The organism is Halobacteriovorax sp. XZX-3 (genome assembly GCF_043196495.1).
Lineage (GTDB): Bacteria > Bdellovibrionota > Bacteriovoracia > Bacteriovoracales > Bacteriovoracaceae > Halobacteriovorax_A.
Window position 1 is genome coordinate 2,066,028 of the sequence record NZ_JBEBMO010000001.1, and the last position, 100,347, is coordinate 2,166,374.

Sequence of the window (100,347 nt, forward strand, 5' to 3'; positions counted from 1 at the left end):
TAAATAGTTAGTGTATCTAAGTATTCAATATTTAAAGAAACTAATCTTAGGATAACGTAAGGTGATAAGAAAAGAATTTCTAGAAGTCATTTCAAAAACGGGTATGGTACCAAGAAAAGATTTGGTGCCTTTGGCCGCAAATAAAAACCCAGGTGTGGTTTCAGAACTCGATTTGTTAAAGTTTAATTTCTTCGATGATATTAAATTTGCAAAAGCAATTGCAGAGTTAAGTGGGCTTACATATGTTGATCTCTCTGAAACTCGTGTTCCTGGCTCTACACTTCAGTTGGTAAAAAAAGGTGTCGCAACAAAGTTTCGAATCGTACCTTTAAAAAGACAGTCCGGTACTTTATCTTTAGCAATCTTTGATCCCTCTCTTGTGGAAATTAGAGCAGAGATTCAAAAAGAAATTCAATCAAACGTTGAGTTTGTTCTTACTTCATTATCAGCTTGGAAAACTTTATATCAAAATATTCAAGCCTCTATTGATGAAATACTTGAGACGGTTAGAGAAGTTAGAACTGATCAAGCTACTGGTGACGATAATGTTAAAGAAGAAGATATCGGAGAAGATATTATTTCTTACGTAAATAAGGTACTCGCTGAAGCGTATATTAAAAAGGTTTCAGATATTCATGTTGAACCTTATGAAAATAATTTTAGAATTAGGTTTCGTTTAGATGGATCCTTACATGAATATGCAGCACCTCCAAAATCGATGCTTTTACCACTTGTCTCTAGAATGAAAATTCTTTCACAGTTAGATATTTCTGAAAGAAGAATCCCACAAGATGGGCGTATTAAGCTTGAAATTGATGGTAATCCAATTGACTACCGTGTTTCAACACTTCCAACATTGTTTGGAGAAAAGGTTGTAATGCGACTGCTAGATCAATCAAATCTACAGCTTGATATGACTAAGTTAGGTTTTGAAAAGAAACAGCTAGAAGTTTTCTTAGAAGGGATTAAGCAGCCATATGGAATGTGTCTTGTAACTGGACCAACAGGGTCTGGAAAAACGACGACTCTTTATTCAGCACTATCAGAACTTAATAATATAGAAAAAAATATTTCCACTGCAGAAGATCCTTGTGAATTCAACTTGGAAGGTATCAATCAGGTTAACGTTAGAAAAGATATTGGTTTAGACTTTGCAAGGGCCCTTAAGGCCTTTCTTAGACAAGACCCTGATATCATCATGGTTGGGGAGATTAGAGATCAAGAAGTTGGAGAGATTGCTATTGAGGCCGCTCTTACTGGCCACATGGTTCTTTCTACGCTTCACACGAATGATGCGCCTTCAACGGTAACTCGATTGTTAAATATGGGAATTGAACCATTTCTTGTAACTGGTGCGTTGAATGTTGTTGTTGCACAAAGGTTATGTAGAAAGATTTGTGAAAATTGTAAGACTATAGATGAAAGCGTAACTGTTGATCAGATTGTTGCATGTGGAGTTACTCCTAATTCTGCAAAGAACTTAAAAGTCTATCATGGTACAGGTTGTGAGTTTTGTGATGGGTCCGGATATAAGGGCCGTGTCGCAATCTATGAAGTTCTAGAAATGACTCCTGCTGCAAGGGACCTCGTTTTAAAGCATTGTTCTTCTGATGATTTGAAAAAACAGGCTATAGCTGACGGTATGAAAACTCTAAGAATGTCTGCATTAACCAAGGTTGCAGAGGGTGTCACGACTTTAGCGGAAGCAATTAAAAACTCAAGTGTTGATAAATTATAAAAATATAAATGGGTGATATAGATGAGTAGCGATAATACGCAAACAAAAACTAAAACCGAAACAAAAACAGGTGCTATCACGAGTGCGGAGTCTTTGAAGATTCAACAGTTATTTAAGCTGATGGTTGATAATGGTGGATCCGATTTGCACTTAACTCCTGGTACAGCTCCTGCAATGAGAGTCAACGGGGATATTGTAAGAGTTAAACTACCGGCCCTTGATGCATCCTCAAGTAAGTCACTTATCTATCAAATTCTTTCTGAAGAACAGAGAAATGAGTTTGAAAAGAATTTAGAGCTAGACCTTGCATTTGGGATAAAAGGCCTTGCACGTTTTAGAGCAAATATTTTTTATTCTAAAGGTGGAGTTGCGGCAGTATTTCGTTTGATTCCAAGTGCTGTTCCTGACTTTAAAGCACTTAACTTACCAAATGTTTTAATGGAAATGACTGATGTTTCAAATGGTCTATTTCTAGTTACTGGGCCTACTGGTTCTGGTAAGTCGACGACTCTTGCAGCTCTTATAAATCGATTAAATGAAATGGAGCCTGCGCATATTGTGACACTGGAAGATCCTGTTGAATTCGTCCATCCTCACAAAACGAGTATTGTAAACCAACGTGAAATTGGACGAGATACTCATTCATTTGAAAATGCTTTAAAAGGTCTCTTAAGACAAGATCCGGATATTGTTCTTGTCGGGGAGATGAGAGACGTTGAGACAATTGAAGCCGCTCTAACGATTGCGGAAACAGGACACTTGGTTTTTGGAACACTACACACTAACTCATGTGTGCAAACAATTAACCGTCTCGTTAACGTATTCCCTTCAGATCAACAGGATCAAGTTAGAACGCTTCTTTCATTTGTTTTACAAGGTGTTGTTTCACAACAGCTTTTACCTAAGACATATGAACCAGGACGTGTCGCTTGTTTAGAAATTCTAAGACCTACACCGGCAATTAGAAATCTAATTCGTGAAGATAAGATGCATCAAATTTATTCTCAGATGCAGATTGGTCAAGATAAGACTGGTATGACGACAATGAATCAGTCAATTAAAAAACATGTTGATTCAGGGGCAATTGATGCAGAGACAGCAATGTCGTATTCAACGAATCCGGAAGAACTTGGGCCGCAACTAGGTCTTAAGGAGAGATAGAGTAAGATATGCCAATTTATAAATGGGAAGGACTAGATAAAAACGGAAAGAAGACCAACGGTCAAATACAGGCCAATGATGAGAAGGACGCTAAGAAAAGACTTCGCGCCCAAGGAAATCGTGTACGTAAAATTATTCCACCTTCGATCTTAGAATTTGATATTAACACATGGTTAATTGAAAAAGGTATTGGTTCTGCTTTCGGTGCAGCCGAGCTTATGAACTTTACAAAGCAATTGTCTATTATGATCAATGCAGGTGTACCTATTATTTTGGCGCTTGAGATTATTTATAAATCAGAGAAAAATCCTTCTTTAAAGAATGCTGTTAAAAATATTGCGACTGATGTTTCAGAAGGTAATACGCTAGCCGAAAGTATGCGTAAGCAACAAGGCTTTGATAACCTTTACTGTAACCTTGTTAAGGCCGGAGAGGTTGGAGGGATTCTAGATGAGATTCTTTCTAAACTAACAGAGCACTTAGAAAAGCAAGAGAAGATTAAAAAACAAATTAAATCAGCTATGAGTTATCCATTAATTGTTTCAGGTATTGGTGCTTTAGTAGTTTGGGGACTAATTACTTATGTTGTGCCTCAGTTTACTGGAATGCTTGCGGACACTGGACAAGAGCTCCCTTGGATTACTCAATTTGTAATTGATACTTCAGAATTTTTTGGTGAATACTCTGGCAAGATGATCCTAGGTGGAATAGCTTTATTAATTTTTCTAACTTACTTCATAAAAACACCTCAAGGAAAAATTGTATTTGATAAGTTTTCAATGAGTGTACCAGGCTTTGGTATTGTTATTATTAAGGGGAGTTTAGCTCAGTTTTCAAGAACTCTTTCAACACTGCTTGGTTCAGGTGTAGCACTCATCGATGCCTTAGAAATTTGTGTTGAAACAATTGATAATAGTGTTATCTCTGGTGATATCAAAGAAGTAAGAAAGAAAGTTATTGAAGGTAAAACTCTTACTGAACCATTAACTAAGATTGACTACTTTCCAGAAATGGTTGCTCAGATGATTAAGGTTGGTGAGTCAACAGGGGCCATTGATCAAATGCTGGCAAAGATCTCTGTTGTTTTTGAAGATGAAGTTAATGATGCAATTACTGCAGCAACAAAAATGCTAGAACCTTTAGTTCTTGTCGTTCTTGGTGGAATTATTGGTGGTGTTCTTATAGCAATTTACTTACCAATGTTCATGTCAGCGGGGGCATAAATACTTAAATTGACTAAGATTAGAGGCAAAAAAGTAGTTAAAATTATTTATTGTTTTAAGATAAGGCATTGATATTATTGGGATTTAATTTTTAACTTAAATATGCCGTAAGGTAGTTATAGGGCTGGTTAAATCTTAATTTTAGCTAAGTTCTTAAAGTTATTTAAATTAATCTATCTAAATTAGATTAACGAGGAGAAAAGACATGAAATTTACGAACGAGTTGAAAAACTCAAAAGGGTTTACCCTAGTTGAGTTGATGGTCGTTGTTGCCATCATCGGGATTCTATCTGCGGTAGCAATTCCAAACTTTAAAAAGTATCAAGCGAAAACGAAAACTTCTGAAGCGAAACTTCAGTTAGCTTCAATTTACTCAGCGATGACAGCTATCCAAACTGATTATGATGCCTTCGGTACATGTTTAGGTGATGCTGGTTATGTATCTCCAAATGGTGCATGGGATTCATCTACTCCAACTAGTGGAAGTAACTATTATTCAATCGGATTTAGTGCTGCTAACTCGACACCAAACCAAATTGTTAGAGATAACGGCGGAACTTGTCAGAATATCGAATTTGGAGCACCTGCATTTAAGAAGGTTGGTGGACAGAGAACAACTGTTGCTAACATTTCTACGATCGCTGTTTCAAACATGGGGAATGGTTCACAAACTGCTCCAGGTGTTGATGCTCAAGGTGGTTACTTTGTAGCTGGAGCAATTGGCTATATTGATACAGATAACATTACAACTGCTAGAGCTAGTAAATGGGCAATTGACCAAGACAAAGTACTTAGAGAGATTAATAAAGGTTACTAATCTTTAATTTAATAATCTTGAAAATAGAAGGCCTCATTAATTTGAGGCCTTTTTTATTTCTTCTATTTTCTTAATTAAAACTTCTCGTTCTTTTATATCTTTAGTTCTATTCAATTGTAATTGAAGGAGTTGGAGGTGAGACTGTTTAGACTTACGTTTATTCTTAGCCTCTTCAATTAATCTTGGGAGAATTACAAAGTTTACAGCATAAGGTGTCTTTTGAATCTTTTGATACATTAATAGGGAATTGTCGTAATCTTTGAGTTGAAAGTGATAGTTAAAGGCGGCATTGTACATAAGTCTGTAATCGTTAGGAAAAACCTGTAAACCTCTATTGAATATTATCTCCGCTCCCAAAATATCATCTTTAATGATTGATAAGTAGATACCACCATGAAGATAATTTTCGTAAAACTCTCTATCTAAATCAGCAATTAGTTTAAACCTATAATATAGCCATGACTTCTCTTGGTTCTTTACGTGTTCAATATCAGCGTCAAGAAGCGTTTTTGTCCAATAGTAGCTTGAAATAAAACGGTAGTTTCCAAATGAAACAATTTTTATAAAATCACTATTTAAAGTAGTAAATAACTCAGGATTAACTGGTTTTTTAAATGAGAGATTATAGTTAATACCTATTAAAAGTATGAATAGGATCAAAGGAATCAATTTATTTGTAAGTTGTGTTTTCTTCATGAGCATATCTGATTATACTAATATTAAAAAAAATAAAAAGGCTTCTATGTTAATTTGTGAAAATATATCAAAATCATTTAAGAAAGATTTTTGGAATAAAGATTTTTTAGCATTACAAGATGTAACTTTTGAACTGAATGCTGGACGAATCGTTGGTTTTCTTGGTGCTAATGGTGCAGGAAAAACAACTCTAATCAAAATTATTCTTGGATTCATTAAGCCGAACACTGGTTCGGTTAAAATTTTGAATATTGATTGGACTGAAGATGAGGTAAGAAAGTTAATTGGTTATATGCCAGAGCGACCATACTATTATCAGAATTTAACAGGTTATGAGTTCTTAACCTATTGTGGAGAACTACAAGAAATTGAGAACGAAGAGATTGAGAAAAATATTGAAAAATGGGCGACTAAGTTAGAGATTAAATTCGCTTTAGACAGGAAGATTAAAGGCTATTCTAAAGGGATGTTACAACGACTAGGTTTTGTCTCAGTACTTTTACATAATCCAAGACTTATTATATTAGATGAGCCACTTTCAGGCTTAGATCCAATCGGACGTAAAGAATTTAAAGACGTTATTAAAGAGGTTAATGAAGAGGGTGTTGGTGTATTCTTTTCTTCACATATTGTGAATGATGTCGAAGAAGTTTGCCACGATGTTGTTGTTCTAGAGAGTGGTAAGATCATTTATAACGGGACGATTAAAGAATTAGTATCACAAAATACAAGTAATAAATTTATCATTAAGTACAATGATGGAGATAAGGATCATGAATTAGTGGTAGATGAAGATCTGAAAGATCAAAAAATCTTAGAATTAATTGAAGCTGGATCAAATGTTTTAAAACTAAATAGAGAAAGCTCGTCGTTAGAAGAAATAGTGTATCGGTTAAACAAATGAAGAATATATTAACAATCGCAAAGTTTACATTTAAAGATATTGTTAAGAGTAGAGTGCTCTATCTTACTTTTTGGATTGCTCTTTTTATCTTAACTTTAAGTTATATAACTTCAGAATTCTCTTATGGAAACGTTTTAAGAATTTCAATAGACTTTGGTTTAGGGGGAGCTTCATTGGCAGCAAATATTCTTGCAATTTTTGTTGGTGTAAATGTTTTGTCAGATGAAATTGAATCGCGAACTATATATATAACCTTGTCTCGACCTATTTCGAGAGTTAAGTTTTTACTTGGTAAAATCTTAGGAGTCTCGTCTATTCTTGTTTTAAGCTCATTTGTAATATTTGGAACTTCGTTAATAGTTTACTTATTACGTGGTGGTGCTCTTGATGGAGTTATAATTAATTCACTATTCCTAGGAATATTAGAGTCAATTTTACTTTTCTTGATTGTGCTTTTCTTTAGTTTAATAACTTCACGTGCACTAAGTGTTATCAATACTGTCGTTATTTATTTTGTTGGACATGCAATAACTCATATTTCAAGTTTATCTTTTGTAAAGGATAGAGAAGGACTTGAACTAATACTGCGAATATATAAAGCAGTACTCCCAGATTTAAACTTATTAAATTATAAGCCATTCGTATTTAATTCAAATCTTGTGTCAAATCAAAATATCATGAATAGTTATTTATATGGGCTTGCTTATATTTTAGTGCTTTCTTTTATAAATGCATACGTATTCAAAAATAAAGAGCTTAGCTAATGATATTACTATTTAAAATATATGCGTTTATCTTTGGAGCAATGATAGGAAGTTTTCTAAATGTTCTCATTTTGAGACTACCTACTAATGAAAAGTTTTTTATCGATCGCTCACGTTGTCCAAAATGTGGCTTTCAACTTAAGTGGTTTCACAATATTCCAATTTTAAGCTTCATTGGCTTAAGAGGGAAGTGTGCTAACTGTAAGACGAATATTAGTTTTCAATATCCAGTTATCGAGTTACTTACGGCAACTATATCGTTATTTCTATTTGGAGGCGAAATAAGTCTTCATGGATTAACTTCTTATTTATTCTTTTTTACTGTTGCTTGTTGCCTCCTTGTTCATTTTGTCATTGATGTACGTCATCAAATATTACCAGATGTAATTAATGTATATTTGGGAATAATCTTTTTTATCCATGTCGTATTTTTTTATCATTGGAAGCACTGGGTTCTAGGTGGATTAATTGGATTTTTAGTACCTTACTTAATTACTTACCTATTTTATAAAATTAAAGGTGTCATCGGCCTGGGTGGAGGTGATATAAAGCTGTTTGGTGTTCTCGGAATTTATCTTGGTCCGTTAGGAATTATTCATAATATGCTCTTTTCATGTATACTAGGAAGTTTGCTAATGATGCCTTTATTACTTTTCAAAGTTATTAAAAGAGACCAGGCAATAGCATTTGGGCCATTTATTATTATTGTGGCCGTTATTCAAATCTACTTTCCAAGTACCTTTAAAATGATGCTGGGCGCATTGTTGTTTTAAATAACTTCTTGAAATGACTGGACTGTGCAGAGTATAATAAAATAATACTTTGATAGGTCACGGATGAAGAAGAATATTGATATACAGGATGTTATATTTAAAATTAGGGAAGCTTTAGGTTTAGTTCCTAAAGAACTTATTGGTGTTGACATTGGTCAAAGCTCAGTAAAAGTCTCTAAAATAGTTACCAAGAATGATACTTATAAATTAGTTAAGTATGCATCTGTTCCACTTCCGGAAGCTGCAATCATAGAAGATGAAATTCAAGATGAAGAAGCTCTAAAAGAAGCTTTAAAAGAAGCTTTTAAAGAAGCGAAAGTCACAGAGCCCTATATTTGCCTTGGTCTATCTGGGCCTAATACAGTAATTAAAAAATTACAATTGGCCGGTGGAGATGATGAAGAACTTGAAGATCAAGTAATTTGGGAAGCAGAGCAATACCTCCCATTTCCGGTTGAGGACTGTAATATCGATTGGTATGTCATCGGTGAAAACATGGGTGGTGGTCTTGATGTTATTGTTTGTGCGGTAAAGAAAGATGTCCTTGAATCATTCAAAACAATAATTGAATCCTTAGGTAAGATCGTAAAAGTCGTTGATTTGTGCTCTATTGCGATTACTAATATCTACGAGCTAGCTTCTGAAGAGGATTTATCATCAGATATTGATGATGAGTCAGAAGATGAAATATTTGAAAATACTTCAAGTACAGATATAAATAAAATTCTAATTCCATCGACATTGCTAATTGATATTGGTTCTCAGGCAACTGTTTTTATCGTCCTTAAAAAAGGTATTCCAGTCTTTGTTAAAGAAATCATTATTGGTGGCGCGAGTATTACAGAAGAGATTCAGAGACAATTAGGGGTAACATTTCAAGAAGCGGAAGACTTAAAGAAGATGTCATCTGGTGAAGGTGTTCCTGATGATGTGTTAATGATTATTAATGAGATTAATGGAACTCTTGTTAACGAACTAAAAAAAGCTCATGACTTTTATATTAATGCAACTTCTGATGATTCTTTAAAGAATATTACAGTAACTGGCGGTTCAGTGCGATTACCTAATTTACTTGAGGAAATCCGATCATCTTTTGGTGTTGATGTTAATGTATTGAATCCATTTAATGAAATCGAATTTAATGAAAATGATTTCGATGATGATGAATTAAATGATATGGCCCACGAAGGTGTTGTTTCATTTGGATTGGCCCTTAGGGAGTTTCCAAAATGATAGAAATAAACTTATTAGAAAAAAAGAAACCTTTAGAGCTACCAGTAATTCTTGGTGTTGATTTTAATAAGGTAAATAAGAAATCGCTTCTTATTGGTTATGCTGTTTATTACGGACTTACATCTGTTCTAATTCCAGGTTTTAAAAATAAAAATCAAGATGTACGTGATGAGATTGTTCAGCAAAAGGCAGTCTTTAACAGACTAAAAAAAGAAGTTGATTCATTTGGTTCTTTAACTGAAGTTATGGATGCTTTTACAAAAAGAATTGAAGAGTTAAAAAGTAGAGAAGCACTTGTAGCGCAAGTTATGTCTAATAAATCTAACCCATATAAAGTACTAAGAGGACTTTCGGGATCATTGAATGATGATATTTGGTTTAACTCTCTAACAATTGACGACAAAAAAGTTATCAAGATTGATGGGGAATCAATATCTTTTTCATCGGTCGGGGACTTTATTAACAACGTTAAAGAACTTGAGTATTTCATACCAAGAAATGGCTACTCTTCTGAAACATTTGGTATGAAAGAACTTAAAGAAACTTCAGATCAGCTTTACGGTGAAAGTGTTACATTACAAAGTTTTTCAATTGAAGGGAAAATCCAATCATATGGAGATCTTGAGTAATGCTATCTCTAATTAATAAGCTATATTTAATCTTAATCGTTTGGGGCGCATTCCAGGCTTATGAAGCGTACAACGAAGTTGAAATTGAAAGAGCAAGTCTTCAAGAAGAAGTTAATATTGTAAACGGTAGAATTAGTAAGAAGAAAAAAGAATTAAAAAAACTTAAGGATTACGAAAGAGACGTTGAGCAAAAGAAAGAAGAGATTGAAATAGTTGCTCAAAAACTTGAAGAGACACAAAGACGTCTACCTAAAGATATTAGTGATAATGAAAGTATTAACTTAATCAAAAAGCTCGGAGAAAGCTTAAAGATCAAAGATGTACAAATTAATCCAAGCGGACAAGAAGAAAATGGTTTCTATATTACGAAATATTATACATTTTCAGGGAAAGGGACATATCTACAATTCTTACTTTTACTAGAAAACATTTCTAAACAAGAAAGAATTTTAAATGTTAGAGATATTAATTTAAGTAAAATTACAAAAACAAATAAGTCTCGTTACGAAATAATTAATCTATACGCTACGATTGAGAGTTATATTTATAATCAAAACCATAGAGAAAAGCGTGGTATTGAAGAAATTGAGCAGAAACTTAAACAAGAACAATCGAAAAAACCTGCGAGAAAGAAAAGAACTAGGAATAAGAATTGAAAAATCAGAGCAAATTAATATTAGCATGCTTATTTTGTTTCTTAGCAATAGGACAAGCGCCTGTTGAACTAGGTTCCGGAAGAAATATTAGAGACCCGTTTAAAGTTAAATATAAGAAAAAAATGGGAAACAAAAAAGCGAGAAGAGAAAAGTTTACTGGTTTCTCTAATAAGCTTACGACAGATCATCTTCGTATTGATCGATTAAGAGTTACAGGTATCTTTTTAGGTAAAGATCCACGAGCGATTATAAAACAAGTTGAAGAAGAAGGATTATCTCAAGCTGTAATCATAAAAGAAGGTATGAAAATCGGCCCAGATCAAGTTGAGGTAAAAGCAATTCTGCCTGGTGGGGTAGTATTAGTTGAGAAAATTATTAATGTATACGATGAAGAAGAGTACTTGGAAACAATACTTCCTTTATCAGAGTAGTTCATAATACTTTTATAAAATTCAATTTGTGATATCATAAAAATATAATAATTTTACTTAGGAAGAGTAAAAATGAAAAAAATAGTTATTGCAGTATCAATTCTATACTCATTTCTTGCACTATCAGCAAATTTAACAAAAATTGATTTTCAACAGAAAGACGATTTAAGTTATTTGAATTTCAATTTTGATAAGAACGATTTCAAAATTAAAAAGTTCCAAGTCGTTAAAGACAAACAAGTCATTATTGATATTGAAAATACAGTATCCACTCAAAGAGTTCTTAGAGCTTTTGATACTTCTGAATTTTCAGGTTCGGTAGTATTTGTTTCTGCTTTTAAGGCTCCAGGGAAGTCTCAAGATATTAGAGTCGTCGTACAATTAAGAGATAATGTTCGCTCTAAACTTCAAACTTCAGGAAACCTTGCAAGTATCATATTTGAAAATCGTTACGGAGCATTTGCTAGTTCTAAAGAGGAAGAAGGTGCTTTAACAACAGCTGAAGAAAAGAAGAGTCAAAGACTTCTAAAGCCAAAATCTAAAAGCATGGAAGATATCTTAGAAAACTTAACTCTTTCAGGGCAAAAAAAGTATGTTGGTAATAAGATTTCCTTGAATGTTAAGGATATGAAGATCAATGACATTCTTGATCTTATTGCGGATGCCTCAGGTTTCAACGTTATTATGACAAATGATGTTGCTGAGTTAAAACCATTATCACTTAACTTAGTAAATGTTCCATGGGATCAGGCACTCGATACAGTTTTATCTATTAATAAGTTAGTAGCAGAAAAAAATGGTGCAATTCTAACGATTAAGACGCTTGCTCAAGCAACAGAAGAGAAAAGAAAAGAAAGAGAAGCTACGCAAATCAAAGAAGTAGCAGAACCTCTCGTAACTAAAGTTCTTCCTATCTCTTATTCTAAAGCTAAAGACTTAACGACTCTTTTAAAGGACTATGTTACTCCTGCAAGAGGTTCTTTAATTGCTGATGAAAGAACTAATAATTTAATCATTAATGATACTCTTGAGACGACAGAAAAAATTGCAAAGATCGTTGATATTCTAGATCGTCAAACTCCACAGGTTCTTATTGAATCAAAAATTGTTGAAGTTAACGAAGGTTATCAAAAACAAATTGGTCTGCAGAATGGACTCAATTTTGGATATGACCCAATTGGACAAATACCAACTTCTACAGATTTAACAGGTTCGGCCAGTTCGACTAGTATTTCTGGTCCGGGGCTAAGCTTTTCAAGTGCTCCAACAACTGGTGAGAACACAAGGAACTTACTTGGTGTTACAATCTCAAGATTTGGACGCTTATTTGATTTAAATTTTCAGTTACAACTTTTAGAAAGTGAATCAAAAGGTAAGATCATTGCTTCTCCTCGAGTTGTAACTAAACATAACGTAAAAGCAGAAATTATTTCGACAGACACAACTTCTTTTGAAGAAAGAGAAGGGACTGGTGAAGATATTACAATTACATTCAAAGAGACAACTGCCGAGCTAAGTTTGGCCGTTACTCCTCAGGTTGCTAATGATGGGGCAATTGATTTAATTGTAGAACTATCTAAAGAGCAATTTGGTACTGCACCAGCAGCGGGAGCACCACCTGATAAAACTAAAAGACAGGTAAAGACAAATGTACTTGTTGAAAATGGATCAACAATTGTTCTAGGTGGACTTTATAGTTATTCTAAAATTGAATCGCATTCTGGTGTTCCTTATTTAAAGGATGTACCTATTGTCGGTTGGCTATTTAGAACTCCGTATAATCCACAGGTAAGTAAAACAGAACTTGTTATTTTCATTACACCGAGAGTTATTAATCAAGAACGTGCAGGTTTAACAAGTAGCTTGTAGATGAAAAATTACAATAATCTAATCACAAAATATAAAAGTCAATTGGAGAAAGACCCTCGATCGAAGGTCTTTGCTCCTTTGGCCGAAATATACAGAAAAGTTGGAATGAATGATGAAGCATTAGCTTTACTTAAAAGAGGACTAATTCATCATCCTAACTTCTCTGCTGCTATTATTGTTTATGGCCAGCTATTATTAGAGAGGGAAGAGATTGAAGAAGCTTACACTGTATTAAAGCCACAACTTTCTATTAATGGCGATAATATTAAGTTTCTTAAACTTTTTGCTCATTCTTGTTTTAAACAGAATTTGATCCTTGAGGCCCTAAATACATATAAAAGAGTTCTTTTTATTTCACCTAAGGATAATGAAGCAACTGAGTTTATTGTAAAATATGATAATTTTGACAGTATTGAAAATGAAGATCTAACTCAAAAAACTTTTGATATATCGAATTTAGATGATGAAATAGAAAGTTGGAGTACCTTAAGTTTAGTTCCACAAGTTAAAGAAGAGCCAGTCGTTGAAGATAAACCTAAGAGTGAACCAGGACAAATCTTTAGCCATACTCTAGTTGACCTTTATCTAAAACAAGGCGCAAAACAAAAGGCGATAGAAGTTCTTAACAGTGCGCTAGCTGAAAATCCTGAAGATCAACGTATCCAAGATAGACTACTTGAGCTTGAGGGACAAGACGAGATCAGTGAGAGTAAGGGCCGTGAAGACTTAATGGCCGCTTTTGAATCGACAGCTAAGAAATTAGAGCAAAAACCAAAAGTAGAACTGGAAAAACTGACAATGGCCTTTGAGCTATTCGAATCATACTTAAAGAAAAGAAGCAGCGAAGTTTTAAATGGATAAATTCTTAGTCATTAATGGTCCTAATTTAAATTTATTAGGAAAAAGAGAACCATCTATCTATGGCACACTTGATCTTGATGCCATTGAAAAGTACACCAATGAAAAACTCGGGCAGTTCGGGCATAAAGTTGATGTTGAATGGTTCCAATCTAATGGTGAGCAAGAGATCATTGAGAAAATACATGCTGCGTCAGAAAGTGATATTAAAGCGCTGATTATCAACCCAGCAGCTTTCTCTCATACTAGTATTGCTATTTTAGACGCCTTGCGCGTAATGAAATGCCCAGTAATTGAAGTACATCTTTCAAACACAAACCTAAGAGAGGAGTTTAGAAAGAATAAAATTACTGCAAAATCTTCAACAGCTGTGATAGAAGGTTTAAAAGAAAAAGGTTACTTCCTAGCAATATTATCGCAATTAATTTAAAGGGTTTTTATGGAAATATCGACAAACGACTTTAGGAAAGGTTTAAAACTAGAAATCGATGGCAAACCATATGTTTGTATTAAATGTGACTTCACTAACCCAGGTAAAGGTTCAGCTTTTTATAAGTTAAGAATCAAAAACCTAGAAACAGGTGCAGTTATTGAAAGAACTTTCAAGTCTGGTGTAGCAACTGGTGCTCTTAAGCCAGATCTAGAAGAAAAAGAAGTAGAGTATTTATACAATGATCCTGATGGATTTAACTTCATGGACCAATCGTCTTTTGAAACAATTCACGTTGCAACTGAATACATTGATGATGCTGCTAACTACCTACAAGAAGGTATTAAAGTAGGACTATTATATTATAAAGGTAAACCAATTTCGATTGAACTTCCTAACTTTGTTGAGTTATCAGTAACTGAAACAGACCCAGGTCTTAAGGGTGATACAGCTCAAGGTGGATTAAAGAAGGCAATTATGGAAACAGGTCTTCAAGTTAACGTTCCACTATTTATCAAAGAAGGGGAAATCCTAAAAATTGATACAAGAACTGGTGATTACGTCGAGCGTGTAAACAAATAATTTCTTAAATATAAAGGCCCTTTTAAAGGGCCTTTTTTCTTATCTCTAATCCATGTCTTTCTGTGGTAAAAAGTACGCTTAACATTAATTAAAATAATTATTTGATATAATAATTTTAGATAGTTAGTTGTATTTATATACCAGAGGAAATGTGTCAAATAACACAACCGAAATGACAAAATATGAATTTGAAAAGGTAATGAGTAACACTCAAGAGCTTATTATTTTTTTAGAATCAAATCGTATTGATAATGAAGAGCAATCTTCAATTGATGTTTTTTATCTAGACTCACTCTCAAAAATTTTATTTTTTCACTCCACTGGAAAAGTTCAAAAATTATTTTTAGAAATTAGTAGCCTCACTACTTACTTGATAAAAAGAAAAAAAATTAATCGCTTAAATGAATTAACAAAAATATTCACGCACTTTGATATTACATATTCAAATGATTTATTATCGTACATTAAATTAATAAGTGGCCAAGAGTTAAAGGAAGATATCTCTAATATCATCACAACAATTACTGCTGTTAAAAACCCTGAAATATATTTTCAAATATCGGCCATTAGAAAAAGGTTAGTGAATGATATTAACTTAATAGATCCTTTGATGTTTATTGAATCCCTATTCAAGATCATTCCTCTATTTTTTGAGTCTGAAGAATTTCAAGATGTTTTATACAACTATGTTAAACGTTCAGACGATAATGATTTGATTAGAGCGATTAATCATTATTTGAAAGATTATACAGGTATAGAAGAACATACTAAGAATACGAAAGAGCACGTATTTAACAGGGATTATGTTGAGGCGTTGTATCTACCTCCAAATAGGAAAGATGAGTTGCTATCGTTAGTAGAATTAAGAGAAAAACTAATTGATGGCTGTGAGTCTAAAACTGAATATGTAAATACTCTATTTGAAATGGCTGCAGCTTATAAGCGACTTGGAAATAATGAACGAGCTTTCTTTATGGCAGTTATTGTTAATCGTTTAAGTCCAGGCTATAGGAATGTTGAGGTAATGTTAAAGAGATGAGATTTGTAAATAAATTTCTGATTATATTTACTCTTGTCTTTGGACTTCTCACGGTAGGAGCCTGGCGTTTTATACAGTCAAAATATGTATCAACATTACTAACAGAGTATATTAATAAAAATGTAATCATTGATTCAAATATGTCTCTTTCTTTCACTAGAGTTTCGGGTGGATTTTTCCCTCCTCGAACTATTTTAGAGGATGTTAATTTCAAAGTAAGAGATGAACTTGAAGTACAGGTAAAGGATGTTTCAGCAGCATTTTCTCTTTTAAGTCTTTTCTCATCAAATATAAGATTTAACTCTGTTGAATTTAGTGATGGTTATGTTGTTCTAGAGAAATTAGAAAAGAGTGAAGATGATAATTCTCAAGTAAGTATTTTTAATACTCTTTCCAATGTTACTAACCAATTACCTTTTAAAATTAACAAGATTGAAATTAAAAACTCTGATTTTTATATTGCTGAAAATAAATTAAATATACCGATCAAGTACCTAGCACTTAGTCCATTTGAGTATAGTTATGACATCCTTCTTGATATTGAAAATGTTAAGTGGGAAGGTGCTGTAGTCGATAATCTTTATCTTGACGCTGAAATTGTTGAAAACAATATTCGTGTCAGAAATGGATATATATTCATTAAAGATTCTAAAATTAGCGGATCAGGAAAATATGAATTTAGCAGTAAGAAAGTTCATTCCGATATCGATTACAAAATAAACTTTGATAGTTTTGAGGACATAAAAAGAAAATACAATATAAATATTGATGGCGTAATAGAAGGGAAATCGACTATCACAGGTGCTGTTGATAAGAAGGATATATACGTTAGTGGTTTTACTAATGGTAGTAATATACATTCTGATTATGTAAATCTTGATTCTTTTAAAACGAAACACTCTTTTCATAATAACAAGTTAACGATTAGAAATTTCACTGGTGAAGTGAATAGTGGAAAAGTTAAAGTAGCTGATGAATTAGTGTTAAATTTTAATTCTGACAAAGTTATTGATAATGATGTCGTTGTTGAAACAACTAATCTTCATCTCAATGATATTTTATATTTTCTAGGCGAGGATTTTGTCCTTTTAAAGGGCCGAGCTAATGGAAAGGTTTTATTGAGAATGAATAATTCTGGTGAAGTCTTAGTCGATACCTTTAAGAATAGTCCTATCTCAATCACTAACTTAACTTTAAGACCAAGTAGTGATAACATTATAAATTTTTCTAACATTAGCCTAGAGAACTTAAATATAGTAGCAGGACGTGATTTTAATATAAGTGTTAATGCTAAAACTAATAATTCATTGTTAAATGGGAAAGGTTCAGTAATAGGTAATCTTGTTGACTTTGATATTAAAGCAAAGAACTTCTCGATATCAGATCTTGGTGGTGAAATTGCTGGGGTTGCAAAAGGACATGGCGACTTTGATATTTCTATAAAGGGAACTGATAATGTTGTAATTGATGTGAACTCATCAGATGTTGAGTATGTTGATGTTTTTGGTTTCTTGCTTGAGAAGAAATCCAAAGCAAATCTTAAGTATTCAATTAACGAAAATATCATTTATGTTGATAGTTTAAATAATACAACAAATGGACAGTCTAATATTTATGGTGTCGTAAATTTAGAAAAAGAAAATGTCGATTTAAATATTAAAATGAAGAGTGTTGACCTAAGTCTTCTACATAGAAATATTAAACCTATATGGGAAGATGTTAAGGTATATACCACACCACTTGAAGGTGTTTTTAATGCTGATGTAAATCTATCTGGAAATTTTTCAAATTTAGTAACTAAGTTGAAAATAGATTCAGATAAAGTAAGTGCTTATAAAGAGCCTATTGACAATATATCTTTAGAACTAATTGTCTCGAATAGGGAAGTCGAAGTAAAAAATGCAATAATAAAGAAGAATCGTTCAAGTGCATCCGCTGACTTTGTTTACAATTTCAAAAATGGATTCGAAAAAATTTCATTTATTACGACTCCAATTAAATTAAGTGATTTATATCGATATCGTGATCTTGGCCTTGGGTATAATGGTTATTTCTCTGCAAGTATTGATGCAAAAAGAAATGGTGTTTTAAAAGGAAAAGGTAACGCATATTTAACGGAAACCAAGATCGGAAACCAAGAAATTGGAGCTTCTGAGTTAGAATTTGAATTCATTGATAAGATCATTAATTTTAATACTAATATTCTTAATCAAGGAATACATATTGATGGTGAGCTAGATTTTAGTAAATCACAACCTAAAGTTATTTTGAATTATGCAGTTGATATGCCTGATATTAAACCATCTCTTGCATTTATTTCTGAGCACAATTCTTTTAACAACGAGCTTAATGGTTTTGTACAAATGAGCGGTCAACTGTCTTATGACTTCAATCCTGATAAACCCGTCAGTTCTATCATGAATTTAACTCAGTTTCATATAAGTAATTATGGAAGATCCTTAACTTTAAGAAGGCCAACTTCAATAGAGATAGAACAATCTGAAATTAAACAATTAGGTCTCTCTCTCAGTGGATCCGGAGGATACTATCAATTGTCAGGAAGTGGTAATGTTGATACTAACTTTCAATTAGTTCAAGAGTTAGATATTAATCTAAGTTATCTAACATTACTTACTAGTGAGATTGAAAGGATTTTAGGATCAATCAAAGGAAAGGGGATTATTGTTGGTAATCGAAAAAAATATGACCTATCACATTCTCTTAGCACTTCTAATTTTGGATTAAAGCTTAAAAGTGTTCCGTTAGAAATATCAAATGCTAATGGAGTTGGTGCATACCGTGATCAAAAAATCCTAATAAATAATTTAAGTGGCGAAATTGGTTCAGGAGATTTTAATCTTTCTGGTTACATTAAGGCTAATTTTCCGTTTCCTGAAGTATATATAACTTCAAATTATACAAATGTAGGTTATCAAGTTGAATCTCGATCTATCGTTAATACAGATGGAAACTTAACTCTGAGTGGAAGAGGTTTTCCTTATTTAATTAAAGGAAGTGTATTTGTTAATGGTGGACTTATTGAAAACGAATTTAATGATTTTAAATCTTCCTCTGAATTCAATAAAAGTTTAAGTAAGTATATCACTCAAAATCAAAGAGGAATTCCAGATCTTATTAATCTCGATATTGATTTAAGTGTAAAGGAAACTGTCCGTTTAAGAAACCGCTTAGCTGATTTACTAATTGCGGGAGACTTACATATTGATGGCCAGTTCACAAACCCGGCTATGCAAGGTCAACTTATCATTGTTCCAGGTCTTAGTAAGTTTAAATTTAGAGGAAATGATTTTATTCTTTCTGAAGGAGTTGTGTACTTTACTAAAGAAGAGAATATGGATCCAATTACATTAAACCTTTTAGCGAATTCAACAATTGGTCAGTATGACATTGAAATGGGAATAACTGGTTCAGTAGATGATATCTCTATTAATCTAGAATCAACCCCTTCTCTTTCAAGAGATAATATCTTCTCATTATTAACTTTAGGTGTAACTTCAGACTTCTCACAGAACTTAGAAGATAGTCAAAGAACAAACTTAACAACAATTGGGATTGGAACCTTTTTAGTTGATCAACTTAATATCAACGAAGGTTTAGATGCTGCACTCGGGTTGAAATTGAGTGTATTACCTGAATTTACTGAAAGTTCGGATAGTCCTATTGAAGAAGCTACAAAATCTGAGCAATCAGTTAAAACTGCTACTAAACTACAGATAACGAAAAAAGTGAATGACAATATTAATTTAAAGTTTTCCAATACTTTTGATAGTGAAAGTAATAAGCAATCAATTAATGTTGATTACAGCATAAGTGACAAACTTTCGATTGAAGGAATTTTTGAAAGTGAAGATGATACAAACAATAAAGAAGGGACAGATGGCTCTGTAGGAGCCGATATAAAATACAAATGGTCATTCTAAGATTGATAGCCACATTCTTTCTTCTAATCACTCCAGTTTTTGGAGCCGAATCAATTAATATCAAAAATGTTGATATTGATTGTACTGGACGTGAGGAGTGTTTATATATTATCGAAAGCTTCAAAAAGTATGAAGGCAAAGATTTAACTCGTGAGGAGTTAAATAGAGTGATTCAATTTGAACTAGCAAAGCCATACTATAAAACATTCTTTTATGAAGTTAAAAAAGGGCGACTTAATATTGTTGTAGAGACTAAGCCTCGAATTTTATCAGTATATGTTAAGGGAACAGACTCTGTTCTTAATCGTCGTATAAAAAATGATTTTAATTTGAAAGAAGGTGACTATTTTGATGAGACAACTGCACAAGAGGGACTTAAGGCAATCGGTAAGGAATACTTTAAAAAAGGTTCTAAAGTAGGCACCATTACTAAAGAGTTAAATCAAGAAGGGGTGAAGCTTACTTTAAATCTTTTGAAGAATGAAATTAGAAGATTAGAAGAAATTAGGCTTAATGGTTTATTTGGCGTGAAGCTTAAAGAGTCAGAAAAGTTCTGGCATCGTATAAGAGGTACTTCTCTAGATTTTACTAATTATAAAAAAATGCTGCAGGAGTATCGTACTCTGCTTATTAGGGATGGCTTTTGGTTATCGCGTGTAAAAGAAGAACTTAAAGTTTTGAACAATGGGAATTATGAGTTAATTTTTAATATCGAACTTGGTTCTAGATTTGGTGTTAATTTTCATAATAATTACCGACTCAATCATAATGATCTACTTTCTCATGTTAAGAAGTATATACAAAACAATAAGGGAAGATTTGATGATATTTCTCTCAATCGACATATTGTAAATTTCTATCGTGAAAATGGTTACTATTATGCAAAGTCTAAACTTACGGAAGCGAAGGGATTTGATTTAAATGGAAATAATATTTTAAATCTATACTTCACGATTAATGAAGGTCGAAAGGTTACAGTTTCACAAGTAAACTTTAACGGAAATCACTATAAAGACAATAAACGACTAAGAAATATTTATTATAAAACAGACTCTGACTTACTCAAAGCAGACTATCTTCATGAAAGAGGACTAGAAAATGCTTCTGAAAAAATAAAAGAGTTATACGTTAAAGATGGATATATTTTTGTAAATATAGAAAAACCTAAAGTTGACTTTATAGATGGTGGCGATGCTGCAGTAGTATCTTTTTCAATCTCGGAAGGTGCACAGTATATTTTAAGTAAGATAAATATCGAGGGCATTGAGGATGAAGAGGCTAAATATTTTATAGAAGATGTTTTAAAAAATAAAATAGGTAAGCCATTCAACGTTGTACATATAGATGAAGATTTGAAAAATGCGCTAATCTCTCTAAAGACTAGAGGTTATTATTTTAGTTCTTATAGTGAAAAGCGACCTAAGAAAATTGTAAATGTTAACTCAGCAACTAATGAAATTGAACTTAATCTCAAGTTTGGCCTAGGTGTAAAAACTTACTTAGGGAATGTCATTGTAACAGGTAATTCAGCAACTAAGGACGTCGTAATTAGACGAGAGCTTCCTCTTGTTCGTGGTGATCTCGTTACACCAAAGGCGATGAATGATTTTATTGCACGATTAAGAGAGTTAGGCTTATTTTCGAACGTAAATATCTCTTCATTTGTTGGAGAGGAAATTTCTCCTACTGAAAAGTATTTGAACTTTGTTATCAAAGTTACTGAAAAGGATTTTGGGCTTGCTGAAATTGCCCCAGGTTTTCGTACTGATCTTGGTCTAAAGTTTTCTTCAACTATTTCGTATAACAACTTTAATGGAATGAACCGTTCTTTTATCTTCAAGGCGCAGACTAACTGGAGAACTGACTTTTCATATCTTGATGACCGTAGAAAACAGGATTCTAGAAAGCTTTTAGAAGGGCTAGTACAGTTTCAATATGTAGAGCCTTATTTATTTTACGATCTATTTAATTCGAAGGTAACTTTTAAGGCCACTGCACGATATGAAAGGAAAAGATATTCTGACTTTGACGCTGATATTATTAGTTTTTCACCTCAACTTATAAAGACATTCTCTGATGTCTTATCGATGAGTCTTACATATGAATTTGATAATATCAGGCAATTTGATGCAACGGATGCTATTGATGAAGATAAGTATATTATTGGTGCAATTAGACCTGAGCTGACTTTAGATTTTAGAGACAATAAAACACTTCCAAAGAAGGGCTCATGGTTTAACTTTTCTTGGGAATTTGCTAATCCTTATTTAGGTTCTCAAGAAAGTGAAGATTTAACGATTGATTACCATAAGGCAGTTGTTAGAAATTTTAACTATATACCTATGGGTGATATTACTTTAGCGACTTCAATAGCACTTGGATATGAACATAACTTTTCTAGTGACATCGTTAAAGATAGTAGCGGTAATGTAATTATTGATTCAGATGGAAAACCAATGACTACAGGCTATATTCCTCCATTAAAGGTATTTCGTTTAATTGGACGTGATTATTTGCGTGGGTATAGCGATCTAGAGAGTGGAAGACTTAATGACGGTAGTTATATTAATGACACAACAGTTAGAGGTGAGGCATATTTTGTAAACTTCAGACTGGAGCCAAGATATTATATTGGTGACTATTCTGCTATTGCTGTATTTTTTGATGCAGGGCGAGTATTTGTTGATAAAATTGATAATTTTGACTTACTGAAATCTGTTGGTATGAGCTTCAAGTTTTTTACACCAATTGGCTCTCTAGATTTTGACTACGGAGTGAAATTAGATCGCATCGGGGGCGACTCTTTTGGCCGTTTTCACATCACAATTGGCCAATTCTAATAAAAAACGTATTTTCAGTGCCTTATGGCCGAAGAAAATATTACGCATGGCCAAAAAAATAACAATTTCCCATTGTTTTATTGGGACAAATTGTTTAATATCTGCCGAAACCCGTTACCCCACAAACAACGGAATTATGGGCCTTTAGGTCCTTAAGTGTTGTAAACAAATCATTTTATTCTGATGATGCGTTTACGTTTTATTGATTTTTAACATTATTAAAGTGGAAGGTTACTATGTACACTGAGAAATCATTTGTGTTGAAGCCAGCAGACGCTGACAAAAAATGGCACTTAATTGATGCTACTGATATGGTAGTTGGACGTTTAGCAACTGAAATCGCTAATGTATTAAGAGGGAAGAACTCACCAAAGTACACTCCTCATACAGATTCTGGTGATTTTGTTGTTGTTATTAACGCAGAAAAAGTTAGATTTACTGGGAATAAGTGGAACGATAAAGTTTACTACAGACACACAGGGTATGCTGGTGGACTTAAAGAAAGAACTGCTAAAGAACAATTAGAAAGAAAGCCAGAAGCGATTCTTATGAGCGCTGTTAAAGGTATGCTTCCTAAGAATTCTCTAGGTAGAAAACAATTAACAAAACTTAAGGTTTTTGCTGGATCTGAGCATGCACATGAAGCTCAAAAACCAGTAGAATACAAATTCTAGTAAGAGGTTATTATTATGGCTAAAGGAAAAACTTGGGATTCACAGGCAGTTGGTAGAAGAAAATCTTCAGTTGCTAGAGTTTACATGGCTGCAGGGACTGGTAAAGTTGTTGTTAATAATAGAGATATCAAAGAGTACTTCACAAAAGGTACAGATAGATACGTTGTTAACCAACCTCTAAACCTACTTAAGCTTGCAGACAAATATGATCTAAAAATCAACGTAACTGGTGGTGGAACTACTGGTCAAGCGGGTGCTGTTCGTCTTGGTGTTGCAAGAGCAATTCTTAAGATTGATGCTGCACTTAGAGGCGAGCTTAAATCAGCTGGATTCCTTACAAGAGATCCAAGAAAAGTTGAAAGACAAAAAGCTGGTCAGAAAGGTGCAAGAGCAAAGTACCAATTCTCGAAGCGTTAAGATTTATCTTACAATATTTTCGAATATATGCGGGGCCCACTTTTGTGGGCCTTGTTTATTCATGGGCCTACCAAAAACTTTTCTTCTATGCTATAAATCCTTATGGCAAAATCCATTCAGCTTAAAGGCGTAAGAACTAATAATTTAAAAAATATTGATGTTGAATTTCCAATTAATAAGATCACTTGTGTTTCAGGTGTATCCGGTTCAGGAAAGTCATCTTTAGTTTTTAATACATTGGCAAATGAGTCTAAGAGAAGATTTTTAAATTCACTTCCTTCTTCAATGAATTTTTTTGAAAGAGTTCCAACAAGTGCAGAAGTTGATAGTATTTCACCAGTGCTTCCTGTTTGGAGTTTGGCACAAAATAATCCAATAGTTGGTTCGCGATTAAATATGGCCGACCAGTTAGAGATTAGTTACGAATTGGCCCAATTATATTTTGAGCCTTTTTCCACAAAATGCTTGATCCATGGTGATGAGTTTGTTGATGGACTTTCACAAGTTGAGACTGAAATTAATGAATCCGTGAGTGATGACTGTAAAGTCATTCATGTTCTTATTGGCAAAGACCATTATCTTGAGAATATTAATGGTATGCCTGCTAGAAGTTTTGATTCTAAAACTTCAACTATTCGAGAATTTGATAAAGAAGACTCTCAATGGGAAATTTTTAGAATTAAACCGAAGAGTATGAATCAATTTCGTAAAAAGTGGGCTGAGCTTATAAAAAATAATGCTGTATCTCAGTTAAGTGTTTTTCTTGCAGGTCAAGATTTGTTAAAACACTTCAATTTAAACACTAGCGCTTATTGCCCTAAATGTTCGCAAGAAGAATTGAGAAGTGCACGTCAGATTAGTGACTTGCTTCCTTACAATGGTGTTGGTGCTTGCTCTGAGTGTAAGGGTTATGGATCGACACTAAGTTATGACATTAATAAAATTGTTAAATATCCAAAGAAAAAAATATCAGATGGTGCAATAACTTTCTTAGAATACTCAAAATATAATGATCATTATAAATACTTTGTAGCAGAAATTAAAAAAGTAGGCATCTCTCCTGACAGTCGTTTTTGCGATGTTAAAGAGGAGATCGAAGATATTTTAATGAAAGGAAGTGGACGCTTTTATGGTGTTTTAAACTTTCTTTATGGCCTTGAAGAAAAAAGATACAAGCGTTCTGCTAGAATCTTTTTGAGATCACTTCAGAGTGAAAAGTGTTGTCACTTATGTGAAGGTAGAAGGGTTTCCCCAAGTGCACTTCATCACCGTGGAAATTTACAGAATATAAATTCATATGGAGAATGTTTATCTCTCACTATTGAAGAGCTATATGAAAATATATTCGTGGATAAGAATGAGACGATCGTAAAAAAAATATTGGCCAAGTTAGAAATTGCAATAGAATTAGGTCTAGGGCAATTCCCTTTGATGACAAAACTTAAATCACTAGAAACTAGTGAATATCAAAAATCACTTCTAGTACGCTATTTAAGTTTTCAAGGTAGTGGTTCATTGTTTGTACTTGATGAGCCTAGTCTTGGAATGAATTCTGAAGAGCAGAAAGTTTTACTGAAGTTTCTAAAAAAACTATCTTCAAATAATACTGTAGTAATGGTTGAACATAGTAGAGTCTTACAACAAGGAAGTGACCATAATATTGTTATTGGACCTGGAGCAGGCCATTTAGGTGGTGAAGTTGTTGCTCATAAACTTCCGAAACTAGAAACAGTTAAAAAGAAAGTTTCTAAAAAATCTCTATCTGATGAGGAGATTATCTTTAAAAATATTGAGTTTGAAGGCTTTAGATATAATGAGATCAAATTTCAAGTCGGTACAATTAATCAAGTGAAAACTCAGATGGATTCATTTGATAAGAGACTTGTTATTAATGCACTCTTTAATGAGTTAAATGAAGATATCTTTAATGAAAAATATGACTTTGAAACTTCTTATGAAATAGATGGTTTAAGTTATCCTGAGGGGATTGAAAATATCTTTATTTATGAAACAAGGATTGAAAAATCAACAAGTCGCTCTACTGTTGGAACGGCTCTCGATTTAAGTGGTCATGTCAGAAACTATTTTTCAAAGCTACCTGTCTCAAAATCACTTGGACTAGAAAAAGGTCACTTTTCTAAAAATAGTAAATTAGGACAATGTGCTGTTTGTGAAGGAAAGGGTATTCAAGAAATAGATATGCAATTTCTTGAAGATGTAACATTCGATTGTGATGAGTGTGGTGGAACAGGTTTAAAAAAATTCTACGCAACTATCACTGATGGAAAATATACAATTATTGATGCTTGTAAAACACCCATATCAACTTTGTTTGAGTCAATTCCAACGACGCCGAAAATTAAGAGAACAATTGAATATTTAAAGTTATTAAATCTCGATTACCTAACTCTTGATCGTATCATTCCGTCGCTATCTGGTGGAGAGCGCTTGCGTGTAAAACTTCTTAAGGCCATTGATAAGAAGGTAAAGAATTCTGTTATTGTTCTAACGAATATCTCTTACGGATTATCAATTAATGAACTGAATTCAATCTGTGAATTACTTGAGGGGTTAACAAGACAGGGGAATACGCTAATTTTACTCGATAACCATGAAATTTTTAGTAATTTCAATACGATAGAGCTTGATTAAAATGCTAAAGTATTAAGAGTATTATCCGATAAGAACAGTATGTTAAAGTTCTTGTTGTGCACTATTTCTTTTCTTTTTTCTGTGAATGTTTCGGCACAAGAGTTATTCCAAATTCCGTTGAGTAAGCAACTCTCAGAATCAAATGCGATTATTATGGGAATTTATCAGGGAAGCTTCCCTAAAAAGTTAAGCAACGGCTCCGTTGTTACGAATGTCTCGTTTAAATTAGAAAAATCTGTAGGTTTAGGAAGTCGACAATTGATGAATAAGAATTCCTTCAGCTTTGTCTACGATGGTGGGACTTGGCAGGGGATTGAGTATCCTAATAAATTACGACCTCGTTTCGTTGAAGGTCGCCGTTATATCGTACTCTTGAGAAAAGGCGAATATGACTTTTATCCTCTAAATGAAAGACTTGGTGTCTATAATGTAATTGGACGAAGTGGTGAAGAAGCAGTCATCTCTCAAGCATTTCCTGATAACCCAAAGTTTGGTTCAAATTCATTCAGTACATTTAATCTGTGGATCAGCAGTATTTATGGCGAAGGATTAAAAGGGATTGGAACTGATAAGGATATTTTTCATAAGAAAAAGGGTGGAAGAAAAATAGCTTCACTCAACGACTCTTCAGAATCAAACGAATATAAAATTCACATCTATTGGTTAGCACTTCTTTTTGGATTACTTGGTGCGGCACAGTTAAGAAAATCAAAAGTCTAATTATCTAAATTTACTATTCATTTTTGACGCGCAATTTAGTAAAATTTAACTAATTATCCCATGGAAGGTAAATATGAATCTATTAAAAGTACTTTTGTTAATCACAGTTTTTTCACTGGGTCACAAGGCCTATTCACAAGATTTATTAAACGAAAGAATTCGCAAAATTCCGGATAAGAAGAGATCAATCTTTTTTAACAAAGGAATCTTTCATTCGACAAATAGTAATACCAATTCTGTCTTGAAATCAATTCGTCATGGAAATGGTAGCTCAAGAGGATTTGAAAGATTGGTATTCGACTTTGAAACAAATGAAGCTCCAAGAGTTTATGGATATAAGTCAGAAAAAGAGAATAAGATCTATGTAGATTTTTTTAAAACAAAACTTAATAAGAAAGTTGGTTCATTTGGAACTTCTAAGCTTGTGAAGAAAGTTGATTTTTATCCTGTAGGAGACGATACACTCTCTGCAGAACTTGTTATCGATGGAAAACATTCAATTGATGTTTTTACATTAAAAAATCCAGGTCGATTAGTAATCGATATTAAAAAGTAGGTGTGATTTATTATGAATGAATACGAAGAGTACAACGTGCAAATTAAAGACTCAGCAGGGGATGAAAAATTTCCTGAAGATGTTGTAATCATACCTATTATGAATAGCCCGATTTTTCCGGGAATGATTGCACCAATTATTTTAACTGAAGACAAGTTTACTGCTGAATTAGATGAGTATCTAATCAAGAGTGGTTACCTTGCACTTAACTTGGTTAAAAATGATCTTAAGAATGAAGAAGGAGAGATTGATCCTACGATTCAAGAAGATCTTGATTCAAGAGAAATAACTTCAAAAGATATCTATAAAGTAGGTGTTCTTTGTAAAGTTGTAAAAAGACTAAAGCTGCCAGATGGGTCAGTTAACGTTTTAGTTCACGGTATTAAGAGATATCGTGCATCTAATATCTATGAACAATCACCATTACTACGTGCAAAGTATGAAGTATTTGATGATATTTTAGAGGAAGATGAAGAACTAGATGCATACACTCGTTCTATCATTAATCAGGTTAAAAAGCTTAGTGAAGTAAACGCATACTTCAACGAAGAGATGAAGCTTGCAATGATTAACTCTTCTTCTCCTGGTGCACTTGCTGACTTAGTTGCCTTTGCATTATCACTTGATATTCCAGAAGCTCAAGACTTTTTAGAAACTCTTGTTGTTAAAAAGCGTTTTGGAAAACTACTTGTTTATCTAAAGCGTGAAAAAGATGTTGCAGATATTCAAAAGAAAATCTCAGACGAAGTTAACGATAAAGTAAATAAGTATCAGAGAGAATACTTCTTACGTGAACAGCTTAAAGTAATTAAATCTGAGCTTGGGCTTGAAGAAGATGATAAGGCCCGTGATATTAGCAAGCTTAAAGAGAGAGTTCTTGAAGCAAAGCTTCCTGAAGAAGTTCTTCAGTCTGTAAATGAAGAGTTAGAGAGATTAGAAGTAATTCCAGACTCTTCTCCTGAGTATAACGTAACACGTACATACCTAAATTGGATTGTAGACCTTCCTTGGTCTAAGTCTACTGATGATTATGTAGATATGGATAAGGCGCAAAAGATTCTTGAAAAAGAACACTATGGCCTTGAAAAAGCAAAAGAAAGAATCATGGAGTTCTTAGCTGTTCGTAAGCTTAAGCCACAATTTGATGGAACAATTCTATGTCTTGCAGGTCCTCCAGGTGTTGGTAAGACATCTATGGGGAAATCTATTGCTGAATCTCTAGGACGTAAGTTCTATCGTTTCTCTCTTGGTGGTATGAGAGATGAAGCAGAGATTAAAGGACATAGAAGAACTTATGTTGGAGCGATGCCAGGTCGTTTAATTCAAGCAATGAAACGTGTTGAGGTTAATAACCCAGTAATCATGCTTGATGAGATTGATAAACTTGGACAATCTTTTCAGGGTGATCCAGCTTCAGCATTATTAGAAGTTTTAGATCCAGAACAAAATCATACATTCATCGATCATTATCTAGATGTTCCTTTTGATTTATCAAAAGTACTTTTTATATCTACAGCAAACTACATTGGTGATATTCCAGAACCATTGTTAGATCGTATGGAAATCATTGAACTTAGTGGTTATACGATGGAAGAGAAGCTTTCAATTGCCTCTAAATGGGTAATTCCAAAGCAAATTAAAAAGCATGGTTTAGAAAAGAAAGACATCAGTTTATCAAAAGCTACTCTTAAGAAGCTTATAGAAGACTACGCTCGTGAGCCTGGTGTTCGTGTTATGGAGCAAATGATTGCTAAAATGTGTCGTCGTGCTGCACTTGAAAAAGTTAAGGCAAAGAGACATAAGGTATTCAATCCTAAACCTACGGAGCTAGAAGATATTCTAGGAACTGCTCGCTACCAAAGTGAAAAGGCCCTTAAGAAGCTTTGTCCTGGTATGACTACTGGTTTAGCTTGGACTGGTTATGGTGGAGATATTCTTTATATCGAAACTCTTTCATTAAACGGTAAAGGGTTTAAGTTAACTGGTCAGCTTGGTGATGTAATGAACGAGTCAGCTAACCTTGCTTATAGTTATGTTAAACAACTTCTTCAAAATGAAATGGATGAGTATTTCAAGATGAAACCAAAGAGAAAAGTTTCTGATGAAAATGAAGAAGATGAGATGGAAGACTTCCTTTCTGAAAGAGAAGTTCACCTTCACCTTCCAGCAGGTGCAACTCCTAAAGATGGTCCTTCAGCAGGTATTACAATGGCATTGGCCCTTTATTCTCTTGCACATAATGTGACAATTAAGAGTAATCTTGCAATGACTGGTGAGTTATCACTTACAGGTAAGGTACTTCCAGTTGGTGGTATTAAAGAAAAAGTATTAGCAGCTAAGAGAGCTGGTATTACAAATATTATTCTACCTATAGATAATGAGAAGGATTTAAAAGAAGTTCCTGAAAGACATAGAAAGGGAATGAAATTTTATCCGGTTGCGCATTTTGATGAAGTTCTAAAAATTGCGATTCCAAAATTTAAGCCAAAGTTTAAGTAATAAAAAAGGCCCTCATGGAGGGCCTTTCTTATATGAAAAAATTTAAATTCAAATTAGAATTCGACTTAGAATTCGTCTGAGTCGTACTCACTTACTGGAGCATGCTTAACTTTACCAGCTGCAATTTCTCTAAGTGCTGTAACAACATCTTTATTTTTACTTTTAACAAGTTGGTCTGCACCATCTCTTAGTTGCTTAACTCGCTTAGCTGTTAGGTGTACTAACTCATAACGGTTTTCAACTTTTTCTAAACAGTCTTCAATCGTAATTCTTGCCATTTTGTGCACTCCGAAAAATTAAATGTGACTTAAGTTATTTTTATAGGACAAAGCGCTGTTTTTGTCTAGAGATTGGGCCTAAATATTTAAAATATTTAGAAATACAGGAATATGTCTCACGTGATTTAAGTAACTTAGGTTGCAATTGTTGAGCATTTTACTTGCAAATTACATTCTATATGAAGAAGCAATTATTTATATTTATTGAACAACAGGCCGTCTCAAAATCTGTTAAACATTATCAAAGAAAGTTCAGTGGCGTCTGTGCAGGCAATATATTAAGAAAAATTGATTTAATTTTTAAAAATGGTCCATGTGATTTGGCAATTGGTTACTATATTTTTAAGATTGATATTATAAAAATTGAATCAAAGACACTTTTTGGTGAAGTGTTAAGTTATAAATATTTTGGTGAATAATGGATAATTCTACAATAGTCGAACTGGCCTTAGAAGAAAGGAAGTTTCTGCACGAAATGTCTAATAAGCTTGCAATCGCGGATGGAATGGCCGCTAAAGTTTTAAAGCTATTAGAAGAGCAAGGTGGAGATGAAGATATAATAAGAAGACAGAAGAAGGCGACAAAGGCGATTAAAGAGCAGATAGAGCTTCTAAAAGAAAGAAGATTTCTGCTCCATGAGCGTTCTAATTAAGGTTTACATTAACCTGGTCACCAACCATAAAGGCAGGAATATCTAGAATTGGCTGTCTATCTTTGTCATTAAAGTTCTTAGTAATCGCAATAGAAGTATCTGAGTCGTGATGAATTACTTCGAGCTGGCCAACCTTCATTTTATGACGGTAGCGCTTCTCTCGGTCATATGGATCATTTAAAATAACGACTCGGTATACATCGAGTAACGTTCCATTTTTTATACCTTGTTTTTCTCCAAGGTTCACATAGTAGTTCTTTTGAATTTCTTGTACGTCATTGGTCATAGGTAATTCATGTTCCACAGAATAGATCATGTAGCCATTCGCGATAACTTGCGTTTGAAATAGGATTCCGATGATGACGAGTATGAAATGTGCAAGAGTTTTCATTCATTACTTCCTTTGTTGCAGTAGTACACTTTGCAAGCATACTGATCTACTATTCGGAAAAATGAGGTAAAAAATGATAGGGGCGTTTTTAACGGAAATTGGGGGAAATATATTCCCCCAAAATAACAAGCTTATTAACTACTTTAGTCTTAAGTATTTAACTTTATTAACAACTAGGTCGTTATATCTGAAGTTTTTTAGTCGGTTATGGTAAACAATATAATCACGAGAGTAGTACAGAAGTACCCAAGGAAGGTCCTCTAGAACAATATCCTCTACCTGTGACATAAGTAGATATTTCTCATCGCTATCGTTCATTACTTTAATACTTTCAAATTTTTTATCAAAATCTGAATTAGAGTAATTTGATACGTTTGGTCCAGGAGCTTGGTTCTTCGTTGTTAAAAGTTGTAGTACATTTTCGCTATCTGGATAATCAAGAGTCCAACCATCTAGCCATATTTGTAATTTACCTTCTTTTGATTTCTTCAAGAACGCAGGAAAAGTATTCAATTGGATTTTCATTTTAATTCCAATTTTCTCAAGATCTTGTTTAAGAAGCTCTGCTCGTTGTCTTTGAGTTGTAGAAGATGCTCTTGTATCGTAAACAAGAGTTGGAAGTCCTTTTCCATCTGGATATCCGGCCTTCCTTAGATATTCCTTGGCCTTCTCTACGTTATAAGAATATGGAAGTTTTCTTGATGGATCATATCCAGGAATTCCTGGAGGATAAATTGAGTTAGCTTTTAATCCAATATTATTTGTAAAAGTTTTAATATACTTCTCAACATTTACAGCATGTGCAATAGCAAGCCTTAGATTCTTATTTGTTCCAACGATTGGATCCTTCATATTGAATGAGAACCACCAGTATGTGAAACTCGAAAAAATATCAAGAGTGATATTCTTATCACGAAAGTCTTCTGTAAGTTCACCGCTAGGGGATACAAGTGAGTGATAATTGTCTTTTGGAACTCTTAGGAAATCTAATTTCCCAGACATAAATTGTAGCCATCTTGTTTGGGCTTCTTTAATGATATGGAATTCAATTTTATCAATGAATGGAATTCTCTTACCTGCATCAGTAAGTAAGTTCTTACTATGAGCGAAGCGGTCACCTTTTCCTGGATAGAATGATTTATGATACTTATCAAAACGGCTCATAAAGAGTTTTGAACCGCGAAACCACTTATCTAGTTTATATGGGCCTGTACCAATGAGCTCATCAAGAAATGTTTCTTTCTTAATAACTTCTGCTGGCATAGGTGAAGTAAAACTCATTGCCAGAGCGTTTAACATTTGTGGATATGGTGCAATTAATTTGATTTGTAATGTTCTTTTATCAATTGCTTTAAGTCCGTCGACATCAGTAGATAGAAGCTTATCAAAATCACTTCCAACTTCTTTTCTAAACTTATTAAGTCCGACAACTCTACCGTCGAAGAGCCACCAACCATTACTTCTATATGGAGTAAAGGCAAGGCGTTTAATTTGGTTGATAAAGTCTTGAGCTTCAACAAAACGTGGCTGACCATTGAAAGCAGGATGGTCATGATACTGCACACCTTCTTTGATTTTAATAGTATATGTAAGTCCATCATCTGAAACTTGTGGCATTTCTTCAGCAAGAAGAGGCACAAGCTTTAATGGTTTTCTTAAATAGTGATATTCGAATAATTGTTCATAACCTTGATAAATAACTGACATAGAAACAGAGTCATAGCCATTTACGGGGTCAATTGTTGAGATCGATTCTGTTAGTGGAAATCGAAGTGTATTCTTATCATCTTTATCAACTCTACAAGATACTAGAGGCAGTAACAGAATAATCAGAATAAAATTAAAAAGGGGAGTTTTGCTCATTACTTTCCTCATCATTTTGGACATTTTTAAGTTCAGTATTAATTTTGTCGTATGAATGTCCTTTTGACAAAAGAAAGCGTATCAACTTTTGCTTAAAATTAAAATCTTCGAGGGCCGAAACGCCTTTAGAACGCAATTTCTTATTAATTAGCTCTCTTAGTTGACCATCTTCAGTATATCGATACTCTTCGTATAATTCATCAATCAGCTCTGTACTAGGTTCGACTCGTTCGGCCCTTAATTTATTGAGAATATTTCTCTTACTTAAGCCTTTATACATAAATGTTTTAATACGTGTACGAATGTATTGTTCTTCTTGAAGATATTTAGATTCTTCTAGAAAATCTAGTAGCTGATCTATGAAAGGAGTGTATTTTTTCTCGTATAATTTTTGAGATAATTTATATCTTGAGTAGTCTCTCTTTGATAGAAGCCAGATGCAGTATTGATAAGCTCTTTTAAACGAGCGAATGTCTTCAGACTTCGTTTCTGAGTCGTCTAGAGGTAGTTTTTCAATGGTTTCTTTGAGAGTCATTAGAAAGAGCGCCCCTTAATATTAATATCTATCATTCGATAGGATAGAAACTTAAGGGGCTATATTTGTTTATTGTACTACTTTTTTAGACTTAGATTTTGCCTTCGTTTTCTTTTCTTCAATTACTGGCTCATCTTCGATAATTTCACCAGTTGTTTGATCAACTACAGTGTTACCTTCGATTAGTCCGTGAAGAGCTAGAATCTTATTTTTGATTTCTAATGCAATCTCTGGATTATCAGCTAAGTATTGTTTTGAGTTCTCACGCCCTTGACCAATTTTTGCATCATTATATGAGAACCATGCACCAGCTTTGCCAACGATATTATTTGCAACAGCAAGATCTAGTAGGTCACCTGTTTGTGAAATACCTTGTCCGTACATAATATCAAATTCTACAACTTTAAATGGAGGAGCTACTTTGTTCTTAACAACTTTAACTTTAGTTCTGTTACCGATTACTTCGTCACCATTTTTAATTGCACCAGTTCTTCTGATATCAAGTCTTACTGAAGAATAGAACTTAAGTGCGTTACCACCTGTTGTTGTCTCTGGGTTTCCGAACATAACACCAATCTTCATACGAAGTTGGTTAATGAAAATTACTGTACAATTTGAACGATTAATTGATCCAGTAAGTTTTCTTAGTGCCTGTGACATTAGTCTTGCTTGAAGACCCATGTGTGAATCACCCATGTCTCCTTCAAGTTCTGCTCTTGGAGTAAGTGCAGCAACAGAGTCAACGATAAGAAGATCAACAGCACCTGAACGTACAAGCATATCTGTAATTTCAAGGGCCTGCTCACCACTATCTGGTTGTGAAATAAGTGTATTTGGAATATCAACACCTAGCTTTTGAGCATAAACTGTATCAAGTGCGTGCTCAGCATCAATAAATGCTACAGTACCACCTTGCTTTTGCGCTTCTGCTGCAATGTGAAGAGTTAGTGTTGTTTTACCTGATGATTCAGGTCCGTAGATTTCAATGATACGACCTTTTGGAACACCTCCTACACCAAGTGCAAGATCTAGTCCTAAACAGCTTGTTGGAATCGCTGGAATTCTTTCTGGACCATTTTCAGTATCCAGTTTCATAATTGCACCTTTTCCGAATTGTTTTTCAATTGTTGAAAGTGCTAGGTCTAATGCTTTTTGCTTGTTCTCGTTAGATGTTGTGGCCATAAGCTCTCCGTGTTTTTTTATAAGTTCTATCAAATTTATCTTCTATCAGCTAATGCAAAAAGCGGTATTTTTAACTTCCCTTTAAGTGCGGGGATTTAATGAACACAACAAAACTGAATTCCAGTTTTTTACTTTTCGCTTATTAATATTTTTAGCGTAAGTTTTGCGTAAGTCAAGAGATAAATTCTAACAATTTAAAAGTAAGGATGTAGCTGATTCCGGCCATAAGACCCGCTGCGATATCGTCAAATGTTGTTCCTAGAGCGTCTTTGCGATTGTCGAAGTATTTAACTGGTCCTATTTTCCAGATATCGAAAAGTCTAAATAGGGCAAAAATAGCTACGTAACTTACGTAACTTTGATCTTGTAAAAAAAATGACGCAATCCAAATCCCGATTACTTCATCAATTACTATCCAAGAAGGATCGACACAATCATATTCTTTTTCAATAACACCAGTGATAAACACTGCGCCTATTGTAAGTATTAAGAGAAATGGAATGAAGAAGAAGAATGGCGCATTAAGCTTTCCGATAAAATAAAGAAGGATAATTGTAACTAAACTTCCAACAGTTCCAGGGGCCTTAGGAGCTAGTCCTGCTCCAAAAAAAGTAAGAAATAGAATTCTTAAGTCAGTTAGTGACTTTAATGTCAGTTTTTTTGTATTTTTTAGCTGATTTTCTGTCTTCATGGGCTTATGGTAGCATTACTCAACGATAGAACAAAGTAACTTTATGAATCGACCTGATTATTTAAAAAATTATATTTTTGACTGGGATGTAATTGATGTTGTTGTTGGTGGTAAATCAGCACTCGACTCAAACTTCTTTGTAGCTAAATTAGATGACATTACAGAAGTAAATAAATTCTTAAAAGGCTACGGACTTGATACTGAAGATCCAGTCTCAAGGGCGGAGTTATTTGGAAATTTTCAAGAGGCCGTCCAATTTATTAAACGTTACTTTTTAAAAGATGGAACACCGGATGGTCTTGATTTAGAGATACCTAATTCTCTTTATACTGTTACTGATATAAGTGGCCTGTTTTTAATGGCAACTGGTAATTCGGATCACACTGTAGAAGAACAATTGTGGGCAGAAATTGTTTTAAAAGTAATGCACACAATTCTGCATGCAGACAAAGACCTACGTTCTAACTACTTTAATCAAATTCAAACTCAAATATTTGATAAATTTTATCGCTACCTTCACCGCGACCAAGAAAATAATCTTTTCTTAAAGTCTGGAGAGATTTCAATTCCTTTAGTGGACTTTGAAACAAAGTCTAAGAAGTCACGTGATAGTGTAATTATTAAGCTACTCCACAAGGCCGAAAACGTAGCGGAAGAATTATTTGATAGAGTAGGAGTACGATTAGTTACGAAGAATAAATTAGATATTTTAAAAGTGATTCAATTTTTGATTCGTAATTATATTATTACTCCTCACAATATTAAGCCATCAAGATCTCTAAATACAATCTTTGATATTAGTCATTTTAGAACTAAGTACTCAAGCTTAGTGAAGATGGCCTTAAGAAACAATCTTTCTGAAGAAAGATTTGTGTCAGCAGTCAATAGAGAGATTGATGAATGTAGCTTTGATAATTTAAAGAATGAGAATAATCTCCATTCTTCTACAAAGTATCGTTCTGTTCAATTCACTTGTCGCCAACTTATAAAATATAAGAATCCTTTTTTGGCAGAGTTCTTTAAGTTAAGAAAGTTAGCCAAAGAGGAAGATTCGGCAGTTGCAAAGGAATTACTAGGTTTAGACTTCTCTTCTCTTGCTAGAGATATTAGATTTTTCTATCCTTTTGAAGTTCAAGTTGTTGATGAAACTTCTTATAGAATTAATTCTGAAGGCGAGGCGTCTCACAGTGAATATAAGAAAGCACAACGAATCTATGCAATGAATCGTGTTTTCAAAAAACTTCTAATTCACAAAGGTTTAGTCCAAGAATAGATCGATTCGTTCATTGATGAATTCGGGAAAATCTACTTGTGGAACATGGCTTCCATTCTTAATGATATATAGTTCGGAGTTTTTAAGGCTATCATGTAAGATTTGTTGTAGATAATTTGGAATCACCTTATCTTTATCCCCACCAATAATTAGCGTAGGAATTTTAATTTCTTCAAGTTCTTTAATGATCTTTTGATCTCTCATTTGATCAAGGAGTTGGAAGAAGATATCAGGTGAAAGTTCACCAAGTTTCTTCATATAGTATTCAACAAATTCAATATTTGTTTTCTTTATATTAAATCCACCATTCCAGACTAATGCACTTGCAAGAGGGTTGCGATAAACATTTTTCCAAATAAATTGAAATTGTGACTTCCATCTATCTTTAAGTTCTTTGATATAAGGCTCAGTCATATCAATTATATTAGAATCAAACATGACATCTTGAGGAGGAAAGATTGTTCCAGAAATTAATACAATTTTTTGTACTTCTTCAGGATATTTATGAGCATAGTCGAGTGTTACATTCACTCCCATTGAGTGGCCAATATGGATACTTGTTTTAATATTTAATGCACGAACTAATGAGTTAATATCATTAATAATATTTTTGAAGGTAATTGATTCAATTCCCTGTGTCGTCTCTGACTTGTAATGTCCTCTGTAGTCATGAAGAAGTATTTTATAGCCAAGCTTTTCGAAGTGATCAATTTGGTAAACAAAGTGTCTTACATTACAAACAAGGCCATAGTTAAAAACAATAACTTGATTATGTTCTTCATCTAAGTTTTCAATATTTGTCCAATATTGAATCTTAGTTGTCTCATCAACTTGGTGATACTTCGCTTTATTTCTCCAAGAGGTCATTGTCATATTTTCCAGTTAAAGTTACGTAATGTTCTTCTAGTGATTGAATAAAGTCGTATTTTGCAGGATCTTCTTCTTTAATACGCTCAAGATATTTATAGTAGTCCTGAAAGTCATTTTCATCACTCTTTTGAAATTCTATTATTTGTATCTGTATACCTTGGCATTCAAGAATATCATTTTTTTCTAATCTTATAATTCCTTCAACTGACTTAGAGTTTACTTTGTAAGCTGAGCTTGTTTCAAAAACTAAGTGATGGCCGATGGACTTTAAAACACCAAGCTCTTTTGATAATGTTTTGTCTTCAATAATTAGATTATTGTGAACCGAGCTTCCAATATAAACTCTTGGTAGTTGAAATTGATATTCTCCAAGAGATAGTAGATCGTTAGTTTTTAATACTTTAAGATGAATCATAGCTTTATTTTATACTCGATCTGAGTTTTTTGCTAAGTTAAATCGTAGTGAAAACTTTTTCATCATGGTTCATAAAATTTATGATGGAATCAAAGTCATTAGGGTATTTTTTGATATCTTCAATCGCTTCATAGAGGATATCTTGGTTGAGTACAATATTGGCCAATCTTTTTTGCGTCACAACTCCGGATTGCTCTTGACCAAATAAGTCTCCCTCTCCACGTATTTTTAAATCTTCTTCCGCAATCTTAAAGCCATCAGTATATTTTTCGATTACTTGTAGTCGTTGCATACTGTCAGGAGTTATTTCTCTATCAGTAACAAGAAAGCAGAAGCCTGGTTTATTTCCTCTTCCAACACGTCCTCTCATTTGATGGAGGCTACTTAGTCCAAATCTTTCAGGGCTTAGAATCGCCATTATAGTGGAGTTGATAATATTAATACCTACTTCAATAACAGAGGTCGCAATTAGAATATCAGTTTTATGTTCTTTGAAGTCTGTTATAGCTGCTTGTTTTTCATCTGGAGACATTCTTCCGTGTAAGTAAGCAATTCTAAATTCAGGAAAGTATTGTTTATATAGCTCGTATGTATGTTCAAGGTTTCTGATATCATCATTTTCTGATTCTTCAATGGCCGGAACAACGATATAAGCTTGCTCTTTCATTTCAAGTCTTGTTTTTACAAAACTCAAATAGTTATTTAAGTTGGCATTTGTAACAATCCTTGTTTTCTGCCCCTTTCTACCTCCTGGCATTGTTTTAATTATCGAGATATCGAGATCGCCATACTTTGTTAAACTTAGAGAGCGTGGAATAGGTGTAGCGGACATAATTAAGCAATGAGGATTTTCACCTTTTTTCATTAGCTTGATTCTCTGCTCAACACCAAATTTATGTTGTTCATCAATAATCGCTAATTCAAGATTTTTAAAATTCACGCTATCTTGAAATAAAGAATGTGTGCCAATGACAATATCGCAATCTCCACTCTCTAGTGATTCGTTAATCTTTTTCTTTTCACTGGCTTTCGTGCTTCCAACTAAAAGTTCCACTTTAAATTCATTTCCAAGAATTTCTTCAATTTCACGAAAGTGTTGTAGTGCTAGTGTTTCTGTTGGGCACATGAGTGCTACTTGTCCACCAGTCTTAAGAATTAAGTATGCTGAGGCGACGGCAACTGTTGTTTTTCCGCAACCAACATCTCCTTGAATTAATCGCATCGCTGGCGTTGTTCCTGAAAAGTCAGATACAATATCATCTAAAGCCTTATCTTGATCAATAGTTAACTGATAGGGGTAGAGCGATTTTGCTTTTTGAATCTGATCTAAACTAATCTTTAGGCTTTTCCTCGATAATTCCGTTCTCTTATTTTTTCGTAATTTGATCTTTAGTTGATCATAGATAAATTCTTCATAAATAATTCGACGTTTTGCTTGATCAAACTTGTCTTGACTCCATTCATTAGATGGAACTCTTCCGTGTAGGTATTTAAAGGCCATACTGCGAGAGAGAAGGCCCTTGTCTTCTAGAATATTACTTGGGATTATTTCTGGAATTTTGTCCCAAAATCCATTTGGTAATTTATCGAAAACCTTTTCAATATGATGAGACTTAACACTTTCAATTGTAGGGTAGGTAATACGTAAACCACTTTCGGAATCTGATTTACCAATTTCAAAAAGCTCTGGATTCACAATTTGTAACGAATCATTAAATACAGAAACGACACCTAAGAATTCAAGATGCTTTAGTTGTTCTAGTTTCTTTTGAATCGATTGATAGGCATTAAACCATTTAAGAGTAATATAGTTATCACTAAGATCATCTTTAACTGTAACAGCAATATTTAAAAGAACCGCTCGTCCTTTTCCTCTTGATTTAAAATTAGGCTTGGCCTGCATGGAAACAATCGTTCCACGTCCTCTAAAAAAGTCACCAATATTTGCATATTGAAAATTTGCAATCTCAGGTAACTTAACGATTCGCCTTGGCATCAGCCAAAGCAAATCATTGATTGTATATATATTTTTTTTATTAAGCGCTTCTAAAGTTTTGGTAGGCTTTGAGTAGAGATCAGAAATTTGAGTAGATAGGATATCCTTATTTGAACTCAATGTTCTCCACCTCATATTCAATATCACCTTTTGGTGCACGAACAACAACTTCGTCGCCTTCTTCTTTACCAATTAGTGCTTTACCTAGTGGGCTATTGTAAGAGATTAAGCCTTTTTTCATATCTGATTCAGACTCACCAACAATTTTAATCGTTTGTGATTCGTCTGTTTCGATATTTAAAATAGTAACAGTTGCACCAAAAACAATTTTGTCAGATTTGATCGTACTTGGATCAATTACTTCACAATGTGCAAGGATACCTTGAAGTTGAGAGATTCGACCTTCTACAACACCTTGTTTTTCTTTTGCAGCATGGTACTCAGCATTCTCTTTCAAGTCGCCAAGTTCTCTTGCTTCTGCAATTGTTACCTTAAGCTCTTCTCTTTCTACTTTGATCAAGTGGTCAAGCTCAGTTTGAATAATATCGTAACCTTGTTTTGTTATTGGATTTGCCATTAATAATTCCTTTATTTAAATAATGCGTTTGCAGCGGCAAGAATATCATTCTTGCTATCGTCACCATCTCCAGCTCCCTTAAGGACGAAGTAGTCACAAAAATTAGCTTTTTCTTTTTCTACAATGCGATCAGCACTTGATTCACGGCATTCATTATATGCTGTAATGTCGTAGAACTTGCACATTTTACAACAATGAACACTAGCGTAGCAATATGGACACTCCTCTTTTAATGAGATTTTTTGTCCAGGTTCAAGATCTAGTGCCTTATGACACGCATGGCAAGTGATTTCATTATTGTCCAACATTAGAAGCTCCAGCTTTTCTCTATATAAACTTCGGGCGTATTAATTTGGTCATCAGACTTCAAGTAAATTTTTGGCTCTTGTCTCTTATTGTACTCATCAATACTCTTATAGAGTAACTCTTCATTACTTGTTTGAATTGTTTTCGTTAATAAGTAATTAAGAATTAAAACGACGGTACCAGAAGCAATAAGACTTCTCCTGGTATTTGAACTTGGGTTTGTTAGAAAAGCCGATAGGATAAGGCCTGATCCAACAGTACCCATTATTGCAGGACGCCAAATATCTTCTTGTAGCGATTGATAATCATTTAGATAACTTAGGGCCACTTTATCTTTTTCAAGATGGTAGCGAAGACCTTCACCTTTTAAAGATGAGCTTGGGTCAATAAGAATTTCTTGTTGATTAATTACTGCAATGCGCGAGCAAGTCTCATCATTTGCATGAGTCACTAGAGAAAATAAAAGCGATGTAATTATAATAAATTCTTTCACTCTTTATTTTTACCATTTTTCTGGCAATAGGGCTATGCACCTTTTGATTCTATCGTGATAAAATAATAGATATTTTCTAAAGGATATTATGTGGGCCTAATAACGACTAGTTTTAAAATAACAAAAACAATTAGAAATATTTCTCGTTTAAGGGAAATCGCTACTGTTTTTGCTAAAAATGGCCTAGATGAGTTTGTTTCTCAAAACGTAATTAATATAATTCCTAATTTTGTTTTTCCTAGAAAGAGTGAAGAATCTCAAAAAGTATCTGTCCATGATAATTCATGGGGAGACGTGATGGGTTATCGCTTAAGACTTTGCTTTGAAGAACTTGGTCCTGCATTTGTAAAATTTGGACAACTTTTAAGTACGAGAGAAGATATTTTTGATGAAGACTTCATTAAGCATATGAAAAAGCTAAGAGATGAAGTTAAACCAATCCCTTTTTCTGGAATAAAGAAAAATGTTGAGTCATCACTTGGAAAAAAAATTGAAGATGTTTTTAGAAGTGTTGAAGATCAACCGATTGGAACGGCTTCTATTGGCTTAGTTTACCGAGCAGAGCTTTTAACAGGTGAGAAAGTTGTTTTAAAAGTTAAGAGGCCAGGTATTGATCGCATTATTGAAACAGACCTTTCAATACTTATCTTTTTAGCGACACAAACGGAAAAAGCAGCAGATGATTTTAAGTTCTTAGGCTTTTCTAAAGTTTTAGAGGATTTCTCATTCTCCCTTCAAAGTGAATTGAATTTCAATGTAGAAGCACTTAATTGTGAAAAACTTAAGAAAATAATTGCAAAATATGATCACTCTGAAATTTTTCATTTACCTAAAATATATAAAGAGTTTACTTGCCATGATTTATTAGTCATGGAGCTTATTGAGGGAATTCCATTTAGTGATAGTGAAAAAATCAGTGAGCATATAGAAGAGCTTGATTCAAAGTTAGATGAGTGTGTGAAAATTTTTATGCGATGTTTTCTAAATGAAGGTTTTTTCCATGCAGATCTTCATGGTGGGAATTTCTTCTATCTTCCAAATGGAAAGATTGCTCTGATTGATTTTGGACTAGTTGGAAATCTTTCTAAAAATGCTCGTCAAAATTTTATTGCTATTATTTATGCAATTCTAACTCAAAACTTCGAAAACTTAGTATATGAGTTCTTGGATGTTGCCATCTATGAAACAGTACCGGATGTTGATAAATTAATTATTGATATTAAGAATGCAATTGGTCCGCAAATTGGACTAACAGTTCAACAAACAAATTTCTCGTTAATTATTAGTTCGATCATCACAACCCTAAGAGAACATCATATTTTCTTACCTAGTGAATGGTTTGTTGTCTTTAGAGCTCTAATAACACTCGATGGAGTAGGTCAATCGTTAGATCTTGATTTTGATATCTTTAGTCTTTTAGAAGGAGATATCAATGATATTATTAGAGATAGTTTCTCTACTGATAGCTTTATTGAAGATGGAATGTGGATTGCTAAGGATGTCTTAAGTGCGTCTCGAATTGTTCCAAGACATCTTAAATGGTTTCTCAAAGAATTTGCGAAGAATAACTATGCAGTAAAAATTAGACACAAAGGAATTTGGAAACCAATTGCATCTCTTGCCAGTAGCGTGAGATTACTTTCATTTTATGTTCTTGGCGGTGTTTTCTTTTTTGCTGGGAAGTCATTTGTTTCTGAACAAGATCTTTATAAGGGTGCATTACTCGATTACCCAACTCTTACTATAATTTTGTGGGTGCTTTCAATATCAGCAATTGGCTATGGGACTTTGAAGCACAGAAATTAAATACTATCTGCTCCAGTAATATAAATTTGAGGAATCAACTCTTGTAGCTCGATGGCTTGTTCTGGTCCAAAAAGTAGTGGTAAAAGTTCTTCTTTTTTAAATAAAAAAGATTCTTCGTTGATAGTAAGTGTTACCTTATCTAAATCTGGCTTAAAGTCTGAAATAGACACGGCATTTTTAGTGATGGCCTTTAAAAAATTCGAAAATTCACAAGTATTAATAATTTTACCCCAGGCTAGATGAATAAAAAAAGACTCTTCATCAAGTGGAGTAGGGTTTAATAGTTGAAGTCCTTTAAATTTCTCAAGTTCTTGCCTATTATTTGAAAAAGAACACTCGTGAATAATTCCTTTTAAGTCTTGTCCTTTCTCAAAGAATAGATAATCGCCATTATCGTTTGTAAAAGTCTTCATTGAAGATATTTGTTTAATATCGTTCCATTCTTTTAGAGATCTCTGAATTGAGATGGTGTCTTTATAAGATTTATTATATTTTTTTTCTAAATTTTCTTTATCAATTTCTTGAATATTAATTGGCCAGTAACCCCTCTGTCGTATTTTCTCTTCTGTTACTGGAGTATCTCCAATTACAGCAGTTAATCCAAACTGAGTGTAGCCAAGCTTCTTATAGACACTCATATTATCACTCCAAAGAATGACGAGAGAGTAGTTATCTTTATAGATGCTCTTTATGTGATTATAGAGTTCTTTAAAATGACCTTGTCCTTGGAACTCTTCCTTAGTAACAATTCCACCCAGTAATAATGTTTTTAACTCATGCCCTTTATAATGTAGTGTTACTGGTCTAACACCAATATGCGCGACGATATTTTCATTATCATCAAGAAGCAGATGACAATTGTGATGATTGCTCTCCTTCATTAGTTGATAGAAGTCAGTATTAAAGCTGTTTTCATCTTTATAATGAAAAGCCTTTTCAATTTCTTTATTGAGAGCATTTTTTAAATGAGAATATTGTTCTAGAGTTGTAAATATCATGTCGATTTATTTTACATTTAATTGCAAATAAAATCTTGAATAAAATTATCCAGAATTCAAAAGCCCCATAAACACTGAGGTTAATTCTTAACTAGGCAAAAAGTTTCGTATAAGAAATATACAATTTTTTTCTAAAGAGTTAAGAAATTGGAGCGATAAGGTGGTGTAACAATTGTACAGCTGTATGGATTTCAGCTGACTGACAGGAAGGAATCTTGTCGGTACCCAGTCAAGGAGGATCGAATGGGACTACGAATTAACACGAACGTTGCATCTCTAAACGCACAGAGAAACCTACGTGGAACACGTCTTGGTATGCAACAATCTCTAGAAAAATTATCATCAGGTCAGAGAATTAACAGAGCGGGTGACGATGCCGCAGGTCTAGCAATCTCTGAAAACCTAAAGGCTCAAATTAGAGGTCTTGGACAAGCTGAAAGAAACGCAGAAGACGGTATTTCACTAGTTCAAATCGCTGAAGGTGCTTTAGGGGAAGTTTCAAATATCCTAATTAGACTTAGAGAACTATCAGTACAAGCAGCTTCGGATACTATTGGAGCAACTGAAAGAAAGTTCCTAAACGTAGAATTCGAACAATTAACTTCTGAAGTTGATCGTATCGCTAACTCAACAGAATTCAACAGAGTACCACTACTAAACGGTACAGGTGCAGTATTTGATATCCAAATCGGTACGCGTAATGACCCTATATCAGATCGTTTAACGTTTGATGCATCATCAGCTGACGTAAACGTAGCAGCTCTTGGTCTTAACTTAGCATCAGTTGCTGATAAGATTTCTGCACAGAACTCTCTATCATCAATTGATCAGGCGATTATCTCTGTATCTGGTATTAGAGCGGACTTTGGTGCCCTTCAAAACAGACTTCAGTCAACGGTAAATAATATTGCAACGTCGATTGAAAACTTAAGTGCGGCAAACTCTCGTGTAAGAGACACTGACGTAGCAGCAGAAACTGCAAACTTAACAAAACAAAACATTTTAATGACTGCCGGTACTTCGGTTCTTGCTCAGGCGAACACTAGTACAAACAGTGCACTAAGCTTAATCCAGGCTGCTGCTCAAGGGTAATAATCCCTGACAGCGCCGGATGGCACTAGCATTGTTTAGAAAAATTTAGAGTAAAGAACACGGAGTCAATAATATGCATACTACTGGATAAGTTATGTACGGCAATTAGAGACTGCAACCTTTGATTGCTTGGCAAATATATATAGAGGAATGATTGGTTTATCCGTAGAAGCATTATTTAATTATTAACGAATTTATTGAGCTGGATGCTCAATTATCAAACAGGAGGTTTATATGATGATTAAAGGAGACTAATCATGGGAATCAGAATTAATACAAACGTGGCATCAATCGCAGCACAAAGAGCAATGTCACTTACAAATAAAAGAGTTGGGGACAACTTAAGAAAACTATCTTCAGGTGAACGTATTACAAAGGCTGGAGATGACGCCGCTGGACTGGCAATTAGTGAAAACTTAAAAGCTCAGATCAGAGGTATGAGGCAAGCAAAGAGAAACGCAAACGATGCAATCTCACTTGTCCAGGTAGCAGAAGGTGGATTAAATGAAGTTTCAAATATCATCATTCGTCTTAGAGAGCTTGCAGTACAGACTGCCTCTGACACGATTGGGGATACTGAAAGAGCATTTTCAGACATCGAGTTCCAACAGCTTAAAGAAGAGATTGATAGAATCGCAAAATCTTCTAACTTTAACGGAACACAGCTACTCGATGGAACAGGTGGCAAGCTCGAGTTTCAAGTTGGGATTCACAATGATCCAATGCTTGATCGACTTACTTACGATGCAGCAGGATCAGATGCTACAATCACAGCACTTGGACTTGCCTCAGATAGTGTGTCCACTAAAGAAGGCTCTCAAGCAGTTCTTCAAAAACTTGACGATGCGTTGGTCGCAGTCAACGGTTATCGTGCCAGTATGGGTGCGTTACAGAATCGACTCACATCAACAGTCAATAACTTGGGGATCAGTGATGAGAACTTGAGTGCGGCAAAATCGCGAATTAGAGATGTTGATGTGGCAAAAGAAACTGCCGACATGACTAAAAACAATATCTTAATTCAGGCGGGAGCCTCTGTTCTTGGACAGGCAAACCAAGTGCCAAATGTGGCGTTAAAACTAATCGGATAAACTAATCATATAGGCGACTATGGTCCTGAATAGGACATAGTTGCCTCCTCTTTTTTTTCTCAAAAAACAAATCTTACCTATATAATAGAATCATGACTGAACAAAGAACCAAGACAATTCTAATCTTTGGTATTTCTTCATTTGTGGGCTCATCACTTGCAAGCTTTTTAAAGAAAGACTACAAAATCATTGGTACTTATCATAAGAACCCTGTTTCTATTGATGGCATAACAACTGTTCCATGTGATGTTCACAGTAAGCAAGAAGTTCAGTTAATCATGTATACATTTAAACCAGACATTACAATATATGCGGTAGGTTTATCTTCAATTGTGGATTGTGCACTAAGTGAGAGAAGGGCGGATGCTTTAAATACAAGTGGACTCTTTACTGTGGCAGATGTTTGTCAGCGATATAAATCACAAATTATTTATTTATCTTCAAGTTTCGTTTTCTCAGGTGAATCATCTGAAAATTTTGAGTTAGATATTCCTGATCCAACTACTACTTATGGCAAGACTCAGGCGGCTGCGGAATTTTATATTCAAAAATCCTCTCTAAATTACTTAGTTTTTAGAGTTTGTCGATTATATGGAAGAGGCGGTGTACACGTTCGTCGTAATCTCTTTGAGAAAATTCAAGCAAAGCTTCATGCACGAGAAGAGATTGAACTTGATGACTATATTAAAACGGGCTTTCTCGATATTGACTACCTTGGAATGGTTATCAAAATTTGCATCGAAAGAGGTCTTAAGAATCGTTTGTTACAAATTAGTTCAAATGATTTTATGTCGACTTATTCTTTTGGAAAACTGTATTGTCAAAAATTTCAAGAACCACAAAAGTTGATTGCATCGGCCAAATGGCCATATCCAATTATGAGTTCAGCAAAGGTTGGAGATAATAGTTCAGGTGTTCTAAATTTTAATATGAATATCACTAATGCTGAGGGCTATCTGCATTTGCGTCTACCAACTGTAGAAGAGTCTTTAGAATATTCAGCTCAAAAGTTACGGGTAGGCCTTGATGCTAAGGAAGCACATGAGTCTAAGGATACAATTAACTATATCTAAATCTTCTTAGCGCGCAGAAAGCTTGATAAATTCGCTTAAGTAGTGTCTTACAAGTGCATCACAATCAACAACTTCATTTTCAAAACGCCATGTGATTTGATTAAATGGCCCGATGTGTGCGCGGATCTCGTGAAGATGTCCACCGCCATGAACTTGAGATTCATTAGTTCTAGCACTAAAGATGTCTTTCCCATTCGCTAAGAAGCCAATTGAAATAAGATCATCTGATTTTCTTGCAAAAATAAGACGAAGTGAATTGCGATAGATCATAAAGTCATTGATTGTATTAGCAATCTTAAAAATTTTGATCGTATTATTATCACCGCGGTATTCATTGAATTTATGGACATAAATCTCAAAAAGATCTCTGAGCTTATTCATGAAGTTAATTGAAGATTCTTCAAGTTGGAATGCTGGATTTAAGTGGTCGTTAAAACTTACAACACCACTCTCGTCCATATTGATCTCTTCGAGAGCAAGATTTTCGATCCATTTTGTTGATACTTCCGTGTTTCTTTCAAATTTTGTAATATCCATAACTTAAATTCTACTAGATATTGATGATTTGAAAAGAATTTTTTGGATTGCGCAATGGAAAGGGCAGTGTGAATGAGCTAGATGAGCGATGAAAGTTTCCGCCCGTCGTACGACAGGGGGATGTAGTGATAATCACTTTAGGCTTCCCACTGATTCATGGGCCTGCTCACCGTGACCAGTGACCACTTCCTTTCTAAGCTTTGTAGGGCGAAACAACTTTATTTGGTGCCCATCTAGCTCACTCATAAATTATACCCGAAAAACGTAAACGGCAACAATAATAGGCATAATTAAAAGCACTTGACGGTAGTATTTACAGATACTTATGAACAAATACACCTTTTTTTTGAACCAAATGCGCGAAGTGTTAAAATATTATTAAGAAAAGTTAAAGCTTTACTCAGTTATTGCCGAAACTTTCAAGTAGTTATTTAAGTTTCAACCCCGCTGAATGGGGGCGATTGAAAGGAGTATGAAATGAAAACCTTGCTAGCGTTTCTAAAAGACGAAGAAGGTCAAACATCAACAGAGTATATCTTACTTGTTGCTGTTGCAGCGATGCTTGTTATGAAGTTTAAGGAAAAGGCATCAGAGGGTATTACAACTCTTACTGATGGTGTTTTCGGGAACACAGATAACCTACTTCGCGAACTACAAGGAAACTAATTCTTCCGCTCTTTAGTTTGATGCGACTATCAAGCACTCTACTCTAGAGAGCGGAGGAAAAACTTTCTCACCAAAACCTTTTGCATACTTAATGTAGAATATTAAGTATGTCACGTCAGTCTCAAAGCGGTCAGGCTTTAATAGAGTATATTTTTATCTTAGCATTCTTTGCTGGTATTTCCATTGCAATGGCAAGGGGAATAGGGGCTTATACTACAGGCTTTTTTAAAAGTTTTGCATTCCATTTATCGCAGGAGCTTGCAACAGGCTCGTGTCCTAATGGCTGTTGGCATTCACCATATGTAAACCAAGATAGGTAGGTTAGAGTGCCCGTTAGTGTCTATGTTTTTATCTTTATTCAATTACTCTATGTTTCTTATATCGATATTCAATCTCGAAAGATTGCAAACGTATGGTCAATTGGAAACATCTTTTTATTTTTAGTTCTCGTATTGTTCTTCCCGAATAACTACATTATTGGAATTGAAACACTTCTTTACCCTCTAGGGATATTTCTCGCAGGTTTTTTACTTTTTATTTTAAAAATTATGGGCGGTGGTGATTCGAAATATTTAGCTAGTTTATTTCTTTTAATTCCAGTCGCTCATCAAGATCAAGCTTTGATCTCCCTTTCTGTTGTAACAGTGATTGTCGGGCTTTCAGTTTTTATTACGAATATTCTTAAAAATCTTGAGTTTATTATTCAGGCTTTTAAAGAAGGTAATATCGTTCAGATTAAAAAGATTTTTGGGAAGAAATTTGCGTTTGCCCCTGTTATACTTATTTCATGGATATTTCTAGGATGGAAAATAAAAAAGCATATATTCTTTTAAATGAAAGGGGACAATCGACAGTAGAGTATATTTTACTTTTTGTTGTTGTGACATCTTTTGCAATGCTAGTCTTCAAAAGTGAAGGTTTTCAAGGCATGATTGGAGAGGGCATGTTTGGTACATTGGCCCGCTCTATGGAATACTCAGCTCGCTATGGTGATAAAGGTAGTGTCGATTCATATGGAAAAACTTATGGAAATCCAGTTCATCCTCTCTATTATAATAATGATGAAGGAAGGTCTCACTTCTTCTCTCCTGTAGGAATTTATGATGAGCAATTATAAGAAGATAAGAAATCAAAATGGGCAATCGACAATTGAGTTCCTATCAACTTTTACTTTTGTGATCGCTTTCTTTTTTGTTTTTGCAAAGATTGCAATTAATTATACAAATACTTATCTTCTTCAATATGCAAATTTTATGGCATCACGAGCGTATCTCGTTGCAGATAATAAAATTCAAAATGACTCTCTTGCACGTCAAAATGCAACGGAAGTTTTCAACTCATATAATGTTGTTAATTGCGGCACTGATTGTCAGATAAAATTTAATTCAAAAACAACAAACCAGTGGTTCTTAAGTGGAACGTATCTAGATTATAAAACAAAATTCTCTGTCATGAAGGTATTAACAGGTGATATTGACTTAGACTTTCGAATTGAATCGTTTCTAGGAAAAGAGCCTACGATAAGAGAGTGTCTTGCTCAGGTTTGTCGAGCTTTTTCTGAGGTTGCCACTGATCTAGGAAATGGGAATTGTTCAAGTACGAACTCAACGATCTATGATAACGGATGTTAACTTGAGTGCAGATCAGAAAAGAACAATATTTAACAATGAAGAAGGACAGGCCTTATTTGAGGCGATGATTTTTATTCCAATTCTTCTTTATATGGTTGTGATGCTCATTACAGTAGGCAACTCAATCAATGCATCGATTAATCAGAATAAAGCAACTCGAACATATACATTTTATATTCTTAAAGGAAACTCTGATGGAATTGGTGGAAATGATATCAGAAGCTTAAGTGGGACGTTCACTGAGGTTGGAGGCTTTATGATTGGTTGGAATAAAACACTACAATCTAATAGTACACCGATTTCATCAAGCTTTAAAATTCCAACTCTTCCTTGGGCCGCAGCTGAAGATGAAAATTGCGAAGAAGCAGGTGATCCAGAGGATACAAATTGTATTAAGGTGTTCACTTTGTTTGGAGTCTGTGGTGAGACCTTCACTAAACCAGGTGATGTTTTATTTAGGGCCAATGATGCCACTATCCTTTCACCGGTCACTTCTTGTAGCTATAAGTAGCCAAAAATGCCTCATTGTAACTAAATGCTTGTTTTTTGTTAAAATATTAAGTGATTACTTAACGAAGTAAAACAGGATGTTTTATGAATACTAGAGCTTTTACGCTGGCCCTTATTATTGCAGGTGTTGCCATGTTTATGGTCCACACTTATATCGAAGATCAACAATCTGCTTTGATTAAAAAGTATGGAACAATGAGTTCTGTTCTTGTTGCTAAAGAAGATATTCGCGAGTTCGATCTACTGGATGAAACGAAGGTTTCAATTATTACAGTTCCACAGAAATTCTTAGCTCCTGGAAGTTTTAAAACAGTAAAAGAAATTGAAAATACAATTGCGACAGTTCCAATTCTAAAAGGCGAGCAAATTACAAAACCACGTGTAACATATCCTGGAGAGAGTACAGGTCTTTCAAGAGAAGTTACAGTGGGGATGCGTGCAATTGCTTTCCAAGTTGATGAAAGAAGTTCAGTAGGAAAGCTTATTCGTCCTGGTGATCGTGTCGATGTTCTAGCACCGATTGATTACACAGGTGGAGCGAGAAAAGATCAAGAAAAAATCGTTACAATCCTTCAAGATGTTCGTGTTCTTTCAACAGGGATGAGTGTTTCAAATAATATTCCTCTAATTGGTGTTAAAACAGAGGAAGTTGTAAGAAAAATGAAACTTAACACTTACTCTAATTATACAACAGTAACGTTAGAGCTTAGTCCATTTCAAGCTCAGAAGATTGCGCATCTTTATGTATTCCAACCAAATAAACCAATTCTGACTTTAAGAAATATTAATGATGGTGAGAAGGCAATGATCGAAGGAACTCGACTCTACGATATTCTTTCGGATACTGATAAGAATGAGGCAAGGGCCTTCTTTAACGAAAAATATAAGAAAAAGAATTAATGAGAATATTAACGTACTTAACTCTATTTATATTTGCATTAACGGCCAGCGCTCAGCAGGCCTCTTCTGGTATTGGGGTATCTGAAGAAAAAGTAGAGGTAGTTCTTGGTATTGATAAAGTTTTACCAATTGATTTCACAATAACATCTCGAAGTGTACAAATTGCAAATCAAAGAATTCTTAAAGTACAACCAGTTAATACTGCGGCGGGAACAAGTGAGCTTGTTTTAAAAGGTGAAGCACCTGGTATTACTTCTGTTACTGTTCGAGATCGCTTAGGTGCTATTAAAAAGCGTTATCTTGTAACTGTTACTGCAACAGAGAAGTCAAAGCTTATTGCAGAAATTAAAGAACAATTGGGACCAATTGAAGGTTTAGAAATAAACTTGAAGGGTGGTAAGGTCTTTGTTGAAGGAAAGATTATTGTTCCTGGAGATATTGGGCGAATTGTAAAAGTTTTAGAAGATTACCCAGATGTTAAGAACCTTGTTGAAGTTTCACCACAGACTTATTTAATTATTTCTCGAGAAATGCAAGAAGGTCTAAGAAGAAATAACTTAAAAGATGTAACAGTTAGATTCTTTAATAATTCATATTTATTAGAAGGAATTGTAAACTCAGAAGAAGAAAGTAACCTTGCTGTTAAAATCGCGGCGACATACTTACCTGATAGAATTCAAAGTTTAGCTAGAAGAACAGATTCTGTTCAGCAACTTGATAAGGGTGAGATTATTAGAAACTTTCTGGCCATCAATAGAAAGCCTCAGCCACCTCAAGCCGCAAAACTTATTAAAATAACTGCTCAATTTGTTGAGCTTTCAAAAGATTATAATCGTGTCTTTGGATTTAAATGGAATCCAAGCGTTGGAACAACAGGTGGACAGATCGTTTTTGGACGTACTGAAAATGGTGGAACAGTAACGACTTCATCAGCTGGTAGTTTTGGTGGAACAATCTCACAACTATTTCCTAAACTGAGTTCTGCTAAAGCAGCTGGTTATGCTCGAATTGTTCAATCTGGGATGGTGATCACTAAAGATGGTGAAAAGGCAAAGTTATCTAAGGGTTCTGAGAGGAACGTTGCGGTTGGTACTGGGGAGTTCCAACAAGCAAAAGTTATCGAAGCGGGATTTAACTTAGATGTAACACCTAAGATTCTACAAGAAGAAAAAATTAATCTAGATATTATTCTTGGTGTTTCTTCTTCTCAAGGAACAGATAAACAAACTAATAATCTCGATACGAAAATTATTGTTAAGTCTCGTGAATCAGCGGTTGTTGGTGGTATTTCAATTAATAAAACTGCTACCGAATATGACAAAGACCCACCTGATGGTGTTTCAACAACTGGTAGTGATGGAAGTGAAGAAGGACAAGTTTTTTCTTTGTTCTCATTTGTACGCTCAAAAGATGTTTCAAAATCTAAGGAGCAATTTGTTGTTTTTATCACTCCTGAGATTATTGAGAGTGCCTCAACTGGTACTGAAGATATTAAAAGAAAATTTAGAAAGAGGGGGCCATAGTGGCCGAAGGTCATATTATTACAGTCATTGGTGGTAAAGGCGGCGTAGGGAAATCCCAAGTTGCTACAAACCTAGCTTTTGCTTTCAGTGGTGAAAAGCGATCTAAGACATTACTTCTTGATTTCGATCAAAGAGCTAGTGGTGACTTGAATTTGTTAACTGGAATTAAAACAAATAAGAACTTAAAAGATCTTTTTAATTTTAATGGAAATATTGATCCACGAACTTTTCAGCCATTCGTAAATATGCACCCAAGTGGTGTTCATTATATTGGTTTACCAAATGATCCTGTAGCGACTGAAGGGATGAGTGTTGATGGAGCTGGTAAGGTACTTAAAGCCGTAAAAAGCATGTATCCACTCACTGTTATTGACGTTGGAACGGAAATCACTGATCTCACTGCAAAGGCTTTAGAGCATTCAACGATGATTTTAGTTGTGATAACTCCAGACCTTCTTGCTCTAAATCAGACTAAGCGCCTTGTTTCAGAATTAATAACAATGATGTTTCCTAAAGAAATGATTCATTTTGTTTTTAATCAGGCGCAAAAAGGTCATCCTGTAACTGCTGATGTGGCCGGGAAATCTGTTGGTCGCCCTGTTTTAGCTCAAATTCAAAAAGATGAACAAACTTGTGCAATGGCCATTAATCAGAAGAAACCAGTTATGCTGGCGGCTAAAAATAGTGCTTTTGCTAAAGGTGTCACAGAGTTAGTTCGTACAATCAATGGAAAGGGAATTCTTAGTCAATTGGCTAAGCTTAATAAACCTAATGATGTTGGTACAAAACAAGAGCGTCCAACTGGAGCTGCTGCAAATGGATGGCGAGATCTAAAACTTAGAATTCATAAAGGTCTTGTTGAAGAAATGGATCTATCTAAAGATGATGATAACGATCCGAAAGCGAAAATTATTCTTAAAGAAAAGACTAAGAAAGTTGTTATTGATTTACTTGGTAAAGAAGATACAAAAGGCATCTTAAACAATCGCGATGATATGAATAGCATTGTTAAAGAAATTCTAGATGAAGCCTTGGGACTAGGGCCTCTCGAGGACTTGCTTGCTGATTCGTCAATCTCTGAAATTATGGTTGTTGGACCTAATAAGATTTACTATGAAGAAGATGGAAAGGTTAAGCTTTCAAAAGTAACTTTTTCAAACGATAGACAGGTTCTTAACGTTATTGAAAGAATTGTTGCTCCAATTGGTCGTCGTATTGATGAAAAGACTCCATACGTTGATGCCCGCTTGCATGATGGTTCTAGGGTTCATGCAATTATTCCTCCTTCTGCAATTGACGGATGCTGTATTACAATTCGTAAATTCCCTGAAGAGAGACTTACTTATAAACACCTTGTTCAATTCGGTTCTTTCACTCAGAATATGGCGGACTTCTTACGTATCGCTGTTGAAGGACATAAGAATATAATTGTTTCTGGTGGTACTGGTTCCGGGAAAACGACACTGGTAAATATTTTGGGAAGTTTTATTCAGGCCAATGAACGTATTATTACTTGTGAAGACTCTGCTGAACTTAGTTTTCCTCAAGAGCACGTTGTTCGTTTAGAAACACGCCCTCCTTCACTTGAAGGCGATGGAGAAATTGATATTCGTTGTCTAGTAAAGCAATGTCTAAGAATGCGTCCTGAGCGTATTGTAGTCGGTGAGTGTCGTGGTGGTGAAACACTGGATATGCTCCAAGCTATGGGGACAGGGCACGATGGTTCTCTAACGACAGTTCACTCAAACAATCCAAGAGAGTGTATTGGACGTATTGAAACACTTGTCCAATATGCGGGAGCTGGTCTTACTCCAAAAGCAATTCGTGAAATGATTGCCAACGCAGTTCATTTGATCATTCAAGCTTCACGTCTGGATGATGGTTCTCGTAAGATTACACATATTACTGAAATTGGTGGGATTCAGGGAGAGGTTGTTACTCTTCAAGATATTTTTCTCTTTCAACAAAAAGATATCGATAAGAACGGGAAAATTATTGGCTCCCATCAGGCGACTGGTTTTATTCCGAAGTTTATCGAAACCCTTGAAAGGCAAGGTTACAATATTCCTCGTGGTTTATTTTCGAATGCTCCTGGTGCTAGTGGTGGGGCCACACCTGCTAACGCTGATAAGAAAGCACCACCACCTCCAAATAAGAGACCTCCACAGCAGGGACAACAAAGGCTACGACCGGGTCAGCCTCAAGCTAGACCAAGACCAGGCAATGGTGCACCACCTGTGAAGAAGAAGGCTTAGGATATAGAGGTATAAATGAGTTTTTTTATTGAACAAATAGGACGAAGTGGATTAATTGGACTTATTGGTTTAATCTTCTTTCTATTTTGTTATCGCTATTCAGTTGGTATTTTTGATTTAATTGAAAAACAAACATTTGGTACTCGAACATATATTTTAGAAAAGTTTGAATTACTTTTTATCGACGTTAAGCCAGATCATGTTACGTATGCACTCCTAGCATTGTCATTTGGACTTGGAACTCTAACTCTTATTACTTTTGGTTTATTTGGAAGTTGGGGTGGTGGAGCGTTTCTTGGCCTAATCGTTGGTTTTGTAGGATTTAAGGCGCCTAAACCTGTTGTTGATTACCTCGTTAATCGTCGTATTTTAGCTTATCAAAACCAGATGGTAGATGGTCTAACTCTGCTTTCAAATGGTCTTAGAGCAGGTCTATCAGTACCTCAAGCTCTTGGTATGGTTGTTGATGAGATGCCTCCTCCTATCTCTGAAGAGTTTAATATTATCCTGCAGCAGAACAGAGTTGGGGTAACTTTAGAGGAGTGCTTCGAAAACTTGGCAGAAAGAATTCCTACTCAAGACAATGATATGTTCGTTTCAAGTGTTAATATTTTACGCGAAACCGGTGGTAATCTTGCTGAAGTTTTTGACACTATTGTCACTGTTATTCGTGAACGCATTAGATTGAAGCAAAAAATCGATACCGCCACGGCCCAGGGAAAGTTTCAGGGCTTCACAATTGCGGCCATGCCCTTTGTAATTCTAGCTATTTTCTCTGCAAATGATCCAACTCTGCTACCAAAGATGTTTTCTTCGGCCATTGGGATTGTCTTATTTGTAGTCGCCTGTGTTTTAGACGGTGTTGGAACCTTCTTCATTCTTAAAATAGTGAAAATTAAAGAATAAAGTTATTATATGTTTAAGTTTTAGTTAAAGGCCTCCGATATGCCTATGGAGAGAATGAAGATTCTTTAACTAAATAAGGATACAAGTCATGAGGATCAGTTTAAAACTATTAGTACTATGTTTGTTTTCACTGGCATCGATTGCTGGTGTAAATCTGAAAAACGGAAATTTCTACATTACGTACACGGATATTATCGTACCTGGTGGTGGGAATGACCTAGTTGTTGAAAGAACGTACAACTCTAAATCTCCTGGAAAGGGGTGGTTTGGTTATGGTTGGGGTTCTGATTATGAAACTTTCTTAGTTGTTTCAGCAGATGGTTCTGTAACAGTTCACGAGAATGGTTCAGGTGCTAAGACTCGTTTCACTCCAAGACAGGCTGTAGATCCTAAAGCAGCGGCAGAGAAAATCGTTGATGTGATGAGAAAGAAAACTTCTCTTTCGACGACAGTTGCAAAGACTCTTGTTACGAAGCTTACAAATGATGCTGAACTTAGACAAGCATATGCTAAAAAGTTCAATGTATCTTCAAACCTTGCAGTGGGAACTGAACTATACTCAAATGTTCGCGGGCTTCAAAAAGTCGTAAAGACAGCTAAAGGTTATATTAGAAAGTATAATGATGGAAAAGAGAACCACTTTGATAAAGAAGGTAAGCTTATTCAAGTAAAAGATAAGAACGGATATGTTGTTAATCTTGATTACACGAAAGAAGGTTCACTAAAGTCAATCAAGGACTCAATGGCCAAGCAAATCTTTTTTAAGTGGTATCCAAATGGTCTTGTGAAATCAGTAGAATCTGGTGCTGGTAAAAAGACGACTTATACTTATGACACAAATTATAACTTAGTAGATGCAAAAGATATTTCAGGGAATCATTTCAAGTATGATTACGATGCTAATCATAATATGACTCTTATTACTTATAAAGATGGATCAACTCAAAAGATTGCTTATGAAAAGAAAACTCAATTTGTAAAAGAACTTACAAAGAGAAGTGGTGAAGTAATTAAGTACTCATATGAGAGTAATCCTAAAAACCCTGATTTCCACTACTGGACTTTAGTAGCAAAGAAATCACCAACTAAGAAAGAAGTTGTAAATCGTTATGAGTACGAGATCAAGAAGAAACCAGACGGATCTCACTATACTTACAGAATCCTTACTGTAATTAATGGACTTAAAACAGAGACGATTTATACAGAGTGTTGTTCTCTTCCAAAACAGATTAAGAGAGGAAATCACGTAACTAATTTTGAATATAATAAAGATGGACTACTTGTTAAAAAGGCTTCTTCAAGAGGTGACTTTGTAGAGCTTGAGTATCACAAGCAATTTAAGAAGATTACTAAAGTAGTTAACCCACGTGGTTGGACAGAGTTTGACTATGATAAGAAGGGTAACCTTAAGAAAGCTAATAACTCTAAAGGTATGTCTGTTGTTTTACTTTACGATTCTAAAGGTCGTATTTCAAAAATGATGGATTTAAATAAAAAGACTAAGCAGAAAAGAGCTCTTGAGTTTCAATACAATGCTCAAGGTAAGCCAGTTGAGATTACTATGAATAAAGTAGGAAAGATCAACGTTAAATACGATAACTACGGTGAGATTCTAAAAGTAGAATCGAAAGCAGGACATAAGATGGCCTTACAAGTTACTCAGGCCTTCCAATCACTCTTAGCAATTGTTAAGCCTGCTGGTGTAAACCTAAATATGTAATTGGAGGGATATATGAAGAAACTACTAACGCTTTTATTGGTTCTTGGATCATTTAGTATTTTTGCTGCAGAAAGTGCGGCTACTGGTGAAAAAGATGGTGAGTGTCCAAAAGTTAACTTAGATAACAGAGATACATCACCTACAACTGCTATACCATCTTCATCTGAAGTGCCGGCAACACCAGGTGGAACTACATCTGATCAACAATAAGATTATTTTAAATTTATTATCTTATACTAAAGGGCCCGTTATGAAACGGGCCTTTTTTTGTTAAAAATCTAAACACTGTACAAAATATTACACCCTCTATTGCTCTAACTACTTAAAAAGACATCCGAAAAGTTGGCATTTTCCTTGCTTTATAAATAGCAAAGAAACAAAACCATAATGGGGGAAATTATGAAAAAGTTAGCATTAGTATTTTTATTTCTATTAAGTGTAACAAATGTATTTGCATTAGATGAGTCAGGAACTAGCTGTGATGATATGTATGCAAGCTCTGATAGTGTAGCAAGTGTAGAAGCGGAAGCTCCAGCAGCAGCACCAACATCATCAAGTTCATCAACTCAATCGATTGGACAATAAAATTTAACTCAAACAATTATATTCAACTCCTTAAAAAGCCTGGCCACGTAGTCAGGCTTTTTTTTGCCTGAACTCCTCAAATACAGCTATAATACATTTATGGACAATAATATAACGACTGCATATTGTGCTCAGAAAGGGCGTGAAAATTTAAACTACTATGACCGTATCAGTGCCCTTGAAGCTTTAGAAGCTGAAATAAAGGCCCGTGAGAGGGATATTTTAGCTGCACTTAAAGCTGACTTAAACAAGAGTGCATTTGAGTCTTATCTTTCTGAAATTGATTTTTGTTTACATGAAATTAAGCTCATAAAGAAAAAGTTGAAAAAGTGGATGAAGCCTAAAAAGGTTTTCTCTCCGCTTCCTTTCATGCCTGCTCGAAGTGCTATACATAGTGAACCGTATGGACAAGTTTTAGTCATCGCTCCTTGGAATTACCCATTTCAATTGGCCATGGTTCCTCTAATTGGAGCAATTGCGGCAGGCAATAAAGTTATTGTTAAACCTTCAGAGTTAGCGCCTGCCACTTCTAAAATAATTAATACAATTATAACTAACGCTTTAGATAGTGAGATAGCTGCAGTTATTGAAGGTGGTGTCGCGGAGACAACAGAGCTATTGAGTTTAAAATTTGATTATATCTTCTATACTGGAAATGGTCATGTCGGTCGAATTGTGATGGCGGCAGCGGCCAAGTTTCTAACACCCTTAACTCTCGAATTAGGTGGTAAATCACCAGCGATAGTTGGAACGAAGAATATCGATTTAGCTGCTAAGAGAATTGTATGGGGGAAATTTTTTAATGCCGGTCAAACTTGCGTTGCTCCAGATTATATTCTTATAAAAAAATCAGATGAAGAAGCTTTTCTCAAAGCGACCCAAAAATATTTAAGAAAATTCTATAGTGATGAAATTAAACAAAGTGGTGACTATGGTAGAATTATTAATGAGAGGCATTTTGATAGACTCTCATCTCTGATCAATCAAGACGACATTGTTATTGGTGGAGATGTTGATAAGGGACAATTATATATTTCTCCAACTTATGTAAGGGCCAACAAAGATAGTGCAATTATGAAGGATGAAATATTTGGCCCTATTATGCCTATTATCAACTCTGACAGTTTAGATGAGTCAATTGAGTTTGTTAAAAGCTATGATAAGCCACTTGCTTGTTATGCTTTTCTTGATTCTAATAGCGATAAGAAAAAGGTTATTGAAAGCATTAGCAGTGGTGGAATGGTCATTAATGATACGATTGTACACTTATCAAATGAAAAGCTGCCATTTGGTGGCGTAGGTGAGTCAGGAATGGGGGCATATCACGGTGAGTTCTCATTTAAGCTTTTCTCTCATGAAAAAGCCGTTATGAAGAGAAGCTTTTGTTTAGAAAATGATCTACGTTACCCTCCTTATGAAAAGAAGGTTTCATTTGTCCGTAAAATTATGAATCTACTGTCTTAATAATTTACGGTCACTGAAAGCTTTTCAATACTCAAAAACTTATATTAATTATTAGTATAATAGGGTCATGAAAATGGCCCATTTTTATATTCTTTTAGTAAGCTCACTTATATTTGCTAATTCTTCTTTAGCACTAACTATTTTAGATCGTGCTGATATCCCTGAGGTTTTTCAAAGAGAATATATCTATACATCTTCGCAGAGGCATTCATTTGTACAGACATATGGAGTTACAACTTGTGTTGCTGTCGTTATGAGTAATGCAGATGGAAAATCGATATTGGCCCATCTTGATAGTGGGACTAAGTTGAATGGCGCGATTTCAGATTTCGTGAAGATCTTAGGTGATGTTACTTCTATTCGTTTATATGGAGGACAGCCTCCTTATCGTTTAGAAGAAAATATTATTTCTGAATTATCAAAACATAGTTTATACCCAGAGCTCATTATTCGAAATGAAAATAATGAATCACTAAATATTATTCTAGACCTTAGGACTGGAGATGTTGTTGAATATGACGAAATGCATTCATCCACAGACTATAGAGTTGCTAACGAAAAAGTTAAAAGATTGAAGTTCTCTTCCCGTATAAGTCGCCATGAAGAATCCATAGGTGGAGGAGATATAATCGAAGTTGATCAGTCTAGTAATCAATTTGACTTTAATATGTTTTTACTTCCGTAATCTTTCTAACATGCTAGACTTTTTCTATGAAAAGTCTCAAAACAATTATTTTAATCTTAAGCTGTTTTTTATCAATTACTACCCTAGCTAAAGTAGCTGCAAAAGAAGTCTTTAAAACAAATGACATTATTTGGGGACTTACTTTTATCAATGAAAATGAAATTCTTTTCACTGAAAGAGGTGGAAAGATCAAGTATCATAACTTTGAAACTAAACAAACAAAAGACTTACTCGCTCCTAGTGTGAAGGCCCGTGGCCAAGGTGGAATGCTAGATATTGTCTATAAAAAAATAGGTGATAAGTCCTATGCATATTTCACATATTCTTCTGAAGTTAAAGGGGCCGTTGTTACAACTTTAGCTCGTGCGCAATACTCTAATGCTCAACTGAAAAAGTCTGAAGTTCTTTTAGAAACTAAGATTATAAGTGATACGACTCGCCACTTCGGTTCACGTTTATTATTTAAAGGTAACTTTTTATTTATGACTGTAGGAGATCGCGGAGAAAGAAAATATGCACAAGATCTCTCTTATCATAATGGTAAAATTCTTCGTTTAAATTTTGATGGTAGTGCTGCAAAAGGAAACCCATTTGAGAATAAAAGTGGTGCCCTAAAAGAAATTTGGAGTTATGGACATCGCAATCCACAGGGCATTGGGATGAACCAGAAAGGAGATGTCTTTAGCTGTGAGTTTGGGCCGCGTGGTGGCGATGAACTCAATCTAGTAAAACCTGGGCTTAATTATGGATGGCCAGTAATTACATATGGAAAAGAATATTGGGGCCCAAGCATTGGTGAAGAGAAGAAGAAGGGAATGGAGCAGCCCCTTGTGCACTGGACACCAAGTATCTCGCCATCTGGTATGGTTGTATATGAAGGAAATAAATATAAGGAATGGCAAGGAGATATCTTTTTAGCGGCCTTGGGAAGTGAGCATCTCAGAAGGCTTAAAATGGATGGTAATAAGGTTATTGCACAAGAAAGCTATCTTGAGGAGCTTGAAGAAAGGATGCGCCAGATAGCTATTTCACCGGCCGGAGAGCTCTATTTAACGACTGATTCGGGTAAGATACTTAAGGTTGTAAGGTAAGTGTTAAAAATCTAGACAGCAACGAAAAAACGTATACATCTTATACATTTACTAGTGTTTAAGTTATTGAAAACACGAGCCCTTTTGTTGGCATACATCATGCATTGAATATAGTGACTACAAAAGGAGAAGTATTATGAAAAAGTTATTTTTATTATCTGTACTAACACTACTATCAGCTCAGGTGTTTGCCGGAGTAAAAGAAGCATCGACTAATACATCTGATGATTCTATTTGTGAAACGAGGGGACTAAACCTCAAACAAAAAATGCAAGAAATTGATGAGTTAATTGCGAGTTCTGGTGGGACAGTTGAAAGAGAGACTGAGTCAAAGTCGATCAATCAATAATCTATTCACTTTCTCGTAATACTTTTAAAAGGGCCTCACGTTCTTCAACAGTGTACTCACCATGTTGATAATCATCGAGAGCGTCGAGGTCCTGAGCTTTCTTTGCGACAGGCTTCGCAAACCCAGAAGATTCTCGTTTAACATAATCCACTTTTTTTGCAGTATTATTGAATAGCTTTACAGTTATTTCTTTACCTTCACTAAGGCTAGTACTTAGGTAAAAAGCTATCGTTGAGTAAACTTTTTGAGTATAAGGCTTCAAAGGTTTATTTACACTATCAAATACTGTTGAACTTTTAGAAACTGGAAAAGCTAAAATAAGAAAACTAATTGTGAAATAAATTAAAAACCTAAACATTAAATTAACTCGCTTTTTCTGATGCTATGTCGTGAGTCAACTTGTCAACTGCTCTAAGTAGATCTTCACGCTTAAATGGCTTTACTAAGAAGTCTTGCGCTCCAGATGAAATCGCTTCAATACAAACAGATTCAATATCAAGTGAAGACATCATCATAATTTTTGCATTAGGGAAGTTATTTGCTACTGATTCAGCTAGTTCTAGGCCACTAATTTCAGGCATAATAACATCAATGATAAATAGAGTTGGCGAAACGTCAAAAGATAGTTTTAGCGCTTCCTGTGCATTTCCAACACAGCCAACGACCTCATATCCTTCTTGCTCTAAAATATCTTTAACAGAAGTTCTAGAGATCTCAGAGTCATCAACAATCATTACTTTCATTTCTTCTTTTCCCATATACATTCCATTTTAAGTTAATGTTGGATAAAAAAAAAGAGGGCCTTGTTGGCCCTCATTATTTAAGCGGCAACGCCTGCTTTTCTTTTTTCTTGATGTTTTTCGTCCACTTTTTTCATTTGAACTTCTTTCTTGTAACCTGCCCAATCTACTAGAGCGATATCAAGAACTTCATCAATTGTTTTAACAGGAACAAAGTTAATCTGTTCTCTTAGGTTTTCAGGGATATCAACAAGATCTTTCTTGTTGCCCCATGGGATAACAACTGTTGAGATACCCATTCTAAGAGCAGCTAATGCTTTTTCTTTTAGTCCACCAATTGGAAGAACTTTACCTGTTAAAGTAATCTCACCAGTCATTGCAACATCACGGCTTACTGGAACGCCTGTACAATTTGATACTAGGGCAGTTGCTAGCGTGATACCTGCAGAAGGTCCATCTTTTGGAGTGGCACCAGCTGGTAAGTGTACGTGAAACTCGTGGTTTTCAAAAATATCTTCATCAATTCCCATGTAAAGTGCACGTGATCTGATGTAGTTAATTGCTGTTTTTGCAGACTCTTTCATTACGTCACCAAGTTGACCTGTAAGAGTTAGTCCTTGTCCTTTCATCTTTGTAGTTTCGATGTAAAGAACTTCACCACCATGAGATGTCCAAGCTAGACCAGTTGACACTCCAACTTCATCCTCATCTTTGTGATCTTCTTTTACGAAGATTGGTGGACCAAGATATTTAACAACAGTATCTTTCACGATGTGTGTTTTTCCCATATCGCCTTTTGCAATTTTCATTGCAACTTTACGACATAGTGTACCGATTCTTCTTTCTAGATTACGAAGGCCCGCTTCAGATGTGTAGTGCTCGATAACACTCTCAACACCTTCATCAGTAAATACTACGTGCTCATCATTGATACCATTTTCATCCATTTGCTTTGGAATGATATATCTCTTAGAGATTTCAACTTTTTCTTCTCTTGTGTAACCAGATAGATTGATTACTTCCATACGATCTCTTAATGGACCTGGAATATTTTCAAGCATATTTGAAGTCGCAATAAACATACAGTTTGAAAGATCAAATGGTACGTTTAGGTAGTGATCTCTAAACTCTACATTTTGTTCAGGATCAAGTACTTCAAGTAGAGCTGCAGATGGATCACCTTTGTAGTCACCAGATAGCTTGTCGATTTCGTCAAGTAGAACAACTGGGTTGTTTGTTTTTGCTTGCTTCATCGCTTGGATAAAACGACCTGGCATTGCTCCAACATATGTTCTTCTATGACCTCTAATCTCTGCTTCATCTTTAACACCACCAAGAGAAATTCTTACAAACTCTCTTCCCGTAGCACGAGCAATTGACTTCCCAAGTGAAGTTTTACCAACACCAGGAGGACCTTGAAAACATAGGATTGGTCCTTTCATATCATCACCCTTAAGTTGTCTAACTGCTAGGTGCTCAAGAATTCTTTCTTTGATTTGAGTGAGTTCAAAGTGATCTTCATCAAGAATCTCAAGAGCTGAGTCAAGATCAATATGCTCTTCAGATTTTTTACTCCATGGAAGGTCACACATCCACTCAATATAATTTCTCATGATGCTTGCTTCAGATGAATCTGGGTGCATCTTCTCTAGACGTGCAAGTTGCTTTGTCGTTTCTTTAAGAACTTCTTCTGGCATACCTGCTTCTTCAACTCTTTTCTTGAATTCTGCGAATTCATCTTGCTCTGAAGAACCATCACCAAGTTCTGATTTAATTGCCTTGATCTGTTCCTTAAGGAATACATCTCTTTGATTTGCACTTTCAGTTGAAGAGTTTGTCTTCATCTTCTGTTGCATCATTAGGATTTCTAACTCACGATTTAGAATATCATTGATTGCGTGTAGGCGATCAACTGGATCTAATGTTTCAAGAATTGTTTGTGCTTCAGAAACGTGTAGATTTAAGTTTGATGCAATTAAATCCGCTAGTCTTGAGGCATCTGTAATATCTTCTAGAACCATTAAGATATCTGGAGAAAGAACTTTTCCGAGTTGAATAACTTTTTCAAGTTGTTCTTTAATAGTTCTCATAAGTGCAGTCGTTGCAATATTAGAGCTATCAGTCGTAATATCTTCAACCTTTTCAACTTTAGTAATATAGAAAGGTGATTGTTGTTCAAATGAAGTAATTCTAGCTTTTGATAAACCTTGAACTAGAATTTTGATTCTTCCATCAGGAAGTTTTCTCATTCTCATGATCATGGCAACAGTACCAAGTTCATAAATCTCTTCTGGTGCAGGATGTTCCGCAACAATATCTTTCTGACTCGAAAGTAGAATCAGACGATCTGAATGATTAATAGCGTGGTCAATAGCTTTGATTGATGCTTCTCTACCAACAAATAGAGGTAAAATCATAAATGGATAAATAACTAAGTCTCGGATTGGTAAGAGGGCCAATTCTTCCTTAAACTCAATGTTCTCACCCTCGTAATTTGTAACCATAAATCTTTCCTCCAACAGGTCGGCGCAATATAGGCAATTTGTTCTTAATTAACATCGGGCAATAAAAAAAACTCTTTAATAAAAAGAGCGAAAATGCGTGATTTTTTTGAGTTTTTTAACTGATTTTTTTGCTATGATTTAGTTAATGTGTTGTAATCGCATAGAGTGAAAAGAGACCGATATAGTCGGTTATTAGGAGTTTTAATATGTCACAGAAGACAACGAAGAAAGTTGCGGTAGTTGTATTAGCTGCAGGTAAGGGAACAAGACTTAAAATGGATATTCCAAAACCTCTTGCACCTTTACACCAAAATACTTTAGTCGATTATGTCATCGAAACATTTAAAGATTTTGGAGATATCACTTTAGTTACTGGTCATCAACGTGAACTTGTTGAAGAACATGTTAATGAACGCTTTACAGGTATAAATTACGTTTATCAAAAAGAGCAATTAGGGACAGGGCATGCCGTTCAGACTTATTTGAACGATTTTGAAAACTCTCGTGGCTACGATTATACAATTGTGACATGTGCAGATACACCATTAATTACAAAAGAAACAATTAACGCTCTCATTGAAGAGATTGAGAAAGGTTCAAATGCAGTTTGTGCAACTTTTTCAGCAAGTAATCCTACAGGTTACGGAAGAATTATTCGTAAGGGGACAGGCTTTCAGATTGTTGAAGAAAAAGATGCAACTGAAGAGCAAAGACTTGTGACAGAAGTTAACTCGGGTCTTTATATTTTTAAAACACTTTATTTAATGGATCATGTATTCAATCTTTCTGATAATAATAAGTCAGGTGAGTTTTACCTTACAGATACCTTTAACCCTGAAGCCAATGTAACTCCACTTCTTTTTGAAGATGCTCGTGAGTTTTTAGGTGTAAATAACCTTATTCAACTTTCAGATGCAGATATTTATCTAAGGCGCTCAATTGCTCGTTTCCTGATGTTAGAAGCGGGAGTGCGTTTCACAGATCCTTCGCATACTTACTGTTATTCTAAAAATATTGGACAAGGAACACACCTTTATCAAAATGCTTTTATCGATGACAAAACAGTGATTGGAAAAAATGTAGTGATTGAGCAAGGTGTAACAATTAAGAATTCAATCATTGAAGATGGAGCCATTATTAAGGCCAATTCATATATTACAGATTCAAAAGTTTCAAAAGGCGCTTCAATTGGACCGATGGCGCAGCTTCGTCCAGGAAGTGATATTGGTGAAGGTGCAAAAATTGGAAACTTTGTCGAAATAAAAAAATCTAAGATTGGTAAAAAGTCAGCTGTTTCACACTTAAGCTATGCAGGAGATGCTGAAATTGGCGACAATGTAAATATTGGTTGTGGCTTCATTACTTGTAATTACGACGGGGCCAATAAGCACAAAACAATTATTGGTGATGGATCTTTTATTGGATCAGATTCACAAATGATTGCACCTATTGAGATAGGTAAAGAATGTTATGTTGCATCAGGTTCAACAATTAGCAAAAGTATGCCAGATGGATCATTTGCAATTGCCAGAGGGCGTCAAGAGACGAAAGAAGGAATGGCAAGGCGTTTCATTAGGAAAAAAAGCGACAAATAGGCCCGCAAAAATTTTATTTTCGCCCGCATAATGGTATCTTTCTTTAATTAGTATTTTTTAAACATATAAGGAAGTGACTATGTGCGGAATTGTTGGGCATCTTGGGCCATCAAATTCAGTTGACGTTGTTCTAGAAGGACTTAGAAGATTAGAGTACCGTGGGTACGATTCAGCTGGAGTTAGTTTCATCAGCAAAAATGATGAGCTTCTCGTTTATAAAAAAGAAGGAAAAATTGGAAACCTTGAAGCTGAGCTTGAAGGTAAAGATATTCATGCAAGATCTTGTATTGGGCACACTCGTTGGGCCACTCACGGTGGTGTAACAGATTACAATGCGCACCCACACGTTTCAACAAAAGATGGAATTGCAATGGTTCACAATGGAATCATTGAAAATGCCAATGAAATTAGAAATGAGTTAAAAGGGCATGGAATTTACTTTGAATCAGAAACTGACTCGGAAACATTTCTTGGGCTTTTAATTTTTCATAAACGCCAAGGTACTCCAATCAAAGAAGCTGTAATTAAATCATTTGAAAGAATTGAAGGATTTTCTGCATTTGTTGTATTAAATCGTGAAACAGATGAAATCTTTGCGATTAAAAAAGGTGCTCCATTAGTATGTGGAAGTAATGAAGTAAATTCTGAAGTATTTGTTTCAAGTGATCCATATGCTCTTGCTGGTATGGCCACTCGAATTTACTTCCCTGAAGATAATGTTCTTTGTCACCTAAGTGTAAAAAATAATCAGCTTTTAAATTTTTATGAGCTTGATGGATCTAAGACTCATCGTTATATGTCAAAAGAGCAAACGATCGATCACGATCCTGCATCTAAAGGTGATTTTGAGCACTATATGCTTAAAGAAATTCACGAACAGCCTGAGTTAATTCGTTCTCTAACTCAATATTACTTTCAAGGTGAAGGAAAAGAGAGTTTAGAGTCAGCAATTAAACTACCAATGGATGCAATTAGTATTACAGCTTGTGGTACTGCTTACTATGCTGGTCTTGTAATTAAAGATTACTTCGAATCAAATAATCGCATTAGATGTTTTACAGAAGTTGCAAGTGAGTTCCGCTACCGCAATCCAATTCTTAGCCAAAATGAACTAGCAATGTTCATCTCTCAGTCTGGTGAAACAGCAGATACTTTAGCTGCGCAAACGATGTGCAAAGAGAAAGGAATGAAATCACTTTCAATTGTAAACACTGAAGGATCTACTCTTTATCGTGATTGTGATGTGAATCTTATGATTCGCGCAGGTGTTGAGATTGGTGTTGCTTCAACAAAGGCATTTACTCAACAAGTATTAACTGGAAAGACTCTTTCAGAAGTTATTTCTAATGGTGGTATGTCTGATGATTTAAGAAACTCTCTTTCTTCACGCTATAGTCTTCTTGCTGAAAGAGTTGAGCAACTTTTAGATAATACAAAACCAATTAAAGATATTGCTGATGCAATTTATAAGTATAAAGGTTTCTTCTATACTGGTCGTGGAGCATATTTTCCAATTGCCCTAGAAGGAGCACTAAAGCTCAAAGAAATCGCTTACGTTCACGCCGAAGGTTATGCTTCAGGTGAGTTAAAGCATGGTCCAATTGCTCTTATTGATGAAGAGAAAGTTAACGTTGCCCTAGTCGGTGAAGATTTATTTGAAAAAACAGTTTCGAATATTCAAGAAATTAAGGCACGTAAAGGTCTTATTGTTTCAATTGGTCCAAAAGGTAAGGAAGATTTAAGAGAGATCTCTGATCACTATATTGAATTAGACTTTGATGGGCTTGGAGACTTGGCACCACTTTACGTAAACGTAGTAAACCAACTTCTTGCTTATTATATTGCGAAGAATTTAGGGACAGATATTGATAAGCCAAGAAACCTGGCAAAGTCAGTTACTGTTGAATAAAAAGAAAAGAGTAAATAGGAATTTTAATGAAGTTAGACCACCTCAATATTCAACAACGTCAAGCCGTTAAAGAGATTGATGGACCAATGATGATCCTTGCTGGTGCAGGATCTGGAAAAACGAGAACTCTTGTTACAAAGATTGCGTATCTTTTGGAAGAGAAGAATATTTCTCCATTTCAACTATTGGCACTTACTTTCTCAAATAAAGCCGCTAAAGAAATGCGAGATCGTGTCGGACGTGATGTAAGTTGTGATGTTGGTGCTCTTCAAGTTACTACTTTCCACTCTTTTTGTGCAAAGATGCTAAGGTCTGAGGCAAATTACTTAGGCCTTAGTAGAAATTTTACGATTTATGATACTAGTGAGCAAAAAAGTGTTGTTAAAGCGATTTTAAATCGACGTGGAATTTCGCAAAAAGAAACTTCTCCATTTGAAGTTTTATATTTTATTGAAGACCTAAAAAATCACGGTCATTATCCTGATCGTGATATTTCAGATAAAGATTATGAAGTAGAAAGTGATGATATTTTCTACGATATGTATCTTGAATACGAAAAAGAGTTGCACAAAGCTAACGCCACTGACTTCGGTGGCCTTATTTCTGGTGTTATTCAATTATTTGAAAAATTTCCAGAAGTACTCGAAAGATATCAAGAGCGTTTTCGTTATATTCTTGTCGACGAGTATCAGGATACGAACCGTGCCCAATTCGACCTAGTCACAAAACTAGCAAAGAAAAGAAGGAATATTTGTGTTGTTGGGGATGAAGATCAATCGATCTATTCTTGGCGTGGAGCGGATATTCGAAACATCTTAGACTTTGAAGAAGTTTATAGTGATGCTCAAATTTTAAAGTTGGAACAAAATTACCGTTCTTCTAAAAATATTATTGAAGCAGCAGGAGCTGTAATTGCACGAAATACTCAGCGTAAAGGCAAGAGTATGTGGACTGATAATCCAGAAGGTGAATCAATTGAGATCGTTGAATGTTCCAGTGATAGAGAAGAATCTGATTTTGTCGCTGAACAATTAATCCATCATCATAGTGAAGATGGAGTCAATTACGATGAAATGGCCGTCTTCTATCGTACGAATTCTCAGTCGAGACAAATTGAAGATGCACTTAGAAAATCAAATATCCCATATCGAGTTGTTGGTGGGATTAAGTTTTACGAAAGAAAAGAAATTAAAGATCTAATTGCTTATATTAGACTTCTTGTTAATGACAAGGACTCGCTAGCATTAAGTCGAATTATCAATGTACCAACTCGTGGAATTGGTGCCACAACTTTAAGAAAGATTGAAGAGGAGGCGATTAAGTCAGATAGTTCTCTTTGGGAAGTTGTGAATAGAGTTGTGGATAACCCAGAAGATTTTAAACATATAAGGCTTTCGTCTCGAGTTAAGTCTTCACTGTCTCAATTTGTACATCTCATTACTGAAGCTAAAGTAGCTCATGATGAGGGGGAAGCATTAGAGACCGTTTATGAAAAGCTCCTTTATGAATCTGGTTATTGGGAAATGCTTCGAGCTGCAAAGGACTATGAGTCTCAAGCTCGAATGGAAAACCTTGAAGAGCTTGGAAGTGCATTTACACAATTTGAGGATCAGAACCCTAACGGACGTTTCGGAGCATTTCTAGAAACGATAACTCTTGATAACTCAGCAATTGGACAAGAAGAAGAGAATCAAGGCGAAGTTTCTTTAATGACGATTCACGGAGCAAAAGGGCTTGAGTTTGAATATGTCTTTGTGACAGGAGTTGAAGAGACTGTTTTTCCAAGTTATCAATCGATTGAAAATGGAGAAACAGCAATAGAGGAGGAGCGTCGACTTTTCTACGTTGCGATGACAAGAGCGATGAAGAGACTTTATATTACATTTGCCCAAGGTCGAATGTTATTTGGTCAGCTACGCTTTAATGGCTTCAGTCGATTTATCCAAGAAATACCGAATAAATTTTATATATGGAAAAAGCTAGGTGGTGGACGCCAACAATCAATGGATGATGATTGGGACGATCTATGCGATCCAGTTTACGATGATGAACCAGTTTACCGAGTTGAAAAATCGCCAAGTATAAGTGCAAAAAAAGTAACTTATCCTAAGGGTTCAAGGATTGTTCACTCTCTCTATGGAGAAGGAACGGTTTTAGAATGTATCGGACCTTCAGGAGATGAAAAGGTAACGATTAAATTTAATGACGGTGCACAAAAGAAATTTATGGCAAAGTTTGCGCCACTGACTTTAATCTAAAATACCATTGGAGGGTATGTGAAAACTAAGTCACCATTAAAAATAATTTTTTTATTTTTAGCGTTTCTAATTGTTTTTTCTGCAATTATTTTAATTGTTGCTAAACGAAACTTAAAACCAGATGCAATTAGACAAGCCTTTACAACACAGCTGCAAAAAACATTACCTAATGCGGAAGTTTTAACGCAGTCTCTAGACTATTCCCTAGGCCTTAACTCTAAAGTGAATATTAGAGGAGTTGATATTCTCTATCCTCATGGTGGAAGAAAACTACCTCTATGCTCATTTGAAAATCTTCAAATAGAGATTCCATTTTGGACGATGTTAATGGGTTACGGAACAATTTCTGTTAATATTGATAATCCTAAAGTTAGCTATATAGAATTTAAGAAGGGATCAAATTGGGAAAACTCTTTTGCCTCAAAAGCAGTTGTAAGCTTTGAGCAGGAAGATAAAAAATCAATCAAGAAAAAAGAAGAAAGTGAAGATAATGGCCCTGGTCTGGCCGTCTTAAGTTTTTTCTCTGACGCCTCACTAAACTTTAACGTAACAAATATTAATGCAAATTATGCATTAAGAGATAGTGGTTTTGGTGAAGTAAAAATTGAAAAACTTGCTTTAAGAGATATTGGTTTTAATACAACTTCTGTTTTTGAACTTAAGTCTCACTTCATTCTTTCTAAAGGAAAAACAAATGAAACATCATTTGACCTTCTCATTATTGGAGAGACGGTACTAGACAGATGGTTAGAAGAGAAAAAACTGAACTTTAATGCCGAAGTTGATATTAATAATATAAAGTCGAATTTAATTGTTAAGCCATTAAAAAAATTCTCTGTAAAAATGGACGGTGATGTTGAAAAGAAATTGATGTCTTCAAAGGTTGTGGTTGCTCTGGAAGAACATCAGTTCATGAAATCGAAATTAGACTACGACTTAGAAAAGGGAATATTAAAGTTACATAATATAAATTTAGAAAGTAATCTTGAAAATATTGTTTCTTATTTTGTAAACGTTGCAGATTATGGCGTTAAAATTAAAGATGGCAATCTGAGAGTTGAGGGAAGCATCACTTCGAAAAATGAGAAGCTATTCCCAAGTCTTACAACGACAGTTGATAGCAATCTCGTTGCACTTGGAATTCCTGTAAATGTTAATGTGAAAAATAATCTCAATAGCAAGCAAATCCGATCTGCAATTGAGTTGAAGTTATTGGAAGGTATTGTAAAAGTAGGTCAGTCTACACCTTTTGTTTTAGGAGTTGACCGTTTCGATTATTTAAAAACTTCTACAGTGAATTTACATTTACAAGATATTCAAATTCCGACAGAAATTAAAGAAAAGATGCCGGAACATAAAACGGTTCGAGATGTCGAAGAAAAAGATGAGAATACTGATATTGATATTTCTAGTACAAGTGGTGAGGTATTTTCAAACTATCCTGTAAAATCAAAGATTAAATTCTCGAATGTTATTTTAGGTGAATCACCGATTAATGGTCAGTTAGGTATAAGTGTAAATAGAAAGAAATTAAGTATTTCTACAAATAGGCTTAAACTTGGAACTGCTCCTTTGAATCTGAACCTTGAGTCTGAGATTCATAAAAAGGGAAAAACGACTGAGCTAAAAGCTTCATTCACTGACGTTGATATTGTAAGCGCTGCTCTTTTTATTCCAAAAGGTATTGTTAAATCAGTTGAAGGTAAAGCGTCGGGTAATTTAGATGGTAAAATGATTGGTAAAGAGTATGACTTCAATGTCGCTTTAAATATCAAAGAAGCTAAGCTGCATAAAATAAACTTAGGTAAGGTCGTTGGAAACTTATTTCAGAAGCTTGATAAGTTAGCGAGTAAAGATATTACAATTAACGGTGACATTAATGAGGTATCTTTCAATGGACGCCTAGACGATCGCTATCATCAATTTAAAAGTTATAAGGTTATTTTAGATGAAGGAAAATATGCTTTAGAAGGCAATGGGAAAATTGATTTCAAGGCCCCAGGTGAATTACTTGGAGCGGTTGTTGTTAATGAAGAAGAATTAAAGCATGATCTGAATAGAGACTATGGAACAGCTAAAATTCCTTTCCGATTAGAAGGTATTGGGTATGCGCTAAATACTGACTATAAATATACTCTCGAAGAGTTAGCAAAGAGTGCCGCAAAAAATTTATTAAAGAAAGAATCAGATAAAGTCCTTCAAAAAAATAAAGGCAAAATTAAAAAATTATTTAAGGGTATTTTTAAAAATGACTAAAAACTTAATTGCTTCGGTCGATATCGGATCGAACTCTACACTTTTGCTCGTTATTGATCGCGATACAAAGGAAATTGTTCAAGAGTTTTCTACAATTACAGGACTTGGACGAGGTTTAGATAAAGAAGGTGTTTTTCAAGAAAAATCAATGGAAGATACTTTTAAAGCTTTAAAAGAGTATAAAGAGGAATGTCTAAGATTAGGTTGCAAAAATATTATTATTACTGCAACAGAAGCTTCTCGTGTTGCTAAGAATGCACCTGATTTTTTCTCTAGAATTAAGTCTGAACTTGATTTGGATATTGAAATTATATCTGGAGAAGGAGAGGCTTTCTATACTGCTTTTGGTATTAATGAAATGATGAAGAAGAAATCCAAAAAACAACTTATTTTAGATGTTGGTGGAGCTTCTAGTGAATTAATTTTAATAAAGACAAAGCCGTTTGAAATAATTGAAACGGTTTCTTTACCAATTGGTTCAGTTCGAGTTGATGACTGGATTAGAGATGGCCAACTAAGAAATAAAATAGATGAAATTTTTGAAAGCTTTAACCTAGAATCTTATCTTGGACAGGATGTTATTGGTGTTGCTGGAACTCTTACTAGTTTAGCATTAATGTTTTCTGGTGAAGATTCTTATAATGCGGAAGCTATTAATGAATATTCAATTTCATTAGCTGATTTTAATGAAAGTACTGATCGAATACAATTAGTAGATTCGAAAGCTCTTGGAAAACAATTTGCTTTTCTCGGAAAAAGATCAAAAACAATACAGTCTGGAGCGATTTGTGCACAGACTATTCTAAATAAGATTGAAGCGAAGAATATCCATTTTTCAACTTATGGACTTCGTTATGGTACGGCACTTAGAGGAGAGATCGATGACGTTTACCGCGTATGAAACGAGTAAGGTTGAGATTGAAAGCCTACTTTTTAAAGAAAGTGCAAGTGCTGAATTTGTCTTCCTTGTGAAGTCAGGAACGCTTTTAACTGTAAAAGAACAAAGTGGAAGACTTGTACCAACTGGTACTCATAAGAAAGGTGATTTCTTAGGTGTTTCGGGGGGAATCAATCGTAAGGTTTATGATGAGTCTTGTTTTACAATTGAGGATGTTGAAGTCGTCCCAATTCCAATTACAGAAATTTCAAAAATTATCGACTCAAATGAACTGTGGCTTAAAAAAATTGTAAACACAACAATCGATCGTCTTGATAGTGCTATTAATATTTTAGCAGAACATAAAATATTCGATACAACTAAAAGTAGCGACTTTGTTTTTACTGATGAAGTAGAAGCTAAATTTAGGAAGTTAATCAATGAATAGACTATCGTTATTCTTTCTTTGTGCGTTCTTAATAGGATGTAGTGGCAATAATAATGATTGGCATGGTGGAGCTGATGCTAACTCAAATGGAGTTCGCGATGATATTGATAGCTGGATAGAGAAGAAGGCCAATGGAAATGAGAGACTAAAAAATGCTCTTGTTAATCTTGCTAAGATAAACCCTGCCAAGTGTGAATATTCTATTAAGGCAAAATGTCTTGATCAGTTGAGTGAGGATGGAATACTTCTTCAGATAGAGCTATTAGATCTTCAGTTAAATACAAAAGAGTTGAGGGCAGAATTTGAGGGCAATATTAAGAACTGCCCCCAAATCGATGATCGTAAAATTAATTATAAATGTGATTTATAGACTTAGTCGTCCTCTGTTGTTGAGGGCGACAATAGTATCTGTGACACGCTTTCTTGCTCTTTGAATATCGCGTGCTTCATTTGCACCAAGATTTTTAACTAGGTAAGAGTAGGCTTCTTCTGCCGCTTCTCTAGGTAAAATTGTAAGAACTTTCTTTTGAAAAGATTTCTCACATTCTTTAAGTGCAACACCAATCACTGGTGCCTTAATAAATTTAACTACTTGATTTAAGTCGATCTCATCTAGTGCATAGATCGTATCGAAAGTAATACTTTCAGCATAAAGTTCTTTAGCAAGTGTAGGATTTCTCATTTGAATATTTTTCAAAAGAGTCGCCCTTTCATCCGCATTCATAAACTTCAGCATCTCAATAATTTGAGCCTTTCCATTTATAAATACACCACCATTTTGCTTATTAGCTTCCATTTACTTTCCTTTGGGAGATTAAGCCTCTTCCCATTTCATTTTTTCTTTCATGTATTTCTCTCGTGCTTGCTCAAGCGTGTCTTTGTGGGACTCATTCATTTGCGAGATCTGATTATCATGAGTTTCTTTAAGTTCTGCAACTCTGGCTTGATGAGACTTTTTCATATTTTCAAGCTCAAGCTCCATGCGACCATGTTCTTCTTTAACAAGTTCAGTTTGCTTGTCTCTAATTTGCTTTAACTTAAGTTCTGTACTGTTTTCAACACTTTTAATTTCTGTTTCATAGTGTTTGTTGAGTCTTTTTAGGTCTGCAAGATGCTTTTTCTCAGTCTTCTGATACTCCTGAGAGTTTTCAAGCTTTGCCTTCTTTAGTTGATAGGAGTGTCGCTTGTACTCTTGCTGTTTGAATCTCTCTAGCTGTTGGCGATTGATTTCTGTTGACATAAATTACTCTTCTTTGACTAGGACATAAAAGCGTCCTAATATATTTTAGTAAGTATTTAACTGTAAGTGAATGGAGGCAAATATGTCCTTAAATAAAGGCCGTCGCGTATTTTTAGTAGGTGGAAAACGAACACCATTTGGTAAATTTGGTGGTTCTTTAATGGATATTAAGCCAGTTGACTTAGCTGTTGCTGCCACAAATTCACTACTTAGTGAAACAGGTGTTAAGGCCGAGTTAATTGATCAGGTAATCCTGGGCAATGTTGTTCCTTCATCAACAGATACTATGTATGGGGGAAGGCATCTCGCTTTAAAAGCCGGCTGCGCTGAAAATACTCCTGGAATTACTATTAATCGACTATGTGGATCGGGTATTCAGGCAATTCTCGATGCTGTTCGTCTAATTAAATTAGAAGAAGCAAGTTGTGTACTTGCTGGTGGAACTGAGAATATGTCGATGGTTCCTCATTTAACTTATGGTTCACGTTTTGGTACGAAATACGGATCATTGAAGAATGTTGATATGCTCCTTGATGCTCTAACTGATCAACATGCAGGTTGCCCTATGGGGATAACTGCAGAAAATCTTGGTTCAAAATATGAGGTGTCTCGTTCGGACTGCGATGAATTCGCACTTTTATCACACCAACGTGCAACTGCAGCTTATGAGGATGGAAAACTTCAAAAAGAAATATGTGAAGTAGAAATTAGAAAAGGTTCAGTTAATAAAGACGAACATTTAAGAGAGGGTGCTTCTCTTGAAGATATGAATAAACTTCGCTCATCTTTTGTAAAAGATGGACTTGTTACTGCAGGTTCTGCTTCTGGTATTGTTGATGGTGCGGCCGTTGCACTTGTGGCAAGTGAAGACTTTGTTAAAGAGCATGGGTTAAAGCCTATTGCTGAAATTATTGATGGTGCAGTCGTTGGTGTTGACCCTACGATAATGGGAATTGGTCCGGTGCCGGCAATTCGTAAACTTTTAGCAGATAATAAGATGGAACTTGATCAAATTGATCTTGTGGAAATAAATGAAGCATTTGCAGCTCAAGCACTTGCTTGTATGAAAGAGCTTGCCCTAGATATAAATAAGGTTAATATTTGGGGGGGAGCGATTGCATTAGGGCATCCTCTTGCGGCATCTGGAACTCGTATTACGACTACTTTGGCAAATCAACTTGCAAGTGAAGGTAAGGAGTATGGAATTGCGAGTGCTTGTATCGGTGGTGGCCAAGGAATTGGTATTTTAATTAAAAGAGTTTAAATGAAAAATATTAACGATGAATTAAAGTTTTTTCATCATGATTATGCATCTTTTCGCGATTGGCTTTGCCTGGATATCCAAAATGTTACTTGGCAAGGAAAGTACCGTGAAGATTTTGAACGTTTTTGGGATGTATTCTTTGATGAAGACTTAACTCTTTTTGAAATTTCAAAAAGATTTTATTATATCATCGACAATATTCACGTAGGTCCACTTGAGTCTTGGTTTACTTGGCTTAGGGATAAATTTATTTGTTTTGTTTTTATTTCTCGAGATATTTCAATTGAAGAGCTTGCTAAAAATTTACACCAAAGTGAGCGTGATACTTCAATTTTACTGCGTAGTTTTTTTGTCGAGGTTTTTCCTCAGCATGAAGATTATATAAATGAGCATTTCACAATTAACGATATTCTTTCTAAGAATCGTGATTTTAGTGCCAATAAGTTAGTTACCGAACTAGGTGTTGATCTGACATTTTCAGGAAGCCATAATCACGAAATTTTAACTTCGATGGAAGTTACTCTCTATCAAGAGTGGATTTATTTTGTAAAAAAAATGGAGAAGGATTTTCGTGGAACAACTTTTAATATCTCAAGGTTAAAACTTAGAGATAATTTAAGTGCGAAAATGCAGAGCCTTGCTCAAGTCTTTGCCTTCATTGGGATCGCAATTTTTCTTGTGTGGGCCATTGAGTTTGCAAATAGAACTTATGAAAAATACTTATCAGATAAGATCAGTGTTTACGAGCCTCAGTTTCGTTGGGAAAATGAAGGTTTAAAGTTCACTGATGAAACAATTGCTGATCAAGAGCAAATTGCACAATTTGAATTAGATATTAAAGATATTGAAAATGTTGATGATACTGAAAACTTCCTAGGGGAAACTTTAGAAGATGAAGAACGTGATGAAGTAGAATCGGAAGTTGTACTAACTTCTATTGATACACTTCCGCGTGATATTTCGTCAGCAGATAGAGAGCAGTCTTCATTTGAAGAAGATATTAAAGGTGGTGGGTATCGTGATAGTCGTTACGGTAACACAAAAGTTTATCGTGTTATGATGAACTCCGCTGATACTGATGATACGAGAAAACGTCTTGGTAAACTTCTCGACCTCTATCAAGTAACTCAAGTTGATAATGTAAAGCCTGGGCTAGCGGTACCTGGTGGTTTCTATTACAACCTTTATGTTCCAAGATCTTACTTGAAAGAATTTATGGCCCAAGTTAAAGGGGATGACTCCGTAATTATTTACGAATCAAGAACTCGAACACGTCGTAACCCACCTGGAAAAAATAAGGTGTTTATTTGGCTTAAGGCTATCTAGAAATTAGGTGAATGGCACCCTACATTTGTCCATCTGGAATACTAAAGCATCCGCAAAATTGATTGGCTAAGGCCAATCTATTGTTTGCGGTGCTAGCCCACTAATCTTTAGCTTTAAAATTATTCGAGAGGAGTGTATTTATACACGACGGTTCGTCTCAAGGGCCGACGATTTGGAAAACAGTCGCGAAGGATCTACATCTGCCCATCTGGAATACTAAATAGCGTCTTTACTTCACGAAGTAGTTGATGAGTCTGACCAAGGAACCACCATTGTCTAACAAATCCAATCAGCATTGAAGCGATGAACCCATATGCAACACCAGAGTGAGTTGTCTTTTCAACCATATTCGTATCGTGAGCACCACCAAGAAAGAATGCAATCATTCCTAGAATGATCATTAGCATTGTCCAAGGAATAGTTTGTCTCTTTGCAAGGTCAGCTTTGTGAACATATCTTTTAACTTTTTCTCTATAAGGAGTTAAATCACCTGGTGCTTCATCAAAAAGCTCATTTAAATTTTGTTCGCTAGTCACTATTAAATTGATGTTATTAACTAGGCGTGAAACACCGATGAAATAAAACATCACAAATGCTTGTGCGAAGATTGTATAAAGATAGGCTGGAATGGCCAATTTAATGTGGCTAATTCCCACATCAATAAATCCTAGTGCTACGCAAGTTGTTAATCCAATTGCAGCAACCATGATAACGATCAGTCCTCTAAGTAGATAGGCCATAATTTCACCTTTTATAATTGTCAACTATACTCTAATTTGCTAATTCTTATCCCATATTTAATAAAACATTTACTATAAGGCAATTTCTTCGTGAGCGAGAAAAATCAGAACACTAAGTTAGATAAAAAACTACTCGAAAGTAATCCGGTAATGGGCTCTTTAATGGTTCCTATTGCTATCGTACTAGTAGGAGCACTGATCATTTTTGGTGTGACTAAGATGCTTTCTAACGATCACTCTTATAAAGACCTTGTCCACGAGATGAAGTCTAAAACCTTTGGTAATAAGTGGATTGCAGCACTAGAGCTTTCTAAAGTTATCTCTGCTGGAGCAGTCAAAGAAGAAGATATCCCTTGGTTAGTAACAAACCTAAGAGATATTTATAAGACGACAGTAGACCCAAGAACACGTGACTTCATTGTCGTGGCCATTGGTGCTCTTGGACATGAAGGGGGACTTCCTGTTCTTGAGCATGCTCTACAAACAAATAATCCAGAAATTAATTTTCATGCGATGGTTGCACTATCAAAAATGCCTAAAGGTATTTCATTTGATTGGAGCATCGTAAAAAGCTTTATTGAGAAGAATGACGCGGCCATGGTTCAGGTAACAATTCTGACTCTAGCTACTCATAATGTTGATGGTACAGAAGATTTATTTATTAAGAGGCTAAATAGCGACCTTGGTTTCTCTGTGAGATATGCCGCAGCAACAGCATTAATCGCATATAAGAGTGATGAAGCGATCCCTACTGTAAATGAAATTCTTACTCTAAATGATGAGTCTTTAGGTAAGAAGTTAACGGTTCAGGAGATCAGTGGTCTAAAATTTAATGTACTCACTGCGTTAAAGAGAGCGAATTGGAAAAAGATGGCGCCGAGCGTTGAGAAAATGATTAATATTGAGAAAGATATAAAAGTAGTTAGTCTTGCAAAGGAAGTTTTAAATTCGTTGAAATAGTGATAACATCCTTCAAAGTATAAAATGAATTTGCAATAACTTATGAATCATAAATTGGGTCATCGTGACTTAAATTTGTGTATTTATGATTAGAAATAGAGGTTTTTTAAAATGTCTGATGATGTAAAAAAACAGTTAAACCGAAGAGAGTTCTTTAGTTTTGTTACTGTTGGTTGGGTAGCCTTCACTTCTGCGGTAGCAGGATTCTTAACTTTAATTTTCCGTTACACGTATCCAAACGTTAACTTTGAACCAGAAATGGATTTCGTCGCTGGTCGTCCTAACGATTATGAAGAAGGTGTAGATGAGCGCTGGAAGAATGGTTACGGTGTTTGGATTGTAAAAATGGAAGGACGTCTTTTCGCTCTTTCAAATATCTGTACACACTTAGGTTGTGTTCCTAACTGGCTTCCTGCCGAGTTAAAATTTAAATGTCCATGTCACGGTTCTGGTTACTACCAAAATGGTATCAACTTCGAAGGTCCAGCTCCAAGACCGTTAGAGAGATATAAAATCTCACTAAATGCTGAAGGAAAAATCATTGTCGATAAAACAAAAATTTATCGTTATGAGAAAGGTCAGTGGGACAATCCACAAAGTTACTTAAAAGTTTAATTTAGATTAATAAATAGGAAGGAATAACAATGGCTAAAAGAGGTGTTGTTGATTACATTAGAGAAACTCAGGTCTGGAAATCGATCTTCAGACACGGGCCTCCAACGAACGCAAGAAACAGAGCAGCTGTCGTAGCTGGTAACGTGTTTTTACACTTACATCCAATCAAACTAAAAAAATCAGGGGTTCAGCTTGGTTATACATGGTGTATGGGTGGACTTACATTTTTCATTTTCTTAGCGCTAACTGTTACTGGTGTACTTTTAATGTTCTATTACAGACCAACTGCAGAGTACGCATATAACGATATTATCGCACTTAAAGAGCACGTGCCTTTAGGGATTATGCGTGAAATTCACCGTTGGGGTGCTCACGCCATGGTTATTACTGTGTGGCTTCACATGTTCCGTGTATTTATGACTGGTTCATATAAACCACCTAGAGAATTTAACTGGGGTGTTGGTGTTATCCTTTTAGTATTAACTCTTCTACTATCATTTACTGGTTACCTACTTCCTTGGGATCAGCTAGCGATTTGGGCGATTGCCGTTGGTTCGAACATGGCAAAAGCAACACCTTTCCTAGGTCATGGTGGTCCAGGTGCAGCTTTAGCTCAAATTGGTGACTTCGTGATGGTTTCTGATAAAAACGACGTTCGTTTCCAGCTTCTTGCAGGACGTTTCGTTGGGGAACCAGCACTACTAAGATTTTATATTCTTCACTGTGTATTCATTCCACTTGTTGTTGGTGTTCTAATTGCAGTTCACTTCTGGCGTGTAAGAAAAGACGGTGGGATTTCAGCTCCACTTTAGAAAATATATTTTGAGAGAAAGGGATATATAAATGAAAGAACTTATAAACTGGCTGGCCGATCCGATTAGATCATTCCCGATTACGACGGTCCTATTCTTCTTCATGATGAAGTACTATCGTGTAGTAGGAAGCAAGAAATTTGCTAAATGGGCACTTATTGCTGCTGCACCTATTACAGTTTGGTTTTGTATGGATGCAAACTTTAGAGCAATTATCCTATGGCCAGATAATATTCCAATTAACATTATTATCGTTCTTATCGCTTGGCTTACTTGGTATGCACTTTATAGAGCAGCAGAGAATGACAAGAGAATTGAAAATGGTGAGTGCCCAATCGAAGCACTTCCAGAAAATAGAGAAAAAGTATGGGTATGGCCTAACTTAGTATTTACTGAGTTAATGTGTATGATCGGTACGACAATCTTCTTAGTAGTATGGGCGATTATCTTTAAAGCTCCTCTAGAAGAACCTGCAAACACTACTTGGGCACCTAACCCGGCGAAAGCTCCTTGGTACTTCCTTGGTCTACAAGAAATGCTTGTATACTTTGACCCTTGGATGGCAGGGGTTGTACTTCCAGGTCTAATTCTTGTTGGTCTTATTGCAATTCCATATATTGACACAAACCCAAAAGGGAATGGTTATTTCACAATTAAAGAAAGACCAATCGCTATGTGGGGATTCTTATATGGTTGGATCGTACTTTGGATGTACCTAATTATCGTTGGTACTTTCTTACGTGGTCCAAACTGGACATTCTATGGACCATTTGAGTTCTGGGACTTTCACAAGGTTGTTTCTGAGTACAACGTAAACCTTTCAGAATTTGTATGGCTTAAGTGGCTAAATACTCCAATGCCTTCAAATATCGTTGTTAGAGAGATTGTGGGTATTATCCTAACTCTTGTTTACTGTTGTGTACTTCCTGTTGCAATTGCTAAGTCAAAGTACGGGAAGAAGATTATCGAAAACACTGGTCAGATTAGATACTATATTTTCATCATTCTTGTACTTGGTATGACTTCATTACCAATTAAGATGGTTCTTAGATGGCTATTTAGCTTAAAGTATATTATCGCTCTGCCAGAGTGGGAACTTAACCTATAAGCGAATCTGGATATAGATATATAAAGATACTTAAAGAAGAAGTAATAAAGGGTATATAAAAATGTCAAAGAAACATGAGCCAGGCATGGCCTATGATATGAAAAAACTGAATAAGATCTTCGCGATCTTTTCACTGGTTCTTTTGGTCACGGTAATATGGGTTTTCCTAGATGATTACATGAGACCTTGGAAAGCAATTCAAATCGAAGCAATGAAAATTGAAAAAGAAAAAATTGCTAAAGATATTGCTGAAGAAGAAGCAAAGATCAGTGCTGAAAAAGTTAAAGTTCTTAATGACGAATTAGCGGCAGCTAAGAAATCAGTTGAAGCTAAGAGCAAAGATATTGCTGCTATCGAGAAAGAGCTTAACCAAGTAATTAAAGATATTAAAAAAGAGCAGATCGTTAATGGTCGTCTAAACTCAGACGTTGCTGCACTTGCTTTTAATTACGGTGTTGCTCACGCAGAACATGCATCGAATGCAGGCTCTTTATTTAAAAAACTTCAAGAGAAGAAAGATCTTTTTGCAAAATCGACTGATAAGAAGAAAGCTCTTCAAGATAAAGAAAAGAACCTTAAGAAACAGCTAGCTGACTTTAATACTGATATTGATGCTATTAATAAGCAAGTGAACGGTATTGTTGGTCGTCTAGAGCTACTTAAGGGTGCTGAGAAGAGAAAAGAAGTTACTCCGGTATTTGCACTGAGAAACTTACCATTTATCGATTTCATGGACCCAACTGTTAAGGTTCAACAAGTAGTATTAGAAAATATTACTGACGATAGATTCTTTCAACACGTACCAAAAGTTGATCGTTGTATGACTTGTCACACATTTATTGATAAGCCAGGTTACGAAAATCAACCAAACCCACATAAGACTCACCCTAACTTAGACCTTATGGTTGGAGCTAATGGTAAGCACCCAATGAAGAACTTTGGTTGTACTTCATGTCACGGTGGTGAAGGGCATAGAGTTAATGACTTTAATGCAGCTGCTCACATGCCTGCAACAGAAGAACAAAAACAAGATTGGATTGCTAAGTACAACTGGCACGAGCCACACAAAGTACCTATCGTACAATTAAGACGTGGTGATTACGAAGCTGGATGTGTTAAATGTCACAGTGGTGTTCAGTATATTCCACAAGCGACTACTTTAAATGAAGGTCGTCGTGCTCTTGAAAAATTTGGTTGTTATGCTTGTCACAAGATTGAAGGTTGGGAGCATAAGAGAAAACCAGGTCCTAGTTTAGAGAAAATAGCTGCTAAGCTTGATAAAGATTTCTTTAAGAATTGGGTTTGGGAACCAAAAGCATTTAATAAGCATGCAAAAATGCCTCAGTTCTTTAATAACGATAATAATAACTCACCAGAGTTTGTTAAAAAGAATATCGCTGAAGTAAACGCAATCGCTGAAGTTATTTACGCTCAGTCTGAAAGCTATAAGCCTTTCATGAAATACACTGGTGGTAATAAAGAAAAAGGTAAGCAACTGGTTGGTGAAATCGGATGTCTTGCTTGTCACGGTGTTAAAGACTTTGCACTTGAGTCTCAAAAAGTTGATGCTCATAAAGGTCCTTACCTAGATGGTATTGGTTCTAAAGTTAAAGATGCTAATTGGATGGCTTCATGGCTTAAAAACCCAAGTCACTTCCAAGAAGATACAATTATGCCTTCTTTCAGACTATCTGATAGAGAAGTTAACGATATTACTGCATACCTAATGAGCCTTAAAAATAATCAATTTGAAAAGCTTAAGTTTGCAGATATGGATAAAGGTGCAAGAGATGAGATTCTTGTAACTTACTTCTCTGCTTTTGATACTGTTGAAGTTGCAAAAGCTAAGCTTGCGACAATGAGCGACCACGAAAGAACAATGGAATTAGGACGTCGTTCAATCGGTAAATATGGTTGTTACTCATGTCACAATATTAAAGGTTTTGAAGATCGTGCACCAATTGGTCCAGAACTTTCAAAAATTGGTTCTAAGCCTCTAACTCAATTTGGTTTCTCTCATGAGAAAGTTGAGCACTCAAGAGAAGCTTGGATTAAAGCGCACCTACTTAACCCAAGAAGATGGGACAATGGTGTTGATAAACCATTTAAAGATCTACTAAGAATGCCTCAGTTCCATATGAGCGAGAAAGATGCTGCTCTAATTACAACAGCTCTTATCGGTCAAGTTGATCAGAAGATTCCTCTTAAAGGTGTTAAGAGATATGATGCTGCTGAAACTGTTGCAAATGAAGGTATGAAAGTTGCTGTTAAGTTTAACTGTATTGGATGTCACCAAATCGATGGTGAGTTCGGTGATATGCTGAAAATTTACGATGATGTAAACGAAGCGCCTCCACGTTTAGTTGAACAAGGGCACCGTGTACAAGCTGATTGGTTCCATTACTTCCTTGGTGATGTATATGAGATCCGTCCATGGCTTAAGTTAAGAATGCCTTCTTTCAACATGAGTAAAGAAGAAAAAGAAAAACTTGTTGATATGTTCCGTGTAAAAGCTGACCAACCAATCTTTGATGAAAATGAAAAAGTTGTTTGGGAAAGTAGTGAAGAAAGACGTGCTGCTGTTAAATTATTTAACGACTTAGCATGTGCTTCATGTCACACAACTGGATTCAATAGTGATCCTGCACTTGCTCCAGATCTTCACTTTGCTAAGAGAAGATTAAGAAAGAGTTGGATTAAGAAGTGGCTTGAAGGTCCAGATAAGATTATGCCTGGTACAACAATGCCTTCTTTCTGGCCAGAAGGAGAGGCTGCGGATCCAGAACTTCTTGACGGTGATGCTAAGAGACAAATCGAAGCAGTTACTAAGTATGTACTTGAGTTAGGAAGTGATTTTTACTCACCAAAAGCTAAGAAAGCTGGAAAGAGATAACGGGAGTTTATAAATGGCAGGACATGCTAATACAAAAGATTTAGTTCATGACGGTGTAATTAGTTATCCAAATGACCCTCAATTTGGACACGCGAGTCCAAATAAAATTGGGATGTGGTTATTTCTTGGAACTGATGCCATGTCATTTTCAGGCTTATTAATTGCTTATGCTGTACTTCGTGCAACTAAGCATTGGCCAAACCCTGTAGAAGCTCTTGGTGGAGTACACCTTTCAGGGATTATGACTTTCATTCTAATTTGTTCTTCTGTTTCAATGGTTATGGCGATTGATGCTGTAAAGATGAGACAACCGAAAGCAATTAGAGGTTGGTTACTTGCAACGATTATCGGTGGAGTTATCTTCCTTGGTATTCAAGCATATGAGTATATGCACCTTATGTCAGATATGGGGATGACATTCTCAACATATGAGCATGGTAATAACTTATTTTCTTCGACATTTTTTGCAATTACAGGTTTCCACGGGCTTCACGTACTTTCAGGTGTAATATTCCTTATTTATATGTACGTACTTGCTCTTAAGGGACGTTTTGACAAAGGTGACTATGGACTTCTAGAAGTGTGTGGTCTTTTCTGGCACTTCGTTGACCTTGTTTGGATTCTAGTATTTACATTTATTTACTTAATTTAATTAGTGAACAATATGTTGTAAGAAAGGCCCTACCTATGTAGGGCCTTTTTTGTTTTGACCTAAAATAATGGACTAAGCCTTCCGAAAGGTATATAAGGCAATTATATGAAAAGTTTCTTATTACCAATTGGCATATTAATTCTAGTACTATTTTCAGACTACGTTTTTGCGTGTCCTGGTTGTGCTGGATCTATGGATAATCCAAAGGATGCTAGGTTAGTTTGGATTCTTGTGACTTTCATTGGTCTAATCTATATTCCGTTTTTTATTCTTTATAAAACAATTCACAAATATAGAAAAAACTCAGTAGCTTCTAAGATTCATGAAGAAGAACAACAGTAATTTCATCTATACATTACTTTTTATTTTAAGTGGTCTAATTGCACTTTTTCTCGTTTGGTTTATTTACTTCAAACCAGAAGCTGCAGTTAAGTTATGGTGGGTAGATTATCTTCCAATGGTAAACGCTGCTTTAAATACAATTTCTGCGACATTATTATTTGTAGGCTGGAGATTTATTAAAAATAAGAATGTTTCTGCACATATTAAATGTATGTCAGGGGCGACTGCCACTTCCGCTCTCTTTCTTGTTTCATATCTTCTGTATCATCACTTCCATGGGGATACGAAATTTATAGCGCAAGGTTTTGTAAGGCCTGTGTACTTTTCAATTCTAATTTCACACGTTTTATTAAGCATTGTTATGTTGCCAATGATTTTAATTACTCTTTGGAATGCTTTGACTGGTAGTTTTAAAAGCCATAAGAAATGGGCAAAGTGGACTTTACCCATTTGGCTTTATGTTTCAGTAACTGGTGTAATGATTTTTTTCTTTTTAAAATATCTTAATTACTAGATTCTTTTTTTGCTTTCTTTCTATCTTCTGCATTTAGTCTTGATTTTGGAAGTACCGCTTCATGTGGTGAAACAACAACTTTTTCGCCAATAATAACATCTCCCATAATCGAGGCTTTTAATCCAACTGTTGCACCTCTCTTAATAACTGTTGGCGCAATAACTAGAAAACCAGCTTGAGCATAATGAGCAAAAATTGTGGCAGAGCCGCCAATTGTCACATAGTCTTCAAGTGTAATCAGACATGGATCAGAAATATTTGTCGTATTGATTACACAATTTTTTCCAATCTTCATTCCCATCATTTTATAAAAAAGAGTGATTATCGGAGTTGCTTGAAAAAAATCTAAAACTGTATAGCGTACTAGTTGTGTTAAAGCATTGTGATAATACCAAGGAAGAGTTTCTAGAGAAATCCAACTCCCTTTAAATGGTTTCATCTTCAGAGGATAAATCCAATTAAAGAATGGTACGATAAAAATTAGAGTTAAAGCGTAGGCTGCATAAGACATAACAAATGCAAATGACATCGCTAGGGCCTGAATAATGAAGTGTTGTCCTGCTACATTTTCATATGCCGTAGTTAAAAAAATGTATCCAGGAGTCAATCCTAGAGTAATACAAATAATATAAACTATAATTGGAGGTATCATCGCTGCCATATATCCAATGGCCTGATATTTTCTAAAAATATTTTCTAAAACCTTAGCAAGACCCTTCTTATTAGACGCTCCTGATTGAAGTTCTTCCTGTGATTGCTTTTTCTTCTCTTCCATTTTTCCCTAACCAATATCTTTAATAATTTTAATAAGCTTAATTATATCATCACTATCTTGATAAATGCTAAAGCCAAAACGCAAAATATTTCGGCGGTAATCAACATTAACTCTCTTTGTTTTAAGACTTTTGGCATACTCTTCACACTCTAAAGCTGTGGTGAAAATAAAAGCGATAAAGTGTCCTCTATTGGCCGTTGTTACAATTTTATTTTCTAAAGTTGTCCCTTTTATTCCAGACAGAAAGTCAGCTTGGTTTTTTTCAACGTGTAAGTGAATATCATGGACAGTTACCTTTTCATTCTTCCATAGATTTAAAACAGCATTCATACGATAGATTGCCGTGAAATCCATGGTTGATCCAGCAAATCTAAAACCATCATTACTAAATGGAACCTTATCTTCACTAAAATTTGTCAGGTCTCCCATCTGTGCAAACCAACCAGTATTTTTTGGCGTAAGTTTTGTATTTTTTGGTGATATCAGAAAGCAAGATCCTTCTCCTGATCCGCAGTATTTATAACCCCCGGCCATGTAGAAAATTCGATCTTCTATTTCTTTTAGATCTGTTGGGAGGGCCATAAATGCATGGTAGGCATCAATTACAATTTCAGCTTTAGAATTGATTGCTTTAACAAATGAGATGAGATCCTTAATAGCAAAAGAAGAATTAAAAAATACTTGGCTAATAAAGATTAGATCATATTTGTCAGTATTTGCTTCTTGAATAAATCTATCGATAAAGTTTTTATCATTACTATTTTCAATCTTAGTTACATCAAAAATATTTTCTTCTGAAAGACGATTGATTTGACGATCAAAAGAGTAGAACTCACTATCAGTTGTTAAGACTTTTGCTCCATTAGGAAGAGCTGAAAGTATACGATAAGCAAGCTCATGTGTATTCGGTGCAAATGTAATTTGCTCTGGTTTAGAAATATTTAAAACGTTTGCAATATTCTTTTGTAATTCGACAAACTCATTGGAAAAAAATAATCCCCATTTTTCATCAACATATTTAGCGCTATCATCCCAGTACTTGATCTGTGCATCTCTAGTGACATCTGGCCAGTAGTGGTGTGAGTGAGCAGCAAAGTGAAGTTTGCCCTCGTTTGCGTTTAGAAATCTTTTAAAATATTTCTTATACATTCTAATCTCTGTAATTAAAGTTCATAGCTGTTTTTAACTTTTCAGGTAAAATTGGTCTCTGCGATCTTGGAATAATAAAAGTTGATAGATTAAAAAGATCGATGAATGAACGATTGTTATCTGCTGCATCTTTTAAGTATTGATGACCTGAAGATCCACCTGTTCCAATTTTAGTCCCTAACATTCTATGTGCCATAAGTGCATGCTTATAACGCCAAGTCGTAAAGTTCTCATCGATATCCATAAGGTGTGCAAGAACAGTATATGGAAGTGTTAGGATAGGCTCATCTCGATAAAGAAGAACAAAGAGGGCATTTAGAGTCGCTTTTTGAGAAAGCCTTCTTTTTCCTTCTTTTACTAATTTATTATATTCTACAGAATTAAAAAGTGTTTCAAATGTATCGCGTGTACTTTTAAGGTTTGCCTTTTGTATCTCTAGCGCCTTAGGTGGAAGTGTTGCCATATTATCAAGGACAGTAAGTTCGTCACCACATAACATATCTTCAACACATGCCTGATACTCACTCCAGAAATCAAATTCCTCGTTAAAGGTAAATGGCATTCTTTCTAGCCATTTCTCAAGAGCAGAAAATAATGTTGACTCAGCTTCAATTTTTAAAAGCCTTTCTTTATCTTGATCATTCAGTCTTCCAAGGAAATATTCACGATCAACTTCTTTCCTTTGATTTGTCGAAAGTCCAAGCAGAATTTCAATTTCTCTAAATTGAACACTTTGGAATCCTGAAGCAGGGACAAGTAAATCTCTAAATTCAAGAAAATCCATCGGGGTCATTGTTTCCATCACTTCTAATTGGCCAAGAAGTAGAGTTTGAACTTTTTTAATGCGCTCAAGTCTTGAACAAACAGTTGAAAGCAATGATTCTTCAACTTTATCTACTGAGAAAATGTTTTTTATCGAGTGTAGTTCGTGAAGTATTTGTTTGAACCATAATTCATATACTTGATGCACGACTATAAAAAGTGTTTCATCGTGTGCTACATCTCCATATTTTTTAGAGAGAGGATTTTGTGTATCGAGTAATTTATTCAGTTCTAAATAGTCACCATAATAGACAGGACCGTGATTTTTGTGCATATTGACTCCTATATAGAAATACTATCCCAACACTTTGAAATTGAAAATTATTCATATTTCTAGTTGGGTTAAGAAAGTTGAAATCAAGCTGAAGTTGAAATGGAAAATTCTAAAAAATTACGATTCAAAAAGTTTTTGCCTGTAGTCATAATCACTGTTTTTGCACTTATTCTCATTGGAGGGATGGTAAGAAGCACCGGAGCTGGAATGGGATGTCCTGATTGGCCAACTTGTTTCGGTAAAATTGTTCCTCCTACAAGTGTTGATCAACTTCCAGCTGATTATCAAACTCGTTTTGCAAAGCCTGGTCGCATTGTTGCTATTTTCAATCCTGTACATACATGGACGGAGTACTTCAACAGAATGGCCGGTGTATGGACTGGCATTGCTTCGATCATTTTAGTAGTACTATCATTTGCTTATAAGAAGGATAATAAGAAGGTTGTATGGCTTTCTGGATTGGCCTTGTTTCTAGTCGTTTTAAATGGTGGTGTAGGAGCAATGGTCGTTAGTTCACATCTACATCCAGCTGTTATTACAATTCATATGTTACTCGCGATATTTCTTGCATTTGCGCTTGCCCATTTAAAATATGAGGTAACGGAACTCAAATTTCATCGCAAACACTGCGTTGATCGCTACAAAGACTTCTTGTGGGTTCTTGTGGGACTAGTTGTGATTCAAATCGTTTTAGGAACTCAAGTTAGAGAGCAAATTGACTTGATAACTAATACAGAGCCGAATTTAGCTAGGACAAATTGGGTTGAACGACTTGATATGATTTTTTATATTCACCGTTCTTTCTCAATCTTAGTACTTCTTGGATTTTCGTATACTCTTAGAAAAATCATGGAAGAGTTCAAAGACAATTCATTTGTACAAAAGAAGTGTATCTCAATAATGTTAGTGTTAATTGGTGTCATTACAGCAGGAGTAGTCTTAGCTTATTTAGCATTTCCAGCCTTTGCTCAGCCAGTTCACTTATTATTTGCTATTTTACTTTCTTACTTTATTTATGAGTTATTAATCATTCTTAAAAAATCTCAAGAGGTGGAACTGTAATGTATCGTACACTTGCCTTCATCAATATATTATTAACTTTAGGTTTAATTGTCATTGGTGGGTTAGTGAGTGCGGACTTCACTGGCCTAGAGTGTACTTCTTGGCCAATCTGTTATGCAGCTACTGTTGATAAGTCATCAATATATCCAATTTTACATAGAGTTTTTGCTGGAATTATCATTGTTTTAAATACATTTCTTTTTATTAAGCATCCAAAAGAAAAGTCTGTTCGTTTAGGACTATTTCTTTTAATTCTTCAGTCGCTACTGGGTGGAATTAACTTCATTTATAAGCTTCCAACTCTTGTCAGTGTTTTCCACTTAATTTTAAGTTTTGCTTATATCGCAATCTTTTCTCAGCAATTTTATCCTGTTATCAAAAAACAAGAACTGAATTTAAAAGGGTATTCACCTTCGTCGAAAGATCTTGTCTTTATTATGTTACTAATTGCATTTGGACAGTTCTTCTTTGGTGGTATTGTTCATCAAACTGCAACAAAAGATGTGTGTGGAGTAGGGGATAATATTAATATCCTATGCCAAACAGCAGAGGGCCTTCGCTTTTGGCCTACTACTGTAGCAGCACAAATACACTCTCTTCATAAGTATTTAGGAGTCCTGTTTCTAGTAGTACTACTAGCGTTTCTCTTTAGTATAAGAAAAACAATTACTTTATTACATGGAAGAGCATTTAAACAATTCTCTCTTTTATCTGGAAGTTTAGTTGGACTATTTTTAGTTCACTTATTTAATGCAAAGAGATTGTTCTTACTAACTGATACTACTTACTTCCAAGTACTTCATCTTTTATTAGCAATTATCATTACGCTAAATTTACTTTTCTTATTTCAGTGGTTCAAGCGTTTTGAGGAAGTGTTTTTTGGTGGTTATAAGCATACTGTAGCAAGTGACTTGTTAAGCTTAACTAAGCCAAGACTTGGTCTACTCGTTGTTTCGACTATTATTTCAGGAATTTTACTTACTGGACAATATGTTGATTTCTTCTATCTGATTAATGCACTTATTTTTTCAATTTTAATTGTCATGTCTGCAACGACAATTAATTGCTATATGGAAATTGAAGTTGATTCCAATATGGTTCGTACTAAAGATCGCGCCTTACCAGCAGGACGAATAAAACCAATTTATGCTGTTGTTCAAGGATGGCTGCTTTTTATTCTCGGATTTAGTCTAACTTATATTTATGTAAATAAAGTTACTGCGTTACTCGGTGCGTTGGCATTTTTTTCTTATCTTTATGTCTATACTCCGATGAAGAGAACTAGTCCTGCTGCGTTATTTGTTGGTGCACTTCCTGGGGCAATTCCTCCTGTGATGGGACGCACAATTGTGACAGGTGAAATTGATGGTCTAGCAATTTTATTGTTTGGTATTTTGTTTATTTGGCAAATTCCTCACTTCATGGCCATCTCGATTTACCATAAACAAGATTACGCGGAAGGTGATATTAAGGTTTATCCTCATTACTACTCAATTGCCAAAATGAAGATCTGTATTGCTCTTTGGACATTACTGTTGTTTTTATTTAGTAGTGCCGGATATTTCTTTGGTCTCAATTCTTGGAACTTTTTTATCGCTTCATTAGTAGTTAATGGGCTATTTTTTGCGCAGAGTTTGCAAAGTTTTTTTATTCATGATGAGCCGAGTTACGTAGCTTGGGCCCGACAATATTTTTGGGGTTCTATAATCTATTTACCACTCTTGCTATCATTGATGATTTTCCTTAGCTAAATCGTGGAAAATGTTATAAAAAAGGGTTAAAATTTATCAATTCAAATTAATAAAGTATTTCAATAGAAGGAAGGTCTATGGGATTTTTGACACCTGTTTTAGCTACAGTTGTTAGTACAACTTCTAAGCAGATGAGTCTTTGGGAAAGAATGAAACCACCTGAAGATATCTCTGTGCACGGTCACTTGATCGATTGGTTATTTGGCTACACTACTTACATGAACCTCTTTTTCTTTGCATTAGTATGTGCAGGATTATTTGGTTTCTCTTACTTTTATTCAGCTAAGAGACACCCAAAGCCTTATTATACTTATGGGAACAAGAAGATTCATATCATCATTGCGACTGTAATTGGTCTATCGGTATTCCTTGGAATCGATATGAACATTACAAGAATGTCGAATGAGGATTATGTAAATGTTTTTGCTAAGTGGCCAAAAGAGGACGAGAATCCACTTCGTATTCAAGCGCTTGGTCAGCAATGGGCATGGCACTTTAGATATGCTGGTGCAGACAATATCTTCAACACAGAAGATGATGTTGTTCAGTTAAATGACTTAAGACTACCTGTTGGTCGTAAAGTTGTTATTCAAGTACTTTCAAAAGATGTAATTCACTCACTATATTTTCCAAATGCTCGTCGTAAGGTTGATGCAATTCCTGGTCGTTTAACTCGTCTATGGTTTGAACCAACTAAAGCTGGTACTTGGGATATTGCTTGTGCAGAAATGTGTGGAACATATCACTACAGAATGAAAGCTTCTCTAACTACTTATTCAGCTGAGGACTACGCAACTTGGATTGCGGAAGCTCAAGAGAAAGCTATTCATGAGAATGACCCTGAAAACCCTGAATTATTCTGGGGTTGGAAGTGGCAGTACTAATTTTAAGATAACTTTTAGGAGAATATAAAATGGCATTTTTCGAGCAACATATTCACTCAGAGCCAAAGACTTTCATCTCAAAGTATATTTTTTCTTATGATCACAAAGTGATCGGAAAACAATTTCTTTGGTACGGAATCATTGGTCTAGGTTTAGGTGGGATGATGGCCCTTATGATTCGCTGGACACTAGCGTTTCCTGGAGAGGCATTCCCAATTCTAGGTAACTTACTTTTCCCTTCAACAGGAGGAGTTGTTCCACCAGATACGTACGCGATGCTTTTCACTATGCACGGTACGATCATGATTTTCTACGCAATTACGCCAATTCTAATTGGGGCGTTCGGAAACTATCTTATCCCATTACAAATTGGGGCAAGAGATATGGTCTTCCCATTACTTAATATGCTTTCTTTTTGGATTGCAGCTGCATCAGCGTTAATCCTTGTTGCTTCTCTGTGTTTACCACTAGGTGCTGCAGCAGGTGGTTGGACTTCGTACCCAACTTTATCAACGCTAATTGGTTCACCAGGGGCCGGGCAAACTCTTTGGACTCTTGCTCTTTTCCTTCTTGGTGTATCTTCAACGATGGGTGCGGTTAACTATATTACAACTGTTATCGTTCTTAGAGCTCCAGGTATGGGATACTTTGATATGCCACTATCTGTTTGGGGTCTATGGCTAACAGCTATTCTAAACGCAATTTTCCTTCCAGTACTTGGTGCAGGTCTTTTACTTCTATTATTTGACCGTGTATTTGGAACAACTTTCTTCCTTGCTGGTGCTGCTGCAACAACAGGAACAGGTGATCCTATCCTTTACCAACACGTATTCTGGATCTTTGGTCACCCTGAAGTTTATATCCTTATTCTTCCTGCGTGGGGGATTGTATCTGACTTACTTTCTTTCTTCGCTAGAAAACCAGCATTTGGTGCGAAAGCAACTGCGCTTTCTATGACTTCGATTACAATTCTTTCAACAATTGTATATGGTCACCACATGTATACGACTCAAATGAGTCCACTTTTAACTCAAACTTTCATGACTCTTACAATGACGATCTCAATTCCATCTGCAATTTTCTTTGCAAACTGGTTAGGGACAATTTGGAAAGGATCAATCAAGTTTGATACGCCAATGATTTTCTCTCTTGGTGTTGTATTCGTTTTTGGTCTTGGTGGTCTAACAGGTCTATATCTAGCAACTGTTACAACTGACCTTTACCTACACGATACATACTTTGTTGTTGGTCACTTCCACTATACGATGGCAGCTTCTGTACTTCTTGGTGGATACGCAGCAATTTATTTCTGGATGCCAAAAATGTTTGGTAAATTCCTGAATGAATTCTGGGGTAAAGTGCACTTCTGGATCACAATGATTGGTCTAAATGGTGTATTCATGGGAATGATGATTGTTGGATACGCAGGTATGCACAGACGTCTTTATAACCCATTTGTTTACGAATTTATGGAAAGACTAATCCCAATTAATGCATTTGTTACTTACTCTGCACTACTAATGGGTCTTGGACAAATTCCATTCGTAATCAACTTTGTTTACACAATTTTCTTTAAGAAAGAAAAAGAGCCAGTATCTGACAACCCTTGGAATGTTGGTACTCTTGAGTGGACAATACCATCACCAGCACCAGTGTATAACTTTAAAGAGATTCCTGTTGTTAAGTGTGGACCACACGAACTAGGAAACCCAAATCTTCCAGAAGGTAAGGATTTCCAATATCAAACTGAAGAAATAGTTGAGGCATAATTAGAATGAACCAAGTAATGACAAACAAAGATTTTGAAGCAAAACAGCTCACATCATCAATCGCGATGATTGTGCTTCTTGTTTCATTTACAATGCTCTTTGCTACGATGTTACTTGGTTTTTCTGTTTACCGTTTAACTGTTGATGTATGGCCACCAATGGGAATGCCGAGAATTCCTCTAACACTCCCTATGGTCAGTACAATAATAATTGCGTTAAGTTCTGTTGCTTTAGTGCTGTTTGAATCTGCATTCAATAAGCACAATACTAAGGCCATGAGAGTTTATTTCGCATTAACTTATTTATTAGGTCTTGGTTTCATGTTTGTTCAATGGCAACTTTGGAACTCAATGGCAGCGATGGGACTTCAAGCTTCTGGCGGAGTATTCCCATCTTTATTTTATGCACTTACTTGGACACATGCTGCGCATATTGTTTTAGGTTTAATTGCACTTTTATTTCTTCTTCCTGTTTCAATGAAAGGTTACAGTATGGAGAAAGTAACTTGGGTACAGAATGTATCTAAGTTTTGGCACTTTTTAGGTGTCGTTTGGTTAGTAATGTTTATCGTTATGTTTGTATTTTAAGAGGATAGCTATGAAGAAAATGGCATTAACTTTAACAGCAATGTTTACAATTTTATCTTTGGTTTCTTGCCAGGAAAACCACTTCAAAGAAGATAAAGTATTCGCAGGTGGCCTCTATGTTAAGAAAGATGTTCTTAATAGAGGGAAGCAAATTTACACTGAATACTGTATGCCTTGTCACGGTGTTGACGGTGATGGAAAAGGTGTTGCAGCTAAGGCAATGAAAGTTCCACCACGTGACTTTACTAAAGGTGTCTTCAAGTTTGGAGAAGTTGAAGCGGGAACTCTTCCACACGATAAGCACTTCTACAAAATCTTAGAGAAGGGTCTTCATGGTACGGCAATGCTTCCATGGGATCTAACTGAAGATCAAATGTTTGAAGTTGTTCAATACATTAAAACTTTTGCTCCATCAGTATGGGAAGGTAAAGATAAGGAACTTGGAAAACAAGTTACTCTTGGTAAAAACCCTTACGGTGTAGCTCACGTTAAGTCTGCTATTGAAGAAGGTAAGAAAGTTTATCACGCAGATGCAATGTGCTGGTCATGTCACAGAGCTTACGTTCCTAAGGATGAGCTTGCGAAGCTTACTGGTATGAGCGCGAGTGATTTCTCTGATAGTGATTATCAATCAAAGCTTCAAGAAACTGAGTGGGGATTCAAATCACTTCCACCTGATTTTACTTGGAATACGATTCGTTCGGCAGATACAGTTGAAGAAATTGCTCTTCGTTTAGCTGCAGGTGTTGGTGGAACAGCAATGGCCGCTTGGAAAGGAACACTTACAGATGATCAAATCTGGGCAGTTGCTCACTACGTAGAGTATCTTAAGAACTTAAAAGACACAGAAGCTCGTAAAGAGTTACTTGATCGTATTAAGAATCAATAAGAATCAACAGAGTTAAATAATGACTAGTTTAGGTATAAAAAGATCAAATTCACTAATCGAAACGCTTGTCTCAAAGAAAGCGTTTTGGTTAGTATTTGTTTTATATTTCTTCTCAGTACCTTTTTTCAAATCAGTATTTAGAGAATTACCTCCTGAACTTCCAGTCATGAAACAATTACCAGCTTTCTCACTTACTAATAGTTTTGGAAAAACATTTGGATCAAAAGAATTAGAAGGGCGTGTTTATATAGCAAACTTCATTTTCACTAATTGTCCGTCTAGCTGTCTTAGGTTAACGGAAGAAATGCAAAAGATTCAAAAGAGAGTAAGAGGACTTGGGCAAAAGGTTGCACTTGTATCTTTTACTGTTGATCCTGAAACGGATAATCCTAAAACACTATTTAAGTATGCAAGAAAACATCAAGCAAATCCTTATATTTGGACTTTCTTAACTGGAAAGACTGAAGATATGCAATCTACAATAGTAGATGGCTTCGGTACTCAGATGGGAAAATTACAAGAAGTTGAGGCCAATGTTAACGGTGAAAAGGTAACAATGCTTGATATTGCACACTCTGAAAAACTTGTTCTAGTTGATGGACATGGTAAAATCAGAGGGTATTACGATTCAACAAGTAAAGATATTAATAAGCTAATGATTGATCTTGGTTTATTAGTTAACAAAGAACAGTATTTAAAAAATTAATTAATTATAAATGGAGAATAAAATGGCTGAAGGCGCACATCATTCACACAAGAAATTATATATTTTCATTTTCTTCGTACTGACGTTTTTAACAGCTGTGGAACTAATCATTCCAGGTATGACAAATATTGCAAAGTTTTATCGCGATAGTGCTTTAGTACTTTTAGCTCTTGGAAAAGCTTTCTTAGTTGCTTACTACTTTATGCACTTAAATGAAGAAACTAAATGGACACGTTTTATTGCTGCAATTCCAATTTCAGCAGGTGTTTATGCTACTGTGCTTATTTTAGAATCAATGTTTAGATAATTAGACACAAAGGAGTTTGTATGTCTGAAAACACGAATACGACTACACAACAAGTACCAACTAAAGAGCCATTACCAGTAAAAGATGGACAATTTACTGCGAAAACAAGTTGGATCATTGGATTTTTAATTGTTGGGCTCCTGATTTTAAAAACATTCATTTATACAAAAGATAAAAAAAGACATGGAAAATAAAAAAAGCCTGCAGAATATGCAGGCTTTTTTTTTAGTTTTTTAAATAAATTGAACAAGAAATCTTTTGCCCTTATTCCTTCTTTCCCCAAAACGAAACAGTTGTTTACAAACACACCGACGCCATAACCCAGACGATTTTCAATCGTAAGAAATTTTTAAAAGCAACTAGAGTGTTTTAATTCTTTATCAGAAAAAAAATCAAAAAATATGTACTGAAATCTTTTGCTAGCTCTTCTTGAGTTGCAATTGATAAAGTTAATTTTAATTTTATATATAAAAAGCTTTCTTCTTCTTCTTTCGAATGCATTCCTTTATCTCCATGCCTAAACAGTGGTTGAGAAATTATTCAGTTCTAACTTTATAAATTATTTAATTTATGAACATATTTAGAAAGTGTGTTTGTTAGTTTTAAATTTTTTCTCTTTTAGTAAAGAAGAAATAAAAAATGTAATGATTGTTTTTGTTAAACTATTATTTGTAAAAGTACTTTTGCTTACACATTATCTTATATTACTTGTAATAGCTTTAAAGCCGGTTTTGTCTGCATTATATAAGTGATAAGAGCAATTTAATTTTTCTAAATTTTAGCGATGATTTCTAAGTTAATAAGTAAAAAAAAACCTGCAAACTGCAGGTCTTTTAAAATTAAAAAAAGTTTTTCTTATTCTAAGTATTCAATACTGATAATTTTATCACCGGCTTTAATCTTTTTTAAGATGTCTAATCCATCTACTACTTGCCCGAAGACAGTATACTTACCATCTAAGTGAGGAAGTGCTGTTAGTGCTATATAGAATTGAGAATCAGCACTATTTTCATCTGTTAAAGTACGGGCCATGGCCATTGTTCCAGCAACATGACTTATATTATTAAATTCTGCCTGGATTTTTTTGCCTGAACCGCCATTACCAGTGCCTGTAGGATCCCCTGTTTGCACTACAAAGTTAGGAATTACTCGATGAAAGCCCAATCCATCATAAAAACCACTTTGAATTAACTGAATTAGGCGTGCAACCGTATTAGGAGCCTTTTTAGGATAGAATTTAAAGGTAATATTACCGTGTGAAGTCTTAATAATACCTTCAGATTCAGATAATCCAGTACGATCTACATTTATTTTAAAGACATCAACCTTTTTGTCCGATACTTCTTCCTGTGTTTTTATATCGCTATTCTTGCTACAACTTAAAAAGATGCATAGAAATAGTGAGATTCTTACAAGCTTTACAATAGTCATTATTGAAATTCTCCTTTGCATAATGAAATTATGATAGGAAATTAAAAAAAATGCAAAAAAAGTAAAAAAAAAGAAAAAACAGTGTTGACATATGAAACGAGGTCACATAAATTACGTTTCACCTTGAGAGATGAACGAAACAAATCAACTGCTTAAAACAGATGATGAGTTATCTTGTGGGCGTGTAGCTCAGTTGGGAGAGCACCTGCTTTGCACGCAGGGGGTCGCAGGTTCGACTCCTGTCATGTCCACCATTTATTTCAAGAGGCTCTTTAACATTCAAATAAAGTAATAAAGATTTGCTGCTTAGGTAGCAAACAAGATGAGAAGAAATCCAAAATAAGTTTTAAACGGTTTTTGAAAGATCTGACGTAACTGAATC

Annotated in this window: 99 protein-coding genes, 1 tRNA gene and 1 other RNA gene; 75 read left to right on the top strand and 26 right to left on the bottom strand. The window is 35.0% G+C overall.

All coding sequences use genetic code 11. From position 1 onward, the window contains the following. The first annotated feature begins 61 nt into the window (after window positions 1–61). From ABMA70_RS09965 to ABMA70_RS09980, 4 genes are all read left to right on the top strand, one after another. Window positions 62–1,738: a GspE/PulE family protein gene (locus ABMA70_RS09965; RefSeq protein WP_199177555.1), complete on the top strand. Its 1,677-nt coding sequence runs from the start codon at window positions 62–64 to the stop codon at window positions 1,736–1,738. A 21-nt stretch (window positions 1,739–1,759) separates the two neighbouring features. Then, window positions 1,760–2,899, top strand: coding sequence for a type IV pilus twitching motility protein PilT (locus tag ABMA70_RS09970; protein ID WP_392993792.1), 1,140 nt, complete (start codon window positions 1,760–1,762; stop codon window positions 2,897–2,899). Window positions 2,900–2,907: 8 nt separating this feature from the next. Beyond that, the gene (locus ABMA70_RS09975) at window positions 2,908–4,122 is read left to right on the top strand and encodes a type II secretion system F family protein (protein WP_103218472.1); all 1,215 of its coding nucleotides are present in this window, start codon (window positions 2,908–2,910) and stop codon (window positions 4,120–4,122) included. A gap of 205 nt (window positions 4,123–4,327) precedes the next feature. Continuing rightward, on the top strand, window positions 4,328–4,939 hold the full coding sequence (locus tag ABMA70_RS09980; RefSeq protein ID WP_103218471.1) for a type IV pilin protein: 612 nt from the start codon (window positions 4,328–4,330) through the stop codon (window positions 4,937–4,939). A 36-nt stretch (window positions 4,940–4,975) separates the two neighbouring features. Here ABMA70_RS09980 and ABMA70_RS09985 read toward each other — a convergent pair whose 3' ends face one another. Continuing rightward, the gene (locus ABMA70_RS09985; protein ID WP_103218470.1) at window positions 4,976–5,635 is read right to left on the bottom strand and encodes a hypothetical protein; all 660 of its coding nucleotides are present in this window, start codon (window positions 5,633–5,635) and stop codon (window positions 4,976–4,978) included. 46 nt (window positions 5,636–5,681) lie between these two features. Here ABMA70_RS09985 and ABMA70_RS09990 point away from each other — a divergent pair, with 46 nt between their 5' ends. The 20 genes from ABMA70_RS09990 to lon (ABMA70_RS10085) all read left to right on the top strand — a co-directional run bounded on the left by ABMA70_RS09990 (window position 5,682) and on the right by lon (ABMA70_RS10085) (window position 30,102). Further along, the gene (locus ABMA70_RS09990; protein WP_158246906.1) at window positions 5,682–6,539 is read left to right on the top strand and encodes an ABC transporter ATP-binding protein; all 858 of its coding nucleotides are present in this window, start codon (window positions 5,682–5,684) and stop codon (window positions 6,537–6,539) included. After that, window positions 6,536–7,303 carry an ABC transporter permease gene (locus ABMA70_RS09995; protein ID WP_103218468.1) on the top strand — a complete coding sequence of 256 codons (768 nt, stop codon included), beginning with the start codon at window positions 6,536–6,538 and terminating at the stop codon, window positions 7,301–7,303. The genes ABMA70_RS09990 and ABMA70_RS09995 overlap by 4 nt, the downstream gene beginning before the upstream one ends. Beyond that, window positions 7,303–8,076, top strand: a complete 774-nt coding sequence (locus ABMA70_RS10000; protein ID WP_392993787.1) for a prepilin peptidase — start codon at window positions 7,303–7,305, stop codon at window positions 8,074–8,076. Before ABMA70_RS09995 ends, ABMA70_RS10000 begins: the two co-directional genes overlap by 1 nt. A gap of 63 nt (window positions 8,077–8,139) precedes the next feature. Beyond that, window positions 8,140–9,309: a type IV pilus assembly protein PilM gene (pilM, locus tag ABMA70_RS10005; RefSeq protein WP_392993784.1), complete on the top strand. Its 1,170-nt coding sequence runs from the start codon at window positions 8,140–8,142 to the stop codon at window positions 9,307–9,309. Then, window positions 9,306–9,938 (top strand): PilN domain-containing protein, encoded by a 633-nt coding sequence (locus ABMA70_RS10010; RefSeq protein ID WP_103218465.1) that lies wholly within the window; start codon window positions 9,306–9,308, stop codon window positions 9,936–9,938. Before pilM ends, ABMA70_RS10010 begins: the two co-directional genes overlap by 4 nt. Further along, window positions 9,938–10,594: a type 4a pilus biogenesis protein PilO gene (pilO, locus tag ABMA70_RS10015; protein WP_103218464.1), complete on the top strand. Its 657-nt coding sequence runs from the start codon at window positions 9,938–9,940 to the stop codon at window positions 10,592–10,594. Before ABMA70_RS10010 ends, pilO begins: the two co-directional genes overlap by 1 nt. After that, window positions 10,591–11,025: a hypothetical protein gene (locus tag ABMA70_RS10020; RefSeq protein ID WP_103218463.1), complete on the top strand. Its 435-nt coding sequence runs from the start codon at window positions 10,591–10,593 to the stop codon at window positions 11,023–11,025. Before pilO ends, ABMA70_RS10020 begins: the two co-directional genes overlap by 4 nt. 72 nt (window positions 11,026–11,097) lie before the next feature. Then, window positions 11,098–12,894 (top strand): type IV pilus secretin PilQ, encoded by a 1,797-nt coding sequence (pilQ, locus tag ABMA70_RS10025; RefSeq protein ID WP_103218462.1) that lies wholly within the window; start codon window positions 11,098–11,100, stop codon window positions 12,892–12,894. Then, entirely contained in the window at window positions 12,895–13,755 is an 861-nt protein-coding gene (locus ABMA70_RS10030) for a tetratricopeptide repeat protein (RefSeq protein ID WP_103218461.1), read from the top strand. Continuing rightward, on the top strand, window positions 13,748–14,182 hold the full coding sequence (locus tag ABMA70_RS10035) for a type II 3-dehydroquinate dehydratase (RefSeq protein WP_103218460.1): 435 nt from the start codon (window positions 13,748–13,750) through the stop codon (window positions 14,180–14,182). The genes ABMA70_RS10030 and ABMA70_RS10035 overlap by 8 nt, the downstream gene beginning before the upstream one ends. A 9-nt stretch (window positions 14,183–14,191) precedes the next feature. Beyond that, window positions 14,192–14,764 carry an elongation factor P gene (gene efp / locus ABMA70_RS10040; RefSeq protein WP_103218459.1) on the top strand — a complete coding sequence of 191 codons (573 nt, stop codon included), beginning with the start codon at window positions 14,192–14,194 and terminating at the stop codon, window positions 14,762–14,764. 151 nt (window positions 14,765–14,915) lie between these two features. Then, window positions 14,916–15,803 (top strand): hypothetical protein, encoded by an 888-nt coding sequence (locus tag ABMA70_RS10045; RefSeq protein WP_146037874.1) that lies wholly within the window; start codon window positions 14,916–14,918, stop codon window positions 15,801–15,803. After that, window positions 15,800–19,744: a translocation/assembly module TamB domain-containing protein gene (locus ABMA70_RS10050; protein WP_392993776.1), complete on the top strand. Its 3,945-nt coding sequence runs from the start codon at window positions 15,800–15,802 to the stop codon at window positions 19,742–19,744. Before ABMA70_RS10045 ends, ABMA70_RS10050 begins: the two co-directional genes overlap by 4 nt. Then, entirely contained in the window at window positions 19,732–22,584 is a 2,853-nt protein-coding gene (locus ABMA70_RS10055) for an outer membrane protein assembly factor (protein WP_392993773.1), read from the top strand. The genes ABMA70_RS10050 and ABMA70_RS10055 overlap by 13 nt, the downstream gene beginning before the upstream one ends. A 236-nt stretch (window positions 22,585–22,820) precedes the next feature. Continuing rightward, window positions 22,821–23,258 (top strand): 50S ribosomal protein L13, encoded by a 438-nt coding sequence (gene rplM, locus ABMA70_RS10060; RefSeq protein WP_103218455.1) that lies wholly within the window; start codon window positions 22,821–22,823, stop codon window positions 23,256–23,258. A gap of 15 nt (window positions 23,259–23,273) precedes the next feature. Further along, complete coding sequence (gene rpsI, locus ABMA70_RS10065) at window positions 23,274–23,675, top strand: 30S ribosomal protein S9 (protein WP_103218454.1); 402 nt, start codon at window positions 23,274–23,276, stop codon at window positions 23,673–23,675. A 102-nt stretch (window positions 23,676–23,777) separates the two neighbouring features. Continuing rightward, a complete protein-coding gene (locus ABMA70_RS10070) occupies window positions 23,778–26,327 on the top strand; it encodes a hypothetical protein (RefSeq protein WP_392993768.1) in 2,550 nt (849 codons plus the stop codon). A 39-nt stretch (window positions 26,328–26,366) separates the two neighbouring features. After that, a complete protein-coding gene (locus ABMA70_RS10075; protein ID WP_393022194.1) occupies window positions 26,367–27,047 on the top strand; it encodes a hypothetical protein in 681 nt (226 codons plus the stop codon). A 73-nt stretch (window positions 27,048–27,120) separates the two neighbouring features. Then, entirely contained in the window at window positions 27,121–27,603 is a 483-nt protein-coding gene (locus ABMA70_RS10080) for a hypothetical protein (protein ID WP_103218451.1), read from the top strand. 12 nt (window positions 27,604–27,615) lie between these two features. Continuing rightward, window positions 27,616–30,102, top strand: a complete 2,487-nt coding sequence (gene lon / locus ABMA70_RS10085) for an endopeptidase La (protein WP_103218450.1) — start codon at window positions 27,616–27,618, stop codon at window positions 30,100–30,102. 65 nt (window positions 30,103–30,167) lie between these two features. Here lon (ABMA70_RS10085) and rpoZ read toward each other — a convergent pair whose 3' ends face one another. Beyond that, window positions 30,168–30,380 carry a DNA-directed RNA polymerase subunit omega gene (gene rpoZ, locus ABMA70_RS10090; RefSeq protein WP_103218449.1) on the bottom strand — a complete coding sequence of 71 codons (213 nt, stop codon included), beginning with the start codon at window positions 30,378–30,380 and terminating at the stop codon, window positions 30,168–30,170. Between the two features lie 179 nt (window positions 30,381–30,559). Between rpoZ and ABMA70_RS10095 the strand changes: the two genes are divergently transcribed. Both ABMA70_RS10095 and ABMA70_RS10100 read left to right on the top strand, forming a co-directional pair. Continuing rightward, window positions 30,560–30,799, top strand: coding sequence for a hypothetical protein (locus ABMA70_RS10095; RefSeq protein ID WP_103218448.1), 240 nt, complete (start codon window positions 30,560–30,562; stop codon window positions 30,797–30,799). Further along, window positions 30,799–31,032 carry a hypothetical protein gene (locus ABMA70_RS10100; RefSeq protein ID WP_392993760.1) on the top strand — a complete coding sequence of 78 codons (234 nt, stop codon included), beginning with the start codon at window positions 30,799–30,801 and terminating at the stop codon, window positions 31,030–31,032. Before ABMA70_RS10095 ends, ABMA70_RS10100 begins: the two co-directional genes overlap by 1 nt. Here ABMA70_RS10100 and ABMA70_RS10105 read toward each other — a convergent pair. The 5 genes from ABMA70_RS10105 to ABMA70_RS10125 all read right to left on the bottom strand — a co-directional run bounded on the left by ABMA70_RS10105 (window position 31,025) and on the right by ABMA70_RS10125 (window position 35,694). Continuing rightward, window positions 31,025–31,423, bottom strand: a complete 399-nt coding sequence (locus ABMA70_RS10105; protein ID WP_103218446.1) for a hypothetical protein — start codon at window positions 31,421–31,423, stop codon at window positions 31,025–31,027. The two genes, ABMA70_RS10100 and ABMA70_RS10105, sit on opposite strands and share 8 nt — an antisense overlap. A 138-nt stretch (window positions 31,424–31,561) precedes the next feature. Beyond that, the gene (locus ABMA70_RS10110) at window positions 31,562–33,286 is read right to left on the bottom strand and encodes an ABC transporter substrate-binding protein (protein ID WP_158246905.1); all 1,725 of its coding nucleotides are present in this window, start codon (window positions 33,284–33,286) and stop codon (window positions 31,562–31,564) included. Beyond that, a complete protein-coding gene (locus tag ABMA70_RS10115) occupies window positions 33,264–33,821 on the bottom strand; it encodes a regulatory protein RecX (RefSeq protein ID WP_103218444.1) in 558 nt (185 codons plus the stop codon). Before ABMA70_RS10115 ends, ABMA70_RS10110 begins: the two co-directional genes overlap by 23 nt. A gap of 69 nt (window positions 33,822–33,890) precedes the next feature. Continuing rightward, window positions 33,891–35,003, bottom strand: a complete 1,113-nt coding sequence (gene recA, locus ABMA70_RS10120; protein ID WP_103218443.1) for a recombinase RecA — start codon at window positions 35,001–35,003, stop codon at window positions 33,891–33,893. A gap of 172 nt (window positions 35,004–35,175) precedes the next feature. Continuing rightward, the gene (locus tag ABMA70_RS10125; protein ID WP_103218442.1) at window positions 35,176–35,694 is read right to left on the bottom strand and encodes a phosphatidylglycerophosphatase A; all 519 of its coding nucleotides are present in this window, start codon (window positions 35,692–35,694) and stop codon (window positions 35,176–35,178) included. A gap of 43 nt (window positions 35,695–35,737) precedes the next feature. Here ABMA70_RS10125 and ABMA70_RS10130 point away from each other — a divergent pair, with 43 nt between their 5' ends. Then, window positions 35,738–36,967 carry a TIGR04552 family protein gene (locus ABMA70_RS10130; protein WP_103218441.1) on the top strand — a complete coding sequence of 410 codons (1,230 nt, stop codon included), beginning with the start codon at window positions 35,738–35,740 and terminating at the stop codon, window positions 36,965–36,967. On the opposite strand, the gene ABMA70_RS10135 is transcribed toward ABMA70_RS10130, so the two are convergent. From ABMA70_RS10135 to ABMA70_RS10160, 6 genes are read right to left on the bottom strand one after another with little or no spacing between them, the layout of a single operon-like run. After that, window positions 36,953–37,834, bottom strand: a complete 882-nt coding sequence (locus ABMA70_RS10135) for an alpha/beta fold hydrolase (protein WP_158246904.1) — start codon at window positions 37,832–37,834, stop codon at window positions 36,953–36,955. The genes ABMA70_RS10130 and ABMA70_RS10135 overlap by 15 nt on opposite strands. Continuing rightward, window positions 37,815–38,252: a hypothetical protein gene (locus ABMA70_RS10140; RefSeq protein WP_392993753.1), complete on the bottom strand. Its 438-nt coding sequence runs from the start codon at window positions 38,250–38,252 to the stop codon at window positions 37,815–37,817. The genes ABMA70_RS10135 and ABMA70_RS10140 overlap by 20 nt, the downstream gene beginning before the upstream one ends. A 37-nt stretch (window positions 38,253–38,289) precedes the next feature. Continuing rightward, window positions 38,290–40,368, bottom strand: coding sequence for an ATP-dependent DNA helicase RecG (locus ABMA70_RS10145; RefSeq protein ID WP_392993751.1), 2,079 nt, complete (start codon window positions 40,366–40,368; stop codon window positions 38,290–38,292). Then, window positions 40,355–40,825 (bottom strand): transcription elongation factor GreA, encoded by a 471-nt coding sequence (gene greA / locus ABMA70_RS10150; RefSeq protein WP_392993748.1) that lies wholly within the window; start codon window positions 40,823–40,825, stop codon window positions 40,355–40,357. The genes ABMA70_RS10145 and greA overlap by 14 nt, the downstream gene beginning before the upstream one ends. 11 nt (window positions 40,826–40,836) lie before the next feature. Further along, a complete protein-coding gene (locus tag ABMA70_RS10155) occupies window positions 40,837–41,133 on the bottom strand; it encodes a hypothetical protein (RefSeq protein ID WP_103218436.1) in 297 nt (98 codons plus the stop codon). Beyond that, window positions 41,133–41,624 (bottom strand): hypothetical protein, encoded by a 492-nt coding sequence (locus ABMA70_RS10160; protein ID WP_103218435.1) that lies wholly within the window; start codon window positions 41,622–41,624, stop codon window positions 41,133–41,135. Before ABMA70_RS10160 ends, ABMA70_RS10155 begins: the two co-directional genes overlap by 1 nt. Window positions 41,625–41,714: 90 nt before the next feature. Here ABMA70_RS10160 and ABMA70_RS10165 point away from each other — a divergent pair, with 90 nt between their 5' ends. After that, entirely contained in the window at window positions 41,715–43,430 is a 1,716-nt protein-coding gene (locus ABMA70_RS10165) for an AarF/ABC1/UbiB kinase family protein (RefSeq protein WP_103218434.1), read from the top strand. Here ABMA70_RS10165 and ABMA70_RS10170 read toward each other — a convergent pair. Next, on the bottom strand, window positions 43,427–44,428 hold the full coding sequence (locus ABMA70_RS10170) for a GNAT family N-acetyltransferase (protein WP_392993744.1): 1,002 nt from the start codon (window positions 44,426–44,428) through the stop codon (window positions 43,427–43,429). The two genes, ABMA70_RS10165 and ABMA70_RS10170, sit on opposite strands and share 4 nt — an antisense overlap. Before the next feature lie 243 nt (window positions 44,429–44,671). Between ABMA70_RS10170 and ABMA70_RS10175 the strand changes: the two genes are divergently transcribed. From ABMA70_RS10175 to ABMA70_RS10185, 3 genes are all read left to right on the top strand, one after another. After that, on the top strand, window positions 44,672–45,520 hold the full coding sequence (locus ABMA70_RS10175; RefSeq protein WP_021267425.1) for a flagellin: 849 nt from the start codon (window positions 44,672–44,674) through the stop codon (window positions 45,518–45,520). 257 nt (window positions 45,521–45,777) lie between these two features. Continuing rightward, the gene (locus tag ABMA70_RS10180) at window positions 45,778–46,611 is read left to right on the top strand and encodes a flagellin (protein ID WP_103218432.1); all 834 of its coding nucleotides are present in this window, start codon (window positions 45,778–45,780) and stop codon (window positions 46,609–46,611) included. A gap of 92 nt (window positions 46,612–46,703) precedes the next feature. Continuing rightward, window positions 46,704–47,684 (top strand): sugar nucleotide-binding protein, encoded by a 981-nt coding sequence (locus ABMA70_RS10185; protein WP_103218431.1) that lies wholly within the window; start codon window positions 46,704–46,706, stop codon window positions 47,682–47,684. 6 nt (window positions 47,685–47,690) lie between these two features. Here the strand turns inward: ABMA70_RS10185 and ABMA70_RS10190 are convergent, their stop codons facing one another. Both ABMA70_RS10190 and ssrS read right to left on the bottom strand, forming a co-directional pair. Next, window positions 47,691–48,221: a hypothetical protein gene (locus ABMA70_RS10190; RefSeq protein ID WP_103218430.1), complete on the bottom strand. Its 531-nt coding sequence runs from the start codon at window positions 48,219–48,221 to the stop codon at window positions 47,691–47,693. Between the two features lie 70 nt (window positions 48,222–48,291). Next, window positions 48,292–48,464: non-coding RNA, 6S RNA (ssrS, locus tag ABMA70_RS10195), on the bottom strand. A gap of 234 nt (window positions 48,465–48,698) precedes the next feature. Between ssrS and ABMA70_RS10200 the strand changes: the two genes are divergently transcribed. The 17 genes from ABMA70_RS10200 to ABMA70_RS10280 all read left to right on the top strand — a co-directional run bounded on the left by ABMA70_RS10200 (window position 48,699) and on the right by ABMA70_RS10280 (window position 62,506). Beyond that, entirely contained in the window at window positions 48,699–48,887 is a 189-nt protein-coding gene (locus ABMA70_RS10200; RefSeq protein WP_021267549.1) for a Flp family type IVb pilin, read from the top strand. A gap of 107 nt (window positions 48,888–48,994) precedes the next feature. Continuing rightward, entirely contained in the window at window positions 48,995–49,207 is a 213-nt protein-coding gene (locus ABMA70_RS10205; RefSeq protein WP_146037872.1) for a Flp family type IVb pilin, read from the top strand. A gap of 6 nt (window positions 49,208–49,213) precedes the next feature. Then, window positions 49,214–49,720, top strand: a complete 507-nt coding sequence (locus ABMA70_RS10210; RefSeq protein WP_103218429.1) for a prepilin peptidase — start codon at window positions 49,214–49,216, stop codon at window positions 49,718–49,720. Beyond that, the gene (locus ABMA70_RS10215) at window positions 49,690–50,004 is read left to right on the top strand and encodes a hypothetical protein (RefSeq protein ID WP_103218428.1); all 315 of its coding nucleotides are present in this window, start codon (window positions 49,690–49,692) and stop codon (window positions 50,002–50,004) included. The genes ABMA70_RS10210 and ABMA70_RS10215 overlap by 31 nt, the downstream gene beginning before the upstream one ends. Beyond that, a complete protein-coding gene (locus ABMA70_RS10220) occupies window positions 49,991–50,518 on the top strand; it encodes a hypothetical protein (RefSeq protein WP_103218427.1) in 528 nt (175 codons plus the stop codon). Before ABMA70_RS10215 ends, ABMA70_RS10220 begins: the two co-directional genes overlap by 14 nt. Window position 50,519: 1 nt before the next feature. Next, window positions 50,520–51,029 (top strand): hypothetical protein, encoded by a 510-nt coding sequence (locus ABMA70_RS10225; protein WP_146037871.1) that lies wholly within the window; start codon window positions 50,520–50,522, stop codon window positions 51,027–51,029. 83 nt (window positions 51,030–51,112) lie between these two features. Further along, on the top strand, window positions 51,113–51,928 hold the full coding sequence (gene cpaB / locus ABMA70_RS10230) for a Flp pilus assembly protein CpaB (RefSeq protein WP_103218425.1): 816 nt from the start codon (window positions 51,113–51,115) through the stop codon (window positions 51,926–51,928). Continuing rightward, window positions 51,928–53,451, top strand: a complete 1,524-nt coding sequence (locus ABMA70_RS10235; protein WP_103218424.1) for a pilus assembly protein N-terminal domain-containing protein — start codon at window positions 51,928–51,930, stop codon at window positions 53,449–53,451. The genes cpaB and ABMA70_RS10235 overlap by 1 nt, the downstream gene beginning before the upstream one ends. After that, on the top strand, window positions 53,451–55,706 hold the full coding sequence (locus tag ABMA70_RS10240; RefSeq protein ID WP_392993737.1) for an ATPase, T2SS/T4P/T4SS family: 2,256 nt from the start codon (window positions 53,451–53,453) through the stop codon (window positions 55,704–55,706). The genes ABMA70_RS10235 and ABMA70_RS10240 overlap by 1 nt, the downstream gene beginning before the upstream one ends. 15 nt (window positions 55,707–55,721) lie before the next feature. Continuing rightward, window positions 55,722–56,612, top strand: a complete 891-nt coding sequence (locus tag ABMA70_RS10245) for a type II secretion system F family protein (protein WP_103218422.1) — start codon at window positions 55,722–55,724, stop codon at window positions 56,610–56,612. A gap of 88 nt (window positions 56,613–56,700) precedes the next feature. Continuing rightward, window positions 56,701–58,332 carry an RHS repeat domain-containing protein gene (locus tag ABMA70_RS10250; protein ID WP_103218421.1) on the top strand — a complete coding sequence of 544 codons (1,632 nt, stop codon included), beginning with the start codon at window positions 56,701–56,703 and terminating at the stop codon, window positions 58,330–58,332. Window positions 58,333–58,344: 12 nt separating this feature from the next. Then, window positions 58,345–58,542: a hypothetical protein gene (locus ABMA70_RS10255; protein ID WP_103218420.1), complete on the top strand. Its 198-nt coding sequence runs from the start codon at window positions 58,345–58,347 to the stop codon at window positions 58,540–58,542. 189 nt (window positions 58,543–58,731) lie between these two features. Then, complete coding sequence (locus tag ABMA70_RS10260) at window positions 58,732–58,917, top strand: hypothetical protein (RefSeq protein WP_103218419.1); 186 nt, start codon at window positions 58,732–58,734, stop codon at window positions 58,915–58,917. Window positions 58,918–59,016: 99 nt separating this feature from the next. Further along, complete coding sequence (locus tag ABMA70_RS10265) at window positions 59,017–60,381, top strand: aldehyde dehydrogenase family protein (RefSeq protein WP_392993732.1); 1,365 nt, start codon at window positions 59,017–59,019, stop codon at window positions 60,379–60,381. Between the two features lie 67 nt (window positions 60,382–60,448). Beyond that, the gene (locus ABMA70_RS10270; RefSeq protein ID WP_392993729.1) at window positions 60,449–61,066 is read left to right on the top strand and encodes a hypothetical protein; all 618 of its coding nucleotides are present in this window, start codon (window positions 60,449–60,451) and stop codon (window positions 61,064–61,066) included. A 26-nt stretch (window positions 61,067–61,092) separates the two neighbouring features. Then, window positions 61,093–62,157 (top strand): PQQ-dependent sugar dehydrogenase, encoded by a 1,065-nt coding sequence (locus ABMA70_RS10275; RefSeq protein WP_392993726.1) that lies wholly within the window; start codon window positions 61,093–61,095, stop codon window positions 62,155–62,157. 136 nt (window positions 62,158–62,293) lie between these two features. Continuing rightward, window positions 62,294–62,506, top strand: a complete 213-nt coding sequence (locus ABMA70_RS10280; protein WP_103218416.1) for a hypothetical protein — start codon at window positions 62,294–62,296, stop codon at window positions 62,504–62,506. A gap of 1 nt (window position 62,507) precedes the next feature. Here the strand turns inward: ABMA70_RS10280 and ABMA70_RS10285 are convergent, their stop codons facing one another. The 3 genes from ABMA70_RS10285 to lon (ABMA70_RS10295) form a co-directional block, all read right to left on the bottom strand. Further along, entirely contained in the window at window positions 62,508–62,864 is a 357-nt protein-coding gene (locus ABMA70_RS10285; RefSeq protein WP_103218415.1) for a hypothetical protein, read from the bottom strand. 4 nt (window positions 62,865–62,868) lie between these two features. Continuing rightward, entirely contained in the window at window positions 62,869–63,264 is a 396-nt protein-coding gene (locus ABMA70_RS10290) for a response regulator (RefSeq protein ID WP_158246902.1), read from the bottom strand. A 62-nt stretch (window positions 63,265–63,326) separates the two neighbouring features. Further along, on the bottom strand, window positions 63,327–65,750 hold the full coding sequence (gene lon / locus ABMA70_RS10295; protein ID WP_103218413.1) for an endopeptidase La: 2,424 nt from the start codon (window positions 65,748–65,750) through the stop codon (window positions 63,327–63,329). A gap of 206 nt (window positions 65,751–65,956) precedes the next feature. On the opposite strand from lon (ABMA70_RS10295), the gene glmU reads away from it, so the two are divergent. The 7 genes from glmU (at window position 65,957) to ABMA70_RS10330 (ending at window position 75,463) form a co-directional block, all read left to right on the top strand. Beyond that, on the top strand, window positions 65,957–67,345 hold the full coding sequence (glmU, locus tag ABMA70_RS10300; RefSeq protein WP_392993720.1) for a bifunctional UDP-N-acetylglucosamine diphosphorylase/glucosamine-1-phosphate N-acetyltransferase GlmU: 1,389 nt from the start codon (window positions 65,957–65,959) through the stop codon (window positions 67,343–67,345). Between the two features lie 79 nt (window positions 67,346–67,424). Then, entirely contained in the window at window positions 67,425–69,254 is a 1,830-nt protein-coding gene (glmS, locus tag ABMA70_RS10305; RefSeq protein ID WP_392993717.1) for a glutamine--fructose-6-phosphate transaminase (isomerizing), read from the top strand. Window positions 69,255–69,280: 26 nt separating this feature from the next. Continuing rightward, window positions 69,281–71,512: an ATP-dependent helicase gene (locus ABMA70_RS10310; RefSeq protein WP_103218410.1), complete on the top strand. Its 2,232-nt coding sequence runs from the start codon at window positions 69,281–69,283 to the stop codon at window positions 71,510–71,512. An 18-nt stretch (window positions 71,513–71,530) separates the two neighbouring features. Continuing rightward, on the top strand, window positions 71,531–73,768 hold the full coding sequence (locus ABMA70_RS10315; RefSeq protein WP_392993713.1) for a hypothetical protein: 2,238 nt from the start codon (window positions 71,531–71,533) through the stop codon (window positions 73,766–73,768). Beyond that, the gene (locus tag ABMA70_RS10320) at window positions 73,761–74,669 is read left to right on the top strand and encodes a hypothetical protein (protein ID WP_103218408.1); all 909 of its coding nucleotides are present in this window, start codon (window positions 73,761–73,763) and stop codon (window positions 74,667–74,669) included. The genes ABMA70_RS10315 and ABMA70_RS10320 overlap by 8 nt, the downstream gene beginning before the upstream one ends. Then, on the top strand, window positions 74,650–75,093 hold the full coding sequence (locus ABMA70_RS10325) for a cyclic nucleotide-binding domain-containing protein (RefSeq protein ID WP_158246901.1): 444 nt from the start codon (window positions 74,650–74,652) through the stop codon (window positions 75,091–75,093). The genes ABMA70_RS10320 and ABMA70_RS10325 overlap by 20 nt, the downstream gene beginning before the upstream one ends. Beyond that, window positions 75,086–75,463: a hypothetical protein gene (locus tag ABMA70_RS10330; RefSeq protein WP_103218406.1), complete on the top strand. Its 378-nt coding sequence runs from the start codon at window positions 75,086–75,088 to the stop codon at window positions 75,461–75,463. The genes ABMA70_RS10325 and ABMA70_RS10330 overlap by 8 nt, the downstream gene beginning before the upstream one ends. Here the strand turns inward: ABMA70_RS10330 and ABMA70_RS10335 are convergent. Together ABMA70_RS10335 and ABMA70_RS10340 are read right to left on the bottom strand one after the other, a co-directional pair. Beyond that, the gene (locus tag ABMA70_RS10335; RefSeq protein ID WP_103218405.1) at window positions 75,458–75,889 is read right to left on the bottom strand and encodes a FliG C-terminal domain-containing protein; all 432 of its coding nucleotides are present in this window, start codon (window positions 75,887–75,889) and stop codon (window positions 75,458–75,460) included. The two genes, ABMA70_RS10330 and ABMA70_RS10335, sit on opposite strands and share 6 nt — an antisense overlap. Window positions 75,890–75,907: 18 nt before the next feature. Next, on the bottom strand, window positions 75,908–76,333 hold the full coding sequence (locus ABMA70_RS10340) for a hypothetical protein (RefSeq protein ID WP_103218404.1): 426 nt from the start codon (window positions 76,331–76,333) through the stop codon (window positions 75,908–75,910). 82 nt (window positions 76,334–76,415) lie between these two features. Between ABMA70_RS10340 and ABMA70_RS10345 the strand changes: the two genes are divergently transcribed. Together ABMA70_RS10345 and ABMA70_RS10350 are read left to right on the top strand one after the other, a co-directional pair. Continuing rightward, window positions 76,416–77,597 carry a thiolase family protein gene (locus ABMA70_RS10345; RefSeq protein ID WP_392993708.1) on the top strand — a complete coding sequence of 394 codons (1,182 nt, stop codon included), beginning with the start codon at window positions 76,416–76,418 and terminating at the stop codon, window positions 77,595–77,597. Then, window positions 77,598–78,923: a hypothetical protein gene (locus ABMA70_RS10350; protein WP_392993705.1), complete on the top strand. Its 1,326-nt coding sequence runs from the start codon at window positions 77,598–77,600 to the stop codon at window positions 78,921–78,923. A gap of 194 nt (window positions 78,924–79,117) precedes the next feature. On the opposite strand, the gene ABMA70_RS10355 is transcribed toward ABMA70_RS10350, so the two are convergent. Continuing rightward, on the bottom strand, window positions 79,118–79,663 hold the full coding sequence (locus ABMA70_RS10355; protein ID WP_103218401.1) for a hypothetical protein: 546 nt from the start codon (window positions 79,661–79,663) through the stop codon (window positions 79,118–79,120). A gap of 90 nt (window positions 79,664–79,753) precedes the next feature. Here ABMA70_RS10355 and ABMA70_RS10360 point away from each other — a divergent pair, with 90 nt between their 5' ends. The 8 genes from ABMA70_RS10360 to ABMA70_RS10395 all read left to right on the top strand — a co-directional run bounded on the left by ABMA70_RS10360 (window position 79,754) and on the right by ABMA70_RS10395 (window position 87,559). After that, window positions 79,754–80,623 (top strand): HEAT repeat domain-containing protein, encoded by an 870-nt coding sequence (locus ABMA70_RS10360; RefSeq protein WP_392993702.1) that lies wholly within the window; start codon window positions 79,754–79,756, stop codon window positions 80,621–80,623. 111 nt (window positions 80,624–80,734) lie between these two features. Continuing rightward, entirely contained in the window at window positions 80,735–81,238 is a 504-nt protein-coding gene (locus ABMA70_RS10365) for a ubiquinol-cytochrome c reductase iron-sulfur subunit (RefSeq protein ID WP_021267552.1), read from the top strand. 29 nt (window positions 81,239–81,267) lie between these two features. After that, window positions 81,268–82,050, top strand: a complete 783-nt coding sequence (locus ABMA70_RS10370) for a cytochrome b N-terminal domain-containing protein (RefSeq protein ID WP_103218399.1) — start codon at window positions 81,268–81,270, stop codon at window positions 82,048–82,050. 31 nt (window positions 82,051–82,081) lie between these two features. Then, a complete protein-coding gene (locus ABMA70_RS10375; protein WP_199177554.1) occupies window positions 82,082–83,158 on the top strand; it encodes a hypothetical protein in 1,077 nt (358 codons plus the stop codon). Window positions 83,159–83,219: 61 nt separating this feature from the next. After that, window positions 83,220–86,051: a c-type cytochrome gene (locus tag ABMA70_RS10380; RefSeq protein WP_103218398.1), complete on the top strand. Its 2,832-nt coding sequence runs from the start codon at window positions 83,220–83,222 to the stop codon at window positions 86,049–86,051. A gap of 13 nt (window positions 86,052–86,064) precedes the next feature. Further along, on the top strand, window positions 86,065–86,703 hold the full coding sequence (locus tag ABMA70_RS10385) for a cytochrome c oxidase subunit 3 (protein ID WP_199177553.1): 639 nt from the start codon (window positions 86,065–86,067) through the stop codon (window positions 86,701–86,703). A gap of 105 nt (window positions 86,704–86,808) precedes the next feature. After that, complete coding sequence (locus ABMA70_RS10390; RefSeq protein WP_103218397.1) at window positions 86,809–87,045, top strand: hypothetical protein; 237 nt, start codon at window positions 86,809–86,811, stop codon at window positions 87,043–87,045. Next, entirely contained in the window at window positions 87,026–87,559 is a 534-nt protein-coding gene (locus tag ABMA70_RS10395) for a DUF420 domain-containing protein (RefSeq protein WP_103218396.1), read from the top strand. The genes ABMA70_RS10390 and ABMA70_RS10395 overlap by 20 nt, the downstream gene beginning before the upstream one ends. Here the strand turns inward: ABMA70_RS10395 and ABMA70_RS10400 are convergent. Genes ABMA70_RS10400 through ABMA70_RS10410 form a run of 3 tightly spaced genes read right to left on the bottom strand, consistent with a single transcriptional unit; the run spans window position 87,549 to window position 90,579 of the window. Further along, on the bottom strand, window positions 87,549–88,334 hold the full coding sequence (locus ABMA70_RS10400; RefSeq protein ID WP_392993697.1) for an acyltransferase: 786 nt from the start codon (window positions 88,332–88,334) through the stop codon (window positions 87,549–87,551). The genes ABMA70_RS10395 and ABMA70_RS10400 overlap by 11 nt on opposite strands. A 6-nt stretch (window positions 88,335–88,340) precedes the next feature. Next, entirely contained in the window at window positions 88,341–89,483 is a 1,143-nt protein-coding gene (locus tag ABMA70_RS10405) for an aminotransferase class V-fold PLP-dependent enzyme (protein ID WP_392993694.1), read from the bottom strand. 1 nt (window position 89,484) lies between these two features. After that, window positions 89,485–90,579: a tryptophan 2,3-dioxygenase family protein gene (locus ABMA70_RS10410; protein WP_392993691.1), complete on the bottom strand. Its 1,095-nt coding sequence runs from the start codon at window positions 90,577–90,579 to the stop codon at window positions 89,485–89,487. Between the two features lie 99 nt (window positions 90,580–90,678). Between ABMA70_RS10410 and ABMA70_RS10415 the strand changes: the two genes are divergently transcribed. The 9 genes from ABMA70_RS10415 (at window position 90,679) to ABMA70_RS10455 (ending at window position 98,728) form a co-directional block, all read left to right on the top strand. Next, entirely contained in the window at window positions 90,679–91,641 is a 963-nt protein-coding gene (locus tag ABMA70_RS10415) for a heme A synthase (RefSeq protein ID WP_392993688.1), read from the top strand. Next, complete coding sequence (cyoE, locus tag ABMA70_RS10420) at window positions 91,641–93,392, top strand: heme o synthase (protein WP_103218391.1); 1,752 nt, start codon at window positions 91,641–91,643, stop codon at window positions 93,390–93,392. Before ABMA70_RS10415 ends, cyoE begins: the two co-directional genes overlap by 1 nt. A 77-nt stretch (window positions 93,393–93,469) precedes the next feature. Continuing rightward, window positions 93,470–94,276 carry a cytochrome c oxidase subunit II gene (locus ABMA70_RS10425; protein ID WP_103218390.1) on the top strand — a complete coding sequence of 269 codons (807 nt, stop codon included), beginning with the start codon at window positions 93,470–93,472 and terminating at the stop codon, window positions 94,274–94,276. 29 nt (window positions 94,277–94,305) lie between these two features. Then, window positions 94,306–96,045 (top strand): cbb3-type cytochrome c oxidase subunit I, encoded by a 1,740-nt coding sequence (locus ABMA70_RS10430; RefSeq protein ID WP_103218389.1) that lies wholly within the window; start codon window positions 94,306–94,308, stop codon window positions 96,043–96,045. 17 nt (window positions 96,046–96,062) lie between these two features. Then, window positions 96,063–96,632 (top strand): heme-copper oxidase subunit III, encoded by a 570-nt coding sequence (locus ABMA70_RS10435; protein WP_393022198.1) that lies wholly within the window; start codon window positions 96,063–96,065, stop codon window positions 96,630–96,632. A gap of 10 nt (window positions 96,633–96,642) precedes the next feature. Then, complete coding sequence (locus ABMA70_RS10440; RefSeq protein ID WP_103218387.1) at window positions 96,643–97,521, top strand: c-type cytochrome; 879 nt, start codon at window positions 96,643–96,645, stop codon at window positions 97,519–97,521. A gap of 19 nt (window positions 97,522–97,540) precedes the next feature. Continuing rightward, window positions 97,541–98,227: an SCO family protein gene (locus tag ABMA70_RS10445; protein ID WP_103218386.1), complete on the top strand. Its 687-nt coding sequence runs from the start codon at window positions 97,541–97,543 to the stop codon at window positions 98,225–98,227. A gap of 22 nt (window positions 98,228–98,249) precedes the next feature. Continuing rightward, window positions 98,250–98,534, top strand: a complete 285-nt coding sequence (locus ABMA70_RS10450; protein ID WP_158246900.1) for a cytochrome C oxidase subunit IV family protein — start codon at window positions 98,250–98,252, stop codon at window positions 98,532–98,534. A 20-nt stretch (window positions 98,535–98,554) separates the two neighbouring features. Continuing rightward, a complete protein-coding gene (locus tag ABMA70_RS10455; protein ID WP_158246899.1) occupies window positions 98,555–98,728 on the top strand; it encodes a hypothetical protein in 174 nt (57 codons plus the stop codon). Between the two features lie 661 nt (window positions 98,729–99,389). On the opposite strand, the gene ABMA70_RS10460 is transcribed toward ABMA70_RS10455, so the two are convergent. After that, window positions 99,390–99,965: a peptidylprolyl isomerase gene (locus ABMA70_RS10460; RefSeq protein WP_392993681.1), complete on the bottom strand. Its 576-nt coding sequence runs from the start codon at window positions 99,963–99,965 to the stop codon at window positions 99,390–99,392. Window positions 99,966–100,143: 178 nt separating this feature from the next. Here ABMA70_RS10460 and ABMA70_RS10465 point away from each other — a divergent pair. Continuing rightward, window positions 100,144–100,219 (top strand) — tRNA-Ala (locus ABMA70_RS10465). Window positions 100,220–100,347 lie beyond the last annotated feature (128 nt).

Coding starts and splice junctions, on each gene's coding strand:
- ABMA70_RS09980 (WP_103218471.1), top strand. CDS start 4,328: ATGAAATTTACGAACGAGTTGAAAAACTCAAAAGGGTTTACCCTAGTT.
- ABMA70_RS10375 (WP_199177554.1), top strand. CDS start 82,082: ATGAAAGAACTTATAAACTGGCTGGCCGATCCGATTAGATCATTCCCG.
- ABMA70_RS10335 (WP_103218405.1), bottom strand. CDS start 75,889: ATGGAAGCTAATAAGCAAAATGGTGGTGTATTTATAAATGGAAAGGCT.
- ABMA70_RS10155 (WP_103218436.1), bottom strand. CDS start 41,133: ATGTTGGACAATAATGAAATCACTTGCCATGCGTGTCATAAGGCACTA.
- ABMA70_RS10390 (WP_103218397.1), top strand. CDS start 86,809: ATGAAAAGTTTCTTATTACCAATTGGCATATTAATTCTAGTACTATTT.
- ABMA70_RS10395 (WP_103218396.1), top strand. CDS start 87,026: ATGAAGAAGAACAACAGTAATTTCATCTATACATTACTTTTTATTTTA.
- ABMA70_RS10405 (WP_392993694.1), bottom strand. CDS start 89,483: ATGTATAAGAAATATTTTAAAAGATTTCTAAACGCAAACGAGGGCAAA.
- ABMA70_RS10035 (WP_103218460.1), top strand. CDS start 13,748: ATGGATAAATTCTTAGTCATTAATGGTCCTAATTTAAATTTATTAGGA.
- ABMA70_RS10320 (WP_103218408.1), top strand. CDS start 73,761: ATGACTAAAAACTTAATTGCTTCGGTCGATATCGGATCGAACTCTACA.
- recA (WP_103218443.1), bottom strand. CDS start 35,003: ATGGCCACAACATCTAACGAGAACAAGCAAAAAGCATTAGACCTAGCA.
- pilQ (WP_103218462.1), top strand. CDS start 11,098: ATGAAAAAAATAGTTATTGCAGTATCAATTCTATACTCATTTCTTGCA.
- ABMA70_RS10345 (WP_392993708.1), top strand. CDS start 76,416: ATGTCCTTAAATAAAGGCCGTCGCGTATTTTTAGTAGGTGGAAAACGA.
- ABMA70_RS10130 (WP_103218441.1), top strand. CDS start 35,738: ATGAATCGACCTGATTATTTAAAAAATTATATTTTTGACTGGGATGTA.
- ABMA70_RS10180 (WP_103218432.1), top strand. CDS start 45,778: ATGGGAATCAGAATTAATACAAACGTGGCATCAATCGCAGCACAAAGA.
- efp (WP_103218459.1), top strand. CDS start 14,192: ATGGAAATATCGACAAACGACTTTAGGAAAGGTTTAAAACTAGAAATC.
- ABMA70_RS10400 (WP_392993697.1), bottom strand. CDS start 88,334: ATGGAAGAGAAGAAAAAGCAATCACAGGAAGAACTTCAATCAGGAGCG.
- ABMA70_RS09975 (WP_103218472.1), top strand. CDS start 2,908: ATGCCAATTTATAAATGGGAAGGACTAGATAAAAACGGAAAGAAGACC.
- ABMA70_RS10170 (WP_392993744.1), bottom strand. CDS start 44,428: ATGATATTTACAACTCTAGAACAATATTCTCATTTAAAAAATGCTCTC.
- ABMA70_RS10190 (WP_103218430.1), bottom strand. CDS start 48,221: ATGGATATTACAAAATTTGAAAGAAACACGGAAGTATCAACAAAATGG.
- ABMA70_RS10075 (WP_393022194.1), top strand. CDS start 26,367: ATGTTAAAGTTCTTGTTGTGCACTATTTCTTTTCTTTTTTCTGTGAAT.
- ABMA70_RS10220 (WP_103218427.1), top strand. CDS start 49,991: ATGAGCAATTATAAGAAGATAAGAAATCAAAATGGGCAATCGACAATT.
- ABMA70_RS10410 (WP_392993691.1), bottom strand. CDS start 90,579: ATGCACAAAAATCACGGTCCTGTCTATTATGGTGACTATTTAGAACTG.
- pilO (WP_103218464.1), top strand. CDS start 9,938: ATGCTATCTCTAATTAATAAGCTATATTTAATCTTAATCGTTTGGGGC.
- ABMA70_RS10140 (WP_392993753.1), bottom strand. CDS start 38,252: ATGATTCATCTTAAAGTATTAAAAACTAACGATCTACTATCTCTTGGA.
- ABMA70_RS10330 (WP_103218406.1), top strand. CDS start 75,086: ATGAATAGACTATCGTTATTCTTTCTTTGTGCGTTCTTAATAGGATGT.
- ABMA70_RS10135 (WP_158246904.1), bottom strand. CDS start 37,834: ATGACCTCTTGGAGAAATAAAGCGAAGTATCACCAAGTTGATGAGACA.
- ABMA70_RS10245 (WP_103218422.1), top strand. CDS start 55,722: ATGAGTTTTTTTATTGAACAAATAGGACGAAGTGGATTAATTGGACTT.
- ABMA70_RS10460 (WP_392993681.1), bottom strand. CDS start 99,965: ATGACTATTGTAAAGCTTGTAAGAATCTCACTATTTCTATGCATCTTT.
- ABMA70_RS10385 (WP_199177553.1), top strand. CDS start 86,065: ATGGCAGGACATGCTAATACAAAAGATTTAGTTCATGACGGTGTAATT.
- greA (WP_392993748.1), bottom strand. CDS start 40,825: ATGGCAAATCCAATAACAAAACAAGGTTACGATATTATTCAAACTGAG.
- ABMA70_RS10215 (WP_103218428.1), top strand. CDS start 49,690: ATGGAAAATAAAAAAGCATATATTCTTTTAAATGAAAGGGGACAATCG.
- pilM (WP_392993784.1), top strand. CDS start 8,140: ATGAAGAAGAATATTGATATACAGGATGTTATATTTAAAATTAGGGAA.
- ABMA70_RS10455 (WP_158246899.1), top strand. CDS start 98,555: ATGTCTGAAAACACGAATACGACTACACAACAAGTACCAACTAAAGAG.
- ABMA70_RS10050 (WP_392993776.1), top strand. CDS start 15,800: ATGAGATTTGTAAATAAATTTCTGATTATATTTACTCTTGTCTTTGGA.
- glmU (WP_392993720.1), top strand. CDS start 65,957: ATGTCACAGAAGACAACGAAGAAAGTTGCGGTAGTTGTATTAGCTGCA.
- ABMA70_RS10055 (WP_392993773.1), top strand. CDS start 19,732: ATGGTCATTCTAAGATTGATAGCCACATTCTTTCTTCTAATCACTCCA.
- rplM (WP_103218455.1), top strand. CDS start 22,821: ATGTACACTGAGAAATCATTTGTGTTGAAGCCAGCAGACGCTGACAAA.
- ABMA70_RS10355 (WP_103218401.1), bottom strand. CDS start 79,663: ATGGCCTATCTACTTAGAGGACTGATCGTTATCATGGTTGCTGCAATT.
- ABMA70_RS10105 (WP_103218446.1), bottom strand. CDS start 31,423: ATGAAAACTCTTGCACATTTCATACTCGTCATCATCGGAATCCTATTT.
- rpsI (WP_103218454.1), top strand. CDS start 23,274: ATGGCTAAAGGAAAAACTTGGGATTCACAGGCAGTTGGTAGAAGAAAA.
- ABMA70_RS10380 (WP_103218398.1), top strand. CDS start 83,220: ATGTCAAAGAAACATGAGCCAGGCATGGCCTATGATATGAAAAAACTG.
- rpoZ (WP_103218449.1), bottom strand. CDS start 30,380: ATGGCAAGAATTACGATTGAAGACTGTTTAGAAAAAGTTGAAAACCGT.
- ABMA70_RS10430 (WP_103218389.1), top strand. CDS start 94,306: ATGGCATTTTTCGAGCAACATATTCACTCAGAGCCAAAGACTTTCATC.
- ABMA70_RS10205 (WP_146037872.1), top strand. CDS start 48,995: ATGTCACGTCAGTCTCAAAGCGGTCAGGCTTTAATAGAGTATATTTTT.
- ABMA70_RS10325 (WP_158246901.1), top strand. CDS start 74,650: ATGACGTTTACCGCGTATGAAACGAGTAAGGTTGAGATTGAAAGCCTA.
- lon (WP_103218450.1), top strand. CDS start 27,616: ATGAATGAATACGAAGAGTACAACGTGCAAATTAAAGACTCAGCAGGG.
- ABMA70_RS10010 (WP_103218465.1), top strand. CDS start 9,306: ATGATAGAAATAAACTTATTAGAAAAAAAGAAACCTTTAGAGCTACCA.
- ABMA70_RS10340 (WP_103218404.1), bottom strand. CDS start 76,333: ATGTCAACAGAAATCAATCGCCAACAGCTAGAGAGATTCAAACAGCAA.
- cyoE (WP_103218391.1), top strand. CDS start 91,641: ATGTATCGTACACTTGCCTTCATCAATATATTATTAACTTTAGGTTTA.
- ABMA70_RS10070 (WP_392993768.1), top strand. CDS start 23,778: ATGGCAAAATCCATTCAGCTTAAAGGCGTAAGAACTAATAATTTAAAA.
- ABMA70_RS10235 (WP_103218424.1), top strand. CDS start 51,928: ATGAGAATATTAACGTACTTAACTCTATTTATATTTGCATTAACGGCC.
- ABMA70_RS10310 (WP_103218410.1), top strand. CDS start 69,281: ATGAAGTTAGACCACCTCAATATTCAACAACGTCAAGCCGTTAAAGAG.
- ABMA70_RS10275 (WP_392993726.1), top strand. CDS start 61,093: ATGAAAAGTCTCAAAACAATTATTTTAATCTTAAGCTGTTTTTTATCA.
- ABMA70_RS09970 (WP_392993792.1), top strand. CDS start 1,760: ATGAGTAGCGATAATACGCAAACAAAAACTAAAACCGAAACAAAAACA.
- ABMA70_RS09985 (WP_103218470.1), bottom strand. CDS start 5,635: ATGAAGAAAACACAACTTACAAATAAATTGATTCCTTTGATCCTATTC.
- ABMA70_RS10450 (WP_158246900.1), top strand. CDS start 98,250: ATGGCTGAAGGCGCACATCATTCACACAAGAAATTATATATTTTCATT.
- ABMA70_RS10250 (WP_103218421.1), top strand. CDS start 56,701: ATGAGGATCAGTTTAAAACTATTAGTACTATGTTTGTTTTCACTGGCA.
- ABMA70_RS10350 (WP_392993705.1), top strand. CDS start 77,598: ATGAAAAATATTAACGATGAATTAAAGTTTTTTCATCATGATTATGCA.
- ABMA70_RS10185 (WP_103218431.1), top strand. CDS start 46,704: ATGACTGAACAAAGAACCAAGACAATTCTAATCTTTGGTATTTCTTCA.
- cpaB (WP_103218425.1), top strand. CDS start 51,113: ATGAATACTAGAGCTTTTACGCTGGCCCTTATTATTGCAGGTGTTGCC.
- ABMA70_RS10125 (WP_103218442.1), bottom strand. CDS start 35,694: ATGAAGACAGAAAATCAGCTAAAAAATACAAAAAAACTGACATTAAAG.
- ABMA70_RS10080 (WP_103218451.1), top strand. CDS start 27,121: ATGAATCTATTAAAAGTACTTTTGTTAATCACAGTTTTTTCACTGGGT.
- ABMA70_RS10415 (WP_392993688.1), top strand. CDS start 90,679: ATGGAAAATTCTAAAAAATTACGATTCAAAAAGTTTTTGCCTGTAGTC.
- ABMA70_RS10000 (WP_392993787.1), top strand. CDS start 7,303: ATGATATTACTATTTAAAATATATGCGTTTATCTTTGGAGCAATGATA.
- ABMA70_RS10280 (WP_103218416.1), top strand. CDS start 62,294: ATGAAAAAGTTATTTTTATTATCTGTACTAACACTACTATCAGCTCAG.
- ABMA70_RS10365 (WP_021267552.1), top strand. CDS start 80,735: ATGTCTGATGATGTAAAAAAACAGTTAAACCGAAGAGAGTTCTTTAGT.
- ABMA70_RS10265 (WP_392993732.1), top strand. CDS start 59,017: ATGGACAATAATATAACGACTGCATATTGTGCTCAGAAAGGGCGTGAA.
- lon (WP_103218413.1), bottom strand. CDS start 65,750: ATGGTTACAAATTACGAGGGTGAGAACATTGAGTTTAAGGAAGAATTG.
- ABMA70_RS10290 (WP_158246902.1), bottom strand. CDS start 63,264: ATGGGAAAAGAAGAAATGAAAGTAATGATTGTTGATGACTCTGAGATC.
- ABMA70_RS10255 (WP_103218420.1), top strand. CDS start 58,345: ATGAAGAAACTACTAACGCTTTTATTGGTTCTTGGATCATTTAGTATT.
- ABMA70_RS10435 (WP_393022198.1), top strand. CDS start 96,063: ATGACAAACAAAGATTTTGAAGCAAAACAGCTCACATCATCAATCGCG.
- glmS (WP_392993717.1), top strand. CDS start 67,425: ATGTGCGGAATTGTTGGGCATCTTGGGCCATCAAATTCAGTTGACGTT.
- ABMA70_RS10425 (WP_103218390.1), top strand. CDS start 93,470: ATGGGATTTTTGACACCTGTTTTAGCTACAGTTGTTAGTACAACTTCT.
- ABMA70_RS09995 (WP_103218468.1), top strand. CDS start 6,536: ATGAAGAATATATTAACAATCGCAAAGTTTACATTTAAAGATATTGTT.
- ABMA70_RS10095 (WP_103218448.1), top strand. CDS start 30,560: ATGAAGAAGCAATTATTTATATTTATTGAACAACAGGCCGTCTCAAAA.
- ABMA70_RS10445 (WP_103218386.1), top strand. CDS start 97,541: ATGACTAGTTTAGGTATAAAAAGATCAAATTCACTAATCGAAACGCTT.
- ABMA70_RS10175 (WP_021267425.1), top strand. CDS start 44,672: ATGGGACTACGAATTAACACGAACGTTGCATCTCTAAACGCACAGAGA.
- ABMA70_RS10110 (WP_158246905.1), bottom strand. CDS start 33,286: ATGAGCAAAACTCCCCTTTTTAATTTTATTCTGATTATTCTGTTACTG.
- ABMA70_RS10285 (WP_103218415.1), bottom strand. CDS start 62,864: ATGTTTAGGTTTTTAATTTATTTCACAATTAGTTTTCTTATTTTAGCT.
- ABMA70_RS10370 (WP_103218399.1), top strand. CDS start 81,268: ATGGCTAAAAGAGGTGTTGTTGATTACATTAGAGAAACTCAGGTCTGG.
- ABMA70_RS10270 (WP_392993729.1), top strand. CDS start 60,449: ATGAAAATGGCCCATTTTTATATTCTTTTAGTAAGCTCACTTATATTT.
- ABMA70_RS10100 (WP_392993760.1), top strand. CDS start 30,799: ATGGATAATTCTACAATAGTCGAACTGGCCTTAGAAGAAAGGAAGTTT.
- ABMA70_RS10115 (WP_103218444.1), bottom strand. CDS start 33,821: ATGACTCTCAAAGAAACCATTGAAAAACTACCTCTAGACGACTCAGAA.
- ABMA70_RS10200 (WP_021267549.1), top strand. CDS start 48,699: ATGAAAACCTTGCTAGCGTTTCTAAAAGACGAAGAAGGTCAAACATCA.
- ABMA70_RS10440 (WP_103218387.1), top strand. CDS start 96,643: ATGAAGAAAATGGCATTAACTTTAACAGCAATGTTTACAATTTTATCT.
- ABMA70_RS10030 (WP_103218461.1), top strand. CDS start 12,895: ATGAAAAATTACAATAATCTAATCACAAAATATAAAAGTCAATTGGAG.
- ABMA70_RS09990 (WP_158246906.1), top strand. CDS start 5,682: ATGTTAATTTGTGAAAATATATCAAAATCATTTAAGAAAGATTTTTGG.
- ABMA70_RS10260 (WP_103218419.1), top strand. CDS start 58,732: ATGAAAAAGTTAGCATTAGTATTTTTATTTCTATTAAGTGTAACAAAT.